The sequence below is a fragment of the Flavobacterium sp. genome (assembly GCF_024642105.1).
Taxonomy (GTDB): Bacteria; Bacteroidota; Bacteroidia; order Flavobacteriales; family Flavobacteriaceae; genus Flavobacterium.
The window spans coordinates 1-115,343 of the sequence record NZ_JAHEBT010000056.1; the positions used below are offsets into that span (position 1 = coordinate 1).

Below are 115,343 nucleotides of genomic sequence, written 5' to 3' on the forward strand. Positions count from 1 at the left end.
CAAAAAAACGTTCTTTTAAAATATGGTCGTTATGATTCCAAAAAGCAAAAGCAAAACAAATGTGCTGCTTGTTGTCTGAAATTCCTCCAATTCCTTCTTCTCCCCAGCGGTACGCTTTGGAGCGTGCCATATCGTGCGTAATACTATTCCAAGCATCGCCACCTTTAGAGTAATCTTCTCTTACGGTTCCCCATTGACGTTCTGTAAGGTAAGGTCCCCATTTTTTCCAACCTTTATTATCGTTTCGTAGTTTTAATCGTGCTCTCTCTGCGCCTTTCTCTGACATGATAGTGTATTCTAAATTTGGTTTTGCAATTTATGTAAATGTGTCTTAAAAACAGTTGTTTATTTTGTAAAAATCTGAATCAATTTATACTAAAAACAGAATTTTAGTCTCTTTTTTTATTGAACTTAAAATTGCAAAACTCTTGCTGTTTTTTTAATAAAGTTTTTTTGAGGGCGATTTTTAGATTTCTAATTTTTTATAATCTAGTCTTAAAAGAACATATTTTAATAAAAAGAGATTAAAAAACCGGGTTTAATTAATTTTTTAATTATCTGTAAATTGAATTTGAAAAAATATCATAAGTACATAAATATCAATTATTTAATTGTTTTTTTATAATTTAAACTAGAGTTAAATTCCGGTTTATTTTAAAAAAAAAATCATTTTTTTAAAAAAGTTGCAAAATCACAACTTTTTTTAAAACCCGATGAATTTACTTTGGAATCACAAAATTGAAAAGAACCAAGGGCTTTTCAATGTTGAAGAAATAATGATTAGGAAAGATGTGGGGACATTTATAACAGTATGAATTTTTTTAAATCATGTAGTGTTTTCCTAATCATTCTTCCATGTTGTGTCTTAGCGATAATCTATCGATTTAATTTCGAACACGTGGAGAATCAAATAGCATACTGGCTAACCTCTTGCCAGTATGGTTTTGATTTTAAAATTGAATTTTATAGCCAATAATAGTAATTGTGATTCAATGAATATTTTAAAATATATTATTAACGAAGAGAAAATCCCTGTGATTTTTAGTGCAAAAATGATGCATCAAGATATTTTGGAGAAAGGAATTTCGGCGGGTTTTTTAATACTCAATTATGATGTAGATACAAATATGTTCCTTGTAAAATGTTTTGGTGAAAGTACCTCCATGAATCTTAAAGTATCTGCTGGGGATGAAATAGTTATTAGTGAATATTTGAATAAACGGTTCTATAATTTGGGGTTTATTTCCCATAAAATTCTATAAGAGCTAAATTGCTTTTTTTAGATTTTTTGCTTCTTCATTGTTTTTATAATTACTAATAATCTTACTTAAATAGGTTGTATCTGTGCCAAGATAAGAAGCCAAATGTTTCTGACTAATACGATCTAAGATATCGCTTTTGTGTGTTTTTAAAAATGCATATTTTTCTTCAGCATTCATCATGCGCAACATTTCTGACTGTGCTGAAAATTCAGCAATATTAGTCATCAATTCATTGACTGTGAATAGCGCTAATTTATGATTGTTCCTTAATAGCATTAACCAAGTGTCTTTTTTAATACTCATTATAGTAGAATCTTCCATTGCTTCTATATATTCTTCTGAAGGGATTTGATAATGGAAACTGTGGCAAGCATAAACAAACTGACCTTCTTTTACGAACCACGTATTTACTTCTTTACCGTCTTCTCGAATATAATACACTCTAAGTAATCCTTTTTGGACGTAGAACATTTTGTTGTTCACTTCTCCTGCGTGTAACAATAATTCTTTCTTTTTAATTTTTTTACTAAAAAGGAAAGCAGCTAATTTTTCTACCAAAAACAGGTCTTTTTTGGTAAAAAAGCGATTACCCTGTAGTGCTTTTTCAATTATATTCATATTTTTTTTGGTATTTGGGGGTTCTGTTTTTTAAACTTTATAATTAGAAATAATTTTACTTAAATATGTAGTTTCAATACCTAAGAAGGAAGCAATGTGTTTTTGGCTTACTTTTTCAATTATTTCAGGTTTATTTTCTTTAAGAAAAGCATATTTTTTTTCTGCGTTCATAAATCGCAATGTTAAACACTGGTCCTGATATTCGCATAATTTGATATAGAGTTCCTTAATTGCAAAAAGAGATAAGTTGTGATTTATTTTCAAAAGCATTTCATAAGTGCTTTTACTGATAGTAATGATTTCACTATTCTCTAAGGCCTCAATGTATTCGTGGGTAGGAATGTTGTAATAAAAACTGTTCATAGAAAGAAAAAAATCATCTTCACCTACAAACCAAGTATTTACTTGTTTGTCTTCATACATTAAATAAACCCTAAGCATTCCAGACTTTACATAGATTATGTTGTCATTAATTTCGCCTGCTTGTAATATAAATTCCTTTTTTTTAATTTTTTTAAGACTTAAAAAGGAGGCAATTTTTTTGATTACAGGATGCTCTGTTTTTTTTTCAGAGGGTACTTTGATTGGTTTTTTTGTGTTAAAATTCATTTTTTTAAGATTTGGGTTGGGTTATCTTTTTTTGGCTCTGTTAAATAATCACGGAGGAATGATTAAAAAACCTGCATACCATTTAACAAATATAGAAAAAAAATTTTTTTTCGAAAAGTTGTGATTTTACAACTTTTTATAAAAGTAGGGATTCTATTTTTGTCGAATAAATAAAGAAAAAAGAAAATCAAGATTTAAAAGACAAAGTAATTATGATACGTGTTTTTTTGAAAAAAATCGAGTTCCTTAGATCTGGTTCTCACGAGATAGTTCATTTCGGTACAATATTATTAAAGATTAAAATCGACATCCTAAATTTCAACATAGAAAAGATAACCAAACAATTATATCCCAATTTTAGATTTGACAAGAGTTTTTAAATCATAATATTATGATTCGATTCAATTGCCCCTAAATCAACTCCCAAATTTATCCCAAATCGAACATAATTTAAATTAGCCGCATTGCGGCTAATTTAAAAATAGTAGGAGTTTTTCGAATCCATAATGTGTAATCCATAGTTTGATTATTTGATTTTTTGTAAGAAAAAACACTAATATTATAAAGCCGAGAGAAATAATTATTTTGCAGCGAAATAGTACCATGAATATGTATAAGTTCCTTTTTAGTTTACTTTTTACCTACGGTTGTTGGGGTCAAAGAATTCACCATCAATCCATTGCCTCGCAGGGAGCTAATGTTAAAGTTGGTAGCAGCATTATTGTTGCACAATCGGTTGGTCAATCGAGTGTTATTGGTACATATAAAAACGGTAATTTAATTATAGGTCAGGGTTATATCCAAAGTATTGGATTAGCCAAAAATTCCTCTTCAGCTATCCGTCCGGTTTCAATGGTTCAATACCCTAATCCAGTACTTGATTTAGCTAATTTTCAATTCTCTTCTTCCATCGGCACTATTGCTAATCTTTATTTGTTTGATAGTAGAGGTAGGCTAGTTTATAGTAAGGAAGTCGAACTTACACAAAACAATTTTACGATTGATCTTTCAATAGTTTCAGAAGGAGTCTATTTTGCCAAAATAGAAACTTCACATTATACTTTTTCTACTAAAATTATTAAGTCCAAATGAAAAAAATAACCTTATTATTACTGTTGTTGTTCTCTATCCAATATGGGTATTCTCAAGAAATCTATTTTTTAACGGGAAAAAATTATACCAATTATAAGATACGTTATAAGGGCTCGGAGTCTGTTAACGGTCTTGAAAAGCAAGGAGAAGGAGATAGCTACGAAATAGGTCTTGCGCTACCTATAAAGGTACAACGTCTAGCTTTTGATAACAATTTAAATTATACTGTTGGATTGACATTAAACCAGTACAATGCAGAGGCAGGAGATCTAGCTACTACTTATACTTGGAAAACAGAATACATCGGAGTTCAAAATGCACTGGTCTATTCGTTTATTAAATCCAATCATCTTGATTTGGCAGTAAAAGGAGGTGTTAATGTAGCCACTATGCTGTATGGAAATCAAACTATTAACAACTCTAGATTCAATCTTAACAATCAAAAAGACTTTAATGGTGTTATTGTAAGCCCATTGATAGGAATACAAGCCAAATGTAATTTATCAGAATATGGCTATTTAAGTCTGGGTTATAACTATTCAAGAAGTAGTAGTTTGACCAATGACACGAATAAAAAAGTATCATTTTTAACCAACCAAATTGTATTTGGAATCTCTTTTGAACTATATTAATACGTCTACTATGAAAAGAATTATTACTTTATTTTTACTATTAACCACTACTTTGTTTTATTCGCAAAGTTCAGGAATTACCTACCAAGCCGTACTGTATAATCCTAGTGTAGAGATACTGCCTGGGAACAATAACGCTAATGCAGTATTGGCCAATAAGAATATTTGCCTTCGTTTTTCAATTACAGATGAACAAACTAGTTTAGTGTACCAAGAAACTCAAAGAGTAACAACAGATGAGTTTGGGATGGTTAACTTAGTAATTGGTTCAGGAAATCAAATAGGAGGATATGCGGCTAGTTTCACTACTATTGTTTGGAATAGCACTACCAAGAAACTTCAAGTAGCTATTGATGCTACGGGTACTTGTTCGAATTTTGTAGAGATAAGTAATCAAGATTTTTCAGCAGTTCCATTTGCGTATGCTTCAAAAACTGCCGAAAGTGTATCAGGAGTTGTTCCTATTGTAAATGGAGGAACAGGCTCCAGCACAGTCTCGGGAGCTAAGACTAATTTAGGATTGAATCATGTGGACAATACAAGCGATGTGAATAAACCCATTTCAAATGCCACACAAACTGCATTAAATTTAAAAGAAAACACAATAAACAAATCTACCAACACGGCTTTAGGAACAAGTGATGTGTTGTTTCCAACGCAAAACGCGGTAAAAACGTATGTCGATAATCAGTTAAGTTCTGGTGTTGTGGACGCCACTAGCGCTATTAAGGGAAAAATTCAATTAGCAGGAGACTTGGGAGGAACTGCAACAAATCCTACTGTTCCAGGTTTGGCATTAAAAGAACCTACTATTGTCTCAGGAACTATTTCCCAATATTATAGAGGAGATAAAACATGGAAAACATTAGATAAAACGGCCGTTGGATTAGGCAATGTGGACAATACAAGCGATGCGAATAAACCCATTTCAAATGCCACACAGACTGCTTTGACTTTAAAAGAAAACGCAATAAACAAATCTACCAACACGGCTTTAGGAACAAGTGATGATTTATATCCAACTCAAAATGCAGTCAAGACCTATATTGATAATGCCTTATCTACCTCAAATTCAAACGCTAGAGCAACTGATTTAGATATGGCAGGCAATAGCATTTCCAATGCATTAGCGATAAGAGCAGGTAATTTTCAAATGGTAGATGAAGCTTTGCATCCTTTTTTTGGGGGTACTGATGATAACGCAATAACAATTTTAAATAGAGCAAATAATGTTACTCAATTTTTAGATGGTAGAACAGGTTCTCCAATTTTAGCCATTACTAATAGTATTAATTCAACTGATACTTTTGGAACACCTACAGCTGAAGAGGGAAAAATTGGTATTGGAACAACCGCTCCTTCTGAAAAATTAGAAGTAGTAGGAAATATCAAATCACAATCCTTTATCAAGGAGAATGGAACTGCTAGTCAATTTTTAAAAGCAGATGGAAGTACTGATAGTACAGAATATGCAGCACTATCTTCACCTGTTTTTACTGGTATTCCCTCTCTTCCAACAGGAACAATGGCTGTAACACAAGCTGCTGGAAATAACACGACTGCACTAGCTACCACGGCATTTGTTCAATCGGCAGTTGCTGCCAGCACTATTGCTGATGCAACCGATACGGTAAAAGGAAAACTAAGACTAAGAGGCGATTTAGGAGGTACGGCTGATGCCCCAACAGTTCCTGGACTAGCCAATAAAGAAAATACGATTGCTGCAGGAACTACTACTCAATATTATAGAGGAGACAAAACTTGGCAAACATTAGATAAAGTAGCTGTTGGATTAGGGAACGTAGATAACACCGCTGATGTAGACAAAGTTATTTCAACAGCCACACAAACGGCCTTAACCGGGAAAGAAGATAAATCAAATAAATCAACAGCTACCAGTTTAGGAACAAGTGATGATTTATACCCAACCCAAAATGCAGTAAAGACCTATGTAGACAATCAGGTAAGTGCAGGAGTGATTGATGCAACCGATATGGTAAAAGGAAAAATACAATTAGCGGGTGATTTAGCAGGTACAGGAAGTACAGCTGCTACGCCTGTAATTTCAAACAATGCAATAACCACTACTAAAATTGCAAATGCAGCGGTGACCAATGCTAAAATAGGGGAAACAATTACCGTTGCCAATGGAGGGACCGGTGCCACTTCATTGACAGGTTACTTAAAAGGAAATGGGACTTCTGCATTTACGTCTGTATCAACAATTCCTGTAACCGATGTAACAGGGGCCGTTCGAAAAGTGAATGGTGTTCAGCCAGATACTAATGGAAATGTTGCAGTGATGATAGGAAGAGTTTTTACAGGAGCAACAATTGATCCTAATTTGGCCACGTCTATAATTAACGCTAGTCCAGCAAAACAACAATCGGACATTTATATTGTTGCAGATGGAAGCAATCCTAATAATGGTCGTACTTTTATATATGATGGTGCCAATTGGCTTGAAGTAGCGACTGATTTATCAACCACAGATGCTAGATATGTGAATGTAGCAGGAGACACTATGGAAGGGGACTTAACAGTTCCAACAACTAAAAAAATTACAATTGTTGATGCTCCTGCAAATGCTACAGATGCTGCCAATAGAGGTTATGTAGATACAAAAATAGGAGGAACGGGTACAGCTAATTTTGTACCTAAATTTTCAGCCGCCAAAACATTGTTAGACAGTTCTATTTTTGATAATGGTAATGTGGGTATTGGAACAACAACTCCAGCAAATAAATTAGAGATTACACAAGGGACAGCAGGAAATTCAGGTTTGCGATTTACAAATTTAAATTCATCAAGTTCAGCGTCCGCATCAGCTAGTAAAGTGTTAGGCTTAAATAGTTCGGGAGATGTAATTTTAACTAATATTCCAGGAACACAAAATATTGTTTCGTTTTCAACAGTAAATCCAAATTCAGGAAGCCCCGTTTTTACCCCAAATACCCAAACTGACCCAACAGTTATTTACCAATCAGCAATAGATAATAGTCTGTGGACATACAATGGAACCACCTATGTAACCTACACTTCACCAGCAACTACAGAATGGAATTTAGCCAACACCACAAATGATGCAGGGAGTAATAAAACGTCAAGTATTTGGAGATCGGGAGGACTAGGTATTGGAATTAATAATCCTACTTCATTATTTGAAGTTTATTCAAGTGGTTCAAATTTGGCTACTATTTCTACTATTGGTACCGGCACAACGAATGCAGGAATAAACTTTATTACATTAAAAGATAATAGTTCAATTGGAGCTTCAACTAATAGGGGCTGGCAAATAGCGGCAAGATCCAATGCTTGGAATTCGGGAGGAACTAACGAAGCCAATGCTTTAACCATGTCTTATTGGAATGGTTCAGTATGGCAGCAAGCGCTAAAAGCAGGAGTAAATGGAAATATTGCGTTAGGATCTGTAGTATATAATTCGATGCCACAATATAATTTGGATGTATATGGTACTCTTCGATCAACAAATAGCTCTTATCTAGCTACAAATTCAGGGAATGTGGGAATTGGGACCTTAACACCAGTGGGTTCGTTAATGTTGTATGGTAATTCACAAGCATTATCTGGCTATTCAAAAGAAATTGTATTTGGAAGAGGTGGCGCTACAAAAGGGTTGGCAGCAATAGCAGCAACAGATAGTGGTAATTTTGGAGGGGGACTAGCATTTATTACTAAACCAAGTAATTCAATAGATGATTTCCCTGTGAATGTGTTGCAAGCAATGACAATAGATCCTTCTGGAAAGGTTGGAATTGGAAGCACTTCTCCATTAGGAAGACTTATTATTGATGATAAATCATATATTGGAAATGTACCTGTTTCCACAGCAAACTTAATGGACAACTCAACATTTAGACCTCTTACTCGCTTTCAAAACACAGTAGGAATAAATAACAATGCCTTATCAATATATAGTACTACCTCTGCTTTTGCAATGCAATCTCATAATTATTCGACAGGAGCAACATTACCTTATGTTTTGCAACCTGCGGGTGGTAATGTGGGTATAGGGACATCATCTCCATCAGCGCAATTACATACAACAGGTTCCGTACGATTTGCTGGAGCGGGAACACCAGGAGCTGGAAAAGTATTAACATCTGACGCATCCGGGAATGCTACTTGGCAAAATACTCCTGGAGCGACTATAAACATACAAACCGGGAATTACACTTTAACAGAAAACGATAGCAAAGGAGTTGTAATAATTAATAGCAATTCGAATGTTACAGTTACTGTACCAGGAACTTTACCAACGGGTTTTTTCTGTCAAATAATTCAAAAAGGAGCAGGGACAGTTACTGTTTCAGGAGCTTCTGGGGTTACTATTCAATCGGCTAATGGATTAACTACAAGAGCACAATTCAGTTCTATAGGGCTTTTGATGGAATCGAGCACAACAGGGTATATTTCAGGTGATAGTGGACTTTAATAAATATAATATGAAAACTAAAGTAGCCTTTCTATTTTTTGTTATTTTCTTTTGTAATTGGAGCCATGCTCAGTTGACCTCTCAATTTATTCAAATGAAACCGCGCACTTTCCCAACAATGGTTCCTGCCTTTACTTTCACAGGCTCAGATCAAACGTGGGAAGTTCCGGCTAATATCACTTCTATTTTGGTAGAGGCTTATGGTGCTCAAGGAGGAAATAGAGATGTGGCTGGTGGTTTGGGAGGTAAAGTTCAAGCCATAGTTAAAGTAACTCCTGGAGAAACTTTATACCTTATGGTAGGAGGTCAGCCGTCTGGAACTACAGCAGTTTATGGTAATGGAGGAAATGCGGGAACAAATGCCTCAAGTTCTACTAAGCAAGGTGCCGCTGGGGGTGGTATGACAGCTTTATTTCGTACTTCCGTTAGTATGAGTAATGTGTTAGTTGTTGCTGGAGGTGGAGGTGGTGCTGCAACAGGAAGAGTTGGTGGTAACGCAGGAGGTCTTGTAGGGAATGTATCCGTTTCAGATACTACTAGAGGAGGAAAAGGCGGGACACAATCTGCAGGAGGAGCTGCAGGTTCGGCATTAGACACTCAAATAACTAGTCCAACTTCTGGATTATCGGGAGCTGGAGGAACAGGTGGAACAATTAATTCAGTTACTTGGAATTCAGGTGCTGGCGGTGGCGCCGGTTTCTTTGGTGGTGGCGGTGGCGCTGGTGGCGGTAATTATTATGGCGCTGGTGGCGGTGGTTCCTCTTATGTTGTTCCAACCAATACGGCCAGTATTAAACATTTTACGGCTTCTAATATTGGGAATGGGAAAATGATTATTTATTATTAATACAATAACGATTTTTTACAAGTTAGTATAACGTATAGAATAAGCATATGAATAAAATATGTATTAATTTATAAATAAAATAATTTTTCAAGTTTCGTATGCAACTTGATTTAAAATAGTATCTAAATAGTAGTCTCATTTCCTTACCTGGAATCCCTAATCTAAAAAACGCTGTTGGTATTAGTATGGTAGTAAAAGTTAGTTATGAAAGATTCAAAATATAACTTTTCACCGTTTCTTTAGAGTAAATAATATTGTATTATTTTTTTACTATCGCAAATTGCTTTAGATTAATGTGATAACATATCAGGTTATACAGTAGTTAATACTAACACGACTTGTAGTGTTAATGGAATTATCAAGATAATAATTCCAAATTCTACAGATTGTACTGGATGGTTTGTTGAAATTGTAAAATAAGGCTATGGAGAAACACAATTGGTGAACAACTGTGCCGATGGAGTCATTTGCAGCGAAGCTGAACACCAACTCAACCGAAGAAGTACCTTTGTGATAGTAGGACAATAAACTACATACGATATTTATTGCCCTTATAAGAAATAAGAAAGTGGCTTGTCTTAATAGATGAGTCGTTTTTTTAGTTTTTAGCCCAATAAGTTCAAAACCACGTATTCGGTATTGTGAATTTAGTTTGTAACTTTGTGCTCCAATGAAAATGAATATGAAATACTTGGCCGTCTTTTTTTGCGCTCTTTTTTTACTATTATCTTCTTGCAAAGAGGAAAGTCAGCAGCGTGATGCCGAAAATAAAAAAGCCGCTCAAAAAAAGGAAGTAATTTATAAAAATATCAGCAAAGGCTGGGATTTTTATGCCACCCCTATTAACACCACTTCAGAACAAAGTGTGGCGAGTTGGACCGAATTTCGTCAATTTTTAGATGAGTTGGGGCAAAAGCCAAGAAAAACCATCGGTGCTTTCCAGAAAAAAGCCGCGGAATTATCTAAGAAAGTATTGTTATTGAACAGCAACATTCCGTATCAATTCCAACAACCCCAAATCAAAAGCCGAATAGGGACTTTAATTACCAAAGTGCGATTACTGGATTTATTCATTCATTTAGACAATATTCCAGATAAAAAAGTGATTGTTTTGGTGGGAGAAATCAATGCCGAGTTGGTTTCTTTGCAAAGACAAATGGATAAGATTACTGAAAAAAGTAAAATTCCTGTGGAAGAAGGCGAATCAGAGATGCTGCGAATGCTAGACACTACAAGAGCAATTCCAAGTACAACTATAGATCCAAATCTTCCACGCGTTGAGTAAAACAGTCTATTCTATTTACGATAATTCACCCAAAACAGAGCAAATAGCTTCGTTGTTAGGGCAAAATAATACTCCAAAAGTACACCTTTCGGGTTTGGTGGGATCTTCGATTTCATTTGTAATTCGTTCTGTTTTTAAAAAATCAGAATTACCGTTTTTACTCATTTTAAACGATAAAGAGGAAGCTGCTTACTATTTGAATGATTTAGAACAAATGATTGGCGACCAAGATGTTTTGTTTTATCCCGATTCATTTCGTCGCCCTTACCAAATAGAAGAAACTGACAATGCGAATGTATTGCTTCGTGCGGAAGTTCTGAACCGAATTAATTCGCGCAAAAAACCAGCCATAATTGTTAGTTATCCCGAAGCACTTTTTGAAAAAGTAGTTACTCGAAAGGAATTGGATAAAAATACGCTAAAAGTGGCGGTGGGCGACCAAATTTCGATTGATTTTATCAACGAAGTTTTGTTCGAATACGAATTTAAAAGAGTTGATTTTATAACGGAACCAGGTGAGTTCTCTGTTCGAGGCGGAATTGTCGATGTATTTTCGTTTTCCAATGATAATCCGTATCGAATTGAGTTTTTTGGTAACGAAGTCGATAGCATTAGAACCTTTGATGTGGCAACACAATTGTCATTGGAACAACAAAAGAAAATTGCGATTATTCCTAATGTAGAAAACAAGTTTTTTCAGGAAAACAGAGAAAGTTTTTTAGATTATATCTCAGAGAAAACGGTTCTTTTTATTCAAAATACCGAAGGCTTTTTGAGTCAATTGGACAAGCAATTTGCCAAGGCCGAAGAAGCGTTTGAAAAACTATCCAAAGACATCAAACACGCTAGACCGGAGCAGTTATTCTTGAATCAAGAGCAGTTTATAAAAAGAGCGTTGGATTTTTCGGTAGTCGAATTAGCTTCCAAGTCCATTTTTAAAACCACAAAAAAGTTCGATTTTCATATTCAGCCGCAACCGTCTTTTAACAAGCAATTTGATTTGTTGTTGAACAATTTGAACGACAATCATTTTAATGGTTACAAAAATTATTTGTTCTGTTCCAACGACAATCAAGCCAAACGTTTCCACGATATTTTTGAAACTTTGGATGAGGCCAATTCAGAAAACATTCGCAAACAATACAATACCATTGTACTGCCTTTGTACCAAGGATTTATTGACGAAGAGAATCAAATTACCTGTTATACAGACCATCAAATTTTTGAACGCTACCATAAATTCAGCATCAAAAATGGCTATTCCAAAAAACAGAATATCACCTTAAAAGAGCTGACTTCGCTTTCGGTGGGTGATTATGTAACTCATATTGATCACGGAATTGGAAAATTCGGGGGTTTGCAAAAAATTCAAGTAGAAGGAAAAACACAAGAAGCGATAAAATTGGTTTATGCCGATAATGACATTGTGTATGTGAGTATTCACTCTTTGCATAAAATCTCAAGATACAATGGCAAAGACGGCACGCCTCCTAAAATTTATAAATTAGGGTCGAATGCTTGGAAAGTTTTAAAACAAAAAACCAAAGCACGAGTAAAACATATTGCGTTCAATTTGATTCAGTTGTATGCCAAAAGGCGTTTGGAAAAAGGCTTTCAATATGCACCTGATAGTTATTTGCAAAACGAATTAGAAAGTTCGTTCATTTACGAAGATACACCAGACCAAATCAAATCGACTCAGGAAGTAAAAGCCGATATGGAAAGCGATCGGCCAATGGATCGTTTGGTTTGTGGCGATGTAGGTTTTGGAAAAACAGAAGTCGCTATTCGAGCTGCTTTTAAGGCGGTGGATAATAGCAAGCAAGTGGCCGTTTTGGTACCTACTACTATTTTGGCGTACCAACATTATCGCACTTTTTCGGAACGATTGAAAGACATGCCGGTTTCGGTGGGGTATTTGAACCGTTTTAGAACCGCCAAACAGAAAGCAGAAACCCTCAAGCAATTAGCCGAAGGGAAACTAGATATTGTCATTGGAACCCACCAATTAGTAAATAAAAATGTGGTTTTCAAAGACCTCGGATTGTTGATTGTTGATGAGGAACAAAAATTTGGTGTGAATGTCAAAGACAAACTCAAAACGATTGCTGCCAATGTAGATACCTTGACTTTAACTGCAACACCTATTCCAAGAACCTTGCAGTTTTCGTTAATGGCTGCCCGAGATTTATCAGTAATTACCACACCACCGCCCAACCGTTATCCTATTGAAACGAATGTGGTGGGGTTCAACGAAGAGCTAATTCGTGATGCCATTTCGTATGAAATTCAGCGTAACGGACAGGTATTTTTCATTAATAACCGCATTGAAAATATCAAGGAAATTGCCGGAATGATTCAGCGATTAGTCCCTAATGCCCGAGTGGGAATTGGCCACGGTCAAATGGATGGAGCTAAACTCGAAGAACTGATGTTGGCCTTTATGAATGGTGAATTTGATGTTTTGGTAGCGACGACCATTATCGAAAGTGGTCTGGATGTGCCGAATGCGAATACGATTTTTATTAATAATGCCAATAATTTCGGTCTGTCTGATTTGCATCAAATGCGAGGTCGAGTAGGGCGTAGCAACAAAAAAGCGTTTTGTTATTTCATTTGTCCGCCGTATTCAGCTATGACAGAAGACGCGCGGAAACGAATTCAGGCTTTGGAACAATTTAGCGAATTGGGAAGCGGATTCAACATCGCCATGAAAGATTTGGAAATTCGTGGTGCAGGAGATTTGTTAGGAGGAGAACAAAGTGGTTTTATCAACGAAATCGGTTTTGATACGTATCAAAAAATCATGAACGAAGCCATTGAAGAGCTGAAAGAAAACGAATTCAAGGATTTGTATCCGGAGCAAAATGATATCGAAACCAAAGAATACGTCAAAGATTTACAATTGGACACGGATTTCGAATTGTTGTTCCCTGACGAATACATTAATACCGTTTCAGAACGATTGCTTTTGTATAATGAATTAGCAGATATTAAAGACGAAGACTCACTGTTGGCTTATGAAAATAAATTGATTGACCGTTTTGGACCTTTACCTAAACAAGCTGTTTCTTTGCTAAGCAGCATGAAAATCAAATGGATTGCTACCCGTTTAGGAATTGAAAAATTGGTTTTAAAACAAGGTAAAATGATTGGCTATTTTGTATCCGATCAACAATCGGATTATTACCAATCGGGGCGTTTCCATCAAGTGCTTCAGTTTGTACAAAAGCAAAGTGCTTTGTGTAAAATGAAAGAAAAGCAAACCCCTAATGGATTGCGATTGTTGTTGACTTTTGATAATGTGAAATCGATTCGAAGAGCGTTAGAATTAATGGAGTTGATGGGGGAATAAAATTTTACAAAGCTTCCAGCCTTCTAAAGGCTGGAAGCTTTGGGATTTAATCTTATTCAATTAATAAATCTTCTATATCTGATAAATTTTGAAAGCTAGAATGATAGTATTTAAAATTTCTAAATCATAAAAAATCTCAATTACTTTTTCTCTTTGTAATTTAGTCTTTTTAGTAGAAACGATTGTTTCGTATGAAGTCCAAGGATATTCAATAATATTTTTTGTAAATCCATGATGAACAGGATTGTTGTGGATATAAAAAATTAATTTTTGAAAATAGGTTTCCGAATTGACAAGTTTTCGTTTAAAATTCTTTTCGAATAAACTTCCAGTTCGGCTGTATCTCTTATTCATTGCCATAGTGTACGCATTGAATAGATTAGAAAACTGTTTGGAAGCACTAATTAATTTAGGTGTATTAGTAGTCGAGAAAGCTAATTTCGATTTTTCGATTTCATCTTCTTCTTTAATGTAAACCAATAAATGGAAATGATTTTTCATCAAACACCAGGCAAAGGTATCTGCTATTGGGTCAATATATTTTTCGTAGAGTCTTAAAAAATGATTGTAATTTTCGATTTCGTAGAATAAATCGATGCCATTATTACCACGGTTATAAATATGGTAGTAATGACCATTTTCTAATGGGATTGGGTTCATTTTGGGGCGGGTATTTGGTATTTTGAAAGCTTCCAGCCTTAGAAAGGCTGGAAGCTTTGATACATCCTTCTAATTCTTCTAATTCTTCAAATCTTTAATTACTTTGAAAGCAACATCAACTTCATCTTCACTAACTAAAATAGTGAACTCATTAGAAGTAGAGATCACTTCATTAATGATAATTCCTTCCCAAGCCAAACGTTGGAAAATGAAATAATAAATTCCAGGAACCACGATGTTTTCTTTTGGTAGTTTTACCGTAATTGAAGCTAAATTTTCTAGTTTTTGAATCAATTTTTCGTTAGCAAAATGCTTGTCAACTAAATGATTCACACTGCTGCTCACTACGATATTCGTTTCATTTACCCCTCTTGATGAAGTGTAAAAAATATCAGAGTGACTATTAATGTCTGTAATTAAATCGGCTTGTTTGTTTAAAACGGTTTCTGAAGCGGCAAAAGTGTAATCGGTCAACTCAGAACGAACAGTAATTTCTCCGATATTTTTGATGACTTTATTGATTTTGTGATTCAATTTAAAGTCCAATTCTTCGGTTAATCTTTTAAGTGCCATTACCACGGCACCTTGTTTTACTTCTTTACCAAATTCATTTTCTAATTCGCTCATAATATTGCGCGAAAGAGAAGTTAAATTGATGATTCCTAATGATAAAGCATTTAACAAAAAGGGTTTTGTTTTGATGTAATTTTCTACAATGGACGATACAGTTTTCATAGTAGTTGTGTTAAGTTGTTGTTTTAAAAATAGTAGTTAGGGTGTTGTAGTTGTGTTAAAAACTACTGCAAATATAAATAAAAAAACAATTTGTTACAAATATAACATTAAAAAATACACTTAAAAATGAAAAAATGCGTCTGTAAGGTGTTCAATTACAAAATCTTGCCCTTTTTTGTTGATGGCAATGATGTCAAAACGCACCTCAAGATCCAAATCGTTTTCGGTTACATAAGCATTAACCGCTTTTACCAATAATTGGATTTTTTTAGGTTTTACAAAGTCTTGCGGAAGACCAAAATCAACAGATGAACGCGTTTTTACTTCAACAACAGCTAAGGTAGTGTCTTTTTGAGCCAAAATATCTATTTCTGCTTTTTGGAAAACCCAATTAGTTTCCAAAATAGTATAACCATTTTTTTGGAGGTATTCTACCGCCAGTTCTTCTCCAAGTTTTCCTAATTCGTTGTGTTCAGCCATGGTAAGAAGGATTGGTGTTGGCTATTCAAAAACTACAGTGCTACAATTTTCGGTTACTTCAATGGACACAGTACCCCCTAAAATTAAGGCTCTATTGTCATGAATATGACCTGCAGGAAAATTAAAAATCATAGGGATGTTGTACTTTTTAGTAACATCCTGAACAATTTCAAGGGCATTTTTACCCCAAGGAATGTCGTTGTCTTTCATATCGGTCATAGAACCTACAATGATCCCTTTCAGGCTTTCAAGACAGCCGTTGCGTTTTAGGTTCATCATCATACGGTCAATATGATAGAGGTATTCGTCTAAGTCTTCGATATATAAAATTTTGTCCTTGCAGTCAATTGCTGAGGGCGAGCCCAATAAGCTATACAATATGGATAAATTCCCTCCAACCAATTCGCCAGACGCTTTTCCCAATCGATTCATAGGATGCGGGTCAATTGCGTACTGTAAAGGCTGCCCAAATAAAGATAAACGCAAACTTTCAATGGCCTCTGGACTTGCTTTAGCCAAACTAATAGGCATAATTCCGTGAATGGATTTGTAACCCATCGTATTAAGATGGTTGTGTAATACCGTGACATCACTAAATCCTACCAACCATTTGGGGTGTTTTTTGAATTGCGTAAAATCAATTAAATCCACTACGCGTACAGTTCCGTAACCACCACGTGCACACCAAATGGCTTTGATATTGGGGTTGTCCAATTGCTCTTGTAAATCGGCAGCACGGTCTTCATCCTTTCCTGCCAATTGATTTTCTTCTAATCCAATACTCTTACCAATGACCACATGTAGCCCCCAACTTTCTAACAAATCAATAGTAGGTTGCATGCTTTTCACAATATGTTTTCGGGCAGTTGCTAAAATAGCAACAGTGTCTCCTTTTTGTAAATAAGGTGGTGTAATCATAGTCGTTTGGGCTTGCATAGTGATAGAAAGTAAACTTAAAATGAATAAGAATAACGGTTTTCTCATAAATGAAATCTGTTGTGCAACAGTATTTATTTTTAAACAAATATAGACAAATCCGAAATCATTTTTAATTTCAGTTCTAATTTGTTAGTTTTACTTGACCCGAAAATTAGTATCCTAAATCCTGTCTTTATGAGAATTGGCCCTATTCTTTGTTATGTGTTGTTATTGTCTTTGTTCCCAAAAACGTTTGGACAATCTAAAAAATTCCGAATTCATACCGTTGCGTTTTACAACTTTGAAAATTTATTTGACACCATTAACGACCCCAATACGTTTGATGAAGACTGGACTCCAAAAGGATCTCAACATTGGACTTTTGATAAATACCGAAAAAAATTAGACAATTTATCTCGGGTTTTAGCCGAAATTGGCACAACAGAAAATCCAGATGCACCCACTTTCATTGGCGGATGCGAAATTGAAAATCGAGGCGTTTTGGAAGACTTAATTCTCCAACCCAAGTTGGCAGATAAAGAATACGGGATTATTCATTTTGACTCCCCAGACAAAAGAGGGATTGACGTAGCTTTGTTGTATCGAAAGCACTATTTTCAGCCCACAACTTATTCTAATATTCCGTTGTATGTGTTCCAAGGGGAATCAAAATCTAAACTAGAGAAAGGGGAAACCACGGATGATGTGTTGGAGATTAGTTCAAAAAATAAACGAGTGTATACCCGTGACCAACTTTTGGTTACCGGATTTTTGGAAGGAGAAGAAATTCATTTGATTGTCAATCACTGGCCGTCTCGTTCAGGAGGTGAACAACGTTCGAGTCCATTTCGTGAAGCCGCCGGAGCGTTAAACAGAAAGATTATCGATTCGCTTCAGCAAATTAATCCGAACGCCAAAGTCATTACAATGGGCGATTTGAATGACGGTCCGTATAATAAAAGTGTGAAAACAGCTTTGGGTGCCAAAGCAAAAAAAGCTGAGGTACAGCAATTTGGGATGTACAATCCTTTTGAAGAAATGCAAAAGAAAGGAATGGGGACTATTGCGCATCGCGATGCTTGGGATATTTTTGACCAAATCATAGTATCGGAATCGGTATTGAAATCCGATTATTCTTCACTGCAATTTTGGAGGTCGGGGATTTACAACAAGTCTTTTTTAGTTCAAACTAGTGGTCAGTTCAAAGGGTATCCTCTGCGTCATTCGGCTACTGAAATTGGTTTTAGCGATCATTTTCCGGTCTATATTTATTTGATAAAAGAGAAAAAATAGCCCGCTTAATTTAGTAACTTTACGCTTTTAAAACGAAGTACTATGGCTATTGCGAAACCGTTCAACTTGAATAAATGGATTGACGAAAACCGTCATTTATTGAAACCGCCTGTTGGTAATAAAAATGTATATACTGAATCAGGCGATTATATCGTGATGATTGTGGCAGGCCCAAACGCCAGAAAAGATTACCATTACAACGAAACAGAAGAGCTGTTTTACCAATTGGAAGGAAGTATTAAAGTCATTATTCAAGAAGATGGGAAGCGCAAAGAGATGGAATTGAATGCGGGAGATATGTATTTGAATCCAGCCAAAATTCCCCATTCACCAGTTCGTTCAGAAGGCTCCATCGGTTTAGTTATCGAGCGCAAAAGAGCAGGTTTAGGTTTTACAGACGGATTGCTTTGGCACTGTGAAAATTGCAATCACAAATTACACGAAGTCTATTTTGAGTTACACAATATAGAAAAAGACTTTTTGTCTCATTTTGAACATTTTTATAGTTCAGAAACCTTACGAACTTGTTCTAAATGCGGCACCGTTATGGAGACTGATCCAAGATTTGTAGCTAAGAAATAGTTTTAATTTCTCCCTTTTTCGTTGGGGTACAAAATGTCTAAATTTTCACTTTGCCAATAGGCTTTAGAATCCGCATCCATAATAGTTAATGGGCCTCTAAAAGCGGCTCCCGTATCTACATTCCAAACATTGGCCATTTGAACAGGAGTTGTTTTTCCAATTCTTGAAATAGGAGTGTGTCCAATGAAGATTTCGCTATATAAAGTAAAGCGTTTTGGATAAGCTATGTCCGTTGTTTTCATATTTTTATCCAAAGCCAATGCGGTTTCCCAAAGAGTTCTGTCCCAATAAAAAAGTTTCGGAAAATATTCAAAATCAATACCGTTCATATTGGTAAATCCGGCGTGAATAAACAATCTATTTTCTTCGTCAAGATGATAATCGTCTAACGCTTCTAAGAAACGGATATGGGATGCTAAAGTTTTTGCATCTCGGTTTTGATAAGCCGCAATAGTCGCCTCTCCACCGTGATCGTGCCATTGTGGATTGTCAGTTCCATGTTTGAGCCAGTTTAGTAATAAATCATCATGATTGCCACGAATACAAACAATATTGTGCGTTTCTTTCATTGAAATCAATAAATCAATTACTTCAGGCGATTGGCTCCAACCATCCACATAATCACCTAAAAAAATGAGTTTGTCATTTAGACCAACTTTGGCTCTTTCCAAGATTTGATGTAATGCACGCAATCCACCATGTATGTCGCCAATAACTAATGTTCTCATAGAAAATTTGTTTACAAAGAACGGTTAACTATTCCGGAATTGGCTTGAGCAGTCGGCATTACAACCAAATCGGCAATATTTACGTGATACGGTCTGGATACCACAAAATGGATAATATCTGCAATATCATCTGCAATTAAAGGAGTAAATCCTTTGTACACATTTTGCGCTTTTTCACTATCGCCTTTAAAACGAATGGTACTAAATCCAGTATTTACTAATCCAGGATGAATGGCGCCTACGCGAATGTTGTGCGAATTTAAATCAATACGCATTCCTTGGTTCAAAGCATCAACAGCATGTTTGGTAGCGCAATATACATTCCCATTTGGGTACACTTCTTTGCCGGCGGTAGAACCAATATTGATGATGTGTCCTGATTTTCGTTGAATCATTTGCGGAATAATTGCTTTGGAAACATACAACAGTCCTTTGATATTCCCGTCTATCATAGCGTCCCAATCGTCTAGACTTCCTGTCTGAATAGGATCTAAACCGTGTGCATTACCCGCATTGTTGATTAGAATATCAATTGGAGAAAAAGCATCTGGCAACGAACCAATTTGTTCAAAAACAGCTTCTTTATCTCGAACGTCGAACTGCAAAGTATGAACAGATGTGAACTCAGAAAGTTCGTTTTGTAGTTCATCCAAACGATCTTGGCGACGGCCACAAAGGACCAATTTGTAATTGTTTTTGGCTAAAATTACGGCAGTTGCTTTTCCAATTCCGCTAGTAGCTCCAGTTATTAAGGCTATTTTACTCATTTTTTATTTTGTAATTAAGGCACATTTTTACCCATACTTTCTGTCCAAATCGCAAACCAATCTTCTTTTTCTAAAGGCAATTCAGTTGCTTTCATCAAGGCTTGAATTCGGGCCACATTTACCGTTCCAGCAATTGGAATTACTTTTGCAGGATGTTGCAAAATCCAAGACAATAAAATCGTGTCGGATCCTACTCCATATTTGGAAACCAATTGCGCCAACAATTTTTTCATGCGTCGGGTTTGTTCATTATCTTCTCTAAACACGCTTCCCAGTGGATTCCAAGACATAGGTCGAATACCGTTGGTTTGCATATAATCCAAACTTCCGTCGAGCATCGCTTCATGATGCGAAGCAGAAAATTGAATTTGGTTGAAACTTACCGTTGTTTTTTGACGAATCAATTCGGTTTGTGAAGCAGTGAAATTAGACAAACCAAAATCGATAATCTTCCCCTCTGATTGTAATTTTGCTACCGCTTCGGCAATTTCATCTGCTTGCATTAACGGACTTGGGCGGTGCAATAAAAGCACATCTAAATAATCTGTTGCCAAGTTTTTCAATGAATTCTCTACCGACCAGATAATGTACTCTTTCGAATATTCGTAATGTTTGATCGTATTGTTTCTGTTTTTGGTTACCATTTGGATGCCACATTTCGAAATCAATTGGATTTTAGTTCGGTCAATTTTACTGGAAACCAATGCTTTTCCAAAATCGGCTTCGGTAGTGTAATCGCCATAAATATCAGCATGATCAAAAGTGGTAATCTTGTTCTCTAAACAAAGATGAATGATGTTATCCATTTCTTTGGTGTTGAGATTTTTGTCCCAAATTCCCCAATTCATTGCTCCGGCAATAATAGGAGATAAAGTTGTTTTACTCATGGTAATATGAAGTATTTCTAATTTGTAAATCTAGTATTTTTAACCGAATTGAATCGAGTTCTTAAAAATAGGTAAATTTGATCACAATTCGTCCTTAAAATTAGGCTTTTCGCCGAAGTTTTAACCATTCTTTAACATCTTACTTCTAAAAAAAAATTCAATTTGCACTCGCAAAAGAAAACCGTATCAATATTGGTTTAAAAAATATCACAATGGAAGAGAATACAGCGACTTTAGACATTAGAGCAATTAATGAGAAAATAGAAAGAGAAAGTGCCTTTATCGATCTCCTTACTATGGAAATGAACAAGGTAATTGTGGGTCAAAAGCACATGGTAGAACGATTGTTAATTGGACTTTTGGGCCAAGGACATATTTTATTAGAAGGGGTTCCAGGACTGGCTAAAACCTTAGCGATTAATACGCTTTCGCAAGCCGTTGCAGGTTCGTTTAGCCGAATCCAGTTTACACCTGATTTATTGCCTGCCGATGTAGTGGGAACGATGATTTACAACATCAAGCAAAATGAATTTTCAATCAAAAAGGGACCTATTTTTGCCAATTTTGTCTTAGCCGATGAGATTAACCGTGCACCAGCCAAAGTGCAATCGGCTTTGTTAGAGGCGATGCAAGAAAAACAAGTGACTATTGGTGATACGACTTTCAAATTAGACAAGCCTTTTTTGGTTTTGGCTACCCAAAACCCAATTGAACAAGAAGGAACGTATCAATTGCCTGAAGCACAAGTCGATCGTTTTATGTTGAAAACGGTGATTGATTATCCAAAAATGGATGAAGAACGATTGGTTATTCGTCAGAATTTGAGCGGAAGCTATGAAAAAGTAAACCAAGTGGTTTCTATCGATCAAATTTTGCGTGCGCAAGAAGCCGTTCGTGAAGTGTATATGGACGAAAAAATCGAGAAATACATTCTAGATATTATTTTCGCTACGCGTTACCCAGAAAAATACAAACTAGCCGACTTGAAACCGTTGATTAGTTTTGGTTCTTCGCCACGAGGAAGCATCAATTTGGCGAATGCCGCTAAATGTTATGCCTTCATTAAACGCCGTGGGTATGTAATTCCAGAAGATGTTCGTGCCGTAGTTCATGATGTGTTGCGTCATAGAATTGGTGTTACCTATGAAGCAGAAGCCGAGAACATCACTTCTGTTGATATCATCAACAAAATCGTAAACGAAGTTGAAGTTCCTTAAATTTTAGAAATACAAACTTTGTGACTTTGCGCCTTTGTGGCAGTAAAAAAAATGGATACAAAAGACCTACTCAAAAAAGTCCGAAAAATAGAAATCAAAACCCGTAGATTGAGCGATCATATCTTTTCGGGAGAATACCATACGTCTTTTAAGGGACGTGGAATGACTTTTAGTGAAGTACGTCAATACCAATATGGAGACGATATCCGAGCCATTGACTGGAATGTAACCGCGCGTTATAACGAGGCGCATGTCAAGGTTTTTGAAGAAGAACGTGAATTGACGATGATGTTAATGGTCGATATTTCGGGTTCGGAGAGTTTTGGTTCCAAAAATCAGTTTAAAAAAGACATTGTAACTGAAATTGCCGCCACGATGGCTTTTTCGGCAACGCAAAACAACGATAAGATTGGATTGATTTTGTTTTCAGATGAAATCGAATTGTACATTCCACCTAAAAAAGGGCGATCGCATGTATTGCGAATCATTCGTGAACTCATCGAGTTTGAACCTAAAAGCAACAAGACCGATTTGGCGCAAGCCCTAAAATTCTTATCGGGAACGCAGAAAAAGAAAGCCATTGTTTTTGTTATTTCTGATTTTATGACACAGGAATACGAACAAACATTAAAAATTGCTTCTAAAAAACACGACATTACAGGAATTCGAGTGTACGATATTCGTGAAGAAAAAATGCCTAATTTAGGAATGGTGCCTATGTTAGACGCCGAAACAGGAGCAGTACAATTAGTAGATACAGGTTCTAAATCAGTTCGTATGAATTATGAAAAATACTATCACGATCGCGTGGCGTATTTTAAAGAAACCTTTAGTAAATCAGGTTCTGGAGTAGTGAATACCAGAGTTGATGAAAGTTATGTAACCAAATTATTAGGGTATTTTAAATCGAGATAAAGATTGTATCCAAACTCATAAATGAAAAAAATAGCATACATAGTATTTTTTCTAATTTCCACTTCGCTTTTTGCACAAAAAGTGACAACGGCTTTGGACACGACACGCAATAAAATTGGAGCCGAGTTCAAATTGACGTTGAAGGCTTCTGTGGATACTTCGGCAAGAGTGGTTTTTCCTAATTTGAAAAATATAGGCGCCTTGGAGGTGATTCGTTCGTATCCGATTGATACGATTCGAAATAACGACCGCTATGAATTAATCAAAAAATACGGCTTAACCCAATTCGATTCTGGAAAATATACGATTCCAAGAGTACAAATACTGATTAATAAGAAACCGTTCTTATCCGATTCTCTTTTGGTTGAGGTGGCCAATGTGAAAGTAGATACATTGCAACAAAAAATGTATGATATCAAGGATATTGTGGCTGCTGAAAGTCATTGGGGTAATTGGTGGAAATACTTGTTAGCGATTATTATCTTAGCAGGAATAGGTGCTTTGGTGTATTGGTATCTTAAGAAAAAACAACAAAAATCTATTGAAGCAGAAGTGTATAAAACACCCATTGAGAAAGCAACGTCTTTGTTGACCATTTTGGAGCAAAAAGAATTATGGCAAAACGGCGAAATCAAGGAATATTATAGCGAATTGACCGATATTGCCCGAAATTATATTGAAGAAGCTATCGAAATTCCAGCGATGGAAAGCACCACTTCGGAACTGATTACGGCTTTGAGAGCAGCTTCAGTAAAAAAGAAAATGACGCTTTCGCAAGAAACTATCGAAAATTTAGAGCGCGTTTTAAAACAAGCCGATTTGGTGAAATTTGCGAAATCTAAACCGCTTGATTTCGAAATTACCGAGGACAGAAACAAAATCCAAAAAGCGATTTTGACTTTGGATAAAGCGATACCTGTGGAAGTGCCTGAAGAAGAAGATTTGTTGCTAAACGAAGCACAAAGACAGCACCAAATCCAATTGCAATTAAAGAAAAAGAAAGCCAAACGAATTCGTACTGCGATTGTTTCAGTAGTGCTTTTGGTTGTTGTAGTAACTGGATTTTTTGTCGCCACTCGAGGATTTGGGTATGTTATCGATACTGTTTTTGGTCGTGAAACCAAGGAATTATTAGAAGGAGAATGGGTAAAAAGTGAATACGGGAATCTAGGAATTTTAATTGAAACCCCTCAAGTGTTACAACGAGTAGATGCCGAAAAAGTGTTGCCAAAAAACACTATGGCATTGATTAAAGAAATGCAATTGTTTCAATATGGAGACATGATGAATAGTTTTTACATCATGGTTTCTACGAGTCAATTCAAACAACCAACCGATATTGATTTGGCGAAAGCCATGGAAGGGAACTTAAAAATAATCGAAGCACAAGGAGGTCAAAACATCATTGTAAAACAAGAAGATTTTGAAACCGAAAGTGGCGTGAAGGGTCTAAAGGGGTATGGAACAATGACGATGCTTAATCCGTTGACAAAGTCGAGCGAAAAAGTATATTATGAGATTTTATATTTCAAACAAAATCAAGGATTACAACAAATTATGATTGTGTATCCTGAAGGAGATCAATACGGAAGTGCCATTGCAGACCGAATGTTACAATCAGTTGAACTAAGACAAGTAGGTAATTAATGGAAAAAATAAGCTTTTTAAATCCAGAATTTTTTTGGTTGTTGCTGTTGATTCCAGTAGCAGGCGCTTGGTTGTATTTGAAAAGAAACCAACAAACGGCTACTTTAAAAATAAGTTCAACCGCAGGTTTTAAGGGATCAAAGTCTTTTTTTGTAAAGCTGTATCCGTTTTTAGGCGTTCTTCGATTATTGGCATTAACAGCTTTAATTGTAGCTATGGCAAGACCTAGAACGGTTGATGTTAGCAACAAAACCAAAACGACAAAAGGAATTGATATTGTGATGGCAATTGACGTTTCTGGGAGTATGTTAGCCAAGGATTTGAAACCCAACCGAATGGAAGCGTTAAAAAAAGTAGCTTCTAGTTTTGTTGATGAAAGACCTAACGATAGAATCGGATTGGTGGTGTATGCCTCAGAAGCCTATACAAAGACTCCGGTAACGAGTGATAAAGCCATTATTCAGCAAGCGATTGAAAGCATCAAATACGATAACGTATTGCAAGACGGAACCGGAATCGGAATGGGATTGGCAACAGCCGTCAACCGTTTGAAAGATAGCAAAGCCAAAAGCAAAGTGATTATTCTGTTAACGGATGGTGTAAATAACGCCGGATTTATTGAGCCCGAAACGGCTTCGGATATTGCTAAACAATACGGAATCAAGGTATACACGGTTGGAATTGGAACTAACGGAATGGCAGAGTTTCCGTATGCGATTGCACCCAACGGACAGTTTTTATTCCGTATGATGCAGGTAGAAATTGACGAACAGTTGATGAAAAATATTGCCCTCAAAACAGACGGAAAATATTTTAGAGCGACGAGCAATAATAAATTAGAAGCAATATATGCCGCCATCAATAAACTAGAAACCACTGAAATTCAGGAGTTGAAATTTTATGATTATGACGAGAAATTTCGCCCGTTTGTTTGGTTAGCAGGTTTCTTTTTGTTGTTAGAAATTGGATTGCGAAATTCGGTTTACCGATCATTTATTTAAATTATTTAAACACAAAGGGCACAAGGAAATCACAAAGATCACTAACAGTTTTGAATAAAAGCTCAAATATACATAGCGAACTTTGTGTTTAAAAAATGAGAAATCAATAATGGAATTAGACGAAAAAATATATTTGTACTTACTACTGCTACTGCCGCTTTTGGTGTTGGTTTTTCTTTTCAATATGTATTGGAAGAGAAAAAAACAGCGCGAATTTGGTGATTTGGAACTGGTGCAGCGATTAAGTCCGGACAGTTCTGTTTTTAAACCTATTTTAAAATTAGTGGTGTTGCTTTTGGCTTTAACAGGTTTGATTTTAGGCTTGGTCAATCCAAAAATTGGCACTAAAATGGAAACCGTAAAACGAGAAGGAATCGACATTGTTTTTGCCATAGACGTTTCTAAAAGTATGCTGTGCGAAGATGTAGCACCAAGTCGTTTGGAAAAAAGTAAGCAATTGGTTTCCCAAATTATCAATCAATTGGGTAACGACAGAATTGGAATTGTAGCTTATGCGGGCAGTTCGTTTCCAGTTTTGCCCATTACAACCGATTATAGCGTTGCCAAAATGTTTCTGCAAAGTATGAACACCGAAATGGTTTCGTCTGTAGGAACGTCTTTGGATGAAGCAATAAAATTGTCGGCCACGTATTTTGATGATAAAAAAACGAGCAAATTATTGATTTTAGTTTCCGATGGAGAAGACCATTCGGAAGGTGCCGAAGCCGCTGCGGAAGAAGCCAATAAATTAGGCATTAAAATCATTACGATAGGGGTAGGAACTCCAAATGGCGGAACCATTCCGTTACGACGTAATGGGGTTTTAGAAGGTTTGAAAAGAGACAATAACAACGAAGTGGTAATCACTAAGTTGAATTCTGAAAGTTTGACTGCTATCGCCAAAGCTACCAAAGGAGGCTATGTGAATGGTGCCAACACCAAACAGGTTATTGACTATGTGAAAAACGCCCTGAATAATATTGAAAAAACCGAATTTGAGGCGACTCAAATGGCCGATTTCCAGTCGCAATTTCAGTGGTTTTTGGGATTTGCATTCGTGTTGTTGTTTGCGGATGTTTTTCTATTGGAACGCAAAACCAAATGGGTGAATCAACTCAATTTGTTTAATGAAAAGGAACAATAAAATGATTAAAAAGGTATTTCTATCTATTTTGCTCGTGTTTTCTTTGGCGATTACAGCCCAAGAGAAAGATGCTCTTTTGCCCAAAGCAAATGAAGACTTTGCAGCAAAAAAGTATGCCGATGCCGAAGCCAATTATAGAATTTCACATTCTAAATTCCCAAGAAGAACGGTAGCTTCGTACAATTTAGGAAATGCGATTTACCGTCAAAACCAATTTTCTGAATCCAAAATCGCATTCGCTAATGCGTTAAAAAATATCAAAACGCGTCCGCAAAAACACAAAGCCTTTCACAATTTGGGGAATGTGTTTATGAAAGAGAAGAACTATTCACAGGCTGTCGAAGCTTATAAAAATGCGCTTCGCAACAATCCTGAAGATGAAGAAACGCGTTACAACTATGCTTTGGCTAAAAAAATGTTGAAAGACAATCCGCCAAAAGACGATAAGAATAAAGATAAAAACAAGGACAAGAACAAAGACAAAGATAAAAAGGACGACAAGAAAGACGGAGAGAATAAAGATAAGGACAAGGATAAAGGCGACCAAAATAAAGATAAAAAGGACGACAAAGGCGATAAGGATAAGAACAAGTCGGATAAAAAAGATGATCCGTCTAAAAATCAAGGACAGCCAAAACCCAATCCAGGGGGAATTTCGCAACAGCGAGTTCAGAATTTGTTGGATGCCGTGAATAACGAAGAAAAGAAAGTTCAGAATAAAGTCAATGCCCAAAAAGTAAAAGGAAAACCAGTTCAAACAGAAAAAGATTGGTAAGTAATTTGAAATAAGAATACCATTTTAACAACCAATGAAAAAATACATACTCCTATTATTAATCAGTTTTCAAGGACTATTGGCTCAGGTACAATTTGAGGCAAAAGTCAGCAGAAACACGCTCGGTTTGAACGAAAGACTTCGAGTAGATTTTATAATGAATGTAGATGGGGATAATTTTATTCAGCCTAATTTTGAAGGCTTCCGAGTGATTGCAGGACCAAGTCAGCAAATCAGTCAATCATGGATTAACGGACGAAGTTCTTTTGAGAAAATATATTCTTATTTTTTGTTGCCTTTGCAAAAAGGGAATTTGGTAATCAAACAAGCGGTGATTGAATTCAATGGGCAATTGTATAAAACTGCTCCTATTCGAGTTACAGTTACCAATCCGGTGCAACAACAAGCCGATCCAAACGATCCGAATGCACCACAAATATCAGCTGATAATAACATTTATCTTGTAGCCGATATTTCTAAAACTAATCCGTACATCAATGAACCGATTACGGTGGTGTATAAATTGTATTTTAGTTACAATATTGGAATTACCAATTGGCGCGAGTTGAATAAGCCTAAATACAATGACTTTTGGAGTCAGAACATTGACATCAAACAATTAGTTGCCGAAGAAGGGATGTTCAAAGGACAACGCTATCGCTTTGTAACCTTGCGAAAAACAGTGCTATACCCTCAAAAATCAGGCCGTCTAAAAATCGAACCTTTGGCGTTAGATATAGATGTACAATTGCCAACTAATCGTAGGGATATGTTTGGTCGCGTAATGATTACCGAAGGCAACAAACGCGTTTCGGCAGGAACCAAAACAATAAATGTAAAAGCACTTCCTGAAGCGGGTAAACCAGAAGGTTTTACAGGAGCGGTGGGTAACTTTGATTTTAAAGTAACGCCAACAAAAACCAATTTGAAAAACGGAGAAAGTTTGGATTTAGTGGTGAGTGTAAGCGGAAAAGGGAATCTAAAATTATTTGATTTACCCAAACCCGTAGCTCCGAATGCGCTCGAAATGTATGATGCGGTTCACAAAGAGAATGTTGATACAGGCTTGTCAGGAATGACGGGTAAAATATCGGATAGCTATACGATTGTGCCTCAGTACAAAGGAAAATATCCAATTAAACCGATGCAGTTTAGCTATTTTGACTTGAGTTCAGGAACTTACAAAACGCTAACATCAGAAGAAATATTAATTAATGTATTGGACGGACCTACAGCAACACAAGCTGTGGCGTCAAATGCAGGTGCGAATAAAAACAAAATTGAAAAGTCAGAACAATTCAAATTCATCAAATTAAAAACAAAATTAACGCCTTTACAACCTAATGATTTCTTTGGGTCGTTATGGTATTATGTATTGTTGTTATTGCCATTTATTGCGTTGCCAATAGTAGTGCTTCTTAGAAGAAGAAAAGAAGCATTGGATGGTGATGTGACTGGAAACAGAATCCGAATGAACAACCGATTGGCTAAAAAATATTTGTCAGAAGCCAAAAAACAAATCAACAACAAAGAACCGTTTTATGTGGCTTTGGAAAAAGCAATGCACAATTTCTTGAAAGCCAAATTACACCTTGAAACTTCGGAAATGAGTAAAGACAATATTCAAGAATTGTTGTTGTCTCGCAATGCCAATCCAGAAGTGGTTACTGATTTTATTGCCTTAACTGAAAACTGTGAGTTCGCTCGTTATGCACCCGCCTCAAGCACGTCTATTCAGAATGATTTTGATAAAGCGGTAGTTATTATTTCAGAATTGGAAAAACAGATATAACAATTGATAATTCAAAATTAACAATTGATAATTAAAACAAAATGAAACATTTAGTTTACATATTTTTATTCATCACTTCTTTTGTATTCGCTCAAAGCGGATTTGAAAAAGGAAATGTTTTGTATCAAAAAGGGCAATATGAACAGGCTATTCAAGCTTATGAAAGCGTGTTGGATAACCACCAACAATCAGCTGAATTGTATTTTAATTTAGGAAATTGTTACTACAAATTGAATAAAGTAGCGCCGTCTATTTACAACTATGAGAAGGCTTTGGTATTACATCCAGAAGATACTGACATTGCCAATAATTTAAAATTCGCACAGAAATTAACTATTGATGAGGTAAAAGAAGTCCCAAAAGTAGGCTTTGCCAAACTACTTCGTGATTTTACTGCTATTTATCATTACAATACTTGGGCATGGATTTCGGTAGTGTTTGGATTGCTGTTTTTAGGCTTTTTCATCGGGTATTATTTTTCGCCAGCCACCCTGTCAAAACGCATTTTCTTTTTGGGAATGTTTGTATGGATTCTGTTCTTGTTAATTAGTCTAGGGGCGGCTATTTTTGAAAAAAACCATTTTGTAAACGAACGCCCAGCCATCGTTTTTGCGGAAGCAACTGAGGTGAAAAACGAACCCCAAAAAGCAAGTCCGGCCACTTTTGTAGTCCACGAAGGGACTAAAGTTTTTGTCGAAGAAACCTTGGGCAAATGGAAAAAAATTCAATTGACAGACGGGACTGAAGGTTGGATTGAATCCGCAGCCATTAGAGAAGTAAAATAAGAGTTTAGGGTTATTTCTTGGTTGCTTTTTGGTACAATTTCTGAATAGAAGGAAAAACAAAATCAGCTGTTTTTTGAATTGGATTAAAGAAAATAGAACGATCTAAAGTTTCTTTTTTGGCCAAAAAATGATTGTAATTGATTTTTTCGAAAACACTAAACAGGATACTTACAATTAAAACCGTTTTCAGCATTCTGAAAAACCCACCACCCGCTTTGTTGATCCATCCCAAATAAGCAAAACTCACCAACTTAGTCAAGAACTTTCCGGCTAAAGATATTCCAATTATTACTGCCAAAAAAGTGATTATGAATGCAATAACTTGAATAGAATACGGATTCCATTTTACGACTCCTGCTAGCGCAGTTTTTGCCATAGAGGAAAATTGGAAAGCTAAATAAATTCCTGCAATTAAAGAAAAAAAGGAAGCCAGTTCTACAAAAAGTCCGTTTTGAATTCCTTTGAATGCAGCATAAATCAATAATGCCCCAATAATAATGTCTAAAAATCCCATAGTTGTATTGTATAAAAGCACAAAGATAAAAGAATTGAGTATTGTCTGTTGTCAATTTTCTACTTCTTATCTTTGCGGCTCAAATTTTGGTTTCGTTTTGCACTTCGTAAATCGTAAATCGTAAATCGTAAATCCAATGTCAAGAGACGCACAATTGAAAGAACGCTGGGAACAGCTTGTAGTTATATTATCCGATCGGTTTTCGCAAGGCGAAGATTTGGATTTGGACGCCATCATTTACTTAATCGGAATCCAGGAATTGGGTCAGGTGCATCGCGAGTTCAAGAAAGACGAAAAATTGAATTTAATGCACATTGCCATTTGCCGATTATTAGAGCCGTATGGGTATTATGAATTTGAATTTTTTGACGAAGAAGGTTGGCCTCATTACAAAGTAAAAGAAGAATTACCGCCATTAAAAGCAGGGGAGCAATCGGTATTGATGAAAGAGGCGATTGTGAATTATTTTCTGGAAAGAGAATTAATTAAATAATAGTGACTCGTATCCAATAACTAATCACTAAACAAGGTTTTACTTTTCACTAAAAAAACGTAATTTTGCACCTTTACCAAAAGACTGATGATAGATAAGATAAAAGAATATATTAGCGAAGCACAAGGATTTTCCTCACAAGATCCAGCAGAACTAGAAGCTTTCAGAATTAAATTTTTAGGAAGTAAAGGACTTTTAAAAGAGTTGTTTGCCGAATTTAAAAATGTTCCTAACGAACAGAAAAAAGAATTTGGACAAGTAATTAATTTATTGAAAACGTCTGCCGAAGATAAAGTAAAATCCATCCAAGAAGCCTTAGAAAGTAAAGAAGAAAGCAAAGGAGTGTATGGTGATTTAACTCGTGCTGCAGAGCCGGTTTTGATTGGGTCGCGTCATCCAATTTCTTTGGTTAAAAACCAAATAATCGATATTTTCTCAACTGTAGGCTTCAACGTGTCTGAAGGTCCAGAAATCGAAGACGATTGGCACAATTTTACTGCTTTGAACTTGCCAGAATACCATCCGGCTCGTGATATGCAGGATACTTTTTTTATTCAAACCAATCCTGATATTTTATTGCGTACGCATACTTCATCTGTTCAAGTGCGTTATATGGAAAATAACAAACCGCCAATTAGAACAATTTCTCCTGGGCGTGTTTTTCGTAACGAAGCGGTATCGTCACGTTCCCACTGTATTTTCCATCAAGTAGAAGGCTTGTATATTGACAAAGACGTTTCTTTTGCTGATTTAAAACAAACCTTATTGTATTTTACAAAAGAGATGTTCGGAAAGTCAAAAATTCGTTTGAGACCCTCTTATTTTCCTTTTACAGAACCAAGTGCCGAGATCGATATTTATTGGGGCTTGAAAACCGAAACCGATTACCGTATTACCAAAGGAACAGGTTGGTTGGAAATTGGAGGTTGCGGAATGGTGGATCCGAATGTATTGAAAAACTGCGGTATCAATCCTGACGAATACAATGGTTTTGCTTTCGGAATGGGAGTAGAGCGTATCGCCATGTTGTTGTACCAAATTGGAGATATTCGAATGTTTTACGAAAATGACGTTCGTTTCTTAGAACAATTCAAATCAATAGTATAATTTATAATTCGCCCTTTTTGAAGTAACATTTAGAAAGGGTTTTTTACAATATGAAATCGCCATTAACCATAAGTTTGCGCAAGCAAACACCAATAAATAAAGCGATTACATATATGTCCGCTAAAAATTAACTTTTGCATATATGAAAAAAGACATCATCATCCCCGAAGTAGAAAATGTTTTTATGGCAGTCGTTCAAGAATGGAGCGATGATTTCATGGAAAAAGTGTGGTATGCCTATTTAGTCAACGATTCTGATTTTCAATTAGACGGCGTAATGGTCGTTTCTAAAGCATTTGGAACCTTAGACGGAGAGATGAAAAAAACATCCGTTTTACGTCATGCTTTTGCGGAAATTCCTGAGGTTTCTGTGGCCAAAATCGAGATGATTGAAAAAAGCCTTTTGGCTTTAAACAATGAATTTATGGTGACCTTTTTTATAGGGAATACTTTGTATGACAAGAAATTTATTTTCAAAGCGAATTCTATTCAAGAAGCCAATCAAGAAGAAGTGCCAATTCTATTTGTAGAGGGTGTAATTGTTCGATAATTATTTACCCTCTCTACGTTTTTTAGCGGTCCAGCTAGAGTAGCCCAATATAAAAATCCCAAAAACAATATAACCCACGGCTCTAAAATAGTAGCCGTTGTCTGCTAATTGGGTGGCTAGTGGTGTTGTGCCAGACAGGTACCAAGTAGAGAAACCGATCATAAAAAGTCCCCAAAAAACACCTGTTTTAAGCTGATATTTCCATCTTTCGCTCATAATAATTGTATTTAATCCAGTTGATCTGTCAAGTTTTTGAATACTTTTTTGGCATTTTTTCCTTCGTATAAAATGCTGTATACCGCATTAATAATTGGGGTGCTGGCTCCGTAACCTTGATTCAATTGATACGCACTTTTAGTGGCATAATACCCTTCGGCTACCATACTCATTTCCATCATCGCACTCTTTACGGTATAACCTTTTCCAATCATATTTCCGAACATTCTGTTTCGAGAAAAAACAGAATATCCTGTAACCAATAAATCGCCCAAATAAGCCGAGTCATTGATGTTGCGTTTCATTTTATGTACTTTTTTGATGAATTTCTTCATTTCCCGAATAGCATTACTCATCAAAACCGATTGGAAGTTATCTCCATAGCCTAAACCATGAGCAATTCCTGCGGCTACTGCATAAATGTTTTTTAACATCGCTGCATATTCAGTACCAATAATGTCATCGGTAATTTTAGTTTTGATGTAATTGCTGGATAAATTTTTGGCTACAATGGTCGCTTTTTCAGGATCTCCACACGCAATAGTCAGGTACGAAAGTCGCTCTAATGCCACCTCTTCGGCATGACAAGGCCCTGTAATTACACCTATATTATAATAAGGAATGTTATAATTGAAATGAAAATGTTCACCCACAATTAAACTCGTTTCAGGCACAATACCTTTAATGGCAGAGAAAATGATTTTGTTCTCTAGCGAAGTAGTCAAATTAGCCAATTCAGCTTCCAAAAAAGCAGATGGAATAGCAAAAATCAGATAATCGGCATAAGCAACCGCTTCGTTAATATCGTGGGTTAATCGTAGTTTATTGGTGTCAAACTCCACCGAACTTAAGTAATTCGGATTGTGTTTTTCTGTTTTGATATGTTCAATTGCAGCTTCGTTACGCATGTACCAAGAAATTTCTGGTAAATTAGTACATAACATTTTCGCAATGGCGGTAGCCCAACTACCTCCACCAATCACTGCAAATTTTAAATTTTCGGCCATTTTATGTATTGGATTTAATCAAAAGTAGGTAAAAAAAACAAAAAACACCAATTTATTCTAATTGGCATTATCAGAAGTGATAGGCTTTAGCAATACAACGACTACATTTTTATTTATTTTTTTACACTGCTGCACAATAAAAAATAATAGTTTACGTTGTAAACTATTATTAATGAAGTTTTTATAGTTAAAAATGCACTTTGAGTTAGTTAGTTTTGTTTTTGTATTTTGAAAAGGCGTCCCACAGTAGTTAGTAGAACGCCTTTTTGATTTTAAACTAATAGCTCAATTCAACAATCTTACGCAGTTTGTCTAAAGTAAGGTTTTGTCTTTCTCCTAATGCTTTCCAACCTCTTTCTTCAAATCGATTTACGATAAAATCAGCTGTGTTTTCAATGTTAACAGCATTTTCAGAAATTTTGGTTTTCATTCCCATGGTGTGGTAAAAAGCTACGGTTGCTTCAATCGCTTGACGGGCAATTTCTTCCTCGGTTCCAGTCAATTGGAACACTCTTTTTCCGTATTGCGCTAATTTTTCTTTTTTGGTTTCAAATAAAACGCGGAATAGATTAGGGCCAATAATAGCCAATGTTCTGGCGTGGTCAATATTGTATAAAGCTGTTAATTCATGTCCAATCATGTGTGTCGCCCAGTCTGACGGAACGCCTTTTTGAATCAATCCGTTTAATGCCATGGTACAACTCCACATGAAGTTAGAGGCCAAGGTATAATCGGTTGGATTTTCGACTACTTGAGGCCCAACTTCAATTAGGGTTTGTAAAATGCTTTCGGCAATTCGATCTTGTAAATAGCCTTCGTGCGGATAGGTTAAATATTGTTCCAAAACGTGAACATAAGCGTCAATAACACCATTTTGTAGTTGCCTTTTTGGTAAAGAAGCAATTACGCTTGGATCACAAATTGAAAACTTTGGAAACATAGCCGAACCACCAAAATCGCGTTTTTCTTGCGTTGCTTTTATAGAAACCACTGACCCTGAATTCATTTCACTTCCTGTAGCAGGCAAAGTTAGAACCGTTCCAAAAGGAACCACATCAGCACCTTCTTTGAAGATGATTCTTTGGTGTAGAATGTCCATTGGATTGCCTTCAAATTTAACGGCAGCCGAGATGAATTTTACTCCGTCTATTACGCTTCCGCCACCCACAGCCAAAATGAAATCTATTTTTTGTTCGCGAATGATTTCCACAGCTTTCATCAACGTTTCATAATACGGGTTGGCTTCGATTCCGCCAAATTCCACCACATCAAAACCGTGTAGTGCCGTTTTTACTTGATCGTAAATTCCATTTTTAAAAATACTTCCACCGCCATAAGCGACTAATACTTTCGATTCTTTAGGAATTAAAGTACTTAATTTTTCTATTTCTCCTTTTCCAAAAATTAATTTGACAGGATTGTATAATTCAAAATTTAACATGAGTATAAGTTTTTATTAAAGGTACTAAATTAGGAAGTAACAGCTTGGTAAACAACTGTTAATAGTGCCGTTTTATTTTTTGTAAAAATTATTGTGATCAATGTATTCCCAAACTTTTGGAGGTAGTAAAGGCAGTACATTTTTTCCTTTTTTGATATGTTCTCTAATAGATGTAGAAGATATTTCTACTACTGGAGCATTAATTAGATGGATTTTTGGATGGTTTGTAAAAAGTGTGTTTTCGGTAGCGTCATCGGCGGAGTCTAGTCGTGGATAGACATAGATTTCGTGATGTGCCAAAATAGCCTCGTAATTTTTCCATTTGTGGAACGACTTCAAATTGTCTTCGCCCATAATTAAAGAGAACGTATGCTCGGGATATTTTTCTTCCAAATGAACCAAAGTATTCACGGTATAATTAGGTTGTGAAAGCTTGAATTCAATATCCGAAGGTTTAATTTTCGGAAAATCTTCCGTTGCCAAAAACACCATTTCTAATCGGTGATGGTCAGCCAGCAGTGTGCTTTTCTTTTTCAACGGATTGTGTGGGGTAACCACCATCCAAACCTGGTCTAAATCGGCATGCTCCGCCATGTGATTGGCAATAATTAAATGCCCCACATGAATTGGATTAAACGTTCCGAAATAGAGACCTATTTTCATTTTATCTTCTTTTTTAGGCAATAGGCAATAGCCATAAGTGATTAGCTAATAAACTAATGCCTTTTGGCTAATGGCTTTTGCCTTCGTTGATGAAATTTTTCACTAATTGATACGCTTCGTCTAAAGCTACCTCTAAGTCGTAATTTTTTATGATTACATCAAATTGTGGCGCAGTAGCTAATTCTACGTGGGCTTTTGCAATACGCATATTGATTTTTTCTTCGCTTTCGGTAGAGCGCTCTTTCAACCTGCGTTTTAGTTCGTCAACGCTTGGTGGTTTCACAAAAACGGCTAAGGTTTCTTCTGGGAATTTAGATTTAATACGCAAACCGCCAGCTACATCAATATCAAAAATCACATTTTTGCCTTTGGCCCAAATGCGCTCCACTTCGCTTTTTAAAGTTCCGTAAAAATTATCGCGGTACACTTCTTCCCATTCTACAAAATCTTCATTTTTGATGTGTTGTTTGAATTGGTCTAACGACATAAAATAATAGTCCTTACCATTCACTTCTTCACCACGCGCTTCGCGAGTAGCCGCTGAAATGGAGAACTCTAAATTCAAATCGGCCTGCGCCAATAAATGCCTAACTATAGTAGTTTTTCCCGAACCTGATGGAGCTGAGAATACGATTAATTTTCCTTTTTTCATTTTAAAGTCATTGCGAGGAGTTGCGAGGCACGAAGCAAAGCAATCTCATCCTCTTTTTTAGTTGGTGCTCTGTCATCCTGAACTTGTTTCAGGATCTCAATTTTCAGATTCTGAAACAAGTTCAGAATGACAAAAAATTACAAAACGTTTAAAACCTGCTCCTTAATTTTCTCCAATTCGTCTTTCATTTGAACGACTAATTTTTGCATTTGTGCGTGATTCGATTTAGAACCCATGGTGTTGATTTCGCGTCCCATTTCTTGGGTAATAAAACCTAATTTTCTACCATTAGCTTCCGTTCCTTTGATCGTTTCTAAGAAATAATCCAAATGATTCGTTAAGCGCACTTTTTCTTCGGTAATATCTAATTTTTCCAAGTAGTAAATCAATTCTTGTTCGAAACGATTTTCATCTACGTTTACTTTTAATTCGGCAATGGCAGTTTGCAAACGGTCCTTAATGGCTTGAACACGTTCTGGATCCAGTGCCAACGCTTCGTTCATGTACTGGCGAATATTCGCAATACGCAATTGAAATTCTTTTTCAAGCGATTGTCCTTCGTCTTTTCTAAAGTTCAAGATGTTTTGCAACGCTTCGTTGATAGCGGTTTCGATTTGCGACCAATCCTTTTCGTCAATTTCTTCACGCTCAATTTTCATGGTATCCGGCATGCGAATTGCCATTTTCATCAATTCTACTTCATCAGCTTCAGTATAAACGGCTCTTAATTGTTCGATATACCCTTTCACAATTGGCACATTGACTTTGGTTGAAGTTTGTTCGGCCGTACTTTCGATGAAAATCGAAAAATCGACCTTACCTCTTTCTAATTTCAGTGCAATTTGGTTGCGCAAACCCAATTCCATTTCGCGGTAAAGCGAAGGGATTCTTACATTTAAATCGAGTCCTTTACTGTTTAATGATTTTACTTCTACCGTGATTTTTTTGGTTGGTAATTGCAACGTAGCTTTACCAAAACCAGTCATTGATTGTATCATATATGAATTGTGTAATAGCTACAAATGTATTGAAATTTTAGGATTTCTTCATTGTAACCAGATAAACCCCACTAAAAATTAGCGCTGCCGAGATTATTTTAACGCCATTCAATTCGTCTTTTCCTAATCCAATGGCAAAAATGGTAGCAAACAGCGGCTGCAAATACACAAAAACAGCTACTGTAGTTGGACTTAATTCTTTCATGGAAAGCAGGTTCAATAAATAATTTAGGAAAGTTGAAAAGAACACGACGAAGCCAATTTTCCAAAAAACAGGCATGGGTACAACAGCCCAATTGACAGTTTGAAAAACATCCCAGCCAAAAGGCAAAACCATTAGAAATCCGATTAAATAAATCCATTTTACAAAAGTAAAAGCGTTGTAGGTATGCATTAATTTTTTGACAATGATGAGGTAAAAACCGTAAGAAATAGCATTGATTAAGACTAATAAATTGCCCAAACCTGCATTGGTAGCGTTACCAACCGACTTGCCATACAGAATAAGGAAAGTAGTTCCAATCAATCCTAATAGGAGTCCTGTAATCATTCGTTTTCGTAAGCGCTCTTTCAAAATAATCGCCGAAAGCACCAAAACAATCATAGGAGTGGATACCATAATTACGGCGGCACTGATAGGAGAAGTGAGGCTTAACCCTTTGAAAAAACAAAGCATATTCAAGGCTATTCCGAAGAAAGCGGCTGCGATTACTCTAGGGAAATCCGCACGGCTTATTTTTTCGGAAGGGATTTTACCGCTGAATTTTAGCACCACCCAGATTAACCAAAATAAAATGGTGGACCCGCCTGCCCGAAAAACGATAAATCCGTAAGCATCCACATACTGAGGCATCACATCTTTGGCGATGGTAAAGGTCATTCCATAGATGATAGAAACAAAAGTAGCGGCTAGTAAAGCGAGATTTCGTTTAGACATTAGCGTAATGCGTTGTGAACTTGGAGTATATTTTGTTGGCTGTTGCCAATGTAGATGGCTCCGTTAATAATAAAAACGGGGCGACTCAAAAAAGTATAGTGTTCCAAGAGGTATTTCTTAAAATCGGTTTCGGTAAGGGCTTTGTCCTTTAATCCTAAAGACTTGTATAATTGTGCTTTTTTGCTAAAAAGGGCCTCGTAACTGCCCGAAAGTTGGTACATTTCGTCTAATTGTTCTTCAGTAATAGGGTCTTGTTTGATATCGTGAAAAACCAAATTATGGCCTTCTGGCAAGGCTTTAATTATTTTTCGGCAGGTGTCGCAAGAAGCGAGGTAGTATATTTTGTTCATATTGAAACGCGATTACTTTTTTGCAAAGAAAATTCATTTGATACTTAAAATGATTATTTTTAGCAAAAATTTCAAATCAAAACCCAATGGAACAAACATTCGAACTGAACAGAACTAGCCGAAAATTAATCGCTCCCTTTTTAGAGGACTACACTTTAGACCAATTAAATGCAATTCCGGAAGGATTTAGCAATAATTTATTTTGGAATATTGCCCACGTTGTAGTGACTCAGCAGTTGTTAATTTACAAGCTTTCCGGTTTGAACATGTTAGTTTCTGACGAATTGGTAGACAAATACAGAAAAGGAACTAAACCAGAACAAGCCGCGACTCAAGCTGAAGTTGACGAAATAAAATCCCTTTTATTTGATACTATAGACCAAACGCAAGCCGATTATGGTAGTGGTTTATTTACTGAATTTACTGAATATCCTACCTCTAGTGGATTTGTCTTGAAAAATGTCAAAGACGCGATGGCGTATAATAATTTTCACGAAGGACTTCATCTTGGAATTATAATGAGTATTCGCAAGTTGCTGTAAAGTATTTTTTCTTGAAATAATAAAACAATCATTTTATGTAAAAATTGCGAAAACTATATCGTTTTCGTAAATTTTATTATTGTAAGTGTAAATTTCTTTAAAATAGCTTGTTAAAACGATAAATCTGCAAAAAAACTCGTTAAATGGCGTGGATTTATTCTTCAATTACATCTATCTTTGTTTGTAGTTACGAAATCGATTTCTTAAAAACCGATTTGAACTTAAAATCAATTGTATTGACCTAAATTTAGTGCTAAAGATGGAAGAAAAAATAAATCAATTTATGGCTTTGGTAGAAGCCAAAAATCCAAACGAACCTGAATTCATTCAAGCCGTTAGAGAATTTGCTGAAACAGTAATTCCGTTTATCTCCGAACGAAAAAAATACGACGGAAAAAACATATTACTTCGTATTGCCGAGCCAGAGCGTTCTATCATTTTTAGAGTGCCGTGGGTGGATGATAAAGGAGAAATTATTGTAAATCGCGGATTTAGAATCCAAATGAACTCGGCTATTGGACCGTATAAAGGCGGAATTCGTTTTCATCATACCGTGAATTTATCGGTTTTGAAATTCTTGGCTTTCGAACAAGTATTCAAAAATAGTTTGACTACACTACCAATGGGTGGTGGAAAAGGAGGCTCTGATTTTGATCCAGAAGGAAAATCGGATGGTGAAATCATGCGTTTCTGTCAATCGTTTATGACGGAATTGTGCCGTCACATTGGACCAGATTTGGATGTTCCTGCGGGAGATATCGGAGTAGGAGCAAGAGAAATTGGCTACTTATTTGGACAATACAAACGCATTCGCAATGAATTTACGGGAGTATTAACCGGAAAAGGATTGGCTTACGGAGGTTCATTAATTCGTCCAGAAGCAACAGGATACGGTGTAGTATATTTTACAGAGCAAATGTTGCGTACCATTGGTCAAGATATCAAAGGGAAAACCGTAGCGATTTCAGGTTTTGGAAACGTGGCTTGGGGAGTCGCTTTGAAAGTGAATGAATTAGGTGGAAAAGTCGTGACCATTTCAGGTCCTGACGGGTATATTTATGATAAAGACGGAATTTCAGGTGAAAAAATCGACTTTATGTTGGAGTTAAGAGCGCGTGGCGATAACAAAGCCGAAGCCTATTTAGAGAAATATCCTAACGCCGAGTTCCACAAAGGCAAAAGCCCTTGGGAGGCTAAAGTAGATATCGCGATTCCATGTGCGACTCAAAATGAGTTGAACGAGCAAGATGCTAAAAATTTAATTGCTAACGGTGTGATTTGTGTAACCGAAGCGGCGAATATGCCTTGTACTTTAGAAGCAATCAAATTGTTCCTAGAAAACAAAGTGCTTTTTGCTCCAGGTAAAGCCGCTAATGCGGGTGGAGTTGCTGCTTCTGGTTTAGAAATGACGCAAAATTCCATTCGTTTGAACTGGACGAGCGAGGAAGTAGATGCGCGATTAAAAGACATTATGGTGGGGATTCACAATCAATGTAAAAAATATGGTGCAGAAGAAGATGGGTATGTTAACTATGTAAAAGGAGCCAATATCGCTGGATTTGTGAAAGTAGCTGATGCAATGCTTGCACAAGGGGTGGTATAAGACTATTAATTCAAATGCTAAAAAACCTTCTTTCGATTTTCGGGAGAAGGTTTTTTTATATGTAGTATATTTGTACGTTAATAATCAAAACATTGATTTTTTAAATCCTAAATAGTAGCCTTTTTGATTTAGGTTAATTAAAATTGGACCACGGATTTTACAGATTATACTGATTTTCACGGATAAAATCCGTTGAATCCGTTAAATCTGTGGCAAAAAACAGTTAATAAATGAGTTTGATTTTTCACCAAATAGTACTATTTCAATAAATGCAAGTCAAAACCAAAGCGATTGTTATTTCGGCATTAAAATTTCAGGAAAAAAGCCTGATTGTAAAATGCTTTACCCTGACGCACGGTTTGAAATCGTATTTTGTTCGAGATGCTTTTTCGTCTCGAAAATCGAATCAAAAAATCGCCTATTTCCAGCCCTTGAGTATTTTAGAAATTGAAGCGGTGCATAAGAATAAAGGTACTTTGGAAAATTTTAAAGAAATTAAAATTGCCACGCCTTTTCATTCGATTCATACCGACATTGTTAAAAGCACCATTGTGTTGTTCTTGTCGGAGATTTTGCACCATTCCATACACGAAGAAGAAAAAAACGAAGCGCTTTTTACGTTTATAGAAGCGGCGTTGCAGTGGCTCGATAATCACAATGAAACGGCTAACTTTCATTTGATTTTATTACTCGAAATGACCAAATATTTTGGTTTTTACCCTGATGTAACTGACAGGGATCAGGCTTTTTTCGAATTGGTAGAAGGTGTTTTTTCTCCTTTTCATGCCGTGAGTTCGTTGACGGAACACGAAACCCTTTTGTTTAAAAAACTGATTGACTTAAAATGGGATTCGGATCAAAAGATTTTTCATGTTATTGAAAGACAAATTCTCTTGAAAATCCTAATGGATTACTACAGCTATCACTTGGACGGCTTTAGAAAACCCAAATCCTTGGACGTATTGAAGGAGGTTTTTGCATAACGTCATTGCGAGGAGGAACGACGAAGCAATCTAACACAGATTTCACGAATTTCTCAGATTGGTTGAGTACTTCTTATTAAAAGTACCCACACGGAAGGATTTGTGTGAAAGTGACTGTTTTTCAATTCTCTTAAATTTTAATGATCTGTGGTAATCTGTGCAATCTGTGTTAGAATTTAGTATTTAATTTCCCTTTAAAAATCACACATTAATCAGTATCAATAACTTTTAGCTATTGCCTTTTGCCTTTTGCCTATAAATCATTACTTTCGCAACTCGATTTAGAAAAGCATACCATGAGCACAAAATTTACTGAATACAAAGGACTTGACTTGCCAAAATCGGCAGAAGAAGTGCTGGATTTTTGGAAGAAAGAAACGATATTTGAGAAAACGGTAACTACCCGTGAGGGGAATCCGCCGTACGTGTTTTTTGAGGGGCCGCCTTCGGCAAATGGCTTGCCAGGAATTCACCACGTGATGGCACGTGCTATTAAAGATATTTTTTGTCGCTATAAAACTCAAAAAGGGTTCCAAGTAAAGCGTAAAGCAGGTTGGGATACCCACGGTTTGCCGGTTGAATTAGGTACCGAAAAAGAATTGGGAATTACCAAAGAAGACATTGGTAAAACCATCACCGTAGAAGAATACAACGAGGCGTGCAAACGCACCGTGATGCGCTATACTGACGTTTGGAACGATCTAACGGAGAAAATGGGGTATTGGGTAGATATGGAAGATCCGTATGTGACGTACAAACCTAAATATATGGAAACCGTGTGGTGGTTGTTGAAACAAATCTACAACAAGGATTTGATGTACAAAGGGTACACCATTCAGCCGTACTCGCCAAAAGCAGGGACAGGATTGTCTTCGCACGAGGTGAATCAACCAGGTTCGTACCGCGATGTAACGGACACTACCATTGTAGCACAGTTCAGAAGCCCCCTAACCCCCGAAGGGGGAATTGGTAGCAATTCAATTTTAAAAGCATTTGGTCTTAGCTCCCCTCCTTTGGAGGGGCTGGGGGAGGCTTTTTTCTTGGCTTGGACGACAACACCTTGGACTTTGCCATCGAATACCGCTTTGACTGTAGGTTCAAAAATTGATTATGTGTTGGTGAAAACCTTCAATCAATATACGTTCTTACCAACGAATGTCATTTTGGCTAAAAACTTGGTGGGAAAACAATTTGGCAAAACGTTTTTCGAATCGGCAGAAGCTGCTGATTTTGAAAATTTCAAAGCAGGAGATAAGAAAATTCCATTTCAAATTTTGGCGGAAGCCAAAGGAGCGGACTTGGTTGGAATTCGTTACGAGCAATTGATGCCGTTGGCTTTGCCGTATCAAAATGCTGAAGATGCGTTCCGTGTGATTGCAGGAGATTTCGTTACTACCGAAGACGGAACAGGAATTGTACATACCGCGCCTACTTTTGGTGCAGATGATGCTAAAGTGGCGGCAGCAGCTACTCCCGAAGTGCCGCCAATGTTGGTTTTGGACGAAAATGGTACGCCAGTTCCTTTGGTGGATTTACAAGGTAAATTTGTAAATGGACTAGGTGATTTATCAGGTAAATACGTTAAAAACGAATACTATAACGAGGGTGAAGCACCAGAGCGTTCTGCCGATGTAGAAATTGCGATTCAGTTAAAAGAAGAAAATAAGGCGTTCAAAGTGGAAAAATACGTCCACAGTTACCCACATTGTTGGAGAACGGATAAGCCTATTTTATATTACCCATTGGATTCTTGGTTCATCAAGATTACCGAAGTGCGTGACCGTATGTTTGACTTGAACGATTCCATCAACTGGAAGCCAAAAGCTACAGGTGAAGGTCGTTTTGGAAACTGGTTGAAAAACGCTAACGATTGGAATTTATCGCGTTCTAGATATTGGGGAATTCCGTTGCCAATTTGGAGAACCGAAGACAAACAAGAAGAAATCTTGATTGGTTCGGTTGAAGAATTGTACCACGAAATTGAAAAATCAATTCAGGCGGGTTGTCAAAAAACAAATCCGTTTGCTGGTTTCGAAATTGGAAACATGTCGGAAGCGAATTATGATTTGATTGATTTGCACAAAAATGTAGTGGACGAAATCACTTTGGTTTCTGCTTCAGGAAAACCAATGCAACGCGAAAGCGATTTGATTGACGTTTGGTTTGATTCAGGCGCAATGCCTTATGCACAATGGCATTACCCATTTGAAAATAAAGAACTTATAGATGGCGTTTGTCATTCCGAACTTGTTTCGGAATCTAAAGAGGAGAACCTGAAACAAGTTCAGGTTGACAAGCGTATGTTTCCAGCTGATTTTATTGCTGAAGGAGTCGATCAAACCCGTGGTTGGTTTTATACTTTGCACGCTATTGGAACTTTGGTTTTTGACAAAATCGCGTATAAAAATGTGGTTTCTAACGGATTGGTATTGGACAAAAACGGACAGAAAATGTCGAAACGTTTAGGAAATGCCGTTGATCCTTTTGAAACTTTGAAAGAATATGGTCCAGATGCGACGCGTTGGTACATGATATCCAATGCGAATCCTTGGGATAATTTAAAGTTTGACTTGGAAGGAATTGCTGAGGTGCGTCGTAAGTTCTTCGGGACCTTATACAACACCTATTCGTTCTTTAGTTTGTATGCCAATATCGATGGTTTTACCTATTCAGAAGCTGAGATTCCGTTGGCAGAACGCCCAGAAATTGACCGTTGGATTATATCAGAATTGAATACGTTGATTAAAGATGTCGATGGTTTTTATGCTGATTATGAACCAACCAGAGCGGCTCGTGCGATTTCTGATTTTGTTCAGGAAAACTTGAGTAACTGGTACGTTCGTTTGTGCAGAAGACGTTTTTGGAAAGGGGAGTATGCGCAAGATAAAATCGCTGCTTACCAAACCTTATACACTTGTTTGTTAAGTATAAGTAAATTGGCTGCACCAATTGCGCCATTTTATATGGATAAATTATACAGAGACTTAACACAAGCGACACATTCAGAAGGTTTTGAGAGTGTACATTTGGCAAAATTTCCAGAATACGTTGAAAACTTTGTTGATAAATCGTTGGAAAGCAAAATGCAAAAAGCCCAAACGATTTCATCATTGGTATTGTCGCTTCGTAAAAAAGAGATGATTAAAGTGCGTCAACCTTTGCAAAAGGTAATGATTCCGGTACTTGACAACAATCAAAGAGCTGAAATCGAAGCAGTATCAGACTTGATAAAAGCGGAAGTAAACGTAAAAGAAATTGTGCTTTTAGACGATGCTTCGGGGATTTTGGTCAAACAAATTAAACCTAATTTCAAGACATTAGGACCTCGTTTTGGAAAAGACATGGGCTTGATTTCTAAGGAGATACAAGGATTTTCGCCAGATCAAATCAATGAATTGGAACGCGAAGGAAGTTTAGCTATTGTTATTGCGGGAAATACCGTATCTTTAACTATAGAAGATGTAGAAATTACATCGCAGGATATTGAAGGTTGGTTAGTGGCTAATTCTAACGGAATTACAGTAGCGTTAGACATTACCATTTCGGCAGAATTGAAACAAGAAGGGATTGCGAGAGAATTGGTCAACCGAATTCAAAATATCCGTAAAGATTCAGGGTTTGAAGTAACAGATAAAATTAAAGTGACGTTACAACACAATGCCGAATTACAAGCAGCCGTAGTGGCTAATGAAGAGTACATCAAGTCAGAAACCTTAACCGAAAGTTTGGTTTTTGAAAATGAAGTAGCTAACGGATTAGAAATAGAATTTGACGATATAAAAACAAGAATAATAATCACTAAATAATGGAGTTATGGTAGATGAAATTGCAAGATACTCAGATGCTGATTTAGCAGAATTCAAAGAATTAATTCAAAAGAAAATACAAAAAGCTCAAGAAGATTTAGACTTGATTAAAAGTGCTTATATGAATGATTTGAATAATGGAACAGACGATACGTCTCCAACATTCAAAGCGTTTGAAGAAGGTAGCGAAACCATGTCTAAAGAAGCCAACTCACAATTAGCTATTCGTCAAGAAAAGTTCATTCGTGATTTGAAAAATGCGCTTTTCCGTGTTGAAAATAAAACCTACGGAGTGTGTAAAGTGACAGGAAAATTAATTAGCAAAGAACGTTTGTTAATTGTGCCTCACGCTACAATGAGTATCGAAGCTAAAAACATGCAACGATAAGAAATCGCTGTAAAAGCATACCTTTCCAAATTTCAAGAATTTCTGATTAGAAATCTTGGGATTTGGAATTTTTATTTTTGGAATTTATTTACTTTTGCCGCATGAAACAGAATTCAATGTCATTACGAAGCGCTTACTTTCTTGTTGTTTTTATACTACTTATAGACCAAGTATCTAAAATTTACATCAAAACCAACTTCATTTTAGGTGAAGAAGTGGAGGTGTTTTCTTGGTTTAAAATTTATTTTATTGAAAACGAAGGAATGGCATGGGGAACCAAAATTCCAGGAGAATATGGCAAACTAATTTTGACGGTATTCCGTTTATTTGCAGTTGCAGGAATAGGGTACTGGCTTTGGGATTCGGTAAAGAAAAGACACAGTTCTAATTATTTGATTGTGGCCATTGCTTTGATTATGGCGGGAGCTTTCGGAAATATTTTAGATTCGGTTTTTTATGGTGTGTCGTTTGATGATAGCCAACAAAATGTAGCTACTTTATTTTCAAATAAACCGTATGGAACTTGGTTTCATGGGAAAGTGGTTGATATGTTTTATTTTCCTATTTGGCAAGGTAATTTACCTACTTGGTTACCAATTTGGGGTGGCAAAGAATTTACATTTTTCAACGCTATTTTTAATATTGCCGATGTGGCTATTTCTACCGGGGTTGGAATTTTGCTTTTCTTCAATAAAAAAGCATTTCACAAGTACGAATAGTTTGTGATACAGATATAAAAGGAGGCTACAAACAGGGTTATTCTTGTTAAACTGAACTTGTTTCAGTTTCTTTCGACTACTTTTTGATAATTCATTATGGATTCCGAAATAAATTCGGAATGACAAAAATGCTGCTTTTTTAGCCCCCTCTTTAATTTTTGCTTATTTTATAAGTTATAAAAATCTCTTACCTTGGCAACAATCTGATTGATTGTCATTTTATCTGCAGTAGTAACCCCTTTTAACTTGTCTGGAGTGATAATTTTTTCGTCTTGAATCCTTTTTTTTAATTCGGTTTTAGCACCTGCAGGGCCAAACACATACAATTCATCTGATTTTTTGACATAGTCAATTACCGAGTCCATAAAGTAATTGGTTTGTTCTTTTTTGCGGTTATTCAATTGAGTTTCGTTAGCACTGTGATGATTCCCAGCGAATGTACCTTTGTTTCCTTCGCGGTTGTGGTGCGATTTATTTTCAATGTCCGAATCAATTTCGGTAATACTTTCTTTTTTGCCATCTAGGCTAACAATAATAGCTTTTGAGCTGTCAATCCAAATTCCTGTTTGTCGTTTCATGATTCTTCATTTTAAGTTAAAATACTGTTTTACTTAAAGTTAGAAAAAAATAAAAGAGCTTGGAATTAATTAACGCGCTATTAACGCTTTGGTTGCGGTTAAGGTGAAAAGGATTAATTTCCAAATACAGAGTGTTTTTTTAAATCGGTGGCAATTTGTGAAATCTGTGTTAGTGAATTACCCAAATAATTCCCCTGCCACATCTTCAATTTTAGCCACTAGACGAATTTTAATTCCAGGATTTTTCAACGCAATTTTATTGTATTTGGACACAAAAATGGTCGAAAATCCTAATTTTTCGGCTTCTTGAATGCGTTGATCCACTCGGTTTACGGGACGAATTTCACCAGAAAGACCTACCTCGCCAGCAAAACAAAAATCTTTATTGACAGGAATGTCTTCATTGGAAGATAAAATAGCGGCAACCACCGCTAAATCAATAGCCGGATCGTCCACGGAAATACCTCCAGTGATGTTTAAGAAAACGTCTTTGGCACCCAAACGGAAACCGGCTCGTTTTTCTAAAACTGCCAAAATCATATTCAGTCTTTTGGCATTGTATCCAGTCGTGCTACGTTGAGGCGTTCCGTACACGGCGGTGCTTACTAAAGCTTGTATTTCGAGCATCAAAGGGCGCATACCCTCTAAAGTAGTGGCAATGGCAGTTCCTGATAATTCTTCGTCTTTGTGCGAAATCAAAATCTCCGAAGGATTGGACACTTCGCGTAAGCCGCTGCCTAACATTTCGTAAATTCCGATTTCAGCAGTAGATCCAAAACGATTTTTTAGCGAACGCAAAATGCGGTACACATGATTTCTGTCGCCTTCAAATTGCAAAACGGTATCGACCATGTGTTCCAAAATTTTTGGACCTGCAATGGTGCCGTCTTTGGTAATATGACCAATTAAAATAACAGGAATATTGGTTTCTTTAGCAAATTTAATCAACTCAGCCGTTGTTTCTCTAATTTGAGAAATACTGCCTGGTGTGGATTCAATATAATCGGTATGAAGTGTCTGAATCGAATCAATAATGACAATTTCAGGTTGGATGGCTTCAATTTGTTTGAAGATATTTTGTGTTTTGGTTTCGGTCAGAATATAGCAATTATCGCCGTTTGGTGTAATGCGCTCCGCACGCATTTTAATTTGTTTTTGACTTTCTTCACCCGAAACATAAAGCGTTTTATAAGGTAAACTGAGGGAAATTTGAAGCAAAAGTGTACTTTTTCCGATACCCGGTTCACCTCCCAAAAGAATCAAAGATCCAGGAACAATACCACCTCCTAAAACGCGGTTGAGTTCATTGTCAGTCGTGTCTAAGCGAATTTCTTGGGTAGAATCGATTTCATTTATTCGCAAAGGTTTTGGTGCTTTTCCAGCAACTGTCGGTTCGCTTTTCCAAGCTACTTTTTCTTGTTTTTGAACAATCTCTTCGGCAATGGTGTTCCATTCTTTACAGGCGTTGCATTGTCCTTGCCATTTGGCATATTGTGTTCCGCAGTTTTGACAGAAAAAAGTAGTTTTGACTTTCGACATAATTCTTGGAATAAATTGAATTCAAATTTACAGTAAAGAATGTTCTAATAAAAATAATATAAATAAGGGTTAATGAAATAACAAAAAAACCACTCCTTTTGAGAGTGGTTTTATTTATATAAAGGGGATTTCGATTATGTCAAGGAATTATCATTTTCATTAGGAAAAATAATCCACGGCTTGAAAGTTTTAGCTTCTTCAAACTCGAGTGTCGCATACGAAATAATAATAATGATATCGTCTTTTTGTACTTTTCGAGCGGCTGGCCCGTTTAAAGTGATGGTGCCGGAGTTTTTTTCTCCTTTAATAGCATAGGTTTCAAAACGTTCGCCATTGTTTACGTTCACGATAGCTACTTTTTCGCCTTCAATAATGTTAGAAGCTTCGAGTAAAGCCTCGTCAATAGTGATGCTCCCGATGTAATTTAAATCGGCTCCGGTTACTTTAACGCGGTGTATTTTTGATTTTACTACTTGAATTTGCATGGTGCAAAAGTAAATTAATTTAGTGAAATGGTATCAATCAATCGAATATTGTTAACAAAAACCGCAATAAATGCGCGGTAATTCTTATGTTTTTCTTTGGTTGTGCAAGGCAATAGTGTCTCTTCATCGGCGATGACAAAGTATTCCAAGTCAAATAATGGGTGGTTTTCAAAAGTCTGTTGTACCAATTGATTCACACTTTCTACAGTTCCATTTTGAAATTTCTCTTTGGCCTGAAGTAGTGTTTGGTAAATTAAGCTTGCTTGGTTTCGTTCTTCAGCCGACAAGCGCTCGTTTCTTGAACTCATGGCAAGTTGATTGGCTTCTCTATAAATAGGACAACCAATGATAGTGACTGGTAACTGATTTTTGACTACTAATTTTTTGACAATTTGCAATTGTTGGAAATCCTTTTCTCCAAAATAAGCATTCGTTGGCGTTACAATTTCAAACAGCTGTTTCACAATTGTGCCTACTCCATCAAAATGTCCGGGTCTAAATTTGCCTTCCATTTGGTTTTCTAATCCGTCAAAATCAAAAGATTGAGAAACAGGATTACCATCGTAAATATCTTCAACAGAGGGTGCGTACACCATAATTTCCGGATTCAAAGCGGTAATTTTTCTTACATCTTCTTCTAAAGTTCGAGGATATTTGGCTAAATCTTCCGGGTTATTAAATTGGGTTGGATTGACAAAAATGCTCACCACCGTATAGTCGTTTTCTTGTAAAGAAAGTTCCATTAAAGCTAGGTGTCCAGCGTGCAAAGCGCCCATTGTTGGGACAAATCCAATAGTGGAATGTGCTGATTTAATAGGTTTTAGGTGTGCTATTAAGGGTGCTTTTCCGTAGAAAATGTGCATGATGGATGTTTTAAATGGAGTGCAAACTTAACATATTTGTTATAAAGTGCATAAATTTTTGTAATTTTGCTCGGTTTTTATTGCCAAAAAATTAAGTAAATTATAATATGAAAGACAAGAGGATATTATATGTATCATCTGAAGTAGTTCCTTATCTTGCTGAAAATGAGGTTTCTTTGATGTCCTACGATGTGCCGAAAATGATTAATGATCAAGGCGGACAGATTAGAATTTTTATGCCAAGATATGGAAATATCAATGAGAGAAGACATCAATTGCATGAGGTAATTCGACTTTCAGGGATGAATTTGGTAGTAAATGATTTGGATATGCCATTGATTATCAAGGTGGCATCAATTCCAAAGGAAAGAATACAGGTGTACTTTATTGATAATGATGAGTACTTCAAAAGAAAATCCACATTTTCAGACGAAGAAGGAAACTTGTACCCAGACAATGATGAACGTGCTATTTTCTTTGCAAAAGGAGTAGTAGAAACGGTTAAAAAATTGAATTGGGTTCCGGATATTATTCATGTTCACGGTTGGATGGCAGCAATGTTGCCTATTTACATGAAGCATTTTTATAAAAATGAAGCCTTATTTTCAGATACTAAAATAGTTACTTCTGTATACAGTCAATCATTTGAGGGAACGTTAGATGCAGAAATGATTAACAAAGTGAAATTTGATAATGTACCATTAGAGTCTATTTTGGATTTGGAAGTGCCTGATTACGAAAACATTATTAAAGCAACTGTAAAACATTCAGACGCAGTTATTATTGCTTCTGAAAATCTATCGCCAAGTTTAACAAAATTTATAGAATCTTCAGGAAAACCTTTTTTACCTTTCCAATCGAAAGAAGTATTTGCAGAAGCGTATACTAATTTCTACAAAAATGAAGTTCTTTAAAAATTAAACTTTAAAACAAAACATGTACAATACTTCTTTTTTTAAGAAAATACTTATAGTAGCTGGTGTTCTTTTCTTATATTCTTGTGATAAAGATTACAATGAGATTGGTGCAGATTTACTAGGAGATAATCATTTTGATTTTTTACAATATACTTCAAATGTAGTTGCCTATAATCAGAAAATAGGACCAGTTGACGCGAGTAATCTCGCTGTAAATGCATTAGGGATTTATAATGACCCTGCTTTTGGTAAAACAACAGCTCATTTTGCAACACAATTAAATTTGGGAACTTTAGCTCCTACTATTGGCGCGAATGCAGTTGTAGATAGTGTGTATTTATCAGTACCATATTTCAGTACTTTAAAATCAACTAATACTGATGGTAGTCATGTGTATGAATTGGATTCTATTTATGGAGCACAAGCACCCATAAAATTGAGTATATACGAATCGAATTATTATATGCGAGACTTAGATCCAGCGAGTGGATTTCAAGAAGCACAATCCTTTTATACAGACCAAACGGCTATTTTTGAAAATGCCAAAGTAGGTTCTCGTTTGAATAATTCAACTAGTGTGTCTCAGAATGATGCTTTCTTTTTTGACCCTAAAGAAATTGTACAAAAAACTACTGCCACTGACGGAAAAGTTACTACTACGCGTTCTGTGCCAGCCATGCGTTTGAAATTAAACAATAGTTTTTTTGCATCTAAAATACTGAGTGCACCTGCTTCTAAATTAGCTACAAATGATGTGTTTAAAGATTATTTTAGAGGATTGTATTTTAAAATAGAAAGTGTGTCGGGAAGTTCAGGCAGTATGGCGTTGATGAATTTTAAAGCGGGAAAAATTACAATAAGCTATACGGAAGATTTAGTTACCAATGGAGTAACAACAAGGGTTCCTAAAACTATGGATCTTAATTTAACAGGCAACTCTGTGAATCTATTAGATCAAACAGATGTAAATTCATCCTATACAAATGCAGTAAATAATCCTAATACAGCTTCAGGAGATGCTAATTTGTATTTGAAAGGTGGAGAAGGTGCTATGACGGTCATTGATCTTTTTAAAACCCCAGGAGAGTTAGATTTAATACGAAGTAAAGGTTGGTTGATTAATGAAGCTAACCTGATTTTCCATATCGATGCTGCTAAAATGGCATCAAGTAATGAACCCAATCGTGTTTATTTATATGATTTAACCAATAATCGTCCAGTAGTTGATTATTATTTAGATGTAACAAATGCCTCTGATGCTAAAAAATCTAAATATGTTTTTAGTGGATTAATCAATAAAGAGGCGGTTACTAATGGAAGAGGTCAAACCTATAAAATTAGAATTACCAATCAGATTAGAAACTTAGTAAAATATGCCGATTCGACGAATGTTAAATTAGGCTTAGTGGTTACTGAAAATATTGCAGACGCCTCTTTCTCAAAATTGAAAACAGCAAATGCATTTTCTTCAAAAGTGGCAAAATCATCTGTTATGAATCCGCTTGGAACAATTCTTTATGGAAGTCACCCTTCTGTTCCGGAAGATAAAAGATTGAAACTTCAAATTTATTATACAAAACCTAATTAGACTCAGATTATGTGTGGAATAGTTGGATACATTGGTTATAGAGAAGCTTATCCTATTGTTATTAAAGGATTGAAAAGATTAGAATACCGCGGTTATGATAGCGCGGGTGTCATGTTGTACGATGGAGAAGAATTGAAACTGTGCAAAACTAAAGGTAAAGTGTCTGATCTTGAAGCGAAAGCAGCAACAGAGATTACAACCAACGGCACTATAGGAATAGGCCATACACGATGGGCTACTCATGGTGTTCCCAATGATGTTAACTCACATCCACATCTTTCTAATTCAGGGGATTTAGCCATAATCCACAATGGAATTATTGAAAATTATGCGCCTTTAAAAGAAGAGTTGCTTAAAAGAGGATATGTTTTCCATTCGGATACGGATTCAGAAGTATTAGTTAATCTGATTGAAGAAATTCAAATCAAAGAAAATTTAAAATTAGGAAAAGCAGTTCAAGTTGCTTTAAATCAAGTAGTAGGGGCGTATGCAATTGCTGTTTTCGACAAAAAAAATCCAGATGAAATTGTTGCAGCTCGTTTAGGGAGTCCGCTAGCAATTGGTGTGGGAGAAGGAGAGTATTTTATTGCTTCAGATGCTTCTCCATTTATTGAATATACTTCAAATGCTATCTATTTAGAAGATGGCGAAATGGCTAATATTAGGTTGCACAAACCAATGAAAATTAGAAAAATCAAAGACGATACTTTGGTTGATCCTTATATTCAAGAGCTTCAAATGAATTTGGAACAAATTGAAAAAGGGGGTTATGATCATTTTATGTTGAAAGAGATTTATGAGCAGCCTAGTGTAATCAAAGATACCTACAGAGGAAGATTACATGTCAATGAGGGAATAATTCAAATGGCTGGTGTGGAAGATAATTTGGAAAAATTTCTTAATGCCGACCGAATCATCATAGTGGCTTGTGGAACTTCATGGCACGCAGGTTTAGTTGCTGAATATGTTTTTGAAGAATTTACAAGAATTCCAGTTGAAGTAGAATATGCTTCAGAATTCAGATATAGAAATCCAATTATTAGCAGCAAAGATGTAGTTATTGCTATTTCTCAATCAGGAGAAACAGCTGATACAATGGCAGCAATTAAATTGGCAAAAGAACACGGAGCTTTTGTATTTGGCGTTTGTAATGTGGTTGGTTCTTCAATCTCAAGAGAAAGTCACGCGGGTGCTTATACGCACGCTGGACCTGAGATTGGGGTAGCTTCAACAAAAGCATTTACTACTCAAATTACAGTATTGACAATGATTGCGTTGCGTTTGGCTAAAGCCAAAGGAACGTTGTCAAACTCTGACTTCCACATGTATCTGCAAGAATTAGAAATAATTCCTGAAAAAGTAAAAGAAGCTTTGGAAACGAATGAAAGCACAAAAGAAATTGCAGCTACATTTAAAGAGGCACACAATTGCTTGTACTTAGGGAGAGGGTATAATTTTCCAGTTGCTTTAGAAGGCGCATTAAAATTAAAAGAGATATCTTATATTCATGCTGAAGGGTATCCTGCAGCTGAGATGAAACACGGACCAATCGCTTTAATTGATGAGCAAATGCCAGTAATTGTAATTGCACCAAAACAAGGGCATTATGATAAAATTGTAAGTAATATTCAGGAAATTAAATCAAGAAGTGGTCGAATTATAGCTGTTGTGACTAAAGGAGACACTCAAGTTCGAGAACTAGCTGATTATGTGATTGAAATTCCGGAAACTTCAGATGCTTTATCGCCATTAATCACTACAATTCCATTGCAGTTGTTGTCGTACCACATTGCGGTTATGAGAGGCTGTAATGTAGACCAGCCAAGAAATTTAGCTAAATCGGTTACCGTGGAATAATACATTAAAATTTAATAACTACACAAAAAGCAAGATATTTCTTGCTTTTTTTATTTTGATGTTATTGCAATTTTTTTTCTACTATTTATTCATTTTTGTTTGTATAGCGTGACTTTTTAATTGCGTAAGAAACAATTTGTTATTAATTGTTTAATTAAGGAGACTATCAATTAATTATAAATGGAAAGAATCGTTATTAAATATGAAATTTTTACCCTATAATTTTAATAATAGCCAAAAATATTTGTATTTTGGTCGCATAAACCAACAAAATTTTAACCAATGAGAGTATACTTGCTTTTTTTGACCTTGTTTTTTTGTAGCATTTCATTTGCTCAAAATTCAATTTCAGGTTCTGTTTCAGACAGTAACAATCAACCCATTCCAGGAGCCAATATTAAAGTTGTTGGAGACAATTCAGGAACAATTAGTGATGTTGACGGAAAATTTATTTTAAGCACATCAAAAAAATTCCCATACCAAATAGAGATTACAGCTTTAGGTTTTGGAGCTAAAAAAATCACGGTTTCGGGAGCAAATCAAAAAGTAATCGTAAAACTTTTAGATGAAGAAACTAAATTAAATGAAATTGTAGTTTCGGCTTCAAGAACACCAGAGCGTGTATTAGAATCTCCTGTAACCATTGAGAGAATGGGGATTGCTGATATTAAGAAAACGGCTTCTGCCACTTTTTATGAAGGATTAGAAAACTTGAAAGAAGTTCAAATGAACACTAGTAGTATGTCGTTCAAATCGATCAACACTAGAGGTTTTGCTACAGTTGCTAATGTTCGTTTCATGCAATTAGTAGACGGAATGGACAACTCCTCTCCGTTGTTGAACTTCGTGATTGGTAATATGATTGGTGTTTCTGAGATTGATGTTCAGAGTGTTGAACTGTTGCCTGGAGCATCATCTGCTTTATATGGAGCGAATGCATTCAATGGGATTTTGTTTATGAACAGTAAAAGCCCATTTACAAGCCAAGGAATCAGAGCTTATGCTAAATATGGTCAAACAAGTCAGCAAGCAGCAGGTGTTAACGATTATGTAGATTATGGAATACGTATGGCAAAAGCGTTCAATCCTTATTTTGCTGCCAAAGCTAATTTTACTTATATGAAAGCGACCGATTGGTATGCGACTAATTATGATGATAAAACAACTTTAGGAAGAGATAGAAGTCATATCAATTATGATGGAATTAATGTGTACGGAGATGAAGTTTCTACTAATTTAAAAGGAGTTGGTAATGCATTGGCTTCATTGGGAAGAATTCCTGCTGGAGCAGTTAATTTATTACCAAGTACTAATGTGAGTAGAACGGGATACAATGAGGTTGATTTAACAGATAACAAAGCATCTAATACGAAAATTGATTTCTCATTACATGTAAGACCTTTTGGGAATGAAAATTTAGAGGTAATATGGCAAAGTAAATTTGGTTTTGGAAATGCCGTTTACCAAGGCGCCAATAGATATTACTTGAACAATTTTTTTATGCAACAGCATAAATTAGAATTCAAAGGTAAAAATTTCTTCTTAAGAGGTTATACTACTACAGAAGACGGAGGGAAGTCGTATGATATGTTGTTTACAGGGATTAATGTTAACCGTAAATGGAAAGCAGATAGTCAATGGTTTGGAGAATATGCAGGAGCTTATATTCAATCTACTTTAGGAGGGATGACTCCAGAAAATGCGCACAAAGTAGCAAGAACAGTTGCAGATACCGGAAGATTATTACCTGGAACAGCTGGTTTCAAAAGTGCTTTTGATCAAGTAACTAATGAAGCAAGCGTATTGTCTGGATCAAAATTAGTTGATAATTCTCGAATTTACCATTCAGATGCCAATTATAACTTTAAAGATATTATCAAATTTGCAGAAATTCAAGTTGGAGGTTCTTATAGAGCATATCAATTGAATTCTCATGGTAGAATTTATACTGATGCGTCTGGACCAATCAATTACAACGAATATGGTGCTTACACTCAGTTAACTAAAAAATTAATGGACGACAGATTGAAATTTACAGGTTCTGTTCGTTATGATAAATCTAAAAATTTTGATGGTAATGTTTCACCAAGAGTTTCTTTTGTGTATTCAGGAGGCGAAAGCAGAAAGCATAATTTTAGAGCTTCTTTTCAAACAGGTTTTAGAAATCCATCCACTCAAGATCAATACATTGGGTTTAATGTAGGTAGCGCAATCTTGTTAGGGTCAGCACCAGACAATTTGACTAGATACAAAGAAACATTACCTGTTTCGACTACAACGGGACAGTTTTTTGCAGGTGGAACATCGGTTAATATTACTGGTTTGAATGCTTACAACAACTCATATACTGCAGCTTCAGTTGGAGCTCTTACAGCAACAGGGAATCCAGCTTTATTGAAAAAAACAAATTTAGCGTTTGTGAAACCAGAAGAAGTTAAAGCTTTTGAGATAGGATACCGTTCATTTATCAAAGACATGTCGGTTGACATCAATGGATATTATAATACCTATAATAACTTTATTGGGAACTTAAATGTAGTAGCCCCATTATATGGTAAAGCACAAGATGCTCCAAATCCTGCAGGTGGTGCAACTGATTTAGGAACACAGTCTTTACATGCCTTACAAAACGGAAATTATAGAGCATTCCAGTTGTATACGAATACGGGTGTAGAAATTAAATCTCTTGGTTTTGGTTTAGGATTGGCTAAAAAAGTGTACAAAGATTTTGAAGTAGGCGTTAATTATAATTATGCTGAATTTAATTTTGATCAATCTCAAGATCCTAGTTTTGAAGCTGGATTTAACACTCCAAAACATAGAGTAAAAGCGTCATTCGGAAACGAAAAATTATTCGATAATTTTGGATTTAATGTAAGTGGAAGATGGAATAGTGAATACTTATGGCAATCTACAATGGTAGATGGAATAATTAAATCGGCTACAGTAATTGATGCGCAAGTGAATTACAACATGCCAAAACTGAAGTCTACGCTTAAAATTGGAGCAGCTAACATTGGTGGTAAAGAATATACACAGGTGTTAGGAGCAGGATCAATAGGTCAACAATATTTTGCTTCATGGACAATTAATCCATAATTGATTTAATAATTTTTTAAAAAAATACAATCATGATAAAAAATTTCAAATGGCTATTTCTGGTTTCGTTGACCTTTGTAGCTTGTACTAATGATGACGATGTTGTTGTTGAAGAACCAGTTTCAGCAGGAACAGCTAATTTTTCAAAATATATAGCTTTAGGAGATTCTTTCGCTGCTGGTTATAGCGATGGTGCTTTGTTTATTGAAGGTCAAAAAGGAGCTTATCCTAATGTCCTTTCTCAACAATTTGCTGCAGCTGGAGGTGGTACATTTAGTACGCCTTTTATGGCTGATAATGTAGGTGGACTTTTATTAGGTGGAAATCTTGTTGCAGGACAACGTTTGTATTTCAATGGAGCAGCTCCAGTAGCTGTTTCAGGAGCGCCATCAACTAATATAGCAACTAAGTTAACTGGGCCTTTTAATAATTTAGGAGTGCCTGGTGCTAAAAGTTATCATTTAGTTGCTGCGGGTTATGGAAATGTGGCTGGTGTTGCAGCAGGATTAGCTAATCCATATTATGCTCGTTTTGCAACCTCAGCGACTTCTACTGTTTTATCTGATGCTGTAGCGCAAGCGCCAACCTTCTTTTCTCTATGGATTGGCGGTAATGACGTATTAGGTTATGCTACTTCTGGAGGTGTTGGAGTAAACCAAACAGGAAACAATAATGCAGCAACTTACGCTTCAAATGATATTACAGATCCAGGGGTTTTTGCTTACGCGTATAATGCTTTGATTACAAATTTGACTGCTAATGGTGCTAAAGGAGTTGTGGCTAATTTACCTTATGTATCTACTTTGCCTTATTTTACAACAGTGCCTATTAATCCATTATCTACATCAGTTCTTGGTGGAGGAAATGTAGCTGTAGGCCAAGCAACTATTTCTGCCTTAAATACACAATTATATGGTCCCCTAAAACAGGTATTGACTGTTTTTGGTGCGGGAGATAGAATTAACTTACTTTCTACAACTGTAGCGAATCCTCTTTTGATTAAAGACGAATCTTTAACGAATTTATCGGCTCAATTAACAGCTGCTTTTACTCCTTCTTTAGGGGCGCAAACAGCTGCTTTTTACGGAGCCGTTTTTGGCCAAGCTCGTCAGGCTACAGCTACTGATTTAGTATTGTTGCCAACACAATCTGTTATTGGAGCTGCGCCAACTGCAACTACTTCAGGATTAGGTATTGCGCCACCATCGCCATTAAATAAATTTGGGATTACTTTTCCTTTACAAGATGCACATGTGTTAATTCCTTCTGAAACAGCTGAAATTAAAATTGCTACAGATGCTTACAATACAAGTATCAGAGCAATTGCTGATTCAAAAGGGTTGGCTTTTGTTGATGCTAAAGCGATTATGGATAAATTGTCAACTACAGGAATAGTGAGTAATAATTTTACAATGACAGCTACGTATGTTTTTGGAGGTTCTTTTTCTTTGGATGGAGTACATCCAAGCCCTAGAGGTTATGCATTAATTGCTAATGCTTTTATTGAAGCTATCAATACAAAATATTCTTCGACTTTGAAAAAAGTAGATCTAGGCAATTACAGAATTTTATTCCCTGCTAGTTTGTAATAGAATCCATTTATTATAATAAATCAAAAAACCACTGCATTTGTGTAGTGGTTTTTTGTTTGTAAGTAAAATTATCCTGATTTTTTATAAAAAAATTATTGATTTTATATTTTAAAAATTATCTTTGCACTCTGAAAAAAAGCATTTAATCGGCGACTCTCGGTTAAGTGAATTTCATAAACCTAAATAGCTATTTAATAAATACATAAGTAATGTCTAAAGTAATAGGAAAAGTTGCCCAAATCATTGGTCCAGTAGTTGATGTTGTTTTCAACGGTAAAGATGTAGAACTTCCAAAAATTTATGATTCGTTAGAAATCACAAGAAAAGATGGAACAATCTTAGTTCTAGAAGTACAATCACATATTGGTGAAAATACCGTTCGTACTATTTCGATGGATTCAACAGATGGTTTGAGCAGAGGTTATGAAGTAGTAGGTACAGGGAATCCAATCCAAATGCCAATTGGTCCAGATGTTTACGGACGTTTATTCAACGTAATTGGAGATGCAATTGATGGTTTAGGAAACTTGCCTAAAACAGGAGAAAATGGATTGTCAATCCATAGATCGGCTCCAAAATTCGAAGATTTATCAACTTCTTCTGAAGTTTTATTTACAGGTATTAAAGTAATCGATTTGATTGAGCCTTATGCAAAAGGAGGTAAAATTGGATTGTTTGGTGGTGCTGGAGTAGGTAAGACAGTATTGATTCAAGAGTTGATTAACAATATTGCAAAAGGTCACGGTGGACTTTCAGTATTCGCAGGAGTAGGAGAAAGAACACGTGAAGGAAATGACTTGCTTCGTGAGATGTTAGAGTCAGGAATTATTAAATACGGAGAAGATTTCATGCACTCTATGGAAAATGGAGGATGGGATTTGTCTAAAGTAGATATGCCAGGAATGAGAGAGTCAAAAGCTACTTTCGTTTTCGGACAAATGAATGAGCCACCAGGAGCTCGTGCTCGTGTAGCACTTTCTGGATTATCTATCGCTGAGTATTTCCGTGATGGAGCTGGATCTGATCAAGGTAAAGATGTATTGTTCTTTGTGGATAATATCTTCCGTTTTACACAAGCAGGTTCTGAGGTATCGGCACTTTTAGGTCGTATGCCATCTGCAGTAGGATACCAACCAACATTAGCAACTGAAATGGGGGCTATGCAAGAGCGTATTACTTCTACAAACAAAGGATCTATCACTTCTGTTCAAGCGGTTTACGTTCCTGCGGATGACTTAACTGACCCGGCACCAGCAACTACATTTGCTCACTTAGATGCAACAACTGTATTGTCTCGTAAAATTGCTGAGTTAGGTATTTATCCAGCGGTGGATCCGTTAGATTCTACTTCAAGAATCCTAACGCCACAAATTTTAGGAGATGAGCACTATGACTGTGCGCAAAGAGTAAAAGAGATTCTTCAAAAATACAAACAATTACAAGATATTATCGCAATCCTTGGTATGGAAGAGTTGTCTGAAGAAGACAAACTATCTGTATCTAGAGCACGTCGTGTACAACGTTTCTTATCTCAACCATTCCACGTTGCTGAGCAATTTACAGGAATTCCAGGGGTATTAGTTGACATTAAAGATACTATCAAAGGATTTAATATGATTATTGATGGTGAATTAGATCACTTGCCAGAAGCAGCTTTCAACCTTAAAGGGACTATTGAACAAGCTATTGAGGCTGGAGAAAAAATGTTGGCAGAAGCATAGTAAATGTGCAATTAACAATTGATAATTGACAATTAATTATCCATTGTCAATTATTAATTATCAATTATTAAAAAATGATTTTAGAAATAGTATCACCAGAGGCAAAGTTATTTTCAGGAGAGATTACGTCATTGTACCTTCCAGGAGTAGATGGAGATTTTCAAATCTTGAATAATCACGCGCCAATTGTTTCTTTGCTTAAGAAAGGTACAGTAAAAATTGCAGCGCCAAGTTTTACGCTTTCTAAAGAAGCAGCATCTAAATTAACGAGAGTAAATGACCAATTGTATACTTTAGCAGTAGAGTCAGGAACAATCGAAATGAAAGATAATAAAGTAATTCTATTAGCAGACTAATACGAATTTGATTGTATAAAAAAAGCCTAACATTTGTTAGGCTTTTTTGTTTTTGATACTTATAGTTTTTGAGTGCAATACTTTTTATTGTGTTTCCCTGCAATGACTAAAGCTCCTGCAACTAACACTAAGTTTTTGATAATGTATTGACCAACTAAAGTCGGACGATAGGGGAAAGCATCAAAACAAGCATCTGTTAGTATAAAAAGAGGGAAAATAGTAGCTACCATGTGTAGCAACAATAACAAAACAGTAATAGGTACAAATCGTTTAATTAATAGTCCCAAACCAATTAGTACCTCGCAGATTCCAAGTACAGGAATAAATATTTCCGGTTTGAACCAAAAAACAGTGTGTTCTACCAGATCCCCAGCGGGACTTAGTCCAATTATTTTTAAACCGCCAAACCAAATGTAAACAATAGCTAAGGCAATACGCATTATGATAACACTGTGTTTTTCTATTTTTTCGCTAAATGAAAAATAAAATGAATTAAATAATTGTGTCATAGGAGTATATTTTTAAAAATTTGTATTTAATTTAATCTCAAGCAAATACTAGATATTTGCTTGAGATTAGTTGAAAATAAAACAAACCACGTATTAAAATTTTCAACTTAAGTATGATTTATTCTGCACCGTCAATACGGGCTCTTGTAACTGCAAATCCACCAACAGTTTCACCTAAAAGCAATCCTTTTTCACAATCACTTCTATAATGAATGGCCCCAAACAAACGTGAGTTGGATGCGTCTTTTGCTAAAGCTTTGAATTCTTCTGCTTTAGCAGGAATTATATGTGATAATACAGTAGCTGCCGCTCCACTAAAAGTAGAATGCCCGGATACATAGGCTGGAAAATTTGGAACACCAGTTAACGTTTTTATAGAGGAATCCATTTGTGTCGGTCTTGGATTAAAATAGTAATATTTAGCATCCCAACAACTGATAGCCGCATCCATTAAAGAAAGGTTTAGCAGAGCCATATTTCTAGCCCAACGTACTTCGCTATAATTTTGTGGTACGAAAGCATCAGCAGCAATAGCATTCCAATGTCCAGGAGGAGTATAAGTTCCCACTCCGTCAGCCCAAAACGTAACAATTTCCATTTGTTTTCTAGTCGCATTTTGACTGAATGATTTTACTTCTGCTAATTCCGTAGCAAATTGGGTTGATCTCGTTGACGGAGGCGGTACAGGACGACTTGCTACTACATCAGATGATGACATTAAAAACGAACGAACATTTCCAAATAAAGGCAACATAGGAGGTCTAACAGGTAAATCCAAAGACAACCAAGGCGTTTCTCCTGTAGCAGTTGTTTGGGTTTGTAGCTGTGTCCAAATGGTCTGATTTCCTACAGCAGCTCCCATCCCGTCACCAGCCGCTCTTGAAATGTATTTTGCAGCAATCTTTCTACCCAAGGTAATTCCGGCTTCCACATCACTTCGTACGTTAGCCCCACTGATAATGCGATATAATTTTTCTTCCTCTGCTTTTCCGTCGATATACGCAATTTCAGTAGGAAATAATAATTTTAACAATTCTACTGTAACTCCCGCCAATACGCCGTCTTCAGATGGATAAGAAGGCAAGCTGCTCTTTGGAATTAACACATTTAAGGTGTTATCTGCTACATACGGGGCCACTCGATTATATAATTTTTTATAATGCCAGGCAGCTACCAAAGCATCATATTGAGCTGCACTTACGTAGGCATAAGCACGTGCGGCATATGGCGGATTTGAAAAAGGGAAAGGGGTGTTTGCAAATGGATTAGCTGCGGAAGGAGTTGGATAACTTCCATCTGCATTTTGATAGGGTGGTAGATTATGTCTGGCAACTAAGGTGCGCATAATCTCGTTCCAGCGTAAAACACTTCCAGCACTCCAATATTTAATAATAGCTTTTTGTTCATCGGTAATATTGGCTTGATAGCTTTTAATTTCGTTTAATTCTCTAGTAAAGGAAGCATTTGTAGTCGCTATAGGAGCATCTAAGCTGAATTCGTCTGGAGCAGATAGTAAAATTGTTCGCCAAGTCCCTGCTAAATCATCTTTATTAGAAGAAATTAGCGATGGATAGCTTTCAGAACGATCATAAATTTCATTGCTGCAAGAAGAAAGTAGGGCTAATGAAATAAAGCCAAAAAGAGTTATAATTATATTTTTCATTTTATTTTGTATTGAAGTTGATGATATAAAAGAATCCTGCGTATACAGTATTCGTTTGACCTACATTACGTCCGTCTAGGACACGATTGAATCCGCCTACAATTGATAGCGCTTCTTTTTTAGGGAAAGTATACTTGGTATGAACACCAACTTTAAGTGCATTCATAGTATTGCTAGGAAATGGCATATTGTTTTTTGTAATATCAAAACCACCTTGAGTCACTTGATTATCTACAATAGCTTCGGCAATCAAACGATTAGAACGATACCCCATTCTAAAATTAACATTGATTACATCAGGCATGACTACCTCATTAGAATAAACCATTTCGGTTGTGAAATAGGCATTTCGATCAATTGTAATTTTAGCTCTTTTTAAATAAGCACCAGATAGCGTGGTGAAAAAGTGACCTCTTTGATAATCTCCCATCAAACGAAAAGTTCCTGTTCTACTTTGTAAACCAATGCTTAATGGTAGAAAGTCAGCAGCATAGTTTGTTGTTGGAATCGAAATCCCTGCAATAGTGTATAAAGAATAAGTAGCTCCTCCAATAGTCTTTTCGATTGGCATGTATTTCACCGTTGCTGAAAAATCTTGCAATCCATTTTGCCCTTTTAAAGTACCTGCAGAAGCCTTGCTAGTAATATAAGGCAAACTCACAATAACGTTCAATTTATCAGAAAGACCATAGTTAGCATTTACGCTGATATTGTTATTCGAGACTGTTCCTAAATTTTGATTGTCTCTTTTGAAGCTGCCTTCCCAATAGTTGTTCCAAGCACTGTACTGATAGACTGCTCCGGTACAAAGTTGATTTTTACTCATCATAATACCGTCGATTTCGGTTTGAGCGTTGGCGAATAAAGAGCCTAATAGTAGGCAACAGAAGTAAATTTTTTTCATTTTTTTAGTAATTGGTTGGGTCTTAAAAATGAATATTCTGTACTCTATTTTTCTGAGAATTAGAGTAGGCATAAGCTTCCTATTAATTTAGGATAGCTCAATAGAATATTTATTTTTAAGAAAAATAAATAGAAAATGTAATAATGAATTAGACGTGTAGAATTACCCTTAAAAAAGGGTTTACGCCAAAGGTTTACACCAATTTACCAATGATGAAAATGTATTAAAATATTTGATTTCAAATGCACTTGTATTAGTCATATAAATACAACTATTCCTGCTGAAAAATCAATCAATTCGTAAATGGGTTAAAACCGAAAATTAAATAAAATCCGGAGGGGAATAAGGTAAGGAAAGATGTCCTGGATTAGTAAAGTCAACTCCATTGGTTGTGAATAAACTAATAGAAGCAACTGCTTTTGTTTGCATAGGAATGCTCACTTCAGGATTGTCGATATAATCTTTGATAAACGATTTTAATAATTTTTTTACTGGAGAATCTTTCGAAGATCCACTATTGAATAATTGATTATCCACAATGTCATTCAAGTCTTTACTAACTGTATTTTCGTTGGTATTAGGCAAGTAATACAAACTCAAAACATTGTCTTTTACTTGTTTTTTAAAGATGTGATAGCTTTTGTTATTGATAATTACATCTTCATTCACTTCTTCAAATTCGGTATCATCGGCGAAGGAATACAAAGAAGCATTCAAACGCATTACACGAAAATCAGTATGACTCGTTTTTTCCATACGCGCTACCCATGCTTGCTGTTCTTGGTAAGCAAACATTAAATAATAACCTATCATGTTATAGAACAAGGTTACGATTAAAAAAAGGGTGGCTATTCTTTTCATTGTGCCGAAAGTAGAAAACTATTTGATTGGCTTGCCCTTTTAAGATTCTATTTTAACATTTTTTTAACAAAAACAAAGTGATTCCAAAATCGAAACCGATTTCGATTTTTCCAATCATACAAGTTTCTAAATTTCAAGAAACCAAAAGATCAAAAAATTGCCTTATTTTTGTCGAGTATGAAAAAATTACCTGTAACTCTTTCAGATAAATTAGCACTTCGGTTGCAAAACAACGCACTAAGGCAGTTGCCAAAAGCTTCTGGCTTGGTTGATTTTGCTTCGAATGATTATTTGGGTTTTTCCAATTCCAGTGTAATTTTTGAAGCTACACATCAGTATTTGTTAGACCATAATCAGAAACAAAATGGCGCTACCGGTTCCCGACTGCTTTCGGGGAATCATACTGTTTATCATACTGCTGAAGACTATATTGCTCAATTTCACCAAGCACCAGCAGCCTTAATTTTCAATTCGGGATATGATGCGAATGTGGGATTTTTTAGTGCCGTTCCTCAAAAAGGAGATTTGATTTTGTACGATGAATTGTGTCATGCGTCCATTCGTGACGGAATCCAATTATCGAATGCAAAAGCCTATAAATTCCAACACAATGACTTGGAAGATTTAGAACGATTGTTAGTTCGACATCCGGATACGACTATTTATATTGTTACCGAATCGGTTTTTTCAATGGATGGTGATACGCCTAATTTGGAAGAATTAGTCCAATTGGCTGAAAAACACAAAGCCTATGTAGTGGTTGATGAGGCACATGCTTTGGGAGTTTTAGGCGAAAAAGGAGAAGGGTTGGTGCAAAGTCTAAATTTACAAGAAACTGTTTTTGCTCGAATCATGACTTTTGGCAAAGGATTGGGTTGCCATGGAGCTGCCATTCTAGGAGGAGAGGATTTAAAAAGTTATTTGGTTAATTTTGCTCGGAGTTTTATCTATACAACGGGTTTATCACCCCATTCGGTTGCGACTATTTTGACCGCTTACGAGCAGTTGGAGAAAGCAACGGATAGCCAACAACTATTAAAAAATAACATCGCTCATTTCAATCAAGAAAAGAATCGGTTGAGTTTAAAACCGTTGTTTGTTCGAAGTAAATCGGCTATTCAATCGGCTATAATTCCGGGGAATGAAAGAGTCAAAGGCATAGCACAACAACTGCAAAGTAAGGGGTTTGATGTGAAACCCATCTTGTCTCCTACTGTTCCAGAAGGGCAAGAACGCTTACGGTTTTGTTTGCACAGCTTCAATTCAGAACAAGAAATAACCGAAGTATTGCGATTGTTGAGTACTTTTGTTTTTAGCCACGGATAAAACGGATTTTACAGATTTACACGGATTATTATGACTACTTTATTACATAAAACAATTACCGATGCAGTCTTAAAAATATACTTTGATGTATATAATCAACTTGGATCTGGGTTTCTTGAAAAGGTGTACCAAAATGCAATGTATTTTGAATTAAAGAATAAAGGGTTTAAAGTAGAAGCTCAAAAACAAATTAAAGTATATTTTAGGAAACAACTTGTTGGGGAGTATTATGCCGATTTAATAGTTGAAGATAAGGTTATTGTTGAATTAAAAGCGACTGAATTACTTATGAATGTCCATGTGGCTCAAACATTGAATTACTTAAAGGCGACAGAAATTGAAGTTGGGTTATTATTAAATTTTGGTGAAGAACCTGAATTCAAACGCATGATATATACAAACAACAGAAAAATTAATTTAAAAAATCAGTGATAATCCGTTTCATCCGTTTTATCCGTGGCTAATATGAAATTATTTATAACAGGCATTTCGACCGATGTAGGCAAAACAATTGCTTCGGCAATTATTGTGGAAGCGCTCCACGCGGATTATTGGAAACCCATCCAGGCAGGCGATTTGGAACACTCGGATACGCATAAAGTACAAGATTTGATTTCGAATACACAATCACAATTTCATCCGAATAGCTACGCTTTGCAAACTCCGGCAAGTCCTCATTTAGCTGCTGCAAAAGACGGAATAACTATCGATTTGAACCAAATTCAAGAACCTCAAACCAAGAATCACTTGGTCATTGAAGGAGCGGGAGGCATTTTGGTTCCGCTTAATGAAACACAATCGGTGGTGGATATTATTCAATCGGATTATAAAGTAATTGTGGTGTCGCGCCATTATTTAGGCAGTATTAATCATACTTTATTGACGGTAGAAGCCCTACAAAACCGAAAATTATCCATTGCAGGAATTATTTTTTCTGGCGAAGAAAATACAAGTTCTGAATCTATAATTTTAAACAGAACAGGTTTGCCGTGTATTGGCAGAATTGCCCAAGAACCGTATTTTGATACCAACGTCATAGTAGAATATGCCGATTTATTTCGAGAAAACCTTTTGAAATTGCAATAACAATGTCAAAATTCAATAGCAAAAATCCAATGAGTTTAACCGAAAAAGACAATCAATTCCTTTGGCATCCCTATACACAGCATAAGACCGCTTCGGCTCCTATTGCCATTACAAAAGGGAAAGGCGCATTGTTGTGGGATGAAAACGATAAAGAATATATTGATGCGATTGCGTCTTGGTGGGTGAATCCGTACGGACATTCTAATACCTACATTGCTGATGCGATTTACAAACAACTGACTACTTTAGAACACGTGCTTTTTGGCGGATTTACGCATGAACCTGCTGTAGTTTTGGCTGAAAAATTGATGGCGATTTTACCCAAAAATCAACAAAAATTATTCTTTTCAGACAATGGATCTACCGCTGTAGAAGTGGCGATTAAAGTGGCGTTGCAGTATTTTTTCAATAAAGGAGAAAAGAAAACAACGATAATTGCTTTTGAAAATGCCTTTCATGGCGATACTTTTGCGGCTATGGCAGCGAGTGGTATTTCTTTTTTTACAGATGCTTTTCAAGGAATGTTTATTGATGTAATTCGGATTCCTGTTCCTGTTGTTGGACAGGAAGAAGTTAGTTTTAACGCTTTGGCGAAAGCCCTAAAAATCCACCATTGTGCTGGATTTATCTACGAACCTTTGGTACAAGGTGCCGCAGGAATGGTGATGTATGAACCCGCTGCTTTGGATACCTTAATTCGAATGTGTAAAGAAAATAAGGTGTTGACCATTGCTGATGAAGTGATGACGGGATTTGGCAAAACAGGAAAAACCTTTGCATCGGATTATTTGGTAGAACAGCCCGATATGATGTGTTTGTCCAAAGCCTTAACAGGCGGTACGATTCCGATGGCAATTACGACCTTTACCCAACCTATTTTTGATACTTTTTATGACGAAGATATTAATAAGGCCTTGTTTCACGGACATACGTTTACGGCGAATCCGACAGGTTGTGCGGCGGCTTTAGCGAGTTTGAAATTGTTGCAAACTCCTGAAATGCAAGCCAATATTTTGCGAGTAAATGCGAATCATTTGGCTTTTGAAAAACGGGTTAAATCACATCCAAAAGTAGTAACTACCCGAGTGTTAGGCGTTATTTTTGCTTTGGAAATCAAGACGGAATCGGCTGCAAGTTATTATGGAAATTTGCGTAACAAACTCTATAATTTCTTTATTGAAAACGGGGTGGTATTACGTCCTGTGGGCAATATTGTGTACATTTTGCCTCCTTATATAATTACGGACGAGCAATTAGAAAAAGTCTATCAAGTGGTCGAAAGTGCTCTTGAAATAGTGTAATTTTGCATAAAAATAGTCCTTTGTCACCAACTATCTCCATAACGGCCATTGCTTCTGTTTCTCCTTTGGGGAATGAACCAGAAATTATTTGGAATAAGTATCAAAATCCTAACCCGTGTTTTCAAAGTCGGTTTTTAGATCAAAAAGAGACTTGGGTAGGTCCTTTGGATGAAGATTCAAAAGCGCAAGTTGCGGCTTTGAGACAATCCGATATCAAATACAAATCCTTAGACAATTCCGTTTTGTATGCTATGTTGGCTTCTCGTAAGGCCATTGCCAAAGCGGGTTGGTCAAAAAACGATGTTTTCGGAATTAATATCGGTTCGTCTCGTGGTGCCACCGATTTATTTGAACAACATTTTCAAGAATACATCACAACGGGCAAAGCACAAACCTTGGCTTCACCCACCACTACTTTAGGGAATATTTCCTCTTGGGTAGCGCACGATTTACAAACTGATGGTCCAGAAATTTCGCATTCTATCACTTGTTCTACGGCTTTACATGCGGTCTTGAATGGTGTAGCTTGGTTGCGTTCGGGAATGGCAGATAAGTTTTTGGTTGGCGGTAGCGAAGCTCCTTTGACTGATTTCACAATTGCCCAAATGCGTGCCTTAAAAATTTATTCTCGAAGCGAAGAACACTACCCGAATCGTGCGTTGGATTTAGATAAAACGCAAAATACCATGATTTTGGGTGAAGGTGCTGGCGTTTGTTGTTTGGAAATTGGGAAAAAAGAAAATGCTTTGGCTTACATTGAAGGCATTGGTTATGCTACCGAAATTTTAGAACACAATATTTCCATTTCTGCGGAGGCAGATTGTTTTCAAAAATCCATGAAAATGGCTTTGGCAAACACAGATGTATCCGAAGTAGATGCCATCGTAATGCACGCTCCTGGAACTATTAAAGGCGATTTGACGGAATACAAAGCCATTGAAAAAGTATTTGGCAGCAAGCTTCCTTTATTGACCACCAACAAATGGAAAATAGGACACACGTTTGGTGCTTCGGGCATTTTGAGTTTGGAGTTGGCTATTCTAATGCTGCAACACAATCAGTTTGTGGGCGTTCCTTTTGTAAAAGCGGAAACACCAACAAGACCTATCAAAAAAGTACTGGTAAATGCCGTTGGTTTTGGAGGTAATGCGGTGAGTGTGTTGTTGTCAATTTAAATTGTTTTTTTATTGTGCCTTTAGGTACAGAATAAAGTAGTTTGTGTAGCATGATTTTTCAAGAGTGCCGTTAGGTACGAAATCCCGTACCTACGGCACGGAAACTCAAGCTTGGATTTTTTTACCTCTATGTTGTACCTAACGGCACAAAAAAATTTAATTTTTCCCAGCTTCTAACTCTTTCACTTTCTCGTACACTACATTACTTTCGTAGCCTTTTCTCAATAAAAAATCACAACATTTTTTACGTTTTTTGAGTCCGCTGGATTCTTTGATGGAATGCCAATTTCGTTCGGCCAAAGCATTGAAATTCGTTTCGTATTCTTCAGGGGTAATTTCTTTGAGTGCCAAATTGATATTGTAAGTTGTGATGTTTCTCAATTTCAATTCGTTGACGATGCGCACTTTGCCCCACAACTTAATGCGGTGTTTTCCTCGGGCAAAACTGCAGGCAAACCGACTTTCGTTGAGGTAGTTTTCTTGGATTAAATGAGCCAAAATTTCGTCAATTTCTGCCGAATCCATTTTCATAGTGCGTAATTTTTGCACCACTTCATCGTGGCAACGCTCCTGATAGGCACAGAAATGTTCTATTTTATGAATCGCTTCTTTAACGGAATTGACTTCGCTCATGAGGTAGTTTTTATACTCGAAAAGTAAGTATTTTATTTGGATTGCCATCTTTCGGTTTATCAAAAATCACTAAATGTGGGTATTTTAATGTGTCTGTTTTTAGGTTAAGTTTGTGATTACTAGTTAAATTAGTATTTAAAATCATAATTTAAAGCGCCCCCTTTATGTTATACTTTACCCAAATTACACCTAAAAAAAGGGTGGCCTTTGTGCTATTCTTTTTTCTTTCTTGTTTTGGCTACAGCCAAGAAGTGCAACTCGACCCCCACTTTAATTCGTATGATGATGGACTTTTGGGCGATGGTTTTGACGGAACCGTGCGAACATTGTCTCTTCAGACCGACGGAAAATTAATCGTAGGAGGTGAATTTCTAAATTACAATGGCAGCGCCACTCCGTATCTCTGTCGATTACAGACGGATGGTTCCAAAGATATTGGATTTAATTTAGGTACTTCTTTCAATAGTAAAATTTATACTTCGCTTATCCAGCCTGATGGCAAAATTATAGTGGCAGGAGCCTTTACTACTTGTAATGGAATTCCAGTGGGGCGCTTGGTGCGGTTGAATGCAGACGGTTCGAGAGATACTACTTTCGACACTTCTATTGCGGCGAGTAGTGGTACTATTTATGGATTGGCATTACAGGCTGATGGTAAATTACTCGTGGTAGGAAGTTTTACCAAATTCAATGGAATTACTGTAAACAGAATTGCAAGAGTTTTACCTCATGGCGATTTGGATACTAGTTTCGTTACAGGGACAGGAACTACGAGTACAATTGACGATGTGGCGATTGCTCCTGATGGTAAAATAGTGCTTTCGGGAACGTTTAGTTCTTTTAACGGGAATGCTAATTATTCCAAATTAGTTCGGTTGCATTCAGATGGAAGCATTGATACCACTTTTTCTATAGGGACTGGTTTTGATGATGCTATTGAAGCTATTGCGATTCAGGCGGAGGGTAAAATTGTAGTAGGAGGTAGCTTTCTGAATTACAATGGAACGCCTCAAAATAGAATTGTTCGTTTGAATACGAATGGAACCGTCGATACCAGTTTTCTGTCTGGAACGGGTTTTAATAATGGAGCAGTTCATGCGATTCATAGTACTTCTGGCGGATTTCTGGTAGGCGGTAGTTTTAGCGGTACTTATAAGTCGACAGCTGTTAATCGTCTGGTTTTCTTAAATTCAAACGGAACACTGAATACCAATTTTGATATTGGCGCAGGCCCAGCCTCAGCAACTGTGTACACTTTAACTGAATCAATAGATAGCTTTTTTGTTGGAGGTTCTTTTTCTTTTTTTGATGATTTGAAACAGGGGAAGTTAGCTAAAATTAGTACCGTTGGCGAATTGGATTCAGGGTATTTAACCGCTGGAGTAGGATTTGATAAAGCAGTAGACAAAATAGTTCCTTTAGTAAATGGAAGTTATATTGCTTTTGGAAGTTTTACTCAATTTAATGGAAAATCCATTAATCGAATTGTAAAACTGACGGCAAACGGTGAGCTGGACACTACTTTCAATCCCAATCAATCTGGATTTGATAGTACAGTCAAAGAAGTAGTGGTACTGCCAGACGGAAAACTTCTAGTAGCGGGAAATTTCACTAAATATAATGATATTCCTGTCAAAAGAATGGTTCGTTTGGATCTGAATGGTGATATCGATACGTCTTTTAATGTTGGTTCTGGTTTTAATTATATGGTCTATACTTTGGCTTTGCAGCCTGACGGCAAAATTATTGTGGCGGGTAGTTTTACCACGTATAAAGGAGTAGCTGTTAAAAAAGTGATTCGGTTACAGCTAAACGGTGATTTGGATACTAGTTTTAACATTGGAACAAATCCTAATGCTACACCAAATCTATTATTGATTCAACCCGATGGAAAGGTTGTAGTGGGAGGAGATTTCGCTACTTTTAATGGAGTTGGATCGAATAAATTAATTCGGTTAAATTCAAATGGTTCGGTTGATTCGAGTTTTTCTGTTGGGACAGGATTTGTAGGGACTATTTATACTATGGCGTTACAAAATGACGGGAAAATTCTTGTGGGAGGTTCACTATCCAAATACAACGGACAAACGATTGGCAAAATAATACGACTTAATTCTAATGGAACCGCAGACGCAACGTTTAATTCAGGAACTGGTTTTAGTGGAGGAACAGTGCGTTCCATTGTTTTACAATCTAATGGAAGGATTTTAGTAGGCGGTTCTTTTTCGGGGAATTATAAGGGTACTTCTGTAAAAAGAATGGTGCGCTTATTGCCAGATGGGACTTATGACACTTCTTTTCCAGTCATTCTAAATGGGCAACTGAATAGTATTTGTTTGGTTCAAGGTGGAGCGGTTATTGGAGGTAATTTCAATTCGGTTTCCGGAATTTCGAAGCATCGCATCGCGAAGTTGTTATTTTGTCAAGAAGGCACAATTTGGGACGGGAAAAATTGGAGCAATGGTTTGCCAACGAAGGATAAAACGGTTATTTTTAATAGCAATTATGAGATTTCGACTGATACTAAAATGTGTTCTTGTGTAGTCAATTCAGGAATAACAGTTACGGTTGCAACTGCAGCTACTTTAGAATTGGTGTCCAACTATTCCGGAAGCGGAAATTTAGTTTTTGAAAATAATGCTTCTTTATTTCAAACGGATGATTCCGTTGTAAATACAGGGGTTGTTCAGTTCAAGCGAAAAACCACACCGGTTCGTAAAACGGATTATACCTATTGGTCCTCGCCAGTGGCAGGTCAACAATTGAAATTACTTTCTCCGAATTCGCCTTCTTCTACCTTTTATTCTTTTAATTCTCAGTTAAATCATTGGAAAAATGAATCATACAATACAAATATGATTATAGGCAAAGGCTATATTTTTCAAGCGCCTCAAAGTTTTTCAGCAACGACTCCGGCAATTTTCGAAGCTGCTTTTTCTGGAATACCCAATAATGGTTTGGTTTCACTTCCTATAGCTCAAACGAAAACGCCCAATTTGATAGGAAATCCGTATCCTTCATCACTGAATGCCGATGCATTTATTCTAGAGAATCAGAATGTGCTACAGGGTAGCTTGTATTTTTGGACACACAATACCCCAATTGATAATGGCCAATATACCTCTGATGATTATGCCGTGTATACTATTTTGGGAGGAGTAGGAACAGCGGCTAAAAATAGCGGGATAAATAACACAATTCCAAATGGTAAAATTGCATCCGGTCAAGCTTTTTTTGTTTTAGGGAACAATCAGCAGGGAGATATTGTCTTTAAAAACGCAATGCGATTAAAAGGAGAGAATAGTGTATTCTTTAAAAATAGTTCAAATAAATCAGTAGCTTCTTCCCACTTTGAAAAACACCGAATTTGGCTCAATTTATCCAACGCACAAGGTCTTTTTAAACAAATTTTATTGGGGTACGCCACAGGAGCAACTAATGTGAAAGATATACTATTTGACGGACTTTCGTTGGATAGCAACGAATGGTTGGATTTTTATAGTCTAAACGAAGGAGATAAAAACAGTATTCAGGCAAGAGCCTTACCATTTGATGATTCGGATTCAGTTTCGATAGGCTACCGAGCCAAACAAGAAGGGAATTATACGATTAGTTTGGATGATTTTGATGGACTGTTTGCAAATCAAAACATTTTTTTGGAAGACAAAGAACAAACTAAAATATTTGATTTAAAGAAAGAAGCCTATTCATTCACTACTACCAAAGGCACGTTTGACAATCGGTTTGAGTTGCGTTTTCAATCTAAAAATGCTGTTCCCTCAGCAATTTCCGCTGAAGTTCAAATTGTAACTCGAAACAATCAAATTCAGATAAATTCGTTAAAAGAGACAATCAATAAAGTGTCGCTATACTCGATGGATGGTAGGCAATTGTATCAAGTGCAACAATTGAAAACAAAAACGCATTTTATTGAAGCAGCATTTTGGAAAACAAAAGTGCTTATTGTTCAAATTACATTGGAAACAGGAGCAGTAGTCAGTCGTAAAGTGTTGTTGTAAAAGAAAAAGCTTCCAACCTTAATGGTGGAAGCTTTTATATACTTCAATGCTATTTTTTATTTTCCTTTTACAGAGGCTTCTAAATTTCTTTCGATAGTATGACCTGGACGCGACCATTTTGGTTTTTCGCCTAAGGCAGCATATTGAGAATCTTCGGCTTCTACTGTTGGTGGTTGTACCATTTTAGTAAATGGTTTTTGTGGTTTCAATCCCAATAATTCAAACATTTTCATGTCTTCATTCACATCAGGATTTGGAGTGGTCAATAATTTATTTCCTGCAAAGATAGAATTGGCACCCGCGAAGAAACACATCGCCTGACCTTCGCGACTCATATTGGTTCTACCTGCCGATAAACGAACTTGTGTTTCAGGCATTACAATTCGAGTTGTAGCTACCATTCGAATCATTTCCCAAATTTCAACGGGTTCTTCGTCTTCCAAAGGTGTTCCGTCTACCGCCACCAAAGCATTAATTGGCACTGATTCCGGTTGTGGATTTAAAGTAGAAAGTGCTACCAGCATTCCTGCACGGTCTTCGATACTTTCTCCCATTCCGATGATACCACCACTACAAACAGTTACGTTAGTTTTACGAACGTTTTCTATAGTTTGCAAACGGTCTTCGAAACCGCGTGTCGAAATCACTTCTTTATAATATTCTTCTGAAGTATCTAAATTATGATTGTAAGCATACAAACCTGCTTCGGCTAATCGCTGTGCTTGGTTTTCGGTAATCATCCCCAAAGTACAACATACTTCCATGTCCAATTTATTGATGGTACGCACCATTTCTAACACTTGGTCAAATTCGGGTCCGTCTTTTACATTGCGCCAAGCGGCTCCCATACATACACGAGAAGATCCAGCTGATTTAGCGTTCAAAGCCTGTGCTTTTACTTGGTTCACCGTCATTAAATCATTTCCTTCTACGTTGGTGTTGTAACGTGCTGCCTGAGGGCAATACCCACAATCTTCGGAGCATCCACCTGTTTTGATGGACAATAAAGTTGAAACCTGTACCACGTTTGGATCGTGATTTTCTCTATGAATTGTGGCTGCATCATACAACAAGTCCATTAAAGGTCTATTGTAAATAGCGATAATTTCTTCTTTTGTCCAATCGTGTTTTGTAATGCTCATGGGTGTAATTTTATGTGTCAAAAGTAATCAAATAGTTTCAAACAAGCAATCGCACGTATTTAAAAGGGAGAGCTACTTGTTTTATAAATTTTGAAGGTACTGTTTTGAAAAATTTCGATCGTCTTCCAATTGTTTTGTTAGCAATTCAACCGACTCAAATTTCTTTTCTGAACGAAGGCGTTGTAAAATAGAAACTTTAATGTGACGATTATAAATATCAGCATCAAAATCGAAAAAATGAGCTTCAATAGTTCTGTTTTTCCCTTGAACAGTAGGGTTAAGGCCAATATTCATCATTCCGAAAACGTGTTTACCTTCTATTTCCGCACGGACTACGTAGACTCCGTTTTTTGGAACTAATTTGTAGGTTTCTTCTAACTCAATGTTGGCTGTTGGAAAACCAATGGTTCTACCTAATTGTTTCCCTTTTACAACAGTTCCGCTTAAAAAATAAGCATAGCCTAAATATTCATTGGCCAAATGGATGTCTCCTGTTTCAAGAGCGGTTCTAATTTTGGTGGAGCTGATTGAAATTGCGTTGATTTCTTGGGCTGATATTTGCTCTACTTCAAACCCATATTGTGTGCCAAAAGTGATTAAATCATCAATGTTTGCCGTTCGGTTTTTCCCAAATCGGTGGTCGTAGCCAATGATGATTTTTTGAACATGTAGTTGATCTACTAAAACGGTTTTGACAAATTCTTCGGCACTTAACTGAGCGAAGCTTTCGTCAAAAGGATGGATAATTAGATTTTCAATTCCAATTGTTTCTAATAACTCCATTTTTTCATTGATGGTGTTCAGTAATTTCAAATCGGATTTTCCTTGCAACACCATTCTTGGGTGTGGAAAAAAAGTAAGTACGGTACTTTCAAATTCTCCATTGTTGGTGTTTTGGGTCAATTTTTTTAGAATTGCCGCGTGACCAATATGCACCCCATCAAAAGTACCAAGCGTTAAAATGGTTTTCTTGTCAGAATGAAATTCGTTTATGGAATGAAAAATTTTCAAGTCAGTTTCCCTTTATTTTGGGTGCAAATTTAAACTAATCTATTTGAAATTTCGTTTCAAAATGAATTCCTTTTGAACTAAACTTTTAAACTATCAGTCAAAAGAAGATCAAATCCTGTTTTTTGAAATAAAATTCAGGATTTTGAACCCTAATTTTAAATCAAAAAAACTAATTTTGGAATTCCAAAGACACCCAATCTATGAAAAGATACTTTCTGTTTTTAATTCTTATCTTTTCTTTTTCGCTGGTACAAGCCCAAAATGTATCTCCGTGGAAAAGAATTTCTCGAGCCCAAATTTCCTTAACAGAACGTGCTAATATTAGAGAAAATCAGGAGAATTTAGTATTGTTTGAATTAGATGCATCAGCTTTAAAACAGTCCTTGCAACCTCTTCAAAATTCAGCTATTGTGAGCGAAATGGAAATCGAAATTCCAAATAAAAAGGGCGAATTAGAAAAATTTAAAATTCATGAATTTTCTAATTTTGAACCCGCTTTACAAGCTCAATTTCCAGATATTCGTTCGTATGCAGGGGTGGGTTTGACAGATAAAAATGCGTCTGTTTATTTCAGCATGTCTTCAAAAGGAATTCAAACGATGGTTTTGCGTTCCGATACTACTACTGAATTTATTGAACGTTTCTCGGACAGTCAGGATATTTATGAATTGTTTGATTCCAATACCAGAAAAAAAGGCGATTTACCCTTAAGCTGTTCAACGGCTGACGTGCTTTTAAACAAACAATTAGGTAATAAAACTCTCGCTACCACAGCTAATAATGGGGTATATAAAACATTACGATTGGCATTGGCATGTACCGGAGAATATACTGCTTATTTTGGTGGAGTGACTCAAGCATTAGCTGCGATGAACGCAACTTTAACTCGCGTGAATGGTATTTTTAATAGAGATTTGGCGTTGCATTTAAATTTGATTGCCAACAATACAGTTTTATTGTATACGAATGCTGCCACTGATCCTTTCTCTCCCGCGTCTGTTGGGGCTAATGGCGCTTGGAACTTAGAATTGCAAAATGATTTAACAGCCAAAATAGGAAATGCTAATTACGATATTGGACATTTATTTGGTGCTTCGGGAGGGGGTGGCAATGCCGGTTGTATTGGTTGCGTATGTCAAAATCCAATCTCATCAACTGATTTAGCTAAAGGCAGTGGCTATACTTCTCCCGCTGACGGAAAACCTGAAGGGGATACGTTTGATATTGATTTTGTAGTACATGAGATGGGTCATCAATTAGGGGCAAATCATACTTTTTCTCATGAAACTGAAGGTACGGGTGTTAATGTAGAACCAGGTGGAGGTTCGACTATTATGGCCTACGCAGGAGTTACTGATTACAATGTGCAGAGCCATTCGGATGATTATTTTGCTTATGTTAGTATTGCACAAATACAAAATAATTTAGCCACAAAATCCTGCCCAATAACGACTATCTTGTCTAATAAAACGCCAACGGCTAATGCGGGGGCAGATTTTGTGATTCCTAAAGGAACGGCTTTTGTACTGAAAGGCTCGGGTCTAGATCCTAATGGAGATGTGTTGAGCTATTGTTGGGAAGAAAATGATTCGGCTACTAGTGCAACAGGAGCTAATAGTATCGCGTATTCGACCAAGACAGATGGCCCTCTTTTTAGGTCGTTGAGTCCCAGTATTTCTCCTATTCGGTATATGCCTGCGCAGAATAAAGTACTGACAAATAGGTTAAGTTCTACTTGGGAATCGGTTTCAGATGTGGCTCGAACCTTGCATTTTACACTTACAGTACGCGATAATGCTGCTGATGGTTTGGCACAAACCAATACCGATGCTATGGTGGTTACGGTAGATGCTACAAAAGGACCTTTTGAAGTGACTTCTCAAAATACTGCTGATTTGTCTTGGAAACCTTTAAGCCTTCAAACGATTACTTGGTCAGTGAATAATACACTCAATTTACCGGGTTCGGCAAATGTCAATATCAAGTTGTCTGTTGATGGAGGACTAACTTTTCCGACAGTTTTAAAGGCGAATACACCCAATGATGGTTCGGAACTTATTATTGTTCCTAATGGCATCACGGGGAAAAATTGCCGAATTTTAATTGAACCCACTGCCAATATTTATTATGCAATAAATAAAGAACCTTTTGCTATTGGTTACACAACAGAATCTACCTGTGCTACGTATAATTTTTCAACACCTTTTGTAATTCCCGAATCGACATCGTACACTGCTAGAACAATTACGGTGCCTGCCACCACTACTACAGTTTCGGATGTGAATGTCGCTTTGAATTTTACACACCAATATTTGTCGGATGTTCAAATAGAATTACTTAACCCACAAGGGAAAATAGTAAAGCTGTTTGAAAAAGGTTGTGGAGATACCAATGGCAGTTTGGTGCTTAATTATGATGACTTAGGCGGGGCAATTACCTGCGGTAAACAAACCTTACAAACCGTTGCGCCCTTTGATCCGTTATATTTGTTTAACGAGTTAAATCCATCGGGAACATGGACATTGCGAATTAGAGATGAATTTGTAGGAGATGTTGGAACATTAAATTCAGCTTCAGTAACTATTTGTACTAAAGCCTATACTTCTATGGCTCCAGTATCGGTTGATTTAAGTAACGTTTTGGTTTATCCCAATCCTACTAAAGGAGATTTTTGCGTACTGTTCTCTAGCCAATATACTTCAGGAGTCACTATTTTAGTTCACGATTTATTAGGTAGAAAAGTGTATGAAAAAGATTTTCCTAGCGCTACATTATTTAATGAGACAGTACAATTAGGCAATATCCAGGCTGGGATTTATCTTTTGACTATTGTTGACGGTTATAAAACCACAGTTAAAAAACTGGCTATATATTAATCAATACAATCGTTTTTACTTGCCGTTAAATGCGGTCATGGTGTTTTCTAATCCCGCTGTTCCAAAAGATTTGATAATTTCAGAAGCTAATTCAAGTCGTTCCGGAAGTTTCGTTTTTTCTTCTTCGTCCCAATCGCCAAGCACATAATCTACTTGTTGTCCTTTTTTAAATTGGTCACTAATTCCAAAACGAAAACGCGTATAATTTTGGGTATTCAAAATCAAATTGATGTTTTTGAGTCCGTTATGACCGCCATCACTTCCTTTTGGTTTGATGCGAATGGTGCCAAAAGACAAATTCAAATCATCGGTGATTACTAATACATTTTCCAATGGAATATTTTCTTTGTCCATCCAAAATTTCACCGCTTTACCGCTTAAATTCATGTAGGTGTTTGGTTTTAGCAACAAAAAAGTACGTCCTTTGAATTTGTATTCGGCAAGAGCGCCCAATTTTACAGTTTCAAAAGAGAGACTTTCTTTTTTGGCTAAAAAGTCCAAAACTTTAAATCCAATATTGTGGCGTGTATTGACATATTCGGCTCCAATATTGCCTAAACCTACAATTAAAAATTTATTACTCACGCTTTTCATATTGTTTTTTTGGTGTTCGTGAACCTCCGGTTTCATAGTGTCTGTATCACTTGCTGTTTTACTAGAGGCAAACAGTTGTGTTATCCATTGAATCATGTTGCAAAAATAAACTTATTTTTTAATTAAAGCTTCCAGCCTTTTAAAGGCTGGAAGCTTTAATTAAAATTTACATCCAAAAAAAAAGCACCAGTTGTAAAACTGATGCTTTTTCGTATGATTGAAAAAAAATTATTTTTTTCCTTTTGGTGCTTTTGCAGCTTTTGCAGCTTCTTGAGCCGCTTTCATAGCCGCACGAGAAATTCTTACTTGACAAACCACTGTGTTGTCTGGGTGCATTAATTTGTATTTGTCAGAAACTAATTTCGTAACATACAATTTGTTCCCCATTTCAAGTGGAGTAATATCAGCTTCAACAAAATCTGGAAGATTTGATGGTAAAGCTTTTACTTTTAATTTACGAGTGTTCAAACGTAGAACACCTCCTGAAAGAACACCTTTAGAAGTACCAACAATTTTTACAGGAACTTCCATAGTGATTTCTTTGTTGTCAAACAACTGGAAGAAGTCAATGTGTAAAATTTTGTCAGTTACTGGGTGAACTTGAATGTCTTGAAGAATGGCATTGTATGATTTTCCATTACCCAAATCAATCACAACTGTGTGTGCGTTTGGAGTGTAAACCAAGTTTTTGAATGCTTTTTCTTCTGCTGAGAAATGTACTGCTTGATCTCCTCCGTATAACACGCAAGGAACCGCTCCAGCATTACGTAAGGCTTTAGTAGCAACTTTGCCCACGCTTTCTCTTTCTGATCCTTTAATTGTAATCGATTTCATTGTAAAAAAATATAGTTATTAAAAATATTACATAATAAACTTTCCACTAATGGAATTGTTGTGATGCACCATGTGCATTACTTCTGCGAAAAGAGGCGCACAACTCAACACTCTGATCTTGTCCGATTTTTTCTTCAACGGAATAGAATCGGTAACTATTAACTCACTTAATTTTGAGTTTTCTATTTTTTCGTAGGCTTCTCCAGATAAGATTGGGTGAGTACAAATTGCTCTTACGCTCAAGGCTCCTTTTTCAATCATTAAATCTGCGGCTTTCGCCAAAGTTCCTCCAGTATCGATCATGTCGTCTACTAGAATTACGTTTCTGCCTTTCACCTCTCCAATCAACTCCATAGTGTCAATTACATTGGCTACTTTTCTTTGTTTGTAACAAACTACTACGTCAGATTCTAAAAATTTAGAGTAGGCGTAGGCTCTTTTTGATCCTCCCATATCAGGAGACGCAATCGTTAAATTTTCCAAACCTAAGCTTTTTACGTATGGTAAAAAGATGGTAGAAGCAAAAAGGTGATCTACTGGTTTTTCAAAAAAACCTTGAATTTGATCGGCATGCAAATCCATAGTCATTACTCTAGTTGCTCCAGCGGCATCCAATAAATTAGCTACTAATTTAGCTCCAATTGGCACCCTTGGTTTGTCTTTTCTGTCTTGTCTTGCCCAACCGAAGTAAGGAATAACTGCAGTAATATGTCGAGCTGATGCGCGCTTAGCTGCATCAATCATTAATAACAATTCCATCAAATTATCGGCGCTTGGAAACGTTGAACACACAATAAAAACGCGTAATCCACGAATTGACTCTTCATAAGAAGGTTGAAATTCTCCGTCGCTATAGGTAGAGGTGATTACCTTTCCTAGAGGGACTCCGTAAGCTTCTGCTATCTGCTCAGCTAAATAGACACTTTGTGAACAGGCAAAAATTTTAGCTTCTGGTTCTTGGTGTGACATTGATAATTTGTTGTTAATACACCGATACGTTTCATATAATGGAGCTTTATCATGTAATACTAGCTCTTATGTATGTATTTGCCTCGGCTGTAGTTAGTTAGTAAGTTGTGTTGTAACAGGCTGCAAATTTAGAAAATTTATTCAACTCTGAAAGGAAAAAATTAAGTATTTTTATTAGGGGTTTTAATTTTATTTTTTACATTTGCACCGTGTTAAAGGAATCGATGGTTGATTTATAACAATCTCCTCTTTTATTGCGTTAAAATAACTGTTGTTATTTTATGTCTGCTAAGCCCGGATGGCGGAATTGGTAGACGCGCTGGTCTCAAACACCTGTGGGAAACCGTGCCGGTTCGACTCCGGCTCCGGGTACAAAAGCCTCTTCGAAAGAAGAGGCTTTTTTTGTTGAATCAAGTAAAAATGGAATTTAATTTGGCCTTAATAGATTGTATTATATTTTAAACGTATTAAAAAGTTTAGATTTACTATTGATATTGAGTTTTCGGTAAATGTTTTTAATATGACTTCGCACAGAATCGATGGATAAATTATGTCGATCAGCTACTAATTTATAACTCAATCCATCCAAGATATCATTTGTGATTGCTATTTCACATTGGGTTAATTTTTCCAAATCATTTTTCTTTTTTTGAAAATGTGCGATTACTTTTCGGGCAATTTTAGGAGTCATATAGGCTCCATCATCTTGAATTGCATCAAAAACTTCTTGGTAGTCCATTTGAAAACTTTGTTTATCAATATAGCCTATGGCACCCAATTGGATGGCATTAAAAATAGTGTCCGAGTCTTCCCTAATAGAATTGATAATAATATTAGATTCAGGGTACAAGGCTAGAATTTTTTTAATTGCATCAAGCCCATTCATTTTGGGCATAATGATATCTAATAAATAAATATCGGCCGGTATTGGATTCTCTAAAAATTCGATTGGATTGGAAAAAACAGCTTCACATTGATAATCAGCAAGCTCGTTTATTTTTTCTTTTAATAATACTGCGATTCGAAAATCGTCTTCGAAAATGATTACATTTTTCATAACATCCTAGTTAAAATAGTTCCCACTTCATTGTGTAAATCCATGGCAATTCTATTCTTGGTCATTCTTTCTGTTCTTTGTGCTTTTTCTATTTTTAGCAATAAAATCAATTGGCGAAAGCCCTGTAGATTCTTTAAAAACTGCAAAAAAGTTCGATTTTGAAGCAAACCCAGATTTGGCACCAATTCCTTCCACAGTTAAAACATCTAAATACTCGGAGAGTAATAATTCCTTGGCATGCTCAATACGGTAATTAGTCCTAAGTTCTGTAAATTTAGTTTGTATAATGTTTTAAAACAATAATACACATGATGTTTAGGAATCGCTAAATCGTTAATAACGTCATCGATATTGAATTTTGGATTTAAATAAGGTTTCTCTTGTTCTATATAATTTAATATTTGTACCGCGGTTTCACAAAAGGGATCTTTAGCAATTTGATCAAATTCAATTTCTTTTATAGCGGCAGTTGCTTCTGTCTCTTTTTGAATTAGATTGGATTTTGATACACGGGGAATACCATATAAAATATCAGGGAAAACCATAATTATTACAGGGATAATAGAATACGCAAACCCACTAAACAAACTAACAGAAAGCTGATTGAAAACTTCTTTTTTAATGTTGTCAGTAGTGATAAAGAAATAGATCATTATCATATAACTGAGACTAATTAGCAACGCAATCACCGAGATAGAAATGAGCCATTTCACTAACACTTTTTTTTGTGCCGCAGGAGATGAACTGCTTTTTTTCTTATTGTACTTCCATATTATAAATAAACAGATTAGGCTATAAATAAAAAGTTGAGTAGGCCTAGCAATTACATTCCCAAAATTAGGGTAAAACGAATGAATATGGGCTGTTTTGATAGCATTAGGGTCGTCAATAAATTGTTGCGCAAGGGCCAGTTTATAATCGAAACTTTTAAACATGAAAGGCAGCACTAAACCAAAACTGATTATAGTGGGTAAAAAATGTAAAATATCGATTGTACTTAATTTAGGAGCATCTTTTAAGGTACTTCGAACATAAAAGAAAAGCATAGGTGGGGCTAAAAAATATAACGGAACAGATTGTACATTAATCAATGCCAATTGAAATGCTGAATCATTAAAAAACACCAAGTGATGAAAGATACCATACACCCCTAACGGAATCAAAAATCCAATTAAATATAAAATACTTTTATTTATCCTTAAATTAAAGCTTAAGATAACAACACATAGAAAAAGGGTTAATAAAGAAAAGTAATAAATCATGGGTAATGTATTAGCTTAATTTTTGTTGTTGGATAAATTCGATAGGGGTTACGCCTGTTTCTTCTTTAAAAGTAGTGAAAAAATTAGTCTTGGATGAGAAACCTGAGGCATTCCAAATTCCTTCCAAGGACAAGGAGTCCATTTCTGAAGACAACAATAATTTTTTAGCATGCGCTATTCTAAAATTAGTTCGTAGTTCAATGAATTTTTTATTTAAATGCTTGTTGAAACATTCATATAATTGGTATTTTGGCACCCCCAAGTAAACCGAAAGATCGTCTAGACTAAAAGACGGGTTTAAGTACGGTTTTTCAGTTTCAAAATACAGTAGTATCTTTTCAGCTAAGTCAGCCATTTCAGTGGTTTTAAAAGCTGGTTTTTCTTTTTTAGGAACGCGACTAGCAGTTGTACTAATTTGAGAAACGGGTATCCCATAAAGCACTTGCGGATAAAACACCATTACTAAGGGGATAATACTCAATATTAAATAAGCAATTAAAGTGTAATGATAATCGTTAATATCCGATTTTTCAAGTTGATTATTTCCAAAAAAAGTAAGGGTGATTAAAATGGTACACCCAGCCAGTACAATCGCACTACTTATTAAAAAACAAAGCCATCTAAATAAATTCTTCCTATTAATGGAGTCAATCGTTTTAAAATGGTCTTTCCAATGTCGAAGCAAAAGAACACTATTGGCTATAATGTAGGACATAAATAAGAAGGCTCTAGTTGTAGTTACGATATAAAAGGGAAATAATAAGTTGGTGTTGGCAAATTTACTGTAATTAGGATTTGCATATAAAAGGCGGGCAGTTTCCATTTTTTCAGGCCAAGAAATGAGGTAAAAAGGCACCACATTTAAGCAATCTATTATAAAAGGTATAAAATGTAAAAAATCAAACCTTGTAAAACGCCACTCATTTTTCAAACTATTTCTTACATACAAGTAGAGCATTGCCCCAGGCAACAAAAAAATAGGAGAGAAATGACCGTGAAAAATAGCGATACCCAAAATAGAATCACTTTCTAAAATCATATAATGTTTAATCCCATACAAGTATACCGGTAAAAGATAACCGGCTAATAAAAAACTATTTTTATTGCGATTGTAATTATACAATAGCATCACAAAAGTAATTAATGAAGAAATAATGGATAAATAAAAAAGCATAGTTGTTTTTAATAAGTAAGTATTGATTTATTTTTTTATTTCTTGGGCCACCCATTGTTTAATAACAATTCAGCCCCTTTTAGTACTAGTTCTTAGTGAACAAACAGTTTATTTTTCTTGAGACACAGTAAAGGTATGGACAAAAAATGCCTACCCAATTGCTAAAAGTGAACTCCTCTATTTTAAAATACTTCAAATAGCTAATTTTTCTGATGTAACGAATAAAAAAGTCAAAACATCTCAATTCCTATTTTGTTTTCTACCGTAAAAACCGATTTTTAAAGGGCTGAGAACGCTTAGTTCCATTTTTCAAAAAGAGTACATTTTTTTCAAATAAAAAATTTTAATGAGTTCACAAATTTGAAATCAGACTCATTTGCCCTCTAGACCAGCTTTTTCTTACTATTATTTTTTGAATTTTGCGGTGTTGTAAAAAACATAGGACCCAATTTTTTATAGAGCAATCCAATGTTTTTGAAAACAATCCCCCCACCAAAAAAAAATCCATCTCCCCATTTCTTCAGGATTTTTAAGCAGTAAAATAAAATTTTTTTAAGCGCATGAAGTCAACAGACAATTCATCAACCGTTGTTGTTACAACAAATTCAACACAAGTACCAACAGTTTTTTCTAAGCTATTGAACAGTTGTAAACATCTTTTGCTTTTAAAACGCCACAATGGGATGGCCCAAACCAATCAACACGAGCCAAAAGTGAATTGGATGGAAAAAGCAATTGCTTTACAGCGTACTACAGCTGAGACAGCAAAGCCTGTCTTGGTCAATAGGCAACAAGCCAGGTTTCCAAAAATGGGGTTCAAAACTTTTGTTTTTGGAGCTTTATTGCTCAGTTCACTTTCGCTAAGTGCGCAAACGGTTGGGGGTACAACGCCAGGAGATGACTTCGATGGCGATGGTATCATCAACTCGATTGACATTGACGACGATAACGATGGTATTTTAGATACCCAAGAACAAACAGGTTGTTCACCAGTGGATTTCGCTGCGCTTACATTTACGGGAGGTGCTACTGTTTCCAAAACAGCGACTACTGCAACTGTTTCATCAGCAAATCCATTGGGTTGGAAAACATCCTACTCTGACCAAGCTTTAAAATTGCCCATTCATTTAGAATACACCACAACCAATCCTACTACCTATGCCATGATTGGTTTATTACCGGTGGCAGGAGCCAAAACTCCAGACAACTGGACAGATGGTGCCTATAAAGTGTATCATGAAGCCGGACTGCTTTTTGGAAAATTACCATTAACCACTTGGAATTTTCAAAATGTGGCGTACACCGCGAACCAAAAAATGGAAATGGATATTTCTACTTCAGGTTGGGTGACAGTTAAAAATGCGGGCGTAGTATTATACCAATTCCAAGGTGCGGTTTCTGATTACAACCTTGCTTTAGGTGCAGCCAACAGTGCACGTACTTTTAGTGATATCAAAATTACAACGGCTGATTTCCCTAATGTATGTACGGACATTGACACCGACAACGACGGCAGATCGAACCGTTTGGATCTAGACTCAGACGGCGATGGTTGTAGTGATGCTTTCGAAGCAGGGACTACTACCGATACAACCGCTAATTTTAAATTTACGACAACCGTTGGAACCAATGGTTTGGTGGATAGCAAAGAAACCACTGCCGATAATGGAATCTACAACGGTACTTATAGTATTAATCGTGCGATAAACGCAAGTGTAAATGCGTGTATTGATACCGATAATGACGGTATTTCTAACTTAGACGACCTCGACGATGATAACGACGGGATTCTAGATATTACAGAGCAAGGCTCATCGTGTACCTATGAGGCTACCGATGTTTCAAAATTAACCTACAATGGTAATGGTACCACCGTATTTACGGGGAATTCTATTTTTACAAATGGTGATTTGTCCAACTGGAAATCGAAATACTCTGATGCAAGTTTTGCATTGCCTATTCATTTAGAATATACCACAAACACTACAGGATACGGAATGCTTGGTTTACTTCCAGTTAATGGTACCAAAACGCCAAACGGATGGGAGGACGGTTCTTATAAAATTTATCACGATTTAGCAACGGTCTATGGGCGTTTGCCAATTACTTGGAGTTTAACCGCCACGGCCTATACTTCAGGACAAAAAATGGAATTGGATATCAATGAAAAAGGCTGGGTAACCCTTAAAAAGGGAGGTATACAAATATATGCTTTTCAAGGTGCGGTGTCTAATTACAATTTTGTCATCAGTTCTACAAACAATAGAACATTTAACGATGTAAAATTAACTTCAAGAACAAACAATGCCCTGTGTCCCGACATTGATACCGATAGCGACGGCACTTCGAACCGTTTGGATTTAGACTCAGACGGCGATGGCTGTAGCGATGCTTTTGAAGCAGGCGTAACCACTGACAAAACAGTAACTACTTTTGCAGCACCTTATGGAACCAACGGTTTTGCGGATGCTTTAGAGCTTACCGCCGACAATGGTTCATACAAGGGTACGTACCAATACACACGCGCCAACGAAGCACTGATAAACATGTGTGCCGATGGTGATAACGATGGTGCTGCGGATGAAGTTGATGTAGATGAAGATAACGATGGGGTGTTAGATACGGTAGAGTGCTCTAACGTAAATCCTTATAAAGTCTATGTTTTTAATCGTCCTTACAGCAGCCATACCTCTAATGTACCCGTAACCATTGTAGGAAGGAACACGGTAAAAACGACTAACAATCAACAACTTTCTAGCAATGATTTAACGTATGGTAGTAGAACCTGGAGATTACTTTCTTCTGCAGTGTATTCTGATGCCAATAAAAAAATCACAATAAGCATAGAGCCTAATGCATCTACTGATGGAGGGTATGTTTTAGCAGATGCCTTTTTAATTACTGATGGAACAACTACAACTGTAATCGATAATACCACCCCAGGAGCGTATGTAGAAACAGGAACTTGGACAGCTTATACGGATGCCACTGCTTATTTAGGTGCAGATAGATATGTTATTCCACCTTATACTGGTAAAAAAGCAACGTTCACTTTCACTAACATCAGTAATCCAAGTTTAGATTGCGATACGGACAGAGACGGGATTGCTAACTATTTAGATCTAGACTCAGACGGCGACGGTTGTAGCGATGCTTTTGAAGCAGGTACTACTACCGATAAAACGGCTAATTTTAAACATACAACTACTGGAGGAACCAATGGTTTTGCGGATGTTTTAGAGGCTACTGCCGACAACGGCCTTTACAAAGCCACGTATACCTATAGCTATGCTACCAACGAATTCCAAGTTGCATGTTTGGATACCGATACCGATACGGTACCCGATTTTTTAGACTTAGATGATGATAACGATGGGGTAACGGATGCGGTAGAATGTGCGTGGAATTGTGTGGGTACACCAGCAATTATCAACGAAAGTTTTGAATTGCCAGCTACAGGAACCTTCGTAACAAGTGCAACCATGCCAGGTTGGAGAACCACCGCACCAGACGGTCAAATGGAAATGTGGGATGCAAGTGCTACTCGACCTTCTGCTCACGGTAACCGTTTCATGGAATTGAATGCCTATTATGCAAGTTCTTTATACCAAATATTGTGTTTAGACCCAGGAACTAAAATTTCATGGTCTATCCAACACCGTGGTAGAGATGGTGTTGATGTAGCTTCGATTAACTTTGGACCTAGTTTAACCAACTTAACCCAAGTGGCTACCATGACCGATGGAACTTCCGGTTGGGGGACTTATTCAGGAACGTATGTGGTACCTGCTGGTCAAACACAAACTTTCTTTGTCATTGGTACGGTATCTTCATCAGGAGGTGCAGCTGTGGGTAACTTTATTGACGATGTTAGAATTAGCATCATTTCTCCGGCAACGTGTAGAGATACAGACAATGATGGAAAAACAAATAATATTGATTTAGACTCAGATAACGATGGTTGCTCTGATGCATTTGAGGCTGTGACTACCAATTCTGCGGCGGCAAATTATGTTCACACAGGTGCAGTAGGTACCAACGGTTTGATGAACGCCTTAGAAACCACAGCTGATAATGGTGTTTATAACGGTACTTATATGTACAACAATGCGATGAGTGCTGGCCAAAACGATTGTGTGGATACAGACAACGATGGCATTTTAAATGTATTGGATATTGATGATGACAATGACGGTATTTTAGATACCGTAGAGTGCTCAGGCATGGCCTATAAAGTGTATACGTATAACCGCCCTGAGGCTGGTTTTGTTACGAATGTGCCAGTGATTATAAAAGGTATTAGTACGACAAATGCGGTCTTGGATCAGCGTACGAATGCCGTAGCAGGTGCTGCCAATTCGTTTAGTGCTAATGGTGTAACTACGTGGAAATTAGTGGCCGAAAATATCGTGCCAAGTCGTACCAATAGCATTGCGGTTACATTGGCTCCTACGAGTACCACAACGGGTAGTTGGTTAATTGCCGATGCCATGTTGGTAACCAATGGGGTAAACACTATTTTTATTGATAACAATACTACAGGTTATTCTGCAACAGGTTCTTGGTTGTCACAAAGTGTAGCCAACTCGTTCAATGGTGCCAACCAATACATTGGAGCACCTTTTTCTACTGCTGTAACCGCTACTTGGAACTTTACTGTTCCTGCCGCTACTTGTGCCGATACCGATAGCGATGGTACTGCCAACTATTTAGATGTAGACTCCGATGGCGACGGATGTTCTGATGCTTACGAAGCAGGAACTACCACCGATAAAACAGCTAATTTTCAATTTACAACAACGGTTGGAACCAACGGTTTAGCCGATAGCAAAGAAACCACTGCCGATAACGGTATTTACAATGGTACTTATACGAATGATCGTGCCATAAATGCAAGTGTAAATGCGTGTATTGATACCGATAATGACGGTGTTTCTGACTTAGATGACTTAGATGATGATAACGACGGTGTATTAGATTCAGTAGAATGCCCTGAGGCAGCTACTATCAGCAAATACACGGTTTATACCTATAATAGAAGAGACGATGTTAACTTACCAACCAACCTACCTGTACGTGTTTCAGGTAGTACGGTAACTAATGTGGTCTTGAACCAAAAAGCCGCAGGCACGTTTAACTACGGTGGCGTGGCCTGGACTTTATTGGCATCCAACGTTTCGGCCGATGCCAACAAACAAATTAAAATACAAACATTACCGGTAACAGGAACCACTAACGGTACCTACTATTTTGCCGATGCGATGTTGATTACCAATGGTACGGAGTATTATGTTATAAACGACCGCGATGCTGGATTTAGCAAAGCAGGTACTTGGACAGACCAAGCAAGTTATGCCGGTAACTATTTGAATAACATGTTCTATGGTAATGTAGCAACGGCTAATACCGCAACGTGGACATTAGATAATATAGGAAACCCAGCTTTCCAATGTGATGTAGACGGTGACGGGGTACTAAGCAACTTAGATCTAGATAGCGATGGCGATGGCTGTAGTGATGCGTTAGAAGCAGGAACAGTTACATCAACTAGCAGCACAACCGTGGCTGCTCCTTATGGTGCCAATGGTTTTGCTGATAGCAAAGAAACGGCTACTGAAAGTGGTCAATATAATGCTATTTATACCTACCGTTATGCCAATAACGCTGCCATTAATGCTTGTACAGATACGGATGGTGATGGTATAAGAGATGTAATTGATATTGACGATGACAATGATGGGGTTACGGATGCCGTAGAATGCGGTTGTACAGTAGCCACTACTACTGCCGAAATTATTGCGCCAACAGCAATCGTTACCATTCCTACTAACCAGTTTGGAGTAGTAACTACTTCTGATAAAGCATTTAATTCAAGTGGTTTATCCGCAGTACCAACTACCGAAGCTTCTTTAGGCACTATTACACACAGTTCGCCATCATTAATTTCTAATGCGGCTTACTTAAATGATGGTGCGGGTATTGCCAACGATTGGAAATTTACCTTAGCCGCTCCAGCAGCGATTAAAGGAATGGCCATTTGGATCCCTGGCTCTAATGCTTATGGTGGTGGCGATGCTCCAATGAAAAAATTCATTGTTTCTTGGAAAGATTGTTCAGGAGCTAATAAATCGCAAACATTTGATTTGGGTACTCCTTCACCAAATGCCAAACTATTGTATTTTGACGACCCTATTGCTTCGGTATCCGAATTTACTTTCGATATTTTAGAAGTTTGGTTTGATCAAGAGCAAGATCAAGGTGCCTCAGACGGTTGGGAAATTGCTACAGCAGCTACCATACCAAACACCTATAACGTAACCTTAGGAGAAATCCGTTTCATTGGTCAAAAAGGAGATTTCTCATCAAATTGTACAGTAGATACAGACAATGATGGAACACCTAACCGTTTGGATACAGACTCTGATGGTGATGGTTGTGGTGATGCTTTTGAATCAGGAACAACAACTAGCAAAACAGTAACGACTCTTGCAGCACCTTATGGCACGAACGGTTTAGCCGATAGCAAAGAAACTACAGCGGATAATAGTATTTATAATGGTACGTATACGTATAATAATGCAATAGATAGGGATGCTAATATGTGTTTAGACACAGATGGAGATGGTATCGCCAATTCCATTGACTTGGATGATGATAATGACGGCGTATTGGATACTACAGAATGTCCTTCTCCAGGAGTTTCTAACTTAACTCCAAGATTTAATTTACTTAACGGGTCTTCACAAACTAAAACCATAACAGGTTTTCCAGATGAGTTGTATGTAGATATTTATTCCTTGGATAATAACTTTAATTTAAAAGTAAATGGGACAAGTATTGCATCGGTCAATGAACTTAACTTTGACCATAATCCGGCAACTGTTTATACCACTACAACGGCTACAAAAGTAAGTTTACCAAATGGTACCGGTGTACAAGGTGGATCTCCTTGGACTTATCCTAATACAGCAACCAGACCATTAATCAGGGTAAAAATAAGTAAGCTAGGTGTAGTTACGTTGTTAGGTTTAGATGGAACTAATGGTGCAGGAAATTACCAATCGTTACTATTGTCTAACAATGCCTCTTTGGTTAAAGTGCCTATCAATTGGGACGGAACAAATACCATTGTTTTAGGACAAAGTCATGAATGGCCAGCGACCTCTTTAAATGCTGAGTTTAACGTTAATACGATAAATGGAACCTGCGACACAGATAACGACGGTGTGCCAAATACCTTAGATTTAGACTCAGATGGTGATGGTTGTTCTGACGCCTACGAAGCAGGAACAACAACTGATAAAACAGTAACAACTATTGCGGCACCTTATGGTACGAACGGTTTTGCAGATAGTAAAGAGACTGTTGCAGGCAATGGTACTTACAATGGTACGTATCAGTATAGCCGTGCAACAACAGCCAGTATCAATAAATGTACTGATACGGATAACGATGGAATCTCTGATTTAGACGACTTAGACGACGACAACGATGGTGTATTGGATTGGGTGGAACAAAAAGAGTGTAAATTTCCGCACAATGATCTGACTGCTTTAACATTTAACGGTTCAGCGGCGTTTACTGTAACTAATGCCAATACCATTAACGCTAGCACCACAGCTGCTTGGGCTTCATCGTATTCTGATCAGGCCTTTAAATTGCCTATTCATTTAGAGTATACTACTACAGATGATGCTAACCAGGTGATGTTGGGCTTGATGCCAGTAGGGGGTACTAAAGTGACTAACAGCTGGAACGATGCCGCTTCGTACAAATTTTATCATGCTTGGAACCCTGGAGCTTGGATATATGGTAAATTCCCTTCAACAACATGGAATTTTAACAATGCCTATGTGGCCAATCAAAAATTAGAAATAGATATTAATGAAACGGGTTATGTAACAGTGACAATAGCAGGTGTTCAAAAATTAGCTTTCCAAGGGGTAGCTTCTGATTACTATTTGACCCTATCGTCTTTACACCCAAAAACCCTTTCCAACATTGTCTTGCGTTCATACTCTGTATATAGAGAATGTATCGACCTTGATACTGATGGCGACGGCAAACCAAACCGTTTGGATGTAGACGCTGACGGCGATGGTTGTTCTGATGCCTACGAAGCAGGAACAACAACTGATAAAACGGTAACAACTATTGCGGCTCCTTATGGTACGAACGGTTTTGCTGATAGTAAAGAAGCAACTGCAGATAATGGTATTTACAATGGTACATACCAATATAGCCGTGCAACAGATGTTAATATCAACATGTGTACTGATACGGATAACGATGGTGTATCAGATATAATTGATTTAGATGATGATAATGATGGCGTATTAGATTCAGTAGAATGTCCTGAGGCAGCTACCATTAGTAAATACACGGTCTATACCTATAATAGAAGAAACGACGCGAGTGTGCCTACCAACCTACCGGTACGTGTTACAGGCAGTACGGTAACTAATGTAGTCTTGAACCAAAGAGACGCAGGTACATTTACCTATGGTAATTTCTCCTGGACTTTATTAGCATCCAATGTTTCGGCCGATGCCAACAAACAAATAAAAATAGAAACATTACCAGTAACAGGAACCACCAACGGTACCTATTACTTTGCCGATGCGATGTTGATTACCAATGGTACGGAGTCCTTTATCATTAATGATACTGATGCAGGCTTTAGCAAAGCAGGTACTTGGAACCCACAACAAACAGGTGTGACTGGTAATTACTTGGGCAACTTGTACTATGGTAACGTGGTTACAGCCAATACCGCTACTTGGATTTTAGACAATATAGGCAACCCAGCCATCCAATGTGATGCAGATGGAGATGGTATAGTAAACCATTTAGACCTAGATAGCGATGGTGATGGTTGTAGCGATGCTTTAGAAGCAGGAACAGTTACCTCCACTAGCAGTACCACTGTGGCTGCTCCTTATGGCGCCAATGGTTTTGCCGATAGCAAAGAAACAGCATCTGAAAGTGGTCAATACAGTGCCATTTATACCTACCGTTATGCCAACAATGCCACTATTAATGCGTGTACAGATACCGATAGTGATGGCATTAGAGACTTAATCGACATAGATGATGACAATGATGGGGTATATGATGCTATTGAATGTGGTTGTTCAAATCCTAATACTACAACTCAGATTATTGCACCTACCGTTTTAGAAACTATTCCAACCAATCAATTTGGCATTAACAATAGTACTTGGTCTGTTGCAGCTAATGCCTTTAATGGTTCAGGTTTATCGGCAGTACCAACTACTGAGGCTTCTTTAAATACTATCACACACACTTCACCTACTTTAACAACAAATGCAGCATATTTAGTTGATAATGCAGGAATTTCCAACGATTGGAAATTTACTTTATCTGCCCCAGCTTCTATTAAAGGAATGGCTATTTGGATCCCTGGTTCTTATGCTTATGCAGGTGGCGATGCTCCAATGAAAAAATTCATCGTTTCGTGGAAAGATTGTTCAGGAGCCAATAAATCGCAAACATTTGATTTGGGTACTCCTTCACCAAATGCCAAACTGTTGTATTTTGATGAGCCAATAGCCTCAGTATCCGAATTTACTTTTGATATTTTAGAAGTTTGGTTTGATCAAGAGCAAGATCAAGGCGTGTCTGATGGTTGGGAAATCGCCACAGCAGCTACCATACCGAGTACTTATAACGTAACCTTAGGAGAAATCCGTTTCATTGGCCAAGTGGGTGCTTTCTCATCAGAATGTACATTAGATACAGACAATGATGGAACACCTAACCGTTTGGATACAGATTCTGATGGTGATAGTTGTGGTGATGCTTTTGAATCAGGAACTACAACTAGCAAAACGGCTAATTATACACATCCAGCACCTTATGGTACGAACGGTTTTGCAGATAGTAAAGAGACTACTGCTGATAATGGTAGCTATAATGGTACGTACACTTACACCAATTACGCAATAAATGGCACAGTCAATCTTTGTAACGACAACGATAATGACGGCGTATCCGATTACAACGACTTGGATGACGATAACGATGGCGTATTAGACACGGTAGAATCGCCTTGTTATGCCATGGAGATCATGAATTCTCAGGTGCCAATGACACCTGCGGCAGCTACAAGCGCTCCATTCTATGGATACAATTCGACTTATCAATTCTATCGATATGGTTCAACGGGTTCACCACAATATGGTGCATGGAAGCTCATAGCAGGTGATGCAGATATTCTGAAATCAACGAATACTGCGGGTTGGATTTCTCAAGATGGTAATGCCATTTTAGAGGCAGGAAGTATTAATGCTACCTTTGAAAGTACGGTGAACACAGTTGTTGGTGTAAAATATACCTTCAAGTTCAGTTATGCAAAAAGTCCAACTGCTGCAACTTCAGCCTCTAATTATGTGGGACCTGCAACAGTTCAGGCCTTAAACGGTACTACTGTATTAGCTACTGTAGATGTTAACCCAACAGTTTCTGCTTCGGCTGCCATTTGGAACAAAGGGCAGATAGAATTTACGGCTACATCTACAAGTACTAAAATTGTAATGGAAACCAAAAACCTCGCTAATCCAGGTTTTGGTCCAGCATTTTCGGGTATGTGTATTTCCAATCAAGATGCTGATGGAGATGGAGTGCCAAATCAATTTGACTTAGATTCAGATGATGATGGTTGTTCAGATGCCAACGAGGCTTACGGTACCACTACCGCTCAAGGAACAGATAATAATGCCTACTATGGCACAGGTAACCCACCAGCGGTAGATGCTACTGGAAAAGTGACTGCGGCTAGTTACCCAGGTACTAACAGCAATGTAACCACAGTAGGTACAGCAAGTACAGTTACGACGCAACCTGCTAACCAAACGGTTCAAGTGGCTGCTAATGCTACCTTTACCGCAGTTGTTACACCAGGTTCGGGAACTACCAGCTACCAATGGGAGCAAAGTACAGATGGTGGTACTACTTGGGCCAATGTAAGCAATAACAGCACTTTTGCTGGTGCCACTACGACTACTTTGGTCGTGAGCAATGCAACCATGACAATGAACGGATACAGGTACCGTTTACAAATTAAAGAATCGAACTTTGCTTGTGGTAATGTAACCACAGCAGCGGCTCGTTTATTAATTGGTAACGCACCAAGTATTGTAGACGATATCAATACCGTAGCCGAAGACAGTCTAGCTACTGGAAACGTATTGACTAATGATAAAGGTTCGGGCAACTCGGCCTTAACCGTAAACAGTTTCACCATTAATGGAACTACCTATACTGCGGGTCAAACAGCCACTATACCTAACGTAGGTACAGTAGTAGTCAATGCTGATGGTAGTTATACCTTTACTCCAGTAGCCAACTATAACGGTACGGTACCCACTATTGAGTACACCGCTACCGATGCCAACGGAGGTTCAGATACGGGTAAATTAGATCTTACCGTAACTGCAGTAAACGATGTGCCAACGGTAAGCAACGAAAGTACCAATACACCACAAGACACACCAAAATCGGGCAATGTTTTAACTAACGATACCGATGCTGATGGAAATACCTTAAGCGTAACTACCTTTACGGTAGGTGGAGTAACTTATAATGTTGGCGAAACCGCTACCATCCCTGGTAAAGGAACCATTGTAATGAATGCCGATGGCAGCTATACCTTTACTCCAGCCTTTGGCTATATAGGTAGTGTACCAGTAATTGGTTACACCGTAAGTGATGGCAATGGAGGCAATACGAACGGAACCTTAACAATTTCGGTAGTCAACACTAACGATGCACCACTTCCTGCTACCGATGTGGTAGAAACACCAGCAGGTACCAACGCAACAGGTAACGTTTTAACCAATGATACCGATGTAGATGGTGATAATTTAACTGTAACTAAATTTACAATTAACGGTACAGATTATCCAGTAGGTACACCAATGACCATGACCGAAGGAACCCTAACGGTAAATGCTAATGGTACTTATACCTTTGTTCCAGCGGCAGGTTATACTGGTGATGTGCCAATGGTTACCTATACTGTTACTGATGGTACCTCAACAAGTACGGCTAATTTAGATTTATTTGTATCGCCAGTGAATGCTGCTCCTGTAGCTACTGATGATACCAAAACAGTGGCCGAAGACGGTACGGCAACAGGTAACGTGTTAACCAACGATACAGATACAGATACGGGTACCACTTTAGTAATTACCGAATACTCTTTCACTGTAGGTGGGGTAACGTATACTTATCCAGCAGGAAGTAAATCAGTAATTCCAGGTGTTGGTACGATACAAGTAAACGCAAACGGAACTTACGAATTTGTTCCAAATGCCAATTATAATGGCGCAGTACCAGCTATTACTTACACCCTAAGCGATGGCGATGGTGGTAAAGACACGGGAAGCTTAGCCATTACCATTACTGCAGCTAACGATACGCCAAATGCAGTAAATGACGATAATATTGCTACACCAGAGGACAGTCCTGCTACAGGAAATGTGTTAGCTAACGATAGTGATGTTGACAATGACGCTCTTACAGTAAAAGAATTTACAGTAGGCGGGGTAACGTACCCAGCTGGTACAACGGCTACCCTAACAGCAGGTACCCTTGTAATAAACGCCGATGGTACATTTACCTTTACGCCAGTGGCCAACTATTCGGGTCCAGTACCGGCAATTGTGTACACTACTGAAGATACTACTGGTGCTACCGATTCGGCTAACTTAAACATTAGCGTAACACCGGTAAACGATGCTCCGCTGACAGTAAATGATACCAAAACGATAGGGCAGGGAGAAACTGCTACAGGAAATGTGTTAACTAACGATACCGACGCAGAAAGCAATACTTTAGCGATTACCGATTTCAAAATCAACGGACAAACTTACCCTGTGGGTAGTATTGTTGATATTGCGGGTGTAGGTGCATTAAAAGTAAATGCAGACGGAAGTTATACTTTCACACCAGAAGTCGGTTATTCAGGAAATGTTCCAGTAATTACGTATACCGTAAGCGACGGTCAAGGCGCAACCAGTACAGGTACATTAACCATTAATTCGACCGAGGACTTAGACGATGATAATGACGGAATCTTAGATTCAGTTGAAAATGCAGCTTGTTCACCAGCAGATCCAAATTGTGATACCGACGGTGATGGTATTCCAAACCGTTTGGATATCGATTCAGATAACGATGGTATCAACGATGTCATTGAAGCGGGTGGTACTGATGCAGATAACGACGGAAGAGCTGATGGAACTGTAGATGCCAATGGAGTGCCACAATCAGCTAACGGTGGATTGACGCCACTAGACACTGACGGTGACGGAAAAGCGAATCCATTTGATGTAGATTCTGATGGAGACGGCATTTCTGATGCAGTTGAAAAAGGAACAGGAACGACACCAGTGGATACGGATGGTGATACTACTCCAGACTACTTGGATACCGATTCTGATGGAGATGGCATTTCTGATGCGATTGAAAAAGGTACGGGAACAACACCATTAGATACCGATGGAGACGGTACACCGGATTACAGAGATACAGATTCGGATGGAGACGGTATTTCAGATGCAGTTGAGAAAGGAACAGGAACAACACCATTGGATACAGATGGTGATGGCATTCCAAACTTCCAAGACACCGACTCAGATGGAGATGGTATTTCAGATGCGATTGAAAAAGGAACAGGAACAACACCAATCGACACCGATGGTGATGGAACACCGGATTACAGAGATACCGATTCGGATGGAGACGGTATTTCAGATGCAGTTGAGAAAGGAACAGGAACAACACCATTGGATACAGATGGTGATGGCATTCCAAACTTCCAAGACACCGATTCAGATGGAGATGGCATTTCAGATGCGATTGAAAAAGGAACAGGAACTACGCCAGTGGATACTGATGGAGACGGTACACCTGATTACAGAGATACCGATTCGGATGGAGATGGCATTTCAGATGCAGTTGAGAAAGGAACAGGAACGACACCAGTAGATACAGATGGTGATGGCATTCCAAACTTCCAAGACACCGACTCAGATGGAGACGGTATTTCTGATGCAATTGAAAAAGGAACCGGAACGACACCAATCGACACCGATGGTGATGGAACACCTGATTATATAGATACCGATTCGGATGGAGATGGCATTTCAGATGCAGTTGAGAAAGGAACAGGCACGACACCAATCGACACCGATGGTGATGGAACACCGGATTATATAGATACCGATTCGGATGGAGATGGCATTTCAGATGCAATTGAAAAAGGAACAGGAACTACGCCATTGGATACAGATGGAGACGGTACACCTGATTACAGAGATACTGATTCGGATGGAGATGGTATTTCAGATGCAGTTGAGAAAGGAACAGGAACGACACCATTGGATACAGATGGTGATGGTATTCCAAACTTCCAAGACACCGACTCAGATGGAGACGGTATCCCTGATGCTATCGAGAAAGGAACAGGAACGACACCAATCGACACCGACGGTGACGGAACTCCAGACTACTTGGATACAGATTCGGATGGAGATGGCATTTCAGATGCAGTTGAGAAAGGAACAGGAACTACGCCAATCGACACCGATGGTGATGGAACACCGGATTACAGAGATACCGATTCGGATGGAGATGGTATTTCAGATGCAGTTGAAAAAGGAACAGGAACTACGCCATTGGATACAGATGGGGATGGAACTCCAGACTTCCAAGACTCAGACTCAGATGGAGATGGGGTACTAGACAGCGTAGACCAATGTCCGCTAGTGGCAGGTACAGCAGCAGCCAATGGTTGTCCAGCTGATTTTGATGGCGACGGAATAGTTGACGCAGTGGATTTAGATGATGATAACGACGGAATCTTGGATACAGTAGAAGCAGCAGCTTGTAACCCTGCCGCAGCAGATTGTGATACCGATGGCGACGGAATTCCAAATCGTTTTGATTCAGATTCAGACAACGACGGAATTACCGACGTAATTGAAGCCGGTGGAACAGATACGAACAATGATGGCAAAGTAGACGGAGGTGTTGATGCTAATGGAGTACCATTGTCAACTAATGGAGGATTAACACCACCAAATACTGATGGAACCGGCGGTGCTAACCCGTATGATGTAGATTCAGACGCCGACGGTATTTCTGATGCAGTTGAAAAGGGAACAGGAACTACGCCAGTAGATACAGATGGTGATGGTACGCCTGATTACAGAGATACCGATTCGGATGGAGATGGTATTTCAGATGCAGTTGAGAAAGGAACAGGAACTACACCAGTAGATACAGATGGAGACGGAACTCCAGACTACTTGGATACAGATTCTGATGGAGATGGTATTTCAGATGCAGTTGAGAAAGGAACAGGAACTACACCAGTTGACACTGATGGAGACGGTACACCGGATTACAGAGATACCGATTCGGATGGAGATGGTATTTCAGATGCAGTTGAAAAAGGAACAGGAACGACACCATTGGATACAGATGGTGATGGCATTCCAAACTTCCAAGACACCGACTCAGATGGAGATGGTATTTCAGATGCAGTTGAAAAAGGAACAGGAACGACACCATTGGATACAGATGGTGATGGCATTCCAAACTTCCAAGACACCGACTCAGATGGAGACGGAATCTCTGATGCAGTTGAAAAGGGAACAGGAACTACACCAGTGGATACGGACGGTGATGGAACACCAGACTACTTGGATACAGATTCTGATGGAGATGGCATTTCAGATGCGATTGAAAAAGGAACAGGAACGACACCAATCGACACCGATGGTGATGGAACACCGGATTACAGAGATACCGATTCGGATGGAGACGGTATTTCAGATGCAGTTGAAAAGGGAACAGGAACCACACCATTAGATACAGATGGTGATGGTACACCGGATTACAGAGATACGGATTCAGATGGAGATGGCATTTCAGATGCAGTTGAAAAAGGAACAGGAACAACACCAATCGACACCGATGGTGATGGAACACCGGATTACAGAGATACGGATTCAGATGGAGATGGCATTTCAGATGCTATCGAAAAAGGAACAGGTACAACACCAGTAGATACGGATGGGGATGGAACACCAGACTTCCAAGACACAGACTCAGATGGAGACGGTATCCCTGATGCAGTAGAGAAAGGAACAGGCACCACACCAGTGGATACGGATGGCGATGGAATTCCAGACTTCCAAGACACAGACTCAGATGGAGACGGTATTCCTGATGCAGTAGAGAAAGGAACAGGAACGACACCTCTTGATACGGATGGTGATGGCATTCCAAACTTCCAAGACACCGACTCAGATGGAGACGGTATTCCTGATGCTATCGAAAAAGGAACAGGAACCACACCAGTGGATACGGATGGTGATGGTATTCCAGACTACTTGGATACAGATTCGGATAACGACGGAATCTTAGACAGTGCAGAGGACAATGGATGTACCGGTACAGTACCTTGTACGCCAACCGATAACGATGGCGATGGAATTCCAGATTATCGAGATTTGGATTCAGATGGCGACGGTAAACCGGATGCGCAAGAAGGAACTATTGATACCGACGGTGACGGTATTCCAAACTTCAGAGACTCAGACTCAGACGGAGATGGGGTACTAGACAGCGTAGACCAATGTCCGCTAGTGGCAGGAACGGCAGCAGCCAATGGTTGTCCGGCTGATTTTGATGGCGACGGAATAGTTGACGCAGTGGATTTAGATGACGACAACGACGGAATCTTGGATACAGTAGAAGCAGCAGCTTGTTCGCCAGCCGATCCAAATTGTGATACCGACGGCGACGGAATTCCAAATCGTTTGGATTCGGATTCAGATAACGACGGAATATCCGATGTGAAAGAGGCCGGTGGAACAGATACGAACAATGATGGCAAAGTAGACGGAGGAGTAGATGCTAATGGAGTACCATTGTCAACTAATGGTGGATTAACACCACCAAATACCGATGGAACCGGCGGTGCTAATCCGTATGATGTAGATTCAGACGGCGACGGTATTTCAGACGCTATTGAGAAAGGCGCTAACGGCAATGCACCAGTAGATACGGACGGTGACGGAACGCCAGATTATTTGGACTTGGATTCAGATAACGACGGAATTTTAGATGCAGTAGAGAAAGGAACCGGAACGACTCTAGTAGATACCGATGGTGATGGAACACCGGATTACAGAGATACGGATTCAGATAACGACGGAATCTCAGATGCGATTGAAAAAGGAACAGGAACTACGCCATTAGATACCGATGGAGACGGCACACCGGATTACAGAGATACGGATTCAGATAATGACGGTATTCTAGACTCTATTGAGAAAGGAACCGGAACGACTCCAATCGATACCGATGGTGATGGAACTCCTGATTACAGAGATACAGATTCTGATGGTGATGGCATTTCAGATGCTATCGAAAAAGGAACAGGTACAACACCAGTAGATACGGATGGGGATGGAACACCAGACTTCCAAGACACAGACTCAGATGGAGACGGTATCCCTGATGCAGTAGAGAAAGGAACAGGCACCACACCAGTGGATACGGATGGCGATGGAATTCCAGACTTCCAAGACACAGACTCAGATGGAGACGGTATTCCTGATGCAGTAGAGAAAGGAACAGGAACGACACCTCTTGATACGGATGGTGATGGAATCCCAGATTACAGAGATACAGATTCTGATGGAGATGGCATTTCTGATGCGATTGAAAAAGGTACGGGAACGACTCCAATCGACACCGATGGAGACGGCACACCGGATTACAGAGATTTGGATTCGGATAATGATGGAATTCCAGACGCAGTTGAAAAAGGAACAGGCACTACGCCATTAGATACGGATGGTGACGGAACGCCAGATTATAGAGATCCAGATTCGGATAATGACGGAATTCCAGACAGCCAAGAAGGTACAGTGGATACTGACGGCGATGGAACACCAGATTATAAAGACACGGATTCTGACGGAGACGGCCTGTTAGATGCTAACGATACTTGTCCAACAGTAGTTGGAACAGTAAGCAACAATGGTTGTCCAGCTGATTTCGACGGAGATGGAATAGATGATGTAGTGGATTTAGATGATGACAACGACGGTATTTTAGATACAGTTGAAAATGCAGCTTGTAGCCCAGCTAGTCCAAATTGTGACACCGACGGAGATGGAATTCCAAACCGTTACGATGCCGATTCAGACAATGATGGTATTAAAGATACAATCGAGGCAGGTGTAGTAGATGCAAATAATGACGGTAAAGCAGATGGAACTGTAGATGCTAATGGAGTACCGTTGTCAACGAATGGCGGAATCACTCCTCCAGATACCGATGGCGACGGACAACCTAACCCGTATGACGTAGACTCAGATGGTGACGGAATTTCGGATGCAATCGAAAAAGGACCAAATGGTGCTAGTCCAGTAGATACAGACGGAGACGGAACCCCAGATTATTTGGACTTGGATTCAGATAATGACGGAATTCCAGATGCAGTAGAAAAAGGAACAGGAACAGCACTTCGTGATACAGACGGAGATGGTATTCCAGATTACAGAGATACAGACTCTGATAATGACGGTATCCTTGACGCTCAAGAAGATTCAGGTTGTACAGGGACTGCCCCATGTACGCCTACAGATACGGATGGCGACGGAACGCCTGATTACCGAGATGTAGATTCGGATAACGATGGAATCTTAGACGCAGTAGAAAAAGGTTCTGGAACAACACCTCTTGATACTGATGGAGACGGAACACCAGACTTTAGAGATACAGATTCAGATGGAGATGGCATTTCAGATGCAGTTGAAAAAGGAACTGGAACTACGCCAGTGGATACGGATGGCGATGGAACACCGGATTACCGAGATTTGGATTCTGATAACGACGGGATTACCGATGCGATTGAAAAAGGAACTGGAACGACTCCAATCGACACCGATGGGGATGGTATTCCAAACTTCCAAGACATAGACTCAGATGGAGACGGAATCTCTGATGCTATCGAGAAAGGAACAGGAACAACGCCTGTGGATACAGATGGTGATGGAACACCAGACTACTTGGATACAGATTCTGATGGAGATGGCATTTCAGATGCAGTTGAAAAAGGAACTGGAACGACTCCAATCGACACCGATGGGGATGGCATTCCAAACTTCCAAGACACCGACTCAGATGGAGACGGAATCTCTGATGCTATCGAGAAAGGAACCGGCACAACGCCAGTGGATACGGATGGCGATGGAACACCGGATTACCGAGATTTGGATTCTGATGGAGATGGTATTTCAGATGCTATCGAAAAAGGAACCGGAACTACGCCAGTGGATACGGATGGCGATGGAACACCGGATTACCGAGATTTGGATTCTGATAACGACGGGATTACCGATGCGATTGAAAAAGGAACCGGAACTACACCATTAGACACTGATGGAGACGGCACACCAGACTACAGAGACACAGACTCTGATAATGACGGAATCCTTGATTCAGTTGAAAAAGGTACTGGAACAACACCTCTTGATACGGATGGCGATGGAACACCAGACTACAGAGACACAGACTCTGATAATGACGGAATCCTTGATTCAGTTGAAAAAGGTAGCGGAAGCACACCAGTGGATACTGACAATGATGGAACACCAGACTACAGAGATACTGATAGTGATAACGATGGTATCTTGGATAGTGTAGAGAAAGGTACCGGAACTACACCACTAGATACAGATGGTGACGGTACTCCAGACTACAGAGATACTGACAGTGACAACGACGGCATCACTGATGCAATTGAGAAAGGCACTGGAACTACTCCTGTAGACACCGACGGTGATGGTACTCCAGACTACAGAGATACTGATAGTGATAACGACGGCATCACTGATGCAATTGAGAAAGGCACTGGAACTACTCCTGTAGACACCGACGGTGATGGTACTCCAGACTACAGAGATACTGACAGTGACACCGACGGTATTTTAGATAGCGTAGAGAAAGGTACTGGAACAACACCTCTTGATACGGATGGCGATGGAACACCAGACTACAGAGATACAGACTCTGATAATGACGGAATCCTTGATTCAGTTGAGAAAGGTAGCGGCAGCACACCAGTGGATACTGATGGAGACGGAACGCCAGATTACAGAGATTTAGATTCAGATGGTGATGGGGTATTAGACAGCCAAGAACGTTTAGACGGTACTTCTCCAACTAATCCTTGTGATTCAGTGTCTGCCCATAGAACACTTCCTTTAGGAAACGGTTTCTTGACTGGAGATTGTGATGGAGATGGTTTGTCCAATGAAGAAGAAATAGGATTGAATCCAGCTCAGCCTCAGGACAATGACAAAAACGGTGTGGCAGACTATTTAGAAATGACCCATTACTCAGATAAACCTGGAGAAATTGAGATTTACAATTCAGTTTCGCCAAATGGTGACGGAGATAATGATTTGTTTGTGATTCGAAATATAGAGAACTATCCAAACAACACGGTACGTATTTACAACCGTTGGGGAGTATTAGTTTACGAAGTAGATGGCTACGGACAAAATGATAAAGTATTCCGAGGCGTATCTAACGGACGAGTTACCATCCAACAGTCGGAAGAGTTGCCAGAGGGAACTTATTTCTACATCCTTCGTTATGCCAATACCGCTGGAGAAGAGAAACAACGTTCAGGATATTTATACATTAAGAGATAGTTCTTTGTAAAAAATAATAAAGTAAAGAGATGAAAAAAATAGTTTATAGTTTGGTAATCTTGTTAGGGCTGAGTGCATCAGCCCAACAGGAGCCGCAGTACACGCAGTACATGTACAATCCTTTGGTGATTAATCCGGGTTATGCTGGATCACTAGGGTACGGGTCCTTGTTTAGTTTGTATAGAACGCAGTGGATAGGACTAGAGGGCGCACCTAAGACACTTAATTTGTCGTACCACCAACCCTTAGAGAACACTAATTTAGGATTGGGAGGTAATATTGTACACGATGAAATAGGTCCTAGTACTACGACCAACTTAGGAATAGATGTTTCTTACACAATTCGTTTTGAGAACGAAAGCCGTTTGGCTTTTGGGATCAAGGCAGGAGGTCAGTTGTTAAATATAGACTACACCAAGCTGAACCACTACAATCCAAGTGATGTATCTTTCAGGAATAACATTGCCAACCAATTCTCACCCAATATTGGCGTAGGATTATTTTATTACAATGAAAACAGTTACTTAGGATTATCGGTGCCGATGTTACTAGAGACCAAGAGCTATGATGAATTTGCGTATTCGGATGTGAACCGCAGACAACATTTTTACTTGGCAGGGGGAAAGGTGTTTGACCTGACCTACAATCTAAAATTCAAACCAGCCTTTGTAGCCAAAATGGTAGCAGGAGCACCACTACAGGTAGACCTTACGGGTAACTTTTTAATCAATGAAAAATTCACAGTAGGATTGGCCTATAGATGGAGCGCAGCACTATCGGCCTTAGTAGGCTTTAAAGTAAGCGATAGACTAGCGATAGGCTATGGCTACGATAGAGAAACCACCAGGCTATCCAATTTTAATTCAGGCTCTCACGAGTTATTCTTACAATTTGATTTGTTTAAAATCAACCAACACATAGAAACACCACGATTTTTCTAAAAATGAACAAGATGAGAAAATATATCGTTTTACTACTATTGTTCCCAGTAGCAATAATAGCCCAAAACCGAACATTACAAAAAGCGGAGAAAACCTTTAGTAAAGAGGGGTATGTCTCGGCGATTCAAATCTACGAGCGCCTTGCCAATAAAGGAATAGGATCAGAAGAGATTTATGAAAAACTAGGTGATGCCAATTACTTCAATGCCAACTATGTAAAAGCAGAACAATGGTACAGCAAACGCTATGAATTAAAAGGCAAGTTTCCAAAGGAATTTCTGTTCCGTTATGGACAATCGTTGAAATCAGCAGGAAAAGACAAGCAAGCACAGGAAATCTTAGCCCAATATGCTAAAGAAAACCCAACCCAACAAAGAGCTAAGAACCAAAGCAAATCACTAGCCCAAGAAAGCATCAAAAAAGGGAGTGATGTATTCACTATTGAAAACATCAACACCAACACGAAGTACTCGGATTATAGCAGTACTCTAAAAGGCGACACCCTGCTTTTTGCCAGTGCAAGACCCAGAACCCTAGGTAACCAAATTTATCAAAGAACCGCTCAGCCCTTTACGAACTTATATTATACAGTAAAACAAGCCGACGGTAATTACAGTAAAGCCGAGTTGTATTCCAAAAACACCTTTTCCATCTTCCATGAGGCAAGTCCCGTATTCACCAAAGACGGCAATACGATGTACTACACCCAAAACGAGCTCAAAGAGAACAATCAGAGAAAGGTTGTCAATGGAAGATACAAGATTTACAAATCAGTCAAAGAAAACGGCAAATGGAAAAGTTTAGGAGTAGTGCCTATATTTAAGAACGACACTATCCGCGTGGCTCATCCAGCATTGAGCCCAGATGAGAAGGTACTTTATTTTGCCTCAGATGCAGCAGGGACTTCTGGCCAATCGGATTTATACAAGATAGAGTTACACCCTGACGGAACCATTGGTAATCCAGTGAATCTAGGAAGCACCATTAACACCGAAGCAAGAGAGAGCTACCCCTTTGTAACGAAGGACAATATCTTACTCTTTGCCTCAGACGGTCATCCCGGACAAGGAGGTTTTGACATCTTTGCCTTAGACTTAGGACAAAAAGGCGCCTTGCCAGTACACTTAAGCGCACCAATAAACAGTGCCTTTGATGATTTTGGACTCAACTGGAACAGACAGACTAACAGCGGAGTGTTTACCTCTAACCGACCAGAGGGACAAGGCGATGACGATTTGTACACCTTCACCAATGCAAAACCCTTTTTCGAATTTGATTACAATGCTAGAATCATCGGAAAAGTAATAGACAAAAACACGAGCCTGCCACTAGCTAATGCCAGTGTTACACTTTACGATAGCAGCGGCAAAGAACTAGCTAGAACCACCACCAATGAAACAGGAGATTTTGTCTTTGAGAAAGTACTCTCTGATGCTAGTTATAGAACACAAGCAAGTAAGGAAACGTATACTAGCAATGAGACCAATCCAAGTTTGGCTTTGTACCAGAGAGAAGTAGCTACGACAATAGTAGTAGACCAAGACCAATACAAGTTAGGAAACGGCTTAGATTTAGCCAAGGCATTATCGTTACGCCACATCTACTTTGATTTGGATAAATCCAACATCAGAAAAGACGCTAGAGTGGAGCTGGAGAAAATAGTAGAAGTACTAATCCAAAACCCGACTATCAAAATCGAGATAGGATCGCATACAGACAGCCGTCAGAGTAAGGCCTATAACCAAGCCTTATCTCAACGCAGAGCTAAAGCTACCTTAGACTATTTAGTCAAGCGAGGTATAGCTAAGAGTCGCTTAACCGCTAAGGGTTATGGAGAAACACAATTGGTGAACCAGTGCGCAGACGGAGTACAATGTTCAGAAGCAGAACATCAATTGAACCGAAGAAGTACCTTTGTAATAGTAGGACAATAAACTACATACGATATTTATTGCCCTTATAGGAAAGCAGTCGGTCTTATTGACTAGCTGCTTTCTGATTTTAAGCCATAAAGAAGTTGTTTTCAATAAACACATCTTTATGTGAAGTAGTTTTTTAGATGTTGAATACTATACTTTTTATTTTGAATGGTAAAGTAAGTATTTGATTATAATACAATACTAAATAAGATGAAGCGACTTCGAAAAACAGCTCGAAAGAGTCTAGAAACCAAGATCGACCAAAAAGACTTAAAAGAGTTTTACAAAATGCTCTTGAAGTTTGAAAAACGACATCCGCAATTTAGTGCTCAGAATGTTTTTATTAGATTGTATCCTAATATCGATTTTAATTTTTTTTAATAGTAAGTGTATTATATGAATTTTATCAAAAATAGTTTCCCATCAAAATTTTTTAATAGAGTAAATCTGTCAGATGTTTTGGCTTCAAGCCATAAAGATCAGTGCTCTTTTGATGAATTAAAATTAAAGTTAAAACACACAAAAATTGAAGTTACAGAAAGAAAAAAAGATTGTTTTTTGGTGAAATTTATGGAACCAAAATCAGAGTATTTACTGTGTTTTGATAATGATGGTAAATTTTTACATATAGAATATGAATATTGGAAAGATCTGAATGTTAAGTTTGAAAACAGGCATTTTAAAAAAAGTTAGTCTGATTCCGAAAGAGTTTCAAAGCCTCAAGATTTTTCTTGAGGCTTTTTTGTTTTTGCTTTCCTCTATATAGTGCTTTATCTTTCGTAATAGCTACTGTTATTTTCTTTACAGTTACTAAAAAACAGTATATTTGTTTATTATTTTTACAAAAAAATTAAACAAAATAATTGTAATTCATTTCATTGAAAAAACAACCCATACATATTGTTTGGTTCAAACGCGACTTTCGTTTGGTTGATAATGAAGCTTTGTTTCATGCGCATCAATCGGGTTTACCATTGTTGTTGATTTGTTTTTTTGAACCGTCTGTTATGGGTTATCCCGATTCAGATGAACGGCATTGGCGGTTTATTTATGAATCCATTCAGGATTTGAATAAAAAACTACAACCGTTTAATGCTACTATCTATTTTTTTCATGAAGAGGTGAAAACCGTATTTTCAGAATTAATTCAAGAATATGAGGTGAAAACTGTTTTCTCTCATCAAGAAATTGGAAATAAATTGACGTTTGACCGCGACTTGGAAATGAAAGCGTTTTTTGATTCGAATGATATCATTTGGAAAGAGTTTCAACTTCACGGTGTAATTCGTAGATTAAAATCGAGGCAAGATTGGGACAAACGCTGGGAGCAAGTGATGCGTGACACGCCTAAAATGATACAAGAATCAGAATTGAATACCATTACATTAGATACTGATTTCTATGACCAAATAAAAGGGGAAGATTTATCTTCTGAAATTACGAATCCGAATCCCAATTTCCAACGTGGTGGCGAATACTGGGCGTGGCGTTATTTGGATAGTTTTGTAAAAGAACGTTATGTCAATTACAGCAAACACATTTCTAAACCCGCTTTGAGTAGAAAAGGCTGCAGCCGATTGTCGCCGTATTTAACCTATGGCAATATTAGCATGCGCATGATTTACCAATACACCAATCAGCATTACGAAGCGTCAAAAAACAAACGCGCCATTCTCAATTTTGTTTCGCGTTTGCATTGGCATTGCCATTTTATGCAAAAGTTTGAAGACGAATGCGAAATGGAATTTGAAAACGCCAACCGAGCGTATGATGCTTTGGTAAAACCAAAAAACGAAACCTACATCAAGGCTTGGCAAGAAGGTAAAACGGGTGTGCCAATAGTCGATGCTTGCATGCGTTGTTTGGTGGCGACAGGTTACATCAATTTCAGGATGCGAGCCATGGTGGTGTCGTTTTTTACCTTTAATTTATGGCAAGATTGGCGCGAATTGCATTTTTTAGCCTGTCAATTTTTAGATTACGAACCTGGAATTCATTATCCGCAAATTCAGATGCAGTCGGGAACCACGGGAATTAATACGATACGTATTTACAATCCAATAAAAAACTCCGAAGAGCATGATCCTGATGGAGTTTTTATCAAACAATGGTTGCCTGAATTAGCCGAAGTGCCTGTGCATTTGCTTCACGAACCTTGGAAAATGAACGAAATGGAACAGCAATTCTACAATTGTGTCATTGGAAAAGACTATCCAGCACCAATAGTCAATATTGAAGCAACTCGAAAGTATGCCAGCGACATCGTTTGGAGTTTTCGGAAAAAAGAGGAAGTGAGAATAGAAGGAAAGCGAATTTTACAAAAACACGTAAGTAACCCCAATAAACCCAACAATGCGAGGAGTAAAAAAACAAAACCTTCCCAATAAAATTTGTTTAGTGTGCCAGAAACCATTCGCTTGGCGCAAAAAATGGGAAAAAGTTTGGGATGAAGTGAAATATTGTAGTGATAAGTGTAGGTCTTCGAAGTGATTCATTGACTGTGTTTCCTGCAAGGTTTCAAAAACCTTGTAGGTAAAAAAAATGATAGAAAAGTATACCTACAAGGTCAAAAAGACCTTGCAGGAAAAATAAAAAAATAAGAAATGTCAAAAACGGTACGATTACTTCTCGGAGATCAATTGAACAGCAATCATTCCTGGTTCAAAACCGTTGATGATACGGTGACTTACTTGATGATGGAAGTCCGAACAGAAACGGATTATGCCACGCATCACATCCAAAAAGTGGTTGGATTTTTCTCGGCCATGCGTCAATTTGCTGCCGAATTACAATCGCAACAACATCAAGTTCTATATATTCACTTGAATGATGCCAATAATTTACAGTCGTTTGAAAAAAATATTCATCATCTAATCGAAAAAAAACATTTCACCCATTTTGAATACCAATTGCCTGACGAATACCGTTTGGACGAGCAGCTGAAAAATTTATGTCAGTCGCTTTCCATCACTACTTCGGTATGCGACTCGGAGCATTTTATGAGTTCGAGAAACGAATTAGGTGATTTTTTTGAAGGTAAAAAAAACTTTTTAATGGAAAGTTTTTACCACATGATGCGAAAAAAACACCACATTTTGATGGAAGGCGACAAACCTTTAACGGGTAAATGGAATTACGATGGTGACAACCGAAAAAAATTGCCCAAAGACCACAAACCCACTCCGCCTTTGGTTTTCAATAATAAGGTGACGGAAATTCTTTCAGAAATTCAAAAAACAGATATCAAAACCATCGGAAACATCGATGCTGAAAATTTTGTTTGGCCTATCAATAGAAAGCAATCGTTAGAATTACTCGATTTTTTTGTGACAGAATGTTTGGCACTTTTTGGAAGTTACCAAGATGCGATGACGCCTAACGAATGGTCGCTATACCATTCTCGTCTTTCTTTTTCTATGAATCTAAAAATGATTTCGCCTTTGGAAGTCATCAATAGAGCGGTTTCTGAATGGGAGAATCATCCAGATACAATAGCCTACAATCAATTGGAAGGATTTGTTCGTCAAATTATTGGCTGGCGCGAATACATGCGAGGGATTTATTGGAACAAAATGCCCGAATACGCCACGATGAATTATTTCAATAACGAAAATCAGCTACCAGATTGGTTTTGGACAGGAAAAACCAAAATGAATTGCTTAAAAGACGCCATCAACCAATCCTTAAATTTTGCCTACGCGCATCACATTCAGCGATTGATGGTGACGGGTAATTTTGCACTTTTAGCAGGGATTCATCCGGATGAAGTGGACGCTTGGTATTTGGGTATTTATATCGATGCGATTGAATGGGTAGAAATTACAAACACTCGGGGCATGAGTCAGTTTGCCGATGGTGGCATCGTAGGCACAAAACCCTATGTAAGTTCGGCAGCTTACATCGATAAAATGAGTCATTATTGTGGTAGTTGCTTTTACAAAAAAGCAGTAAAAACGGGAGATAAAGCCTGCCCTTTTAATAGTTTGTATTGGAATTTTTATGATAAAAACGAAGATAAATTGGGTAATAACCCACGTATCGGAATGATGTATAATGTATGGCGAAAAATGAATTCAGAAGACAAAGTTGCCTTATTAGAACAAGCCGATTATTACTTGAAAAACATCAATGAGTTATGATAAAGACAGCATTAGTTTGGTTCAAAACCGACTTACGAATAGAAGATAACGAAACCTTAGTCAAAGCCATTGCACAAAGTGAAAAGGTAATTCCGGTATATTGTTTTGACGAATCCCATTTTGAAACTACAGAATATGGATTTAAAAAAACGGGTAGTTTTAGAGCGCAATTTTTATTGGAATCGCTCGAAGATTTGGATGCCAAATTAAGAACTTTAGGTTCCGGTTTGCGCATAGTGATGGGTAAACCAGAAGTTGAAATTCCGAAATTGGTTCAAGAATATAAAGTGCAAAAAGTCTTCGCTAAACGAGAGGTGGCTTTTGAAGAAATTCAAACTCAAAAAGCGGTACAAAATGAATTATTTAAATTACGTTGCGAATTGAACACCTTTAGCACCAGTACACTATATCATGCTGAAGACTTGCCATTTTCTATCAAAGATATTCCGGATGTTTTTACTAATTTCAGAAAAAAAACAGAAAAAGACGCTACTATCAGAAAACCGTTTGAAGCCCCAACGAAAATCAATTCGCCAGCAATTCCAGCTCTGGATTTACCAACATTAGAGGCTTTAGGTGTAACCAAAACTACAATCGATTCTCGTGCGGTTTTGCTATTTAAGGGAGGAGAAAGTGAAGCCATTCAACGCTTGCAGCACTATTTTTACGATACCCAATGTTTGTCGTCCTACAAAGAAACTCGTAACGGAATGGTTGGAGCAGATTACTCTTCTAAATTTTCGCCTTGGTTAGCTCTAGGTTGTATTTCTCCTCGATTCATTTATGCTGAAATTAAAAAATACGAAAAGCAATTTGGTGCCAATGACTCTACCTATTGGTTGGTATTTGAATTATTATGGCGCGATTTTTTTCGATTCATGTTCAAAAAACACCAAACGAAATTTTTCTTGTATGAAGGAATCAAATCAGAAAAAGTGAACTCAAAATCTCTAAACGAAAAACTATTTTCGCAATGGATGAATGGCACAACTCCGTCTGGTTTTATCAATGCCAATATGCTCGAATTACAACAAACTGGTTTTATGAGCAATCGTGGACGACAAAATGTAGCGAGTTATTTTTGCAATGAATTGAATATGGATTGGCGCGTGGGTGCTGCTTATTTTGAAGAGCAAT

84 protein-coding genes, 1 tRNA gene and 1 pseudogene (1 of these 86 running past the window's edge) are annotated in these 115,343 nt (G+C 37.5%); 49 read left to right on the forward strand and 37 right to left on the reverse strand.

The window, feature by feature from the left end:
- Positions 1-286: pseudogene (locus Q0L65_RS12635) on the reverse strand (glucosidase); the annotation flags it as partial.
- Between the two features lie 706 nt (positions 287-992).
- Between Q0L65_RS12635 and Q0L65_RS12640 the strand changes: the two are divergent.
- The gene (locus tag Q0L65_RS12640; RefSeq protein WP_296686933.1) at positions 993-1,262 is read left to right on the forward strand and encodes a hypothetical protein; all 270 of its coding nucleotides are present in this window, start codon (positions 993-995) and stop codon (positions 1,260-1,262) included.
- Between the two features lie 3 nt (positions 1,263-1,265).
- On the opposite strand, the gene Q0L65_RS12645 is transcribed toward Q0L65_RS12640, so the two are convergent.
- Together Q0L65_RS12645 and Q0L65_RS12650 are read right to left on the reverse strand one after the other, a co-directional pair.
- On the reverse strand, positions 1,266-1,880 hold the full coding sequence (locus Q0L65_RS12645; protein WP_296686936.1) for a Crp/Fnr family transcriptional regulator: 615 nt from the start codon (positions 1,878-1,880) through the stop codon (positions 1,266-1,268).
- Between the two features lie 30 nt (positions 1,881-1,910).
- Positions 1,911-2,489, reverse strand: coding sequence for a Crp/Fnr family transcriptional regulator (locus Q0L65_RS12650; RefSeq protein ID WP_296686937.1), 579 nt, complete (start codon positions 2,487-2,489; stop codon positions 1,911-1,913).
- Between the two features lie 603 nt (positions 2,490-3,092).
- Between Q0L65_RS12650 and Q0L65_RS12655 the strand changes: the two genes are divergently transcribed.
- The 6 genes from Q0L65_RS12655 (at position 3,093) to mfd (ending at position 14,156) form a co-directional block, all read left to right on the forward strand.
- Positions 3,093-3,581: a T9SS type A sorting domain-containing protein gene (locus Q0L65_RS12655; protein ID WP_296686939.1), complete on the forward strand. Its 489-nt coding sequence runs from the start codon at positions 3,093-3,095 to the stop codon at positions 3,579-3,581.
- Positions 3,578-4,213: a hypothetical protein gene (locus Q0L65_RS12660; RefSeq protein WP_296686940.1), complete on the forward strand. Its 636-nt coding sequence runs from the start codon at positions 3,578-3,580 to the stop codon at positions 4,211-4,213. The genes Q0L65_RS12655 and Q0L65_RS12660 overlap by 4 nt, the downstream gene beginning before the upstream one ends.
- A gap of 10 nt (positions 4,214-4,223) precedes the next feature.
- Positions 4,224-8,669 carry a hypothetical protein gene (locus Q0L65_RS12665; protein ID WP_296686943.1) on the forward strand — a complete coding sequence of 1,482 codons (4,446 nt, stop codon included), beginning with the start codon at positions 4,224-4,226 and terminating at the stop codon, positions 8,667-8,669.
- Positions 8,670-8,679: 10 nt separating this feature from the next.
- Complete coding sequence (locus Q0L65_RS12670; protein ID WP_296686944.1) at positions 8,680-9,516, forward strand: glycine rich domain-containing protein; 837 nt, start codon at positions 8,680-8,682, stop codon at positions 9,514-9,516.
- Positions 9,517-10,192: 676 nt separating this feature from the next.
- A complete protein-coding gene (locus Q0L65_RS12675) occupies positions 10,193-10,801 on the forward strand; it encodes a hypothetical protein (RefSeq protein WP_296686946.1) in 609 nt (202 codons plus the stop codon).
- A complete protein-coding gene (gene mfd / locus Q0L65_RS12680; RefSeq protein WP_296686947.1) occupies positions 10,794-14,156 on the forward strand; it encodes a transcription-repair coupling factor in 3,363 nt (1,120 codons plus the stop codon). Before Q0L65_RS12675 ends, mfd begins: the two co-directional genes overlap by 8 nt.
- A 72-nt stretch (positions 14,157-14,228) precedes the next feature.
- Here the strand turns inward: mfd and Q0L65_RS12685 are convergent, their stop codons facing one another.
- The 4 genes from Q0L65_RS12685 to Q0L65_RS12700 all read right to left on the reverse strand — a co-directional run bounded on the left by Q0L65_RS12685 (position 14,229) and on the right by Q0L65_RS12700 (position 16,949).
- Entirely contained in the window at positions 14,229-14,816 is a 588-nt protein-coding gene (locus tag Q0L65_RS12685) for a hypothetical protein (protein ID WP_296686949.1), read from the reverse strand.
- A 78-nt stretch (positions 14,817-14,894) separates the two neighbouring features.
- Positions 14,895-15,551 carry an aspartate kinase gene (locus tag Q0L65_RS12690; protein ID WP_296686951.1) on the reverse strand — a complete coding sequence of 219 codons (657 nt, stop codon included), beginning with the start codon at positions 15,549-15,551 and terminating at the stop codon, positions 14,895-14,897.
- Between the two features lie 120 nt (positions 15,552-15,671).
- Positions 15,672-16,031: a YraN family protein gene (locus tag Q0L65_RS12695; RefSeq protein ID WP_296686953.1), complete on the reverse strand. Its 360-nt coding sequence runs from the start codon at positions 16,029-16,031 to the stop codon at positions 15,672-15,674.
- 21 nt (positions 16,032-16,052) lie between these two features.
- Positions 16,053-16,949 carry an LD-carboxypeptidase gene (locus Q0L65_RS12700; RefSeq protein ID WP_296687255.1) on the reverse strand — a complete coding sequence of 299 codons (897 nt, stop codon included), beginning with the start codon at positions 16,947-16,949 and terminating at the stop codon, positions 16,053-16,055.
- A 195-nt stretch (positions 16,950-17,144) separates the two neighbouring features.
- Here Q0L65_RS12700 and Q0L65_RS12705 point away from each other — a divergent pair, with 195 nt between their 5' ends.
- Both Q0L65_RS12705 and Q0L65_RS12710 read left to right on the forward strand, forming a co-directional pair.
- Complete coding sequence (locus Q0L65_RS12705; RefSeq protein WP_296686956.1) at positions 17,145-18,242, forward strand: endonuclease/exonuclease/phosphatase family protein; 1,098 nt, start codon at positions 17,145-17,147, stop codon at positions 18,240-18,242.
- 42 nt (positions 18,243-18,284) lie between these two features.
- On the forward strand, positions 18,285-18,824 hold the full coding sequence (locus Q0L65_RS12710) for a 3-hydroxyanthranilate 3,4-dioxygenase (RefSeq protein ID WP_296686958.1): 540 nt from the start codon (positions 18,285-18,287) through the stop codon (positions 18,822-18,824).
- A 2-nt stretch (positions 18,825-18,826) separates the two neighbouring features.
- On the opposite strand, the gene Q0L65_RS12715 is transcribed toward Q0L65_RS12710, so the two are convergent.
- The 3 genes from Q0L65_RS12715 to Q0L65_RS12725 are packed head-to-tail and all read right to left on the reverse strand — an operon-like array spanning position 18,827 to position 21,206.
- A complete protein-coding gene (locus Q0L65_RS12715; RefSeq protein ID WP_296686961.1) occupies positions 18,827-19,552 on the reverse strand; it encodes a metallophosphoesterase family protein in 726 nt (241 codons plus the stop codon).
- An 11-nt stretch (positions 19,553-19,563) separates the two neighbouring features.
- On the reverse strand, positions 19,564-20,319 hold the full coding sequence (locus Q0L65_RS12720) for an SDR family NAD(P)-dependent oxidoreductase (protein WP_296686964.1): 756 nt from the start codon (positions 20,317-20,319) through the stop codon (positions 19,564-19,566).
- A gap of 14 nt (positions 20,320-20,333) precedes the next feature.
- Positions 20,334-21,206: an aldo/keto reductase gene (locus Q0L65_RS12725; RefSeq protein ID WP_296686966.1), complete on the reverse strand. Its 873-nt coding sequence runs from the start codon at positions 21,204-21,206 to the stop codon at positions 20,334-20,336.
- A 212-nt stretch (positions 21,207-21,418) separates the two neighbouring features.
- On the opposite strand from Q0L65_RS12725, the gene Q0L65_RS12730 reads away from it, so the two are divergent.
- The 8 genes from Q0L65_RS12730 to Q0L65_RS12765 all read left to right on the forward strand — a co-directional run bounded on the left by Q0L65_RS12730 (position 21,419) and on the right by Q0L65_RS12765 (position 30,482).
- Positions 21,419-22,423, forward strand: coding sequence for a MoxR family ATPase (locus Q0L65_RS12730; protein WP_296686969.1), 1,005 nt, complete (start codon positions 21,419-21,421; stop codon positions 22,421-22,423).
- A gap of 51 nt (positions 22,424-22,474) precedes the next feature.
- Positions 22,475-23,338 carry a DUF58 domain-containing protein gene (locus Q0L65_RS12735; RefSeq protein ID WP_296686972.1) on the forward strand — a complete coding sequence of 288 codons (864 nt, stop codon included), beginning with the start codon at positions 22,475-22,477 and terminating at the stop codon, positions 23,336-23,338.
- A 21-nt stretch (positions 23,339-23,359) separates the two neighbouring features.
- Entirely contained in the window at positions 23,360-24,985 is a 1,626-nt protein-coding gene (locus Q0L65_RS12740; protein ID WP_296686975.1) for a hypothetical protein, read from the forward strand.
- Positions 24,985-25,986 carry a VWA domain-containing protein gene (locus Q0L65_RS12745; protein WP_296686977.1) on the forward strand — a complete coding sequence of 334 codons (1,002 nt, stop codon included), beginning with the start codon at positions 24,985-24,987 and terminating at the stop codon, positions 25,984-25,986. Before Q0L65_RS12740 ends, Q0L65_RS12745 begins: the two co-directional genes overlap by 1 nt.
- A 109-nt stretch (positions 25,987-26,095) precedes the next feature.
- A complete protein-coding gene (locus Q0L65_RS12750; RefSeq protein WP_296686980.1) occupies positions 26,096-27,130 on the forward strand; it encodes a VWA domain-containing protein in 1,035 nt (344 codons plus the stop codon).
- A gap of 1 nt (position 27,131) precedes the next feature.
- Complete coding sequence (locus tag Q0L65_RS12755; protein WP_296686984.1) at positions 27,132-27,905, forward strand: tetratricopeptide repeat protein; 774 nt, start codon at positions 27,132-27,134, stop codon at positions 27,903-27,905.
- Positions 27,906-27,939: 34 nt separating this feature from the next.
- Entirely contained in the window at positions 27,940-29,697 is a 1,758-nt protein-coding gene (locus Q0L65_RS12760; RefSeq protein ID WP_296686986.1) for a BatD family protein, read from the forward strand.
- Positions 29,698-29,738: 41 nt separating this feature from the next.
- Complete coding sequence (locus tag Q0L65_RS12765) at positions 29,739-30,482, forward strand: tetratricopeptide repeat protein (protein ID WP_296686988.1); 744 nt, start codon at positions 29,739-29,741, stop codon at positions 30,480-30,482.
- 10 nt (positions 30,483-30,492) lie between these two features.
- Here Q0L65_RS12765 and Q0L65_RS12770 read toward each other — a convergent pair whose 3' ends face one another.
- Positions 30,493-30,996: a CvpA family protein gene (locus tag Q0L65_RS12770; RefSeq protein WP_296686991.1), complete on the reverse strand. Its 504-nt coding sequence runs from the start codon at positions 30,994-30,996 to the stop codon at positions 30,493-30,495.
- A gap of 136 nt (positions 30,997-31,132) precedes the next feature.
- Here Q0L65_RS12770 and Q0L65_RS12775 point away from each other — a divergent pair, with 136 nt between their 5' ends.
- The 3 genes from Q0L65_RS12775 (at position 31,133) to Q0L65_RS12785 (ending at position 33,146) form a co-directional block, all read left to right on the forward strand.
- Positions 31,133-31,489, forward strand: coding sequence for a hypothetical protein (locus Q0L65_RS12775; RefSeq protein ID WP_296686994.1), 357 nt, complete (start codon positions 31,133-31,135; stop codon positions 31,487-31,489).
- Between the two features lie 87 nt (positions 31,490-31,576).
- Entirely contained in the window at positions 31,577-32,596 is a 1,020-nt protein-coding gene (pheS, locus tag Q0L65_RS12780; RefSeq protein ID WP_296686996.1) for a phenylalanine--tRNA ligase subunit alpha, read from the forward strand.
- A 142-nt stretch (positions 32,597-32,738) separates the two neighbouring features.
- A complete protein-coding gene (locus Q0L65_RS12785; protein WP_264534333.1) occupies positions 32,739-33,146 on the forward strand; it encodes a hypothetical protein in 408 nt (135 codons plus the stop codon).
- On the opposite strand, the gene Q0L65_RS12790 is transcribed toward Q0L65_RS12785, so the two are convergent.
- The 8 genes from Q0L65_RS12790 to Q0L65_RS12825 all read right to left on the reverse strand — a co-directional run bounded on the left by Q0L65_RS12790 (position 33,147) and on the right by Q0L65_RS12825 (position 39,410).
- A complete protein-coding gene (locus tag Q0L65_RS12790) occupies positions 33,147-33,362 on the reverse strand; it encodes a hypothetical protein (protein ID WP_296686998.1) in 216 nt (71 codons plus the stop codon).
- 11 nt (positions 33,363-33,373) lie between these two features.
- Positions 33,374-34,369: an NAD(P)H-dependent glycerol-3-phosphate dehydrogenase gene (locus tag Q0L65_RS12795; RefSeq protein WP_296687001.1), complete on the reverse strand. Its 996-nt coding sequence runs from the start codon at positions 34,367-34,369 to the stop codon at positions 33,374-33,376.
- A 277-nt stretch (positions 34,370-34,646) separates the two neighbouring features.
- Complete coding sequence (locus Q0L65_RS12800) at positions 34,647-35,810, reverse strand: iron-containing alcohol dehydrogenase (protein WP_296687003.1); 1,164 nt, start codon at positions 35,808-35,810, stop codon at positions 34,647-34,649.
- Between the two features lie 72 nt (positions 35,811-35,882).
- Entirely contained in the window at positions 35,883-36,473 is a 591-nt protein-coding gene (gene nadD, locus Q0L65_RS12805) for a nicotinate (nicotinamide) nucleotide adenylyltransferase (protein WP_296687005.1), read from the reverse strand.
- Positions 36,474-36,540: 67 nt separating this feature from the next.
- Complete coding sequence (gene gmk / locus Q0L65_RS12810; protein WP_296687007.1) at positions 36,541-37,125, reverse strand: guanylate kinase; 585 nt, start codon at positions 37,123-37,125, stop codon at positions 36,541-36,543.
- A 137-nt stretch (positions 37,126-37,262) separates the two neighbouring features.
- Positions 37,263-38,123: a YicC/YloC family endoribonuclease gene (locus tag Q0L65_RS12815; protein WP_296687008.1), complete on the reverse strand. Its 861-nt coding sequence runs from the start codon at positions 38,121-38,123 to the stop codon at positions 37,263-37,265.
- A 37-nt stretch (positions 38,124-38,160) separates the two neighbouring features.
- Entirely contained in the window at positions 38,161-39,060 is a 900-nt protein-coding gene (locus tag Q0L65_RS12820; protein ID WP_296687010.1) for a DMT family transporter, read from the reverse strand.
- Positions 39,060-39,410 (reverse strand): arsenate reductase family protein, encoded by a 351-nt coding sequence (locus Q0L65_RS12825; RefSeq protein WP_296687011.1) that lies wholly within the window; start codon positions 39,408-39,410, stop codon positions 39,060-39,062. The genes Q0L65_RS12820 and Q0L65_RS12825 overlap by 1 nt, the downstream gene beginning before the upstream one ends.
- A gap of 86 nt (positions 39,411-39,496) precedes the next feature.
- Here Q0L65_RS12825 and Q0L65_RS12830 point away from each other — a divergent pair, with 86 nt between their 5' ends.
- The 6 genes from Q0L65_RS12830 to Q0L65_RS12855 all read left to right on the forward strand — a co-directional run bounded on the left by Q0L65_RS12830 (position 39,497) and on the right by Q0L65_RS12855 (position 47,451).
- Complete coding sequence (locus tag Q0L65_RS12830; RefSeq protein ID WP_296687013.1) at positions 39,497-39,952, forward strand: DinB family protein; 456 nt, start codon at positions 39,497-39,499, stop codon at positions 39,950-39,952.
- A gap of 259 nt (positions 39,953-40,211) precedes the next feature.
- Entirely contained in the window at positions 40,212-41,555 is a 1,344-nt protein-coding gene (gene gdhA / locus Q0L65_RS12835) for an NADP-specific glutamate dehydrogenase (protein WP_296687015.1), read from the forward strand.
- 269 nt (positions 41,556-41,824) lie between these two features.
- On the forward strand, positions 41,825-42,538 hold the full coding sequence (gene recO, locus Q0L65_RS12840; protein WP_296687017.1) for a DNA repair protein RecO: 714 nt from the start codon (positions 41,825-41,827) through the stop codon (positions 42,536-42,538).
- Between the two features lie 296 nt (positions 42,539-42,834).
- Positions 42,835-46,344 carry an isoleucine--tRNA ligase gene (ileS, locus tag Q0L65_RS12845; RefSeq protein ID WP_296687019.1) on the forward strand — a complete coding sequence of 1,170 codons (3,510 nt, stop codon included), beginning with the start codon at positions 42,835-42,837 and terminating at the stop codon, positions 46,342-46,344.
- A 7-nt stretch (positions 46,345-46,351) separates the two neighbouring features.
- Entirely contained in the window at positions 46,352-46,732 is a 381-nt protein-coding gene (locus Q0L65_RS12850; protein ID WP_296687021.1) for a TraR/DksA C4-type zinc finger protein, read from the forward strand.
- Positions 46,733-46,848: 116 nt separating this feature from the next.
- A complete protein-coding gene (locus Q0L65_RS12855; RefSeq protein ID WP_296687258.1) occupies positions 46,849-47,451 on the forward strand; it encodes a lipoprotein signal peptidase in 603 nt (200 codons plus the stop codon).
- Between the two features lie 167 nt (positions 47,452-47,618).
- Here Q0L65_RS12855 and Q0L65_RS12860 read toward each other — a convergent pair whose 3' ends face one another.
- From Q0L65_RS12860 to panC, 4 genes are all read right to left on the reverse strand, one after another.
- Positions 47,619-48,029, reverse strand: a complete 411-nt coding sequence (locus tag Q0L65_RS12860; protein ID WP_296687023.1) for a hypothetical protein — start codon at positions 48,027-48,029, stop codon at positions 47,619-47,621.
- A 177-nt stretch (positions 48,030-48,206) separates the two neighbouring features.
- Positions 48,207-49,568, reverse strand: a complete 1,362-nt coding sequence (radA, locus tag Q0L65_RS12865) for a DNA repair protein RadA (protein ID WP_296687026.1) — start codon at positions 49,566-49,568, stop codon at positions 48,207-48,209.
- Between the two features lie 134 nt (positions 49,569-49,702).
- Entirely contained in the window at positions 49,703-50,053 is a 351-nt protein-coding gene (gene panD, locus Q0L65_RS12870) for an aspartate 1-decarboxylase (RefSeq protein WP_229326604.1), read from the reverse strand.
- Between the two features lie 14 nt (positions 50,054-50,067).
- Positions 50,068-50,916 (reverse strand): pantoate--beta-alanine ligase, encoded by an 849-nt coding sequence (gene panC, locus Q0L65_RS12875; RefSeq protein ID WP_296687030.1) that lies wholly within the window; start codon positions 50,914-50,916, stop codon positions 50,068-50,070.
- A gap of 107 nt (positions 50,917-51,023) precedes the next feature.
- On the opposite strand from panC, the gene Q0L65_RS12880 reads away from it, so the two are divergent.
- From Q0L65_RS12880 to Q0L65_RS12910, 7 genes are all read left to right on the forward strand, one after another.
- The gene (locus Q0L65_RS12880) at positions 51,024-51,830 is read left to right on the forward strand and encodes a glycogen/starch synthase (RefSeq protein ID WP_296687032.1); all 807 of its coding nucleotides are present in this window, start codon (positions 51,024-51,026) and stop codon (positions 51,828-51,830) included.
- A gap of 22 nt (positions 51,831-51,852) precedes the next feature.
- Positions 51,853-53,421, forward strand: a complete 1,569-nt coding sequence (locus Q0L65_RS12885) for a DUF4270 domain-containing protein (RefSeq protein WP_296687034.1) — start codon at positions 51,853-51,855, stop codon at positions 53,419-53,421.
- Between the two features lie 9 nt (positions 53,422-53,430).
- A complete protein-coding gene (glmS, locus tag Q0L65_RS12890; RefSeq protein ID WP_296687036.1) occupies positions 53,431-55,278 on the forward strand; it encodes a glutamine--fructose-6-phosphate transaminase (isomerizing) in 1,848 nt (615 codons plus the stop codon).
- Positions 55,279-55,560: 282 nt separating this feature from the next.
- Positions 55,561-58,377 carry a TonB-dependent receptor gene (locus tag Q0L65_RS12895; RefSeq protein WP_296687039.1) on the forward strand — a complete coding sequence of 939 codons (2,817 nt, stop codon included), beginning with the start codon at positions 55,561-55,563 and terminating at the stop codon, positions 58,375-58,377.
- Between the two features lie 32 nt (positions 58,378-58,409).
- Positions 58,410-59,966 (forward strand): G-D-S-L family lipolytic protein, encoded by a 1,557-nt coding sequence (locus tag Q0L65_RS12900; protein WP_296687042.1) that lies wholly within the window; start codon positions 58,410-58,412, stop codon positions 59,964-59,966.
- 212 nt (positions 59,967-60,178) lie between these two features.
- Positions 60,179-61,690: a F0F1 ATP synthase subunit beta gene (gene atpD, locus Q0L65_RS12905; protein WP_296687048.1), complete on the forward strand. Its 1,512-nt coding sequence runs from the start codon at positions 60,179-60,181 to the stop codon at positions 61,688-61,690.
- Between the two features lie 74 nt (positions 61,691-61,764).
- On the forward strand, positions 61,765-62,046 hold the full coding sequence (locus tag Q0L65_RS12910; protein ID WP_296687051.1) for a F0F1 ATP synthase subunit epsilon: 282 nt from the start codon (positions 61,765-61,767) through the stop codon (positions 62,044-62,046).
- Positions 62,047-62,105: 59 nt separating this feature from the next.
- On the opposite strand, the gene Q0L65_RS12915 is transcribed toward Q0L65_RS12910, so the two are convergent.
- The 4 genes from Q0L65_RS12915 to Q0L65_RS12930 all read right to left on the reverse strand — a co-directional run bounded on the left by Q0L65_RS12915 (position 62,106) and on the right by Q0L65_RS12930 (position 65,983).
- Positions 62,106-62,555 (reverse strand): DUF417 family protein, encoded by a 450-nt coding sequence (locus tag Q0L65_RS12915; RefSeq protein WP_296687053.1) that lies wholly within the window; start codon positions 62,553-62,555, stop codon positions 62,106-62,108.
- A 118-nt stretch (positions 62,556-62,673) separates the two neighbouring features.
- Positions 62,674-64,218 (reverse strand): phosphatase PAP2 family protein, encoded by a 1,545-nt coding sequence (locus tag Q0L65_RS12920; RefSeq protein WP_296687055.1) that lies wholly within the window; start codon positions 64,216-64,218, stop codon positions 62,674-62,676.
- 1 nt (position 64,219) lies between these two features.
- Positions 64,220-65,122 (reverse strand): hypothetical protein, encoded by a 903-nt coding sequence (locus Q0L65_RS12925; protein ID WP_296687058.1) that lies wholly within the window; start codon positions 65,120-65,122, stop codon positions 64,220-64,222.
- A gap of 321 nt (positions 65,123-65,443) precedes the next feature.
- Positions 65,444-65,983 carry a hypothetical protein gene (locus Q0L65_RS12930; protein ID WP_296687061.1) on the reverse strand — a complete coding sequence of 180 codons (540 nt, stop codon included), beginning with the start codon at positions 65,981-65,983 and terminating at the stop codon, positions 65,444-65,446.
- Positions 65,984-66,160: 177 nt separating this feature from the next.
- Here Q0L65_RS12930 and Q0L65_RS12935 point away from each other — a divergent pair, with 177 nt between their 5' ends.
- Genes Q0L65_RS12935 through Q0L65_RS12955 form a run of 5 tightly spaced genes read left to right on the forward strand, consistent with a single transcriptional unit; the run spans position 66,161 to position 70,871 of the window.
- Positions 66,161-67,309 carry an 8-amino-7-oxononanoate synthase gene (locus Q0L65_RS12935; RefSeq protein ID WP_296687063.1) on the forward strand — a complete coding sequence of 383 codons (1,149 nt, stop codon included), beginning with the start codon at positions 66,161-66,163 and terminating at the stop codon, positions 67,307-67,309.
- A gap of 30 nt (positions 67,310-67,339) precedes the next feature.
- A complete protein-coding gene (locus Q0L65_RS12940) occupies positions 67,340-67,741 on the forward strand; it encodes a GxxExxY protein (protein WP_296687065.1) in 402 nt (133 codons plus the stop codon).
- 33 nt (positions 67,742-67,774) lie between these two features.
- Positions 67,775-68,395, forward strand: coding sequence for a dethiobiotin synthase (gene bioD / locus Q0L65_RS12945; protein WP_296687067.1), 621 nt, complete (start codon positions 67,775-67,777; stop codon positions 68,393-68,395).
- A 29-nt stretch (positions 68,396-68,424) separates the two neighbouring features.
- The gene (gene bioA, locus Q0L65_RS12950; RefSeq protein ID WP_296687260.1) at positions 68,425-69,696 is read left to right on the forward strand and encodes an adenosylmethionine--8-amino-7-oxononanoate transaminase; all 1,272 of its coding nucleotides are present in this window, start codon (positions 68,425-68,427) and stop codon (positions 69,694-69,696) included.
- 20 nt (positions 69,697-69,716) lie between these two features.
- Positions 69,717-70,871: a beta-ketoacyl synthase N-terminal-like domain-containing protein gene (locus tag Q0L65_RS12955; protein ID WP_296687069.1), complete on the forward strand. Its 1,155-nt coding sequence runs from the start codon at positions 69,717-69,719 to the stop codon at positions 70,869-70,871.
- Between the two features lie 156 nt (positions 70,872-71,027).
- On the opposite strand, the gene Q0L65_RS12960 is transcribed toward Q0L65_RS12955, so the two are convergent.
- Positions 71,028-71,504 (reverse strand): regulatory protein RecX, encoded by a 477-nt coding sequence (locus Q0L65_RS12960; RefSeq protein ID WP_296687072.1) that lies wholly within the window; start codon positions 71,502-71,504, stop codon positions 71,028-71,030.
- A 164-nt stretch (positions 71,505-71,668) separates the two neighbouring features.
- Here Q0L65_RS12960 and Q0L65_RS12965 point away from each other — a divergent pair, with 164 nt between their 5' ends.
- Complete coding sequence (locus tag Q0L65_RS12965) at positions 71,669-75,523, forward strand: calcium-binding protein (RefSeq protein ID WP_296687073.1); 3,855 nt, start codon at positions 71,669-71,671, stop codon at positions 75,521-75,523.
- Positions 75,524-75,579: 56 nt separating this feature from the next.
- On the opposite strand, the gene bioB is transcribed toward Q0L65_RS12965, so the two are convergent.
- Positions 75,580-76,665 (reverse strand): biotin synthase BioB, encoded by a 1,086-nt coding sequence (gene bioB, locus Q0L65_RS12970; protein ID WP_296687075.1) that lies wholly within the window; start codon positions 76,663-76,665, stop codon positions 75,580-75,582.
- 81 nt (positions 76,666-76,746) lie between these two features.
- Positions 76,747-77,676, reverse strand: a complete 930-nt coding sequence (locus Q0L65_RS12975; RefSeq protein WP_296687079.1) for a bifunctional riboflavin kinase/FAD synthetase — start codon at positions 77,674-77,676, stop codon at positions 76,747-76,749.
- A gap of 200 nt (positions 77,677-77,876) precedes the next feature.
- Here Q0L65_RS12975 and Q0L65_RS12980 point away from each other — a divergent pair, with 200 nt between their 5' ends.
- Positions 77,877-80,552, forward strand: coding sequence for a reprolysin-like metallopeptidase (locus Q0L65_RS12980; RefSeq protein WP_296687080.1), 2,676 nt, complete (start codon positions 77,877-77,879; stop codon positions 80,550-80,552).
- Positions 80,553-80,567: 15 nt separating this feature from the next.
- On the opposite strand, the gene pth is transcribed toward Q0L65_RS12980, so the two are convergent.
- From pth to Q0L65_RS12995, 3 genes are all read right to left on the reverse strand, one after another.
- On the reverse strand, positions 80,568-81,242 hold the full coding sequence (pth, locus tag Q0L65_RS12985) for an aminoacyl-tRNA hydrolase (protein WP_296687083.1): 675 nt from the start codon (positions 81,240-81,242) through the stop codon (positions 80,568-80,570).
- A 132-nt stretch (positions 81,243-81,374) separates the two neighbouring features.
- Positions 81,375-81,980 carry a 50S ribosomal protein L25/general stress protein Ctc gene (locus Q0L65_RS12990; RefSeq protein ID WP_296687085.1) on the reverse strand — a complete coding sequence of 202 codons (606 nt, stop codon included), beginning with the start codon at positions 81,978-81,980 and terminating at the stop codon, positions 81,375-81,377.
- A gap of 27 nt (positions 81,981-82,007) precedes the next feature.
- The gene (locus Q0L65_RS12995; protein ID WP_296687090.1) at positions 82,008-82,949 is read right to left on the reverse strand and encodes a ribose-phosphate pyrophosphokinase; all 942 of its coding nucleotides are present in this window, start codon (positions 82,947-82,949) and stop codon (positions 82,008-82,010) included.
- A gap of 292 nt (positions 82,950-83,241) precedes the next feature.
- On the opposite strand from Q0L65_RS12995, the gene Q0L65_RS13000 reads away from it, so the two are divergent.
- Positions 83,242-83,321, forward strand: a tRNA-Leu gene (locus Q0L65_RS13000).
- A gap of 79 nt (positions 83,322-83,400) precedes the next feature.
- Here the strand turns inward: Q0L65_RS13000 and Q0L65_RS13005 are convergent.
- Genes Q0L65_RS13005 through Q0L65_RS13020 form a run of 4 tightly spaced genes read right to left on the reverse strand, consistent with a single transcriptional unit; the run spans position 83,401 to position 86,442 of the window.
- A complete protein-coding gene (locus tag Q0L65_RS13005) occupies positions 83,401-84,006 on the reverse strand; it encodes a response regulator transcription factor (protein WP_296687092.1) in 606 nt (201 codons plus the stop codon).
- Between the two features lie 51 nt (positions 84,007-84,057).
- On the reverse strand, positions 84,058-84,294 hold the full coding sequence (locus Q0L65_RS13010) for a helix-turn-helix domain-containing protein (RefSeq protein WP_366051832.1): 237 nt from the start codon (positions 84,292-84,294) through the stop codon (positions 84,058-84,060).
- Positions 84,213-85,268, reverse strand: coding sequence for a hypothetical protein (locus Q0L65_RS13015; RefSeq protein WP_296687094.1), 1,056 nt, complete (start codon positions 85,266-85,268; stop codon positions 84,213-84,215). Before Q0L65_RS13015 ends, Q0L65_RS13010 begins: the two co-directional genes overlap by 82 nt.
- Positions 85,269-85,278: 10 nt before the next feature.
- The gene (locus Q0L65_RS13020) at positions 85,279-86,442 is read right to left on the reverse strand and encodes a helix-turn-helix domain-containing protein (protein WP_296687096.1); all 1,164 of its coding nucleotides are present in this window, start codon (positions 86,440-86,442) and stop codon (positions 85,279-85,281) included.
- Positions 86,443-87,002: 560 nt separating this feature from the next.
- Here Q0L65_RS13020 and Q0L65_RS13025 point away from each other — a divergent pair.
- From Q0L65_RS13025 to Q0L65_RS13060, 8 genes are all read left to right on the forward strand, one after another.
- The gene (locus tag Q0L65_RS13025) at positions 87,003-107,207 is read left to right on the forward strand and encodes an Ig-like domain-containing protein (protein ID WP_296687098.1); all 20,205 of its coding nucleotides are present in this window, start codon (positions 87,003-87,005) and stop codon (positions 107,205-107,207) included.
- Positions 107,208-107,236: 29 nt separating this feature from the next.
- Entirely contained in the window at positions 107,237-108,148 is a 912-nt protein-coding gene (locus Q0L65_RS13030) for a type IX secretion system membrane protein PorP/SprF (protein ID WP_296687100.1), read from the forward strand.
- A gap of 11 nt (positions 108,149-108,159) precedes the next feature.
- Positions 108,160-110,082 (forward strand): OmpA family protein, encoded by a 1,923-nt coding sequence (locus tag Q0L65_RS13035; RefSeq protein WP_296687102.1) that lies wholly within the window; start codon positions 108,160-108,162, stop codon positions 110,080-110,082.
- Positions 110,083-110,463: 381 nt separating this feature from the next.
- On the forward strand, positions 110,464-110,760 hold the full coding sequence (locus tag Q0L65_RS13040; protein ID WP_296687103.1) for a hypothetical protein: 297 nt from the start codon (positions 110,464-110,466) through the stop codon (positions 110,758-110,760).
- A gap of 185 nt (positions 110,761-110,945) precedes the next feature.
- The gene (locus Q0L65_RS13045; RefSeq protein WP_296687104.1) at positions 110,946-112,454 is read left to right on the forward strand and encodes a deoxyribodipyrimidine photo-lyase; all 1,509 of its coding nucleotides are present in this window, start codon (positions 110,946-110,948) and stop codon (positions 112,452-112,454) included.
- A complete protein-coding gene (locus Q0L65_RS13050) occupies positions 112,420-112,557 on the forward strand; it encodes a DUF2256 domain-containing protein (RefSeq protein WP_296687105.1) in 138 nt (45 codons plus the stop codon). Before Q0L65_RS13045 ends, Q0L65_RS13050 begins: the two co-directional genes overlap by 35 nt.
- Before the next feature lie 113 nt (positions 112,558-112,670).
- The gene (locus tag Q0L65_RS13055) at positions 112,671-114,206 is read left to right on the forward strand and encodes a cryptochrome/photolyase family protein (RefSeq protein WP_296687106.1); all 1,536 of its coding nucleotides are present in this window, start codon (positions 112,671-112,673) and stop codon (positions 114,204-114,206) included.
- On the forward strand, positions 114,203-115,343 hold the 5' portion of the coding sequence (locus tag Q0L65_RS13060; RefSeq protein WP_296687107.1) for a DASH family cryptochrome. Its footprint extends 155 nt past the window's final position; the window shows 1,141 of its 1,296 coding nt (coding positions 1-1,141); its start codon is at positions 114,203-114,205; its stop codon lies off the right edge, out of view. The genes Q0L65_RS13055 and Q0L65_RS13060 overlap by 4 nt, the downstream gene beginning before the upstream one ends.

Excerpts from the sequence above, each read along its gene's own strand:
- Q0L65_RS12640 (WP_296686933.1), top strand. The coding sequence starts at position 993 with ATGAATATTTTAAAATATATTATTAACGAAGAGAAAATCCCTGTGATT.
- Q0L65_RS12645 (WP_296686936.1), bottom strand. The coding sequence starts at position 1,880 with ATGAATATAATTGAAAAAGCACTACAGGGTAATCGCTTTTTTACCAAA.
- Q0L65_RS12650 (WP_296686937.1), bottom strand. The coding sequence starts at position 2,489 with ATGAATTTTAACACAAAAAAACCAATCAAAGTACCCTCTGAAAAAAAA.
- Q0L65_RS12655 (WP_296686939.1), top strand. The coding sequence starts at position 3,093 with ATGAATATGTATAAGTTCCTTTTTAGTTTACTTTTTACCTACGGTTGT.
- Q0L65_RS12660 (WP_296686940.1), top strand. The coding sequence starts at position 3,578 with ATGAAAAAAATAACCTTATTATTACTGTTGTTGTTCTCTATCCAATAT.
- Q0L65_RS12665 (WP_296686943.1), top strand. The coding sequence starts at position 4,224 with ATGAAAAGAATTATTACTTTATTTTTACTATTAACCACTACTTTGTTT.
- Q0L65_RS12670 (WP_296686944.1), top strand. The coding sequence starts at position 8,680 with ATGAAAACTAAAGTAGCCTTTCTATTTTTTGTTATTTTCTTTTGTAAT.
- Q0L65_RS12675 (WP_296686946.1), top strand. The coding sequence starts at position 10,193 with ATGAATATGAAATACTTGGCCGTCTTTTTTTGCGCTCTTTTTTTACTA.
- Q0L65_RS12685 (WP_296686949.1), bottom strand. The coding sequence starts at position 14,816 with ATGAACCCAATCCCATTAGAAAATGGTCATTACTACCATATTTATAAC.
- Q0L65_RS12690 (WP_296686951.1), bottom strand. The coding sequence starts at position 15,551 with ATGAAAACTGTATCGTCCATTGTAGAAAATTACATCAAAACAAAACCC.
- Q0L65_RS12695 (WP_296686953.1), bottom strand. The coding sequence starts at position 16,031 with ATGGCTGAACACAACGAATTAGGAAAACTTGGAGAAGAACTGGCGGTA.
- Q0L65_RS12700 (WP_296687255.1), bottom strand. The coding sequence starts at position 16,949 with ATGATTACACCACCTTATTTACAAAAAGGAGACACTGTTGCTATTTTA.
- Q0L65_RS12705 (WP_296686956.1), top strand. The coding sequence starts at position 17,145 with ATGAGAATTGGCCCTATTCTTTGTTATGTGTTGTTATTGTCTTTGTTC.
- Q0L65_RS12710 (WP_296686958.1), top strand. The coding sequence starts at position 18,285 with ATGGCTATTGCGAAACCGTTCAACTTGAATAAATGGATTGACGAAAAC.
- Q0L65_RS12715 (WP_296686961.1), bottom strand. The coding sequence starts at position 19,552 with ATGAGAACATTAGTTATTGGCGACATACATGGTGGATTGCGTGCATTA.
- Q0L65_RS12720 (WP_296686964.1), bottom strand. The coding sequence starts at position 20,319 with ATGAGTAAAATAGCCTTAATAACTGGAGCTACTAGCGGAATTGGAAAA.
- Q0L65_RS12725 (WP_296686966.1), bottom strand. The coding sequence starts at position 21,206 with ATGAGTAAAACAACTTTATCTCCTATTATTGCCGGAGCAATGAATTGG.
- Q0L65_RS12730 (WP_296686969.1), top strand. The coding sequence starts at position 21,419 with ATGGAAGAGAATACAGCGACTTTAGACATTAGAGCAATTAATGAGAAA.
- Q0L65_RS12735 (WP_296686972.1), top strand. The coding sequence starts at position 22,475 with ATGGATACAAAAGACCTACTCAAAAAAGTCCGAAAAATAGAAATCAAA.
- Q0L65_RS12740 (WP_296686975.1), top strand. The coding sequence starts at position 23,360 with ATGAAAAAAATAGCATACATAGTATTTTTTCTAATTTCCACTTCGCTT.
- Q0L65_RS12745 (WP_296686977.1), top strand. The coding sequence starts at position 24,985 with ATGGAAAAAATAAGCTTTTTAAATCCAGAATTTTTTTGGTTGTTGCTG.
- Q0L65_RS12750 (WP_296686980.1), top strand. The coding sequence starts at position 26,096 with ATGGAATTAGACGAAAAAATATATTTGTACTTACTACTGCTACTGCCG.
- Q0L65_RS12755 (WP_296686984.1), top strand. The coding sequence starts at position 27,132 with ATGATTAAAAAGGTATTTCTATCTATTTTGCTCGTGTTTTCTTTGGCG.
- Q0L65_RS12760 (WP_296686986.1), top strand. The coding sequence starts at position 27,940 with ATGAAAAAATACATACTCCTATTATTAATCAGTTTTCAAGGACTATTG.
- Q0L65_RS12765 (WP_296686988.1), top strand. The coding sequence starts at position 29,739 with ATGAAACATTTAGTTTACATATTTTTATTCATCACTTCTTTTGTATTC.
- Q0L65_RS12770 (WP_296686991.1), bottom strand. The coding sequence starts at position 30,996 with ATGGGATTTTTAGACATTATTATTGGGGCATTATTGATTTATGCTGCA.
- Q0L65_RS12775 (WP_296686994.1), top strand. The coding sequence starts at position 31,133 with ATGTCAAGAGACGCACAATTGAAAGAACGCTGGGAACAGCTTGTAGTT.
- pheS (WP_296686996.1), top strand. The coding sequence starts at position 31,577 with ATGATAGATAAGATAAAAGAATATATTAGCGAAGCACAAGGATTTTCC.
- Q0L65_RS12785 (WP_264534333.1), top strand. The coding sequence starts at position 32,739 with ATGAAAAAAGACATCATCATCCCCGAAGTAGAAAATGTTTTTATGGCA.
- Q0L65_RS12790 (WP_296686998.1), bottom strand. The coding sequence starts at position 33,362 with ATGAGCGAAAGATGGAAATATCAGCTTAAAACAGGTGTTTTTTGGGGA.
- Q0L65_RS12795 (WP_296687001.1), bottom strand. The coding sequence starts at position 34,369 with ATGGCCGAAAATTTAAAATTTGCAGTGATTGGTGGAGGTAGTTGGGCT.
- Q0L65_RS12800 (WP_296687003.1), bottom strand. The coding sequence starts at position 35,810 with ATGTTAAATTTTGAATTATACAATCCTGTCAAATTAATTTTTGGAAAA.
- nadD (WP_296687005.1), bottom strand. The coding sequence starts at position 36,473 with ATGAAAATAGGTCTCTATTTCGGAACGTTTAATCCAATTCATGTGGGG.
- gmk (WP_296687007.1), bottom strand. The coding sequence starts at position 37,125 with ATGAAAAAAGGAAAATTAATCGTATTCTCAGCTCCATCAGGTTCGGGA.
- Q0L65_RS12815 (WP_296687008.1), bottom strand. The coding sequence starts at position 38,123 with ATGATACAATCAATGACTGGTTTTGGTAAAGCTACGTTGCAATTACCA.
- Q0L65_RS12820 (WP_296687010.1), bottom strand. The coding sequence starts at position 39,060 with ATGTCTAAACGAAATCTCGCTTTACTAGCCGCTACTTTTGTTTCTATC.
- Q0L65_RS12825 (WP_296687011.1), bottom strand. The coding sequence starts at position 39,410 with ATGAACAAAATATACTACCTCGCTTCTTGCGACACCTGCCGAAAAATA.
- Q0L65_RS12830 (WP_296687013.1), top strand. The coding sequence starts at position 39,497 with ATGGAACAAACATTCGAACTGAACAGAACTAGCCGAAAATTAATCGCT.
- gdhA (WP_296687015.1), top strand. The coding sequence starts at position 40,212 with ATGGAAGAAAAAATAAATCAATTTATGGCTTTGGTAGAAGCCAAAAAT.
- recO (WP_296687017.1), top strand. The coding sequence starts at position 41,825 with ATGCAAGTCAAAACCAAAGCGATTGTTATTTCGGCATTAAAATTTCAG.
- ileS (WP_296687019.1), top strand. The coding sequence starts at position 42,835 with ATGAGCACAAAATTTACTGAATACAAAGGACTTGACTTGCCAAAATCG.
- Q0L65_RS12850 (WP_296687021.1), top strand. The coding sequence starts at position 46,352 with ATGGTAGATGAAATTGCAAGATACTCAGATGCTGATTTAGCAGAATTC.
- Q0L65_RS12855 (WP_296687258.1), top strand. The coding sequence starts at position 46,849 with ATGTCATTACGAAGCGCTTACTTTCTTGTTGTTTTTATACTACTTATA.
- Q0L65_RS12860 (WP_296687023.1), bottom strand. The coding sequence starts at position 48,029 with ATGAAACGACAAACAGGAATTTGGATTGACAGCTCAAAAGCTATTATT.
- radA (WP_296687026.1), bottom strand. The coding sequence starts at position 49,568 with ATGTCGAAAGTCAAAACTACTTTTTTCTGTCAAAACTGCGGAACACAA.
- panD (WP_229326604.1), bottom strand. The coding sequence starts at position 50,053 with ATGCAAATTCAAGTAGTAAAATCAAAAATACACCGCGTTAAAGTAACC.
- panC (WP_296687030.1), bottom strand. The coding sequence starts at position 50,916 with ATGCACATTTTCTACGGAAAAGCACCCTTAATAGCACACCTAAAACCT.
- Q0L65_RS12880 (WP_296687032.1), top strand. The coding sequence starts at position 51,024 with ATGAAAGACAAGAGGATATTATATGTATCATCTGAAGTAGTTCCTTAT.
- Q0L65_RS12885 (WP_296687034.1), top strand. The coding sequence starts at position 51,853 with ATGTACAATACTTCTTTTTTTAAGAAAATACTTATAGTAGCTGGTGTT.
- glmS (WP_296687036.1), top strand. The coding sequence starts at position 53,431 with ATGTGTGGAATAGTTGGATACATTGGTTATAGAGAAGCTTATCCTATT.
- Q0L65_RS12895 (WP_296687039.1), top strand. The coding sequence starts at position 55,561 with ATGAGAGTATACTTGCTTTTTTTGACCTTGTTTTTTTGTAGCATTTCA.
- Q0L65_RS12900 (WP_296687042.1), top strand. The coding sequence starts at position 58,410 with ATGATAAAAAATTTCAAATGGCTATTTCTGGTTTCGTTGACCTTTGTA.
- atpD (WP_296687048.1), top strand. The coding sequence starts at position 60,179 with ATGTCTAAAGTAATAGGAAAAGTTGCCCAAATCATTGGTCCAGTAGTT.
- Q0L65_RS12910 (WP_296687051.1), top strand. The coding sequence starts at position 61,765 with ATGATTTTAGAAATAGTATCACCAGAGGCAAAGTTATTTTCAGGAGAG.
- Q0L65_RS12915 (WP_296687053.1), bottom strand. The coding sequence starts at position 62,555 with ATGACACAATTATTTAATTCATTTTATTTTTCATTTAGCGAAAAAATA.
- Q0L65_RS12920 (WP_296687055.1), bottom strand. The coding sequence starts at position 64,218 with ATGAAAAATATAATTATAACTCTTTTTGGCTTTATTTCATTAGCCCTA.
- Q0L65_RS12925 (WP_296687058.1), bottom strand. The coding sequence starts at position 65,122 with ATGAAAAAAATTTACTTCTGTTGCCTACTATTAGGCTCTTTATTCGCC.
- Q0L65_RS12930 (WP_296687061.1), bottom strand. The coding sequence starts at position 65,983 with ATGAAAAGAATAGCCACCCTTTTTTTAATCGTAACCTTGTTCTATAAC.
- Q0L65_RS12935 (WP_296687063.1), top strand. The coding sequence starts at position 66,161 with ATGAAAAAATTACCTGTAACTCTTTCAGATAAATTAGCACTTCGGTTG.
- Q0L65_RS12940 (WP_296687065.1), top strand. The coding sequence starts at position 67,340 with ATGACTACTTTATTACATAAAACAATTACCGATGCAGTCTTAAAAATA.
- bioD (WP_296687067.1), top strand. The coding sequence starts at position 67,775 with ATGAAATTATTTATAACAGGCATTTCGACCGATGTAGGCAAAACAATT.
- bioA (WP_296687260.1), top strand. The coding sequence starts at position 68,425 with ATGAGTTTAACCGAAAAAGACAATCAATTCCTTTGGCATCCCTATACA.
- Q0L65_RS12960 (WP_296687072.1), bottom strand. The coding sequence starts at position 71,504 with ATGAGCGAAGTCAATTCCGTTAAAGAAGCGATTCATAAAATAGAACAT.
- Q0L65_RS12965 (WP_296687073.1), top strand. The coding sequence starts at position 71,669 with ATGTTATACTTTACCCAAATTACACCTAAAAAAAGGGTGGCCTTTGTG.
- bioB (WP_296687075.1), bottom strand. The coding sequence starts at position 76,665 with ATGAGCATTACAAAACACGATTGGACAAAAGAAGAAATTATCGCTATT.
- Q0L65_RS12980 (WP_296687080.1), top strand. The coding sequence starts at position 77,877 with ATGAAAAGATACTTTCTGTTTTTAATTCTTATCTTTTCTTTTTCGCTG.
- pth (WP_296687083.1), bottom strand. The coding sequence starts at position 81,242 with ATGATTCAATGGATAACACAACTGTTTGCCTCTAGTAAAACAGCAAGT.
- Q0L65_RS12990 (WP_296687085.1), bottom strand. The coding sequence starts at position 81,980 with ATGAAATCGATTACAATTAAAGGATCAGAAAGAGAAAGCGTGGGCAAA.
- Q0L65_RS12995 (WP_296687090.1), bottom strand. The coding sequence starts at position 82,949 with ATGTCACACCAAGAACCAGAAGCTAAAATTTTTGCCTGTTCACAAAGT.
- Q0L65_RS13005 (WP_296687092.1), bottom strand. The coding sequence starts at position 84,006 with ATGAAAAATGTAATCATTTTCGAAGACGATTTTCGAATCGCAGTATTA.
- Q0L65_RS13015 (WP_296687094.1), bottom strand. The coding sequence starts at position 85,268 with ATGATTTATTACTTTTCTTTATTAACCCTTTTTCTATGTGTTGTTATC.
- Q0L65_RS13020 (WP_296687096.1), bottom strand. The coding sequence starts at position 86,442 with ATGCTTTTTTATTTATCCATTATTTCTTCATTAATTACTTTTGTGATG.
- Q0L65_RS13025 (WP_296687098.1), top strand. The coding sequence starts at position 87,003 with ATGAAGTCAACAGACAATTCATCAACCGTTGTTGTTACAACAAATTCA.
- Q0L65_RS13030 (WP_296687100.1), top strand. The coding sequence starts at position 107,237 with ATGAAAAAAATAGTTTATAGTTTGGTAATCTTGTTAGGGCTGAGTGCA.
- Q0L65_RS13035 (WP_296687102.1), top strand. The coding sequence starts at position 108,160 with ATGAGAAAATATATCGTTTTACTACTATTGTTCCCAGTAGCAATAATA.
- Q0L65_RS13040 (WP_296687103.1), top strand. The coding sequence starts at position 110,464 with ATGAATTTTATCAAAAATAGTTTCCCATCAAAATTTTTTAATAGAGTA.
- Q0L65_RS13050 (WP_296687105.1), top strand. The coding sequence starts at position 112,420 with ATGCGAGGAGTAAAAAAACAAAACCTTCCCAATAAAATTTGTTTAGTG.
- Q0L65_RS13055 (WP_296687106.1), top strand. The coding sequence starts at position 112,671 with ATGTCAAAAACGGTACGATTACTTCTCGGAGATCAATTGAACAGCAAT.